This window comes from Oricola thermophila, from assembly GCF_013358405.1.
Classification (GTDB): Bacteria; Pseudomonadota; Alphaproteobacteria; order Rhizobiales; family Rhizobiaceae; genus Oricola; species Oricola thermophila.
Map to the genome: position 1 here is coordinate 1,694,707 of NZ_CP054836.1, position 115,343 is coordinate 1,810,049.

A 115,343-nucleotide genomic window follows, 5' to 3' on the forward strand; every position below is an offset into this window, starting at 1 on the left:
GCCAGATGAAACGAGAAGTCCGTCAGGACGCTCTCGGGAGGAGCATATGGCACTGGTCTTCGCCTCGTGCATGGCGATACTGGCCCTCGGGCTGGTCGTCGTCGCACTCCTGGAAATGAACGCCACCGGAATCGGCTTCCGGCAGGCAATTCACCTTGCGCCGCTCAAGGTTCTCTACCGGATCGACACCCACCGGATCCGGCGCATCCGGGCCGGTCAGGGACCCGTGATCTACGTCATCTGCGAGCAATCGCGGCTCGATCCCGCCATCTACCTTGCGCTGCTGCCCGACACCACGCTGCATGTACTTGATCCCGCCTCGGCCGGCAGCTGGCTGGTGCAAACTTTCCGGTCGCTGGCCCGGTCCGTCGTTTTCGACAAGGAACACATGATCGCCAACCGGCGGCTGGTCCGCCACCTGAAGGGGAACGGCGAACTGGCGGTGTATCTGCCCGATAGCGTCGAGCCTGACCCGGCCGGCTTTCGCCTGTACCGCGCCGTCGCGCTGCTGGCGCGCAAGTCGAATGCGAAGGTCGTGCCCCTGCACCTGAAGAATGCCCGCTTCCTGCCGTCGTCCTTTACCCCGGCATCCAAGGCGCCGCGGCGGCTGTTTCCCGCGCTGAGCGTCCACGCCCTGCCCGCCGCTACGCTGGATGCTCTCAGGGAGCGGGCGGGTCGCGAATTCACAACCCGCGTCAACGCATTGTTCGACCGCATGGCGCTGGTACGCACGGATACCGCAGACACGTCGCTCGGCCTGTTCCGCGCCTTCGTGGAGGCGGCAAAGACCTACGGTCCGGGCCGCGTGATACTCGAGGACACGGTGACGGGATCGCTGACCTACAGGCGAATGCTGGTCGGTGCGCGTGTTCTCGGAAAGCGCTTTCTGGCCATGTCGAAACCCGGCGAGCCGATGGGCGTGCTGCTGCCGAACGCGAATGGCGTCGTCGTAACCTTCCTTGCGCTGCAGTCCGCCGGCCGGGTTGCGGCTATGCTCAACTATTCGGCCGGTCCGGCCAATGTCGTCTCGGCGATCAGGACCGCACGGATCGATACCGTCCTGTCGTCGCGCACCTTTGTCGAGAAAGCCGAGTTGCAGCCGCTGATCGACGCGATCGAGGCAAATGGCACGAAGATCGTCTGGCTCGAAGACCTGCGCGATTCAGTCGGCGTGGGGGAGAAACTGCTGGCGGCCCTGAGCTGGAAACGACCGCTGGTCCCCGTCGAGGCCGACGATCCCGCAGTCATCCTGTTCACCTCGGGCTCCGAAGGCACGCCGAAAGGTGTCGTTCTCTCCCATCGCAACATTCATGCCAATGCGGCACAGGCGGAATCGCGTTTCTCCATTTCCGTCGAAGATACCCTGTTCAATGTACTGCCTGTCTTCCACTCCTTCGGCCTGACCGGCGGCACGATATTGCCACTGCTCTACGGGGTCCGGCTTTTCCTCTATCCCTCGCCGCTTCACTACAAGCTCATTCCCGCGGCTGCGGCCCGGGTGCGTCCCTCGATCATGTTCGGCACCGATACATTCCTGACGGGATATGCGCGTACGGCAAAGGATACGGATTTCTCCAGCCTGCGGTTCGTCGTGGCCGGTGCCGAAGCCGTCAAGCCGCAAACGCGCGAACTTTACGCCGAACGGTTCGGCTGCAGGGTCCTTGAAGGCTACGGCATGACGGAAGCGGCCCCGGTCGTTGCCGCGAACACGTCCACCCATGAGCGACCGGGTTCCGTCGGCCGCCTGTTCCCGGGCATCTCGATCCGGATCGAGGCAGTCCCCGGGGTCAATGATGGCGGTCGCCTATGGGTTCGCGGCCCGAATGTCATGATCGGATATCTAAAGTCGGATCGGCCCGGCGAACTGCAACCGCTTCCCGACGGCTGGCATGACTCGGGAGACATCGTTTCCGTCGATCGCGAGGGCTATGTCACCGTTCGGGGTCGCGCCAAGCGCTTCGCAAAGATCGCCGGCGAAATGGTCTCCCTTGGCGCCGTCGAAATGATGGTGCAAGCGCTGTGGCCCGAGGACCGGCACGCCGCCGTTTCCGTGCCGGACCGGCGCAAGGGCGAACGCATCGTTCTTGCGACCACAAAGGCTGATCCCGACAAGAAGGAAATCCTCGAATATGGCAAGCAGGCGGGCGCAACCGAGCTGATGATCCCGTCGGAGATCGTTCCCTTTCCCGACATACCGGTACTCGGCACGGGCAAGATCGACTATGCGAAAACCGAGAGCTGGATTGCGAAGAAACTCGGAATCGGCAGGAAGAAAAAGAACAGGGCGGCCTGAGGCCGGTCAGTCTCTATCTGCCCCGGCCTTCTCCAAGGCCGCCTGACGGCGCCACATGCGCAAGCTGAACGGCAGGAACGCGAGGTATGCAATCACCGAGACCGTCAAGGTCTGCCAGGTGAATGTGGCCAGCATCGCGACATAAAGCACCACGCCGAGTATCAACGGGATTACCGAGCCGCGCGGTATCCGCGCGCCGAGCGTCTTTCCGGACCATACCGGCAGGTTCGACACGAGCAGGAAAGCGACCAGGATCGTGTAGAAGGAAACCGCCGACGCGTAATACAGACCCGGCGTAATACCGAGAAAGCCGAGATAGACAGGCAGAAGAACGAGCAGCGCGCCCGCCGGCGCGGGAACGCCCGTGAAATAGGCGCTTTGCCATTTCGGGCTGTCCTTTCTCTCCATCATCACGTTGAAGCGGGCCAGCCGCATTCCGCAGGCGATCACGTAGAGGAGCGCGGCAATCCAGCCGACAGAACTCGCCTCGTCGAGCACGAACGCATAGAGCACGAGTGCCGGAGCCACCCCGAAATTCACGATATCAGCAAGCGAGTCCATCTGCGCACCAAACTTGGACGTCCCCTTGACCAGCCGTGCGACCCGCCCGTCGACGCCGTCCAGAAAGGCGGCCAGCAGCACCATCGCCACCGCATGGTCGAAGCGATGTTCCAAGGCCAGCCGCACCCCGGTCATTCCCGCGCAGATGGCAAGGACCGTTATGATGTTCGGCAGGACGAAACGCAGCGGGATGTCCCGCAGCCGCTTGCCATTCCTCGAGGCATCTCCGGCCTCGCCCGGGCCGTCAGGCTCAAAAGGCGGAAACGGACCTTCGGAATCCATCGGCACTTCAGCTCATCCTGGTCAGAAAGGTTTCGGAACGGCCGTTGTAATCGGCAATCACGGTCTCACCGGCTATTGCGGTTTGCCCGATCGCGACACGCGGCACCGCGCCAATCGGCAAATAGACATCAACCCTGGAACCGAAACGGATCAACCCGAAACGCTGTCCCGTTGCCAACTCGTCCTCCTGCTTCGTCCAGCACAGTATGCGGCGCGCAACCAGCCCGGCAATCTGGACGACCCCGGTCGCACCGTGCGGGCTGTCGATTACAATACCATTGCGCTCGTTCTCGGCGCTCGCCTTGTCCAGCTCGGCATTGAGAAACCTGCCCGGCCGGTAGGCAACGGTCACGACCTTTCCGCGCACGGGCGCGCGATTGATGTGCACGGAGAACACATTCATGAAAATAGAGATGCGCGTCATCTCGCGGTCCCCGAGGCCCAGTTCCTGAGGCGGCACCGCCGGCCCGACCGCGGTGACCTTTCCGTCGGCGGGGCTGATGACGAGATCGTCGTCAACAGGCGTCACGCGCGGAGGATCGCGGAAGAAATAGGCGCACCAGACCGTCAGGGCGAGGCCGATCCAGAACAGCGGATCCCAGAGCCAGCCGGCAACAATCGCACCTGCCCCGAATGCCGCGACATAGGGCCAGCCCTCGCGGTGAACGGGTACCAGTGCATTCCTGATCGTATCAGCCAGATTCAATCTGCCACTCCTTCCCTTCCATGTCGGGAGCCTTCATCTATGCTGTAGACACCATCGTGGCAATGCGGGACCGCAATTCCCCATGGTCAGAGTTGCAACGGCAGACGACGTTACCACATCGGAAAAGAAATCGAACCGCGGGGGAGAAACCGTCCATGATCGTCATCGCCAAGATAATTCACTTCCTCTGTTTCACTGCCGGGGTCGGCGGTGGTATCGCCGCCGCGCTTGTCGGCGCAAGGGCGAAAGGGGCGGGCCCCGATACCGCGCCGGTCCTGCGCGGCATCCAGAGGACACTCGGACGCATCGGCTTCGGCGCGGTCATTTTGCTGTGGCTGAGCGGCATTTACCTCGTTCACGCTATCCATGGCGGCTGGACCGGCCTCGGTACCGTGTTCTGGCTGAAGATCGTGGCAGTCGCCGTACTGACCGCGGCCTCCGTTACCGGCCAATATATCGCGCTGACGGCGGCGCGACGCGACATGACTGCCATGGGCCCGCGAATGGCCCTGATCGGAATGACGGCAACGCTTGCGGCAATCACCGCCCTGATTCTCGCCGTGATCGCCTTCGGAAGCAACTGACCGGCGTCAGTCGGTTTCCGGTGTCAGTCCCGGAAGCGACGGCGTCTTGCGCACGATCACGCCCATATCGTCGGTCTCGCGGGCCTCGCGGAGCTTCCGCTCGGCCTCGATCGCCTCGGACTGGCGTGCCCACATCTGCTCGTAGAGGCCCTTCTTCGCCAGCAGCTCGGCATGGGTGCCGCGCTCGGCAATCTCGCCGTCCTTGAGGACGATGATCTCGTCGCAGCCGATCACCGTGGACAGGCGGTGCGCGATCACCAGCGTCGTGCGGCCTTTCGAGACGAAATCGAGAGCCTGCTGGATTTCCTGCTCCGTGGCGGTATCGAGCGCGGACGTCGCCTCGTCGAGCACCTGGATCGGCGGCGCCTTCAGGATGGTACGCGCGATGGCGACGCGCTGCTTCTCGCCTCCGGAGAGCTTCAGCCCGCGCTCGCCGACCATGGTATCGAAACCGTCGGGCAGCGAGCGGATGAAGTCACCGATCTGCGCAAGTTCCGCCGCCTGTTCGACTTCAGCGTCGGAGGCATCGGGACGGCCGTAGCGAATGTTGTAACGGATGGTGTCGTTGAACAGCACAGTGTCCTGCGGAACCATGCCGATGGCAGCGCGAAGGGACTTCTGCGTCACGTCACGGATGTCCTGGCCGTCGATGGTGATCGAACCGTCCTGCACGTCGTAGAAGCGATACAGCAGCCGGGAAATCGTCGATTTGCCGGCACCGGACGGCCCGACAATGGCGATCGACTTGCCCGCCGGCACGGTGAAACTGATACCCCGAAGGATCTGCCTCTCGGGATCGTAGGCAAACCTGACGTTGTCGAAGACGATGTGACCGTCGCGCACGACGAGGTCCGTCGCATCCGGCTTGTCCACGACCTCGGGAGCGACATCGAGAAGATCGAACATCTGCTCGATATCGGTCAGGCCCTGGCGGATCTCGCGATAGATGAACCCGATGAAATTGAGCGGGATCGACAGCTGGATGAGCATGGCATTGATGAACACGAAGTCGCCAAGCGTCTGCTCGCCAGCCTGGACCGCGCGGGCCGACATCCACATCATAGCCAGCATTCCGGCACCGAAGATCACCGCCTGACCGAAATTGAGCCAGCCGAGCGACGTCCACACCTTTGTGGCGGCACGCTCATAACCCGCCATGGCGCCATCGAAGCGACGTGCCTCCATTTCCTCGTTGCCGAAATATTTCACGGTCTCGAAATTGAGCAGCGAGTCGATCGCCTTGGTGTTGGCATCGGTGTCGGAGTCGTTCATTTCGCGGCGTATCTGGATACGCCAGTCGCTCGCCCGGATCGTGAACCAGGAATAAAAGTAGATCGTCGCCGCCGTGATGAGCACGTATGACAGGCCATAGGTGAAGCCGAAGATGATGGCGACGAGAACGAATTCGAGGACCGTCGGCGCCGTGTTCAGGATGGTGAAGCGGACAATGGACTCGATCCCCTTGGTGCCGCGCTCGATGATGCGCGACAGGCCACCCGTGCGCCGCTCCAGATGGAACCGAAGCGACAGGTCGTGCATGTGCACGAAGGTCTTGTGGGCAAGCTGGCGGACGGCATGCTGGCCGACGCGGGCGAACAGCGCATCGCGCAACTGATTCAGCCCGGCCTGGGCGATGCGGGCGAAATTGTAGGCCACCACCAGCATGGCAGGCGCAACCAGGAGAGCCGGAATCCAGTCCGGTGCGACCAGTTCGCCGTCGAGCGCGTCGGTGGCCCACTTGAACCCGTAGGGCACGAGCATGAGCACGAGCTTGGACAGGACAAGAAACAGGGTCGCGTAAAGCACCCTCAGCTTCAGGTCGGGGCGTTCCACGGGCCAAATGTACGGCCACAGGTTGCGGATTGTCTGAAGCGTGGAGCCGCTATCGGCTGAAACCGTCTTCTGGGTCAAGAAATCGATCCTATAGGGTTACTCGGAAGCGCAGCAGCCGTCGGCGCAGCATCGCTCCACTATCGAGTTGAGTTCACGCGAGACGCCGCGCAGCGATTCGCGATTCAGGCGGTATGTCGAACGCGGGCGATTGCGTTCCTGGATGATCAGCCCCGCTTCCAGCAGCACCTTGAGGTGCTGGGAGACGGTGGACTGGGCCAGCGGCAGGCACTCTACAACATCGCCGCATGCACATGTCTCATGACGCGCAAGGTGATCGAGAATCGCCAACCTGGCCGGATGAGACAAGGCCGCCAGCCGATCGGCTATGTGCGGCGAGGTCATGACTGCTCCTTCATCGTTTATCGGCGATATACGATGAAAACGGGCCCGCCGCAATACGCCCGACAGGAAATGCCGGTGCCGGCTATTTCCTAGCCGTCGGGATTGTCCGGCAGCGTGAATATCTGTCCCGGCCAGATCATGTCCGGATCCTTGATCTGCTGCTCGTTGGCCAGATAGATCGTCGTGTAGCGAATGCCCTCACCGTAGATCCGGCGCGAGATGTGCCAGAGCGTGTCGCCGCGGCGGATGATCACGGAGGAGTTCGTACGCTTCAACTGGCCGGTCACCGTGACGCCTTCCGGCACTGGCGGCGGACCGTCCGGCAGTGCCGCGGACGGCAGGGGAACCTCTACCGTACCGCCTTCCGGCGACGTTTCCGGAGTCGTCGCGACAGCGGCCACACGCTCACCTGCCTCGCGCGTGAAGGGAACGGCTGCCCGGGCGACCACGTCCGCGGTCACGGAATTGATCACGTCGGCGCGGATGATGTAGTCCCCGACCGGCAGATCGACCTTGACCTCGACAAGAAACCGGCCATTCGGCCCGGCAGTCGTATCGCCAAGCAGGATATCGTTTGCGTATACGCGCACCTGCGCGCCCGGCCGGGCCGAACCGGCGACGAACACGGTATCGCCATCGATCTCGACCGCATCTATCCGAATGTCGCCCGGCGCCGCGGTGGCGGCGCCCCCGTTCCCCTGCGGCTCGGCTGCGGCCATTTCCGTGTCGGGTTCCGATCCCGCGTCCTGCGGGGCGGCAGTGTCCGGCGCCGCCTCCGGCGCGTCGACGGCCGCCTGGCCCGGTTCCGTTTCGGCCTGTGGCGCGACCGGCTTCGGCGTGTTGATCAGACGGGACGGTTCGCCGGGCTGTTCGACAAGCGCCAGCAACTCGCCTTCCCTGCCCTTATCCGGCACGGAAATGATCGCGGTCTCCGTCGACATCGCGACGTCACCGTCCGGCTCGGTCGAACGCAACACGATCTCGTAGTCGCCCGGCTCCAGCGGCTCCTCGAGAATGGCTACGAAATCCCCGTTGGACTCCGCCATCGTCCCGGCCAGCATCCTGTCCCCGGTGAGCACCTCGATGCGCGCGCCCGGCCCCGCCTGGCCGGCGATCACGGTGGAACCGTCGGGTTCGACGCGAAGCAGTCCGAAGGTCGGCACGACGACGTCGGTTCCGGCGACCTCGTCCTGTTGCGGAAGCGAGGCCATCGACGTGTCAGCATCTTCGTCATCACCGGCCCCCTCCCCGGCAGCAGTTGCCGCCTCGGCCGGCTCCGCCGCCCCGGGGCGGTCCGCGGTTTCGGTCACGGACTGGCCGTCAGGCGTGCCGGTTTCCGCCGGCGCATCCTCGACCGTCGACGCTCCGGCAGACGGTTCCTCGGCCACCTGCTCCGCCGGCGCCTCGTCCTTGCCGAACATGCCGTTGATCCGATCGGAAACAAACGGCGTGCTCAGCAACGCGACGATCACGAGAAGAGCGCCGAATGCCAAAGCCGCGATCGTATTGTTCTTCATTGATAGCCACCCTCGTTCCGCCACACTCTTAACATCGCGCGGTCGCTGCGCTCAACAACAGTTGTTGCCGGCTGGCCATGCATCCCCACCTCGCTGCAGGTTACCCCTTGACGGACGGCTGGGGGATGTCAAAAGGAGACATGGCTTCCAATTCTCTTTCATCGGTCTGCGTGTATTGCGGCTCCTCGCCCGGCAACGACCCTGACCATCTCGCCGCGGGACGAACCCTCGGTCGCGCGATCGGCGAGGCCGGGCTCCGCCTCGTCTATGGCGGGGGCACGAAAGGCATCATGGGCGCCGTCGCCGAAGGCGCGATGGACGCCGGCGGCAAGGTGACCGGAATCATTCCGCGCTTCCTGATGAACAAGGAAGCGACGGAGAAGGCGCTCGGCGCGCTCGACGAGCTGATCGTCACCGAGGACATGCACGAGCGCAAGCACCGCATGTTCGAGGAATCGGATGCCTTCGTGACCCTGCCGGGCGGAATCGGCACGCTGGAAGAGGTCATCGAAGTCATGACTTGGGCACAACTCGGCCGGCACACCAAGCCGATCGTTCTTGCCAATATCAACGGCTTCTGGAACCAGCTGTCCACCCTGCTCGACCACATGCGCGAGGCCGGGTTCATCCACACCAGCCACCGTGTCAAGCCGCTGATCGTCGACACGGCGGAAGAGATCATCCCGGCCATCCTCGACGCCCGCGTGAACGGCGGGGGCGACGAGAAGATCATCGAACGATTGTAGGCTTTTCCATTTCAGCCGAAATTCCCTATGCTGCCCGGGCGCGGCGCATGCCGTGCCGTGGCGAAGGCAAACGGGGGGACCATGAGGTCGGGGCGCGGCATTACTCCTGAGGAAGACGGGCACGGAAGCAGCCTTGCGGGCGCCATGGAATTCCGGTCTGTCATAGCCCGTGACGCCGCTGTTCAGGCAGCAGCCCAGTCCTGGGTTCCCATGGAATGCTACCAGCTCACCAAGGGCAACCGCGTCGCGCAACTGGACATTCTCGATCTCGGTCCCCAGCAAATCGTGCGCGAGCGCCAGGAGGCGGCGGTACAGAAGCTGGGCGCCATGCCAAAGGGACCGTGCACCATCTCGGTTTCCCGATTGGCGAAGACCCGTTTCTCCGAAATTCGCGAGGACGACAACGAAACCGTCTTCTTCCTGCCGGATAACACCGAATACGACATCTATGTTCCCCCCGAGAGCGAGACCGCCTATGTGCGGTTCGACCAGGAGGAGTTCCTGCAGGCCGCGCGGATACTCGATCCCGAAGGGTGGGAAAACGCGCCGCGGCAGGTGGCCAGGCTGCACACGCCCCGAAAGGCGGCCATGTGGGAGGCTGTCGACCTGTGCCTGCGGATTGCTGACGGCGAAGCCGGAAGCGTGCCGCGAACGGGAGAGTTGCAAAAGACCCTGTTCGACACCGTCATGCAGATCGCCACAGCGGTGCCGCCCGGCACGGCGACCGACCTGTCCCATTCCGCCCGCATGCGTGCCCCGCATATCGGCCGCGCGGCGCGCGCCTTCATCATGGACAGGCTGGACGACGACCATCTGCCCGGCATGATCGACATTTGCCGCGAACTCGGCGTGTCGGAACGCACGCTGCAATATGCCTTCCTCGACTATGCAGGTCTTTCGCCGACGGCCTATCTACGACGGGTACGGCTGAACCGGGTACGCGAGGCGCTGCGCGGTGCCGATGCGCAAACCGCTACCGTCACCGAGACCGCAATGCGGTTCGGCTTCCTGCATCTGGGCCGCTTCGCACGGGACTACCGGATGTTCTTCGGCGAGAGACCGTCGCAAACGCTGGCTTCCTGACTTCCCAGCCGGTTCGCCCGTTCCTTCTACTTTTGCGGGAAACGGATAGCGGACCTCCCGCGTGCTTCTACAGTGCGACCGGCCGGGGCCGAACCCGGAGGGAATTCCTTGCCGGGGAGGAAACAAGCCAGGACCACAAGGTCCAGAGCTTTCACGACACATGACACGCAAACACTTTCCTGCTCACGAACGCCGCTACCGGCATTCCACCATGTCGTTGCACGCTCGACTCGAAGCCGTGCCCGTGCGCCAGTCGCTATACGGACTCGCCATGGGGTCCGTTGCAGCGGCTTGCCTGTTTCCGGCCCTTGCGGCCGCCGCGCCCGTGGTCGGGGCAAGCGGCACCGATGGCGCATCCATCGGCCTCAACGATACGCCGACCCAAACCAGTTGGCGGAACGGGATCGATTTCGACTCGACCGATCTGACGGCATTGGACGGGATATTTGGCGGAGACGAGTTCGACATCGAGGTTGACGGTGTCTTCGTTGCCACGATCCGGATCGATCCCGGCGACACGCTGCAGGACCTTGCGGCAAAGATTGCAGCAGTCGACGGCATACGAGCCACGACGACGGCGACCGGCATCAACGACAAGATCAGCATCACGCCGGAGGACGTCAATACACGCATAGAACTTTCCGATTCAAGCGGCTCTCCCCTTACAGAGCTCTTCCCCGTTATTCCGGTGACAATCGATGTCGTATCGACCCCCGGCGGGGATGGCACCGACGGCGGCGCCGCACAGACCTCCGGTCCCGCGACGGTGACCTTCGGCGCCGACAGCCATACCGGAGGAGCCGGTGGCGACGGGGGCACGACGGCCTACAACCTGACACCCACGGATGGCGGGGACGCAGGCGACGGCGGAGACGGCTTCCTGATCAACTCGGCGATGACGCGCGCCGAACTGTCGGATTCGTCCACGGTGGTCGCAGGCGGCAACGGCGGCGCGGGCGGGGCCGGAAGCGGCGGCGGGAACGACGGTGCGGACGGAGCGGGCGGCATCGGCATTCACCTTGTCGGCGCGGGCCTCGGTGCCGTGGAGATCGTCAATCGCGGGACAATCGCCGGCGGTCTGAGCGGCGACGGAACGACCCGGAACTACGCCATCTTCATGGAAAATTCCGGTAATACGCTGCGGATGTTCAGCGGCAGCGCCCTTGTCGGCGACGTGGACCTGGGAACATCAAACGGCAGCCTGGAACTCGACGGGTCCGGCATGGAGGATGCCGATTTCGGCGGGGTGGGCGCCGTCAGCCTGACCGACGGATCGGACTGGACGCTGTCGGGCGACATCGATCCGAAAGTCGGCGGCATTGCGATCGACACCGCCGGCAACAGCGCCCTCACCGTCACGGGCACACTTGGCGGAGTGCTGCTGACAAAATCGGGGGCCGGCGCGCTGGTCGTCAACGGCAATGCCGGCGCCATCACGGTGAACGGCGGCTCGCTGGGCGGATCCGGCACGGTCGGCCCGGTGACCGCGAATGCCGGCAGCACGATCGCCCCGGGCAATTCCATCGGCACGCTGAATGTCGCCGGCGATTTCGGATTTGCCGCAGGCTCCACCTATGCCGTCGAGGTCGACAGGGACGGCAATTCGGACCTGATCGCGGCGACCGGCACGGTGACCATCGACAATGGCGCGACGGTCAATGTCACGGCGGAGAACGGCACCGATGACGGTTCGACCTATGCCTTGTCGACCACCTACACGATCATCACCGGCGGTGGCGGCGTTGTCGGCACTTTCGGCTCGGTGACCGATGACTTCGCTTTCCTCGACGCGGTGCTCGGCTACGACCCCAACAGCGTCACCCTTACGCTGACGCGCAACTCCACCGGGTTTGCCTCGGTAGCAAGGACGGCAAACCAGCGCGCGACAGCCGGAGGCATCGGCAGCCTCGGCGCCGGCAATGCCGCATACGACGCGCTGGTCTTCCTGAGCGCGCCGGACGCCCGCGCTGCCTTCGACGCGCTGTCGGGCGATATCCACGCGACGGCCAACGGCATGTTCATCGACGACAGCCGCCTCGTGCGCGACGCGGTCAACGACCGGATGGCAGCCGCCTTCGGCGCGGGACCGACCGGCGGGCGCTCCGCCTGGATGACGGCCCACGGCGCATGGAGCGAGCACGACAGCGACGGCAACGCGGCGGGATACGAAAGGCGAACCGGCGGTTTCCTCGCCGGGATGGACAGCGACCTCTCCAACGGCTGGCGCGGCGGCTTCGTCACCGGCTACGACACGACCTCGTTCAATGCCGGGACCTCATCCGGTTCGGCGGACAGCTACCATGCCGGCGCCTATGCCGGGGGGCAGTCGGGCGCATTCTCCTACCGCTTCGGGGCGGCCTACGCGTTGCACCGGATCAGCACCGCGCGGGCGGTCTCCATCGGCGCCTTCAACGACACGCCCGGAGCCGATTACAGCTCCTCCACGGCGCAGCTGTTCGCAGAGATCGGCCGCGCCTTCGACCGCAACGCCATCCGTTTCGAGCCCCATGCCGGACTGGCGCTCGTCCACCAGCATTCCGATGGCTTCACCGAAAGCGGCGGCGACGCCGCGCTGGAGGCGGCCGCCACATCGCAGACCCTCGGCATCGCCACGATCGGCCTGCGGGCGGAAACGGACATGCCGGACGTCTTCGGCAAGACCGCCAGGGTGCGTGGCGGGATCGCATGGCGGCACGCCTTGGGCGACGCGACGCCGGTCACGGCGATGCGCTTCGACGGCGGCACGTCCTTCGCCATCGCCGGCGTGCCGGTGAGCCGCGACATGGCGATCATCGATGCCGGCATCGATATCCCCGTCAGCGGCACGGCGCAGATGACGCTGGACTATCACGGAGAGATCGGCGCCGCGGCCCGCGGTCACACGGTCGAGGCCGGGTTCTCGGCGAAGTTCTAACGACGGAACAGCGAGAGGGTGTAGAGCACCAGCGCCGACCAGATGAAGATGAAGGCGATCAGCTGCCAGTGCGAGAACGGCTCGCCGAACACGAAGACCGCGGTCAGGAAGATCAGCGTCGGCGCCAGATATTGCAGGATGCCGATGGTCGCGTAGCGCAGCGCCTCGGCCCCGAAGGCGTAAAGGATCAGCGGAACGGCCGTCACCGGACCGGCCAGCATGAGCAGGCCGATATCGCGGGCCCCGCCGACCTGGCCGAAATGGCTGGTGCCGCTCGCCACCATCCATCCGATGATCGCGACGGCCGGAATCGACAGCAGCAGGACCTCGAGCATGAAACCCTGCGTCGGGCCGATGGGCAGCGTCTTGCGCAGATAGCCATAGAGACCGAAGGATCCCGCTAGCGCCAGCGACACCCATGGCAGACCGCCCGCCTTCACCGTCAGGATACCCACGGCGATCACGGCCAGCGCGATTGCCGCCAACTGGAGGCGGCTGAACCGTTCGCCCAGGAACACCGCCCCGAGCACGACGTTGACCAGCGGGTTTATGTAATAGCCGAGCGCGGTCTCAAGCGTGCGCTCGACGGAGATCGCCCAGACATAGATACCCCAGTTGACGGAGATCAGCCCGGCCGTCAGCGCGGCCAGCGCGATGGTCCGCGGCGAACGGAAGGCGGCCTTCAGGTCGGCGGTGCGGCCAAGCAGGAGAATGATCACGCCGGCGACGGGCACCGACCAGACGACCCGGTGGGCGACAACTTCCCAGGCAGGCATGTGATCGACCGCCTTCATGTAGAAGGGCAGTCCTCCCCACAGCAGATAGGCACCGAGCGCGAAGGCGAAGCCGGAAAGCGGTTCGCCCTGGCGCGTCGAATCGGTCGTCTTGCTGGTGGCGGCGGTCCTTGACATGGCCGGTCCCTCTACACCCGGTATCCTCGCGCCGGCAATCGGCGGTTTGTCACCGTGACAATTGCCGGCGAAGGCCGGGCGCTACTCCGCCGCGGCCAGGCCGGCGTGGCCGCGATTCTTCATCAGCTTGAAGGTGATGGAATCCATCAGCGCCTCGAAGGAGGCGTCTATGATGTTCTCCGACACGCCGACCGTCCACCAGCGTGCCCCCGAGGCATCCGACGACTCGATCAGGACCCGGGTGATCGCCTCGGTGCCGCCATTGAGGATGCGCACCTTGTAGTCGACCAGCTCGAGATCGGCGATCTCGGCCTGGTACTTGCCCAGGTCCTTGCGCAGCGCCATGTCCAGCGCGTGGACCGGGCCGTTGGAGCTCTCGGCCACCGACATGCGCTCCTCGCCGTCGACATTCACCTTGACCACCGCCTCGGCGACGGTGATGACCTTGCCGACCGCGTTGTGGCGGCGCTCGACCATGGAACGGAAGGCCACGACCTCGAAGAATTCCGGCACCTCGCCGAGGGTGCGGCGCGCCAGCAACTCGAAACTGGCGTCGGCGCCCTCATAGGCATAGCCGCCGGCCTCGCGCTCCTTGACGATGGATACCAGCGTGTCGAGCCGCGGATCGTCCTTCGCGACACTGATGCCGCGCCGGTTCAGCTCGTTGATGAAGTTCGACTTGCCGCCCTGGTCGGAAACCATGATGTGGCGGACATTGCCGACCTTTTCCGGCTCGACATGCTCGTAGGTCGAGGGATCCTTGACCAGGGCCGAGGCGTGGATGCCGGCCTTGGTGGCGAAGGCGGACAGGCCGACATAGGGCGCCTGCTGGGCCGGCGAGCGGTTGAGCAGCTCGTCGAACCAGCGCGACAGGCGCGTAAGCCCCTTCAGCTTCTCCTCCGAGATGCCGATCTCGAAGCGCCGCGACCAGACCGGCTTCAGGCCGAGGGTGGCGGCGAGCGTGACGAGATTGGCGTTGCCGCAGCGCTCGCCGATGCCGTTCAGCGTGCCCTGCACCTGGCGCACGCCGGCATCGACGGCCGCCAGCGAGTTGGCGACGGCCTGTTCCGTGTCGTTGTGGGCATGGATGCCGAGACGGTCGCCCGGCACGCCGGCGGCGATCACCGCGGCGACGATCTCGCGAACCTCGTGGGGCTGGGTGCCGCCATTGGTGTCGCACAGCACGATCCAGCGCGCGCCGGCGTCGAACGCCGTTCTCGCGCAGGCAAGCGCATATTCCGGATTGGCCTTGTAGCCGTCGAAGAAATGCTCGCAATCGACCATCGGCTCCTTGCCGGCGGCGGCGGTCGCCTCGACCGACTGGCGGATGGATTCGAGATTCTCCTCGTTGGTGCAGCCGAGCGCCACGCGCACATGCAGGTCCCAGCTCTTGGCGACGTAGCAGACGGCATCCGACTGCGAGGCATTGAGCGCGGCGACGCCGGGATCGTTGGAGACCGAGACCCCTGCCCGCTTGGTCATGCCGAAGGCGACGAATTTCGCGTTGCTCGTGCGCTTGCGTTCGAAGAAGGCGGTGTCGGTCGGGTTGGCGCCCGGATAGCCGCCCTCGACGTAATCGATGCCGAAGTCGTCGAGCATCCGCGCGATCGCAATCTTGTCCTCGACCGAGAAGTCGATGCCGGGCGTCTGCTGCCCGTCCCGCAATGTCGTGTCGAAGAGATAGATGCGTTCGCGTGTCATTTTACCTGTCTAGCCTGTTCGGCGGTTGCCCTCTGTCAGAAGATTTCGGCGTAGTACAGCACCGCAAGCACGATCACAACGACCAGAACGCCCTTGCCGACCAGACCGTAGAGGAGCCACTTCGGCATCTGCGTTTGCGGGTTGCGTTCAGCCACGGTTTCCCTCCATCGGCCAGACATCGGTATCGCGATCGGGATGCTGGCGGTTGCCGGCCCGGATGGCCTCGATCTCGGCTGCGGAAAAGTCGTCCTCCGTCACCTTCTGGCGCGTGTCCGCCCATGCGGCAAGGAAATGCACGCGCGATTCCACGGAATCCTCCGATACCGGCTTGCAGCGCGAAGGATCGTCGAGACTGCCCAGCGTCACCGCGATATCCGCCTCCCCGACGGGATCGAAGAACAACGGCGTGCCGCAATCGCGGCAGAAGCCGCGCCGGACGATGCCGGAGGAACGGAACCAGCCGGGTTCGCCGCGGGTTATCGCGACCTTGCCGCGGGGGGCGGAGGCCAGCGGCATGAAGTAGTTGCCCGCCGCCTTCTGGCACATGCGGCAATGGCACAGGTGCGGATTTTCCAGCTCGGTTTCGACGCGGTAGCGGACCGCCCCGCACTGGCATCCGCCCGAAATGGTGGTCATGGGCCTTCTCCTGTTCCCGCGCCGTTTGCCGGACGCGCTTCCCGGCGCATCGATCCTAGCGGAGTACGGGGCGCGCGCAACCGGCCCCGCGCCTCCGGCCGGAAGGCGGGTTGCCGGAATCTCCCTTCATTTCCCCCGTCACGGCGGCCCTTCCCTTTCCGCCCATACCGCGACGCGGTGGCATTCCTTCAGAACCTCGTCGATGGCGTGACGGTTCCGCTTCCGGTACCCCGGCGGCGGGCCGGGGCGCAGCACGGTGTAGATCACCCGGCGGCTGTCCGGCGGGCGGTGGCGGACGCGCGCCTCGTGGCGGGCGAGCCTGCGGGCCTCGCGGTCGAGGTTGTCGAGCGCGCGGCGCACCGCGATGAGGCGGCGCAGCAGGGTCGCGGCGGGAACCGGATCGCCCGGCAGTGCCAGACCATGTTCCGGCAATGGCGGCTGGCGCATGTAGACCGGGAGCGGGTTGTCGCCCAGCAGGCGGATGCGCGGGCGGGTCCGCGCGTAGCGGCGGCGCGGATGCAGGTAGTCGAAGCGCTTGCGCGGGTCGACCAGCGGAAAGGCCGGAACATGGCCGAGCGGCACCGGCCCGTCTGGCTTCTCCTCTTCCTCCGGTTCGTGATCGGGGATGATGCGGAGATTGGCCAGCCCCAGGTTCACCGGCACGCGGACGAGCTGCGGGGCGGACGCGGCTGGTTTTTCCGTCGGCGCGGGCGGCTCGGGGCGTATGGTGACGGTGACGGGGGTGGCGGCCCCATGGCCGGCGACCCCGCCGCATGGCGCGTTCGTCGCCCGAAGCGTTTCGCCGGGGGAGAAGGAAGGGCGCGCTTCTCCGGCATCGCACCCCTTGTTCACCTTCAGCGCAGGCGCATGGCGGACGGTTACTTCCACATCTCTTGCCGCAATGACGATCAGGCGTCGCACGGCCGCCTCGGCGGAGCGCAGGATGCGGCGGATGTGGAGAACGGCGAAGCGCGGCAGGATGGCCGGGAGAACCGACGGAACGGCGAACGAAGCGGCGTCCGCCTCGGCGGCTTCATGGGGACCGGAGGCGGGATCATGGCCGGCGGCAGCGGGCGCCGCGTCGAAATCCAGCCCGGCCAGCGCGAAGAGGTCGTGCAGGATGCGCAGCAGGTCCCTGCGGTTCCTCTCTATCGCCAGTGCCCAGTCGAACTGCATCGCCTGCCTCCACGCCGCACCATGCGGCGGGAAGAAGGATAGGGGCGCGGCGGAAACGGTGGATGAACCGGCCGGCGGGAACTTGCACGGTCCCAGCAAAATCAACGGGTTGGCGGCGCGGGGAACGGAAACCTGTCCACCGCGCGCACCCGCTTCGCCTAGCGCCTTACTTCCCAGGTCGTGACGCGCTCGCCGGTCTCCGGGTCCTTGCCGTCCTTGAGCTGGATGCCCTGCTCCAGCAACTCGTCGCGGATGCGGTCGGCCTCGGCCCAGTTCTTCTCGCGGATGAAGGCGAGACGCTTCTCGATTCGCGATTTCAAGTCATCCTCGGCCAAGCCCAACGTCTCGAGTTCGACCGCTTGAACAGACTTCTGAAGCGATTCACGGATTCCAGTTCTCTGCTTCTCGCGAAACTCCCGGGCGATACTGACCAGCCGCTGATCGGCAATCCCGAGAAATTCCAGCGTTGCCGCTATATCCTCATCATTGCTTCCACCCTGCAGAAGGATGGAGACCGCTTTCGGCGTGTTCAGATCGTCACACAGGGCATCAACGACCTTGGCAATAACCTTTCCATCCTCCGGCGCATGGCGCCGAGATATATTCCTGAACTTCAGCGAGATGTTCTGCGCCTCCTCCAGCCTTCTGACGCTGAAATCGATGGGCTCGCGGTAATGGGTCATCAGCATGGCGAGGCGCAGCACCTCGCCGGGCCACTTGCGGCCGCCGAAATTCTCCGTCGTCATCAGCTCGTGGATGGTGAAGAAGTTGCCCTCGGACTTGGACATCTTCCGGCCCTCCACCTGGAGAAAGCCGTTGTGCATCCAGTAGTTGGCCATGCGCTCGGTGCCGTGGGCGCAGCAGGACTGGGCGATCTCGTTCTCGTGGTGCGGGAAGATCAGGTCCAGCCCGCCGCCGTGAATGTCGAAGACATCGCCCAGGTGATGCGCGCTCATCACCGAGCACTCGATGTGCCAGCCGGGGCGGCCGTGAATGGTCACCTCGCCTTCCGGCGTGGCGAAGGTCGCGTCCCAGCCGGGCTCGTCCGGGTCCGACTCCTTCCACAGCACGAAATCGGCCGGGTTCTTCTTGTGCGCCTCGACCGCGATGCGGGCGCCGGCCTGCTGCTCGTCCAGCTTGCGCTTCGACAGGCCGCCATAGGCGGGCATGGAGGCGACGTCGAACAGCACCTCCCTGCCCTCGCGGCCCGACGCGACATAGGCATGGCCGCCGTCGATGAGCGTGCGGATCATGGCGATCATGCCGTCGATGTGCTCGGTGGCACGCGGCTGGACCGTCGGCTCCAGGCAGCCGAGCGCCTTCACGTCCTCGACATACTGGGCGAGCGTCGTTTCGGTCACCGCGCGGATCGCGTCGTTGAGGCTCATGCGCCCCGCATCGATCTCGTCGCTGTAATCGCGCAGGGCGCGGGCGTTGATCTTGTCGTCGACGTCGGTGATGTTGCGGACATAGGTAACGTGATCGGCGCCATAGAGATGGCGCAGCAGGCGGAACAGCACGTCGAAGACGATGGCCGGGCGGGCGTTGCCGATATGGGCGTAGTCGTAGACCGTCGGGCCGCAGACATACATCCGGACATTGTCCGGGTCGATCGGCTCGAAGGTTTCCTTCTTTCGCGTCAGCGTGTTGTAGAGGGTCAGCACGGTCTTCTCGGTCATCTTGCGCGTCTTCCGTTTTCGCGCCTGTCAATCGCAAGGCTCGCGGCCAAAGGCAAGCCATTCGCTCCGCAATCCACCCGGCGGCGCCCCGTCATCAATCATTCTCCAGTTTTTCAATATTGCCGGGGGAACAATCCCGCGTAGCACGCTACAAGGCCGGTGCCTTGAGAAAGGCGGCTCCGAACGTGTGCGACGCGCTGACCCCCATCAGACCGTCGCGCCGCCCTGCCGGACCCACGGACCAGGGGAAAGGCCGGGCGGCGCGTTCGGGGCCACAAGGCGCTCAGAGTACCAGCTTGGCGGCAAGCGCGAACATCACCAGGGCGATCACCAGGTCGAGCACCCGCCAGGCCGAGGGCTTGGCGAACAGCGGTTCCAGCAGCCGCGCGCCGTAGCCCAGTCCGAAAAACCAGACGAAGGACGCCGCCACCGCGCCGATGCCGAAGGCGAGCCGCGCCGCGCCGGCATAGCCGCCGGAAATGCCGCCGAGCAGGACGACCGTGTCGAGATAGACATGCGGATTGAGGAAGGTGAAGGACAGGCAGGCCGCCAGCGCGGCGCCGAGGGAGCCGCCGCCGCTCTCCGCCGCCACCATAGCGCCGGGCTTCCACGCGCGGCGCAGCGCGATCAGGCCGTAGACCGTGAGAAAGGCGAAACCGGCCCAGGTCACGAGGCCGATGGCGGTTTCGCTCGACGCCACCAGCGATCCGAAACCGCCGACGCCAGCGGCGATCAGCAAGGCATCCGACAGGGCGCATACCAGGCAGAGCACGAAAACGTGCCGGCGCATCAGCCCCTGGCGCAGGATGAACGCGTTCTGCGCGCCGATCGCGATGATCAGGGACGCACCGAGAAGGAAGCCGGACGCGCCGGCGGCAAGGTTTGGCGTGGCGAACATGGCGGGTTTGTCAGAATAGCTTCATCTGGCCGCCGTCGGGCGGGGATTTCGATTTGCCGCTCCTATCCGATCCGGCCGCGGCTGCAAAGTCCTTCGGCTCGACGCGCTCCTGGATATCGGGCGTGGTGTTGGAAACCTTGTTGACCTTGTCGGAGACGGGAATCGCCTCGAAGAAGCCGTCCGGCGCGGGCGCGAGCAGGTCCGCGACATGGCGCGGCTCCTGCGTGCGGCAATCGAGCCAGCGGGAAAAGTCCTCGGGCATGATCGTCACCGGCATGCGGTCGTGGATGGAGGCGATGGATCGCGACGCCCGGGTGGTCAGGATCGCCACAGTGTCCAGTTCGCTTCCCTCCGGCGCGCTCCAGGTTTCCGCGAGGCCGGCAAAGGCGACGAGGCCGCCGCCGGCGGGGCGTATCCAGTAGGCCTGCGACCGGCCGGTGGCCTTGTCGCGCTTCCACTCGTAGAAGCCCGATGCCGGGATCAGCGCGCGGCGATGGCGCATGGCGGTGCGAAAGGACGGCTTGGCCGCCGCCGTCTCCGAGCGGGCGTTGATCAGCAGCGGGAACTCCTTCGGGTCCTTCACCCAGGAGGGAAGGAAACCCCATCGCGCCAGGTGCGCCTCGCGGTCCGGGCGGTTGGAGCCCGGCTCGCGCGGCGGGCCCGCCGTGACCGCGAGGACCGGCTGGGTCGGCGCGATGTTGTAGCGGGGCGGGAACGCCTCCAGCCCCTCGAGACCGAGGAATTCCGCCACCGCCTCGGGCGAATGCAGAAGCGAGAACCGGCCGCACATCAGGCAACGCTCCCGAATGGCGCACCGGGCAGCCCTGACGCTGAATGCCGAACGATCATCAACACCTTTTCCTGCACCGGCCCGCGGTTCGATGCTACAAGCGCACGCGCAAGCGCAACCGAACGACGCCGAGCCATGACCGACAATCCGCCTGCTCCCCTTATCGCCGTATCCGTCGCCGCGCGGAACCCCGAGACCGGCGAATTCCTGTTGGTGAAGCGCGGCCGCGCGCCGGCAAGGGGGCTGTGGGCCTTTCCCGGCGGGCGGTTGCACTACGGCGAAACGCTGGAACAGGCCGTGCTTCGCGAGTTGCGGGAGGAAACCGGGCTTTCGGCGGAACGGGTCCGGTTTCACCGCCTGTTCGAACTGATGAGCGACGGCAGCGACGGCGACATGCCGCACCACTTCGTGCTGGCCGTGCACAGCGCCCGGGCGCATGGCGATCCGGTGGCCGCCGACGATGCCGACGCGGCGGGCTGGTTCTCCATCGACGCCATGGCCGCCCTGCCCGTGACGGACAGCACGATCGAGACGGCCCGGGAAATCGCCGGGGCCGACGACGATATGGCGCCGGAGAGCGATTTCAGCTAACAGGATGACCGCGCCGCAACCCAGAAACGAACAAGCCCATATCCGCGGGAGATGCCCGGTCGTGTCCAAGGCAAAATCAGGTCTGCGCCTCACGGCAATGGTGGCTGCTCTGCTGCTCGCCGCCCTCCCCGGGGCGCGCGCGGCGTCGCTGGTTCCCTATGACGAGAAGCTGATGCGGCTCGCCGAGGTGCTGGGCTCCATCCACTACCTGCGCAATCTCTGCGGCGAGGAATCGAACCAGTGGCGGGACCAGATGAACACGCTCCTCAGCGTGGAAAAGCCCGAGCCGCTGCGCCGGGCGCAGCTCATCGCCCGCTTCAACCGCGGCTATCGCAGCTTCGACAGCGTCTACGTGACATGCACCGAGCAGGCCCTGAAGGCCGTCGACCGCTACATGGCGGAAGCCCGCGACCTCACGCGCGAGATCAACAATCGCTACGGCGAATAGGCGAACATGCTCGCGGCTTAATCGTGCATTAACGGTTTCGCAGCTTGGCGCTTTCGTTTCGCGATCAAGTCCTGATATGTTAACAGCACGTAAACCGGTGTTTCAAAATGGCGCACCTCAATTGACCACGATGGATGCAACGATCAACGAGATGGACGACATCATCGCCCATGAAAAGCGGATGGCGGCGATGGAAGTCCACAGCGAAGCCTGGGCCGACGGCGCGATGGAAGGCATCGAATCCGACATCCTCGCCGACGCCGCAATCGCGACGGCGCTCGAGGAGACGATCCGCGAGCGCGGCGAGGACGCGGCGCTGGCACTTGTCGACACGCTGCGCGAACGCATCCTTCGCGGCGAATTCACACCGGACCGGTCCATACAGTAGCGACAGATGACAGGCTCGGGACGGCTGGAACGGAAATGACGCGACCTGCCCCACTTCCCGATGCCCGGCCTCATCGAAGAACGCTCAGTCCTTTCCGCGGCAACCGCCCGATATTCGCGACGGCCATCGCGGCATTGCTGACCGCCGCGCCGACAGCCGCCCTTGCGCAGGGCGTCGACATCGCGCCGCCGCCCTCCGGCGCCGTGCCGCTTCCGGAACCGTTCGAGCGGCCGCAGTTCAACGATCCCGACAATCCCCTGGCCATGCCGGAGGCCACCCCCTCCATGACAGCGGAACCGGTCATTGGCGGCGCGGTGGAGGACTTGCCGCCCGCCGTCCGGAAAACGCGCGAGACGATCATGCAGGCCGCGCGGAACGCCGACATCGAGGCGCTGCGCCCGCTCATCGAGGCGGACGGGGAAACGACCCAGCTGACCTTCGGCGACCTCGACGGCGACCCGATCGACTTCCTGCGCAGCCTGTCGGGCGACGCGGAGGGGCACGAAATCCTCGCCATCCTGCTGGAAGTGCTGGAGGCGGGCTACGCGATATTCGATCCCGGCACGTCGAACGAGATCTATGTCTGGCCCTATTTCACGGCGACATCGCTGGACGACCTGACGCCGAAGCAGAGGATCGAGCTGTTCAAGCTGGTCACCTCCGGCGACTACGAGGAGATGCGCGCCTTCGGGGCCTACATTTTCTTCCGGGCGGGCATCACGCCGGACGGAAAGTGGCGCTTTTTCGTGGCGGGAGACTGAGAGACGCCGCGTTCCGGACCGTTTTTCTTGGAATCCGGCGTCTTCCTACCGATATCCGCAACAGGACAACTTCTCGGGGGAGAAAACATGGAAATCGAGGCGCATGGCCTGGCGCGGGCGGACACTCCGGCGGAACGAACGGACGAGGGCTCGCGCGGCGCGCTGCTGCGGCGGCTCGTCATCTTCCAGCTGAAGCTGTTCGCCGACGGCATGCGCGACCTCGTGCTCAGCCCGGTATCCTTCGTCGTCGCGGCCTTCGGCATCCTGTTCGGCGGGCGCAATCCGCACGGCCTCTTCGACAGGCTGATGCATGTCGGCCATCTCACCGACGAGTGGATCGACCTGTTCGGCTACCACGCGCGCGAGGGAAAGCGCGCCAACCTGGAACGGATGATCGAGGACGTCGAGACGGCGCTGCGCGAGGACCACGCGCGCGGCGGGGTGACGGCGGAAGCCGAGAAACGCCTCAGGACGCTGGCGGAAGAACTGCGCCGGAGACGCTCAGGCCGGTAGGGCCTCCGAGAACAGCACCGGCTCGCCGGTGCCGGGCGCGACGATCTCGCCTTCCCACATGACACGGGTGCCGCGGACGAAGGTGCCGACCGGCCAGCCGGTGACTTCCTTGCCGTCATAGGGCGTCCAGCCCGCCTTCGATCCGGCCTGGTCGTTGCGGATGGTCTCGCGGCGCTTCATATCGACGATGGTGAAGTCGGCGTCGTAGCCGGCGGCGATGCGGCCCTTGCGCGCCATGCCGAAGATGCGGTTGGGGCCGTGCGAGGAGAGATCGACGAAACGCTCCAGCGTCAGCCGGCCGGCATTCACGTGGTCGAGCATGATCGGCACCAGCGTCTGCACGCCGGTCATGCCGGACGGCGAGGCCGGATAGGATTTCGCCTTTTCCTCCAGCGTGTGCGGCGCGTGGTCGGAGCCGAGCACGTCGATGACGCCCTGCTCCACGCCGCGCCAGATACCGTCGCGGTGGCGCGGTGCGCGCACCGGCGGGTTCATCTGGATCAGCGTGCCGAGACGCTCGTAATCGTCGGCGGTCAGCGTCAGGTGGTGCGGCGTGGCCTCGCAGGTGGCGACGTCCTTGTGATCCTGAAGGAAGGCGATCTCCTCCGCCGTCGAGATGTGCAGCACGTGGATGCGCGCGCGGGTTTCGCGGGCGATGCGAACAAGGCGCCCGGTGCACATCATGGCGGCGGTCTCGTCGCGCCAGACCGGGTGCGATGACGGATCACCCTCGACGCGCTCGCCGGCACGCTCGCGCAGGCGATACTCGTCCTCGGAATGAAAGGCGGCGCGGCGGCGGGTATTGCGCAGAACGGAGGCAACGCCCTCGTCGTCCTCCACCAGCAGGCTGCCGGTGGACGAGCCCATGAACACCTTGATGCCGGCGGCGCCCGGCAGGCGCTCCAGCTCGCCGACGATATCGGCGTTCTCGCGCGTGCCGCCGACCCAGAAGGCGAAATCGCAGTGCATGCGGCCGGTGGCGCGGCGCACCTTGTCGGCCAGCGCCTCCTCGCTGGTGGTCAGCGGATTGGTGTTGGGCATCTCGAAGACCGCCGTCACGCCGCCCAGAACGGCCGAGCGGGAGCCGGTTTCGAGATCCTCCTTGTGCTCCAGCCCCGGCTCGCGGAAATGGACCTGGCTGTCGACAACGCCCGGCAGCACATGCAGGCCGGTGCAATCGACGATCTCGCCGGCATCGGCCGGGCCGAGCGCGCCGATGGCCGCGATGCGTCCGCCGCGCACGCCGATGTCGCGCTTTCCCTGGCCGTCATGGTTGACGACGGTGCCGTTCCTCAAGATCAGGTCGAAAGTCTCGCTCATGCCATTGTCCCTTGCCGCGCGGTTGCACCGGGATTACGTAGCAGACAGTCCGAAAGCAAGCGCACGAATCCAATCTGGTGTCATGCCCCTTCATTTTCCAAAAGGCCGCAGCGTCATTTCCGTCACCGGCGAGGACGCGGAGCATTTCCTGCAGAATCTCGTCACATGCGACGTGACGACGATTCCCGCCGGGAGCGCGCGCGCCTGCGCGCTGCTGGCGCCGCAGGGCAAGGTGATGTTCGATTTCCTGATCATGCCCGACGGCGACGGCGGCTACCTGATCGACATCGACGGGCGGCTCGCGGCCGACTTCCTGCGCCGCCTGACCATGTACAAGCTCAGGGCGAAGGTGGAAATTGCCGAGGCGGATGAATCACTTGCAGCGATTTCCTGGCAGGATGATTCAACAACCGGCGGGCGCATCTTCGCCGACAGCCGTTTCCCGGCCGAACTCGGGGTTTCGCGCCACTACGGCGCCGCCCCCGAGAGCGCGGACGACGCCGCCGAATGGACCGCGCTGCGGATTGCCCACGGCATTGCCGAAAGCGGCAGCGATTTCGAGGCGGGCGACGCCTTCCCGCACGACATTTCCCTCGACCAGACCGGCGGGGTCGATTTCCGGAAGGGCTGCTATGTCGGCCAGGAGGTCGTCTCGCGCATGCAGCACAGAGGCACCGCGCGCCGCCGCATCGTGATCGTTCAAGCGGAGACCGCCCTGCCCGCTTCGGGCACGGCACTCGAGGCCGGCGGCAAGACCGTTGGCCATCTCGGCTCCGTCGCCGGCAACAAGGCCCTGGCGATCGTGCGCCTCGACCGCGCGAAGGCGGCGATGGATGCCGGCACGCCGATCACCGCCGAAGGACTAGCCGTCACGCTCTCCCTGCCGCCCGGCGTCACCTATAGCTGGCCGGACAGCGCGAAAGACGGGGGAGACTGAGAATGCCCGACCGGATCGGCGCGCCGCCGCGCGCATGGCAACGCATGCTGTCGGGCCGCAGGCTCGACCTGCTCGATCCCTCGCCGCTCGACATCGAGATCTCGGACATTGCGCACGGGCTGGCGCGCGTTGCGCGCTGGAACGGCCAGACCTCCGGCGACCATGCCTACTCGGTCGCCCAACACTCGCTGCTGGTCGAGGAGATCGTGGGCCACATCGTGCCGACCTGCAGCGCGCAATTGCGGCTGGCAACGCTGCTGCACGATGCGCCGGAATACGTGATCGGCGACATGATCTCGCCGTTCAAGAAGGTGCTCGGCGGCAACTACAAGGCCGTCGAGGCCCGGCTGGAAGCCGCGATCCATATCCGGTTCGGCCTGCCCGCGCATTGCCCGAAAACCATGCACGCGCAGATCAAGCGCGCGGACCAGATTTCCGCATTCTACGAGGCGACGCTGCTGGCCGGCTTCTCGGAAAGGGAAGCCGTGACCTATTTCGGCCGGCCGCGCGGCTACTCGCCGGACGGGATCGACATGACGCCGCTGCCGGCGTCCGAAATCCAGCAGATGTATCTTTCCCGTTTTGCCGAGGTGGAAGCCATGTTCCGGGATGAAGTGGCGCAAAAGGCGCGGAAACGAAGGAAGGCCTGAGCGATGCCGTATCTCGCCGTCTGCCCCCTCGCCCATGTCCAGCGCGTCGCCACGTCGACGGGCGCGCAGCGCATGCTCACCGTGATCAACACCGGCACGAAGGTCGAGCGCCCGCGGGAAATTGCCGAGGAGAACCACCTGTTCCTGGGCTTCAACGACATCGCGACGCCGATGGAGGGGATGACGCTTCCCGGCGAGCAGCACGTGCGGGCGATACTGGACTTCGCGCATGACTGGGACCGCAGCGCCCCGATGATCGTTCATTGCTTCGCCGGCATTTCGCGATCGACCGCCACGGCCTACATGATCGCGCTGGCCCTGAATCCGGCGCGCGACGAGATGGAGCTTGCGCAGGAACTGCGCTGGCGCGCACCTTCCGCGACGCCCAATCCGAAGCTGATCGAGATCGCCGACGCGATACTCGGCCGCAACGGCCGCATGGTGGACGCGATACGCGCCATCGGGCGGGGCCAGGACGCCTATGAGGGCGAGCCTTTCAGGCTGCCGATCCTCGAAGGGGAATTCGAGGAATAGCGGGCGACACGGCCGGCCCGCACCGGAGCCGGCCATGCCGGAGGCTGCCGCCTACCAGCCCCAGGCGAAGGTTGCGCCGGTCTGTCCGTTGCCGTTCTGGACAACGTGGGCGTCCGTGCCCTTGCCGAACTGGAACAGGCCGTAGGCATTGCCGTTCCCGTTCTGCTGCAACGTGCCGGAATGGCCATCCCCCTCCTGGTGGACGATCCCGTGGTTTCCGCTGCCGTTCTGCGCGATGCCCGCAAGGTTGTTCATGCCGAGCTGCGTGATGTTGCCCCCGTTCTGCAGGCCGTTGACGACCGAATAGATCCCGAGTCCGGCCCGCATCGCCTGCTCGGCCTCCGGGCCCTGGGGCGCGATGCTGACAGATATCGACCCGCCGGCCATGGCGGGGGCAGTCACGGCAGACACCGCGGCGGCTGCGGCGAACAGGCTTGCGATCAACTTTCTACGGGGCATTTTCCTTCTCCTTCAATCACCCTGCGTTCGTTTTTCCGGGCATTGGCCCGGCGATGGAACCATCCTGGCCGACACGGCCTGAATGATCGCGGAACCGGGCGTTCATCGACCATTCAGGACGGCGGAATCGGCCGGCAACACAAGAAGAGGCCCCGGAAACCCGGGGCCCTTTTTCGAAAAAAGCGGAGCGAAGCGGGCGTTCAGATGCCGCCGACGGTACGGACGCAGGAATGGTCCCGGCCGGCGACATCGATGTCGAGCCTGACCCGGTACTGCGCACCATTGTTGGCAAGCACCAGCTTGCCGAGACGGGCATCGTCGCCGGGACCGGCCGAGAAGAAGCCGCCCTGCGAGATGCTCGTCGACCCGGACGAACCGGACCCGCTGACCGCGAGGCTATAGGTGCCGGTGACGGGCTTCCTGGCGTGAACGACCGCGCCGAGTTCCAGCGACCGCCCGGAGGACGAGACGTCGATCTCGCATTGCACGAGTTCCCGGTCCGGTACCTTCTCGCCGGCGCCCGCGTTGCAACCGGCAAGCGCCGCAGCGGCGAGAACCGCCGCGGCGGCAACCGGTTTCGTCTTCATTATCCTGGACATGATTCGTGCTCCCTTTCCTGTCGAGAGCCGCCGGGCGCGACCGTCGCGCCCGGCAGCGTTGGATGTGGCCGATTACGGGCAGCTCTGCACGAAGGCGGCGACGTTGCCTCCGCCGCTCTGCTCGACTTCGGCGGCGCAACCGTTGCCGACCTGCACGCCGGCGGCGATGTTGCCGTTGCCGTCCTGGGTCATGATCGCGTTGTGGTTCGCACCGAACTGGCCGACGCCGGCGCCATTGCCATGGCCGGCCTGCCAGGTGTCGGCGTAGTTGTTGAAACCGTCCTGACCGACGGCGGCGGTGTTGCCGTTGCCGAACTGGCTCGAGATCGCGCCGTTGAACACGCCGTTCTGGTGAATGCCGATCTGGTTTCCGAAACCGGCCTGCTGGCCGCCGGCCTCGTTCCCGAAACCGAACTGGTGGAGGAATACGTCGTTTCCGGCCGTTGCCGGGACGACGCCAAGGCCGATGGCGGTTGCAATCACGGTTGCGACAAGGGTCTTGCGGGACATTTTCATTCTCCTCTGGTTGGGTTGCGGCTCACCGTCCGCGTTGGAATGTCCCGGTTGTAGAAAACCGCTTTCGAACCTCGCCTGAATCTCCCGTTCAGCTATTGTTCATCGGCCGATTGCGCCCGGAACACCCATCGGGGGTTCTGTGCCGCGGCCGGGTGTGCATTATCGGGGCACAAGGGGAATCACATGGAAAACGCCGAACAGATCGTCGAAGGTGCCTTCGCCAGTTTCGAGGACGGACTCGCGACCCTTTGGGACGCGGCGAGCGAACTGATCATCGAGTATGCCTTCTCGGTGATCGGCGCCGTCCTGATCCTGGTCATCGGCTTCACTGTTGCAGGAATGGCCCGGCGCTGGGTCTACACCGCGCTGAAAAGCCTGCGGAACAGCGACGAGACACTGAACCTGTTTCTCGCCAAGGCGGCACGCTACGGCGTTCTCGTGCTCGTCTTCGTGACGGTGCTGACGCAGTTCGGCGTGCAGACCACCTCGATCATCGCCGCGCTGGGCGCGGCCGGCATCGCCATCGGCCTGGCGCTGCAGGGCACGCTGCAGAACATCGCCGCCGGCATCATGCTCCTGTTCCTGCGGCCCTTCCAGGTGGGCGACTATGTCGAAACCACCAATGCCAAGGGCGTGGTGAAGGAGATCGGGCTGTTCGCCACCGAGTTCGAGACGCTCGACGGGCTCTATGTCCTCGCGCCAAACTCGGGCGTGTGGGGAAGCCCGGTGACAAACTATTCGCGCCTGCCAAAGCGGCGCTTCGATCTCGTCGTCGGCATCGACTACAAGGACGATATCGACAAGGCGTTCGCCGCCTTCGAGGCGCTGGCGAAAGAACACGACAAGGTCCTGTCGAACCCGGAGCCGTTCATCTTCGTCTCCAATCTCGGGGACAGCGCGGTCGAGGTGACGTGCCGCATCTGGATCGCGACCGCCGACTGGTGGGGCACGTCACGGGAGCTGACCAAGCTCGCCAAGCAACGCTTCGATGCCGAGGGGCTATCGATCCCCTTCCCGCAGCGCGACATCCACATCATCGGCAACGCGGCCTAGCCCGTCAGTCGAGCCGGATGTCCAGGCCGACATCGAGGGTCGGCGCAGCCATGGTGATCTTCGAGGTCGAGATGTAGTCGACGCCGGTCTCGGCAATCGCGCGGATCGTCTCGAAGCGGACATTGCCGGAGGCCTCGAGCTTCACCCGGCCGCCATTGTCGGCCCGGTTGATCGCGACCGCCTCGCACAGCTGGTCGTTGGTCATGTTGTCGAGCAGGACGGCATCCGGCGACGCGGTCAGCGCCTCGCGAAACTGCTCGAGCGTGTCCACCTCGCACTCGATGCTGACAAGATGGCCGGCATAGGCGCGCGCCGCCTCGATCGCCTTCGCCACGCCGCCGGAGACGGCGATGTGGTTGTCCTTGATGAGAATCGCGTCGTCGAGGCCGAAACGGTGGTTGGAGCCGCCGCCGCAGCGCACCGCATATTTCTCGAAGCTGCGCAGCCCCGGAATGGTCTTGCGCGTGCAGGTGACTTTCGCGGGGGTGTGCGCGATCTCGGCCGCGAAACGGGCGGTGTAGCTGGCGATACCCGACAGGTGCATCAGGAAGTTCAGCGCGACGCGCTCGGCGGACAGGATCGCGCGGGCGTCGCCGGAAATCGCGGCGACGGCCTGGCCGGGCCCTACCGCATCGCCGTCGGACAGCTTCGCGTCGAAACGTATCGACGGGTCCATGAGGCGGAACGCGGTCGCGGCCAGCTCCAGGCCCGCGATCACCCCATCCTCGCGCGATGCGAGCTCGGCCGTCGCTGTCGCGCCGGGCGCGATCGTGGCATTGGTGGTGATGTCGCCGGCGCGGCCCAGATCCTCCAGGAGCGCGGCGCGCACCGCATCCTCGACCATCAGGCGCGGCAGGCTCGGCGGCAAGGCTTTCATCTTCAGTCCTCCAGCAGGGCCGGTATTGCCATTTCGGCCTGTTCCAGCGTCGTCAGGGTCCGCCGGCGCCAGGCGTCATCCTCCTCGGGATAGTCCGTGCGGAAATGGCCGCCCCGGCTTTCCGTGCGGTTCAGCGCACAGACGGCAATGAGCTTGGCCGTGGCAAGAACGTTGGCAAAGCGTTCCGTGTCGGCCTCGCGCTCCAGTTCGAGGATGGTGCGCAGGGCCTCGCGCATTCCCTCGCCGTTGCGCAACACGCCGAGATGCGTGCTCATGGTGCGGCGGAGCCGTTTCATCTGTTCGGTGTCCGGGCGCGGCTCGATACGGCCGCTGTCGCGCGAGCCCTCCGACCAGCCATCCGGCGCGTCCGCAATCGCCTCCGCGCCAAGCGCGTTCGCGATGCGGGCCGAGAAGACAACCGCCTCTAGAAGCGAGTTCGAGGCCAGCCGGTTGGCGCCATGGGCGCCGGTCGACGTCACCTCGCCGCAGGCCCAAAGGCCGGGAAGCGAGGTGCGGCCGTCCATGTCGGTCCATATGCCACCCATGAAATAGTGCGCCGCCGGGACGACCGGGATCGGCTCGGTCACGGGGTCGATGCCCGCCTCCCTGCAGTAGCCATAGACCGTCGGGAACTCCTCGGCGAAGCCCTTGCCGACGGCCCTGGTGCAATCCAGATAGGCACCGCGCCCGGCCTGCACCTCGGCGAAGATGCCGCGCGCGACGACATCGCGCGGGGCCAGCTCGGCATCGGGATGGAGCGGCACCATGAAGCGCTCGCCGGCATTGTTGACCAGCGTCGCGCCATGACCGCGCAGGGCCTCCGTCGCCAGCGGCGCCGGATCCTTGCCGACATTGATCGCGGTGGGGTGGAACTGGACGAATTCGAGATCGGCCATGCGGGCACCGGCGCGCGCCGCCATGCCGACGCCGCCGCCGCGCGCTTCGGCCGGATTGGTCGTCACCTCGTAGAGATGCCCGATTCCGCCCGCGGCGATCACCACGTGGGAGCCGCGCAGCGTCAGCAGCTCGCCATCGCCATCGCCGCCGAAACCGCGCGCCTCGATACCGGTCACGCGGCCGTTGTCCAGCAGCAGCCTTTCGGCGACATATCCGCCGAGGACGCGGATCGAGGGCGTGTTCTTCACCGTCTCGACCAGCGCCTGCATGATGGCGCGGCCCGCCATGTCGCCGCGCACGCGCACGATGCGACTCTCGGAATGGGCAGCCTCGCGGCTGACCTGCAGGCGGCCTTCCAGGTCGCGGTCGAAGGGGACGCCGTAGCCGAGCAGGTCGTGGATGCGGTCGGACGCCTGGGAGACCATCATGCGGGCAACGGCCTCGTCGACGATGCCGTCACCGGCGGCGATCGTGTCGGCGACATGCTTTTCGACGGTATCGCCCTCGCCCACCGCCGCGGCGATGCCGGCCTGCGCCCATGCCGAGGATGCGCCGCGCCCGATCGGTGCCGCGGTGATCACCGTCACCGCCTTCGGCGCCAGCTTCAGCGCGCAGAAGAGACCGGCGAGGCCGCCGCCGATGATGAGCACGCCATCCTGAATATCGTTCAACTCCGTCAGTCCCCCTCGCAGGCGGCCGCATCATGCGACCGACATCAAAGTGTCACAATTCCCTTAAGCGGAGAGGCGCGGCCGCACCAGCCCCCTTGCGCATTCCGCAGGGCGGGCGCGGGAACCGCTCAGTGCTTCAGGTTCACCATGCGCTCGACGGCAAGACGGGCCCGATCGGCAATCGCCGGATCGACGAGGATCTCGTCCTTCATCTCGCACAGCGAGTCCAGGATCTTCGGCAACGTGATCCGCTTCATGTGCGGGCACAGGTTGCACGGCTTGACGAAATGGACCTCCGGCGCCTCCGAGGCGATGTTGGACGCCATCGAGCATTCGGTGACCAGCAGAACCTTCGGCGGCTTGCGATCCTTGACATAGTTGATCATGCCGGACGTGGACCCGGTGAAGTCGGCGATCTCGACGACCTCGCGGGGGCACTCGGGATGGGCAACGATCTCGATCTCGGGATCGGCCTCCTTGTAGGCGAGCAGTTCCTCGGCGGTAAATCGCTCATGCACCTCGCAATGACCCTTCCAGGTGAGGATCTTCACCTTGGTCTGGGCAGCCACGTTCTGCGCCAGGTACTCGTCCGGGATGCACAGCACCCGGTCGACGCCGAAGGATTCCACCACCTGCACCGCATTGGAGGAGGTGCAGCAGATGTCGGTTTCCGCCTTCACCTCCGCGGAGGTGTTCACATAGGTCACGACGGGGACACCCGGATAGCGCTCGCGCAGCAGCCGCACATCCGCGCCGGTGATCGATTCCGCCAGGCTGCAGCCGGCCTTCATGTCCGGTATCAGCACCGTCTTGTCCGGGTTGAGCAGCTTCGATGTCTCGGCCATGAAATGCACGCCGCACTGGACGATGATCTCGGCGTCGACCTTCGTCGCCTCCTTGGCGAGCTGCAGCGAGTCACCCACGATATCGGCGACGCAGTGGTAGATTTCCGGCGTCTGGTAGTTGTGCGCCAGGATGACCGCGTTGCGCTCCTTCTTCAGCCGGTTGATCGCGGCGACATAGGGCGCGTAGACCGGCCACTCGATGCGCGGGATGTGATCCTTCACCTTCTGGTAAAGCGGTTCGGTCTCTTCCGCGATCTCGGGCGTCCATTCCAGAACCGGACGTTCGACGATCCCGAAACGCTCGGCGGCGGTCGGCCCGGTCTTTGCCTCGGCGGCGGTGGTCTGCGAGGACTGGCTCATGTTCGTTCTTCCCGTCGGGCCGGATTTCCGACACTCTGCTTGCCGTTATGGCGCCTTGTTAAAGCGCGGCGCGAAGCCGATGGCAGCCACGGTGCGCCGCTGCCTCCCCTAGTTGCAGGCAAAACGGCGCAATTTCAATCCCTTGCCGCGGCAAAACCGGCCCGCCACTGCGCTACGCAGTGAAATACCAGAGCAATACGCTGACGGTCGCGAAAGAGGCGACCGTCGTCGCAAGCAGCGCAACGGCGCCAAATCCTTCCTCGCCGTAGTTCTGGGCCAGGATCGGATAGATGCCGAAAATCGGCATCGCCGCCGACAGGACGAGCGCCTCCCGGTACGGCGTCTCGAGCGGAGCGAAGCCGAGCACCGGCAATGCCGAGAGCGCGAGGAGCATGATCGCCGGATGGACCAGCAGCTTGCCGAGGACGACAGGCACGATGCGCCCGGCAAGGCCCCTCACCGGCAGGCCGACCAGCATGCCGCCGATCGTGAAAAGCGACAGGGCGGCGCTGGACTGCGCGAAGATATCCACCGTCTTCTCGACCGGACCCGGCAGGCGCAGCCCGCCAAGCGACACCAGGAGCCCCGCGACAAGGCCTATGACGAGCGGATTGCGCACCAGCCGGACGAGCGCGCCGGCCATCACCTGCAGCGGATGCCCCTCTTCTCCCTTCGCACGCTCGGCCAGCACGAGCAGCAGCGGCACGACGAACACGTTCTCGACGAACATGTTGAGCGCCAGGACGGTGCCCGCAATCGGGGGGAAGGTCAGCAACATGATCGGGAAGCCGACGAAACCGCTGTTCGGACAGGACATGCCCATCGCGGAGATCGCGGCCGTCATGCGTTCATGGCCCAGAAGCTTCCGCACGGCGAGATAGCCGACCAGAACCATGACAATCGTGCCGCCCAGATAGGCGGCGATATAGGCGGGGTTGGCGATCTCGGCCACCGGCTTCTGCGCCAGCGCCCGGAACAGCAGCATCGGCAGCGCCAGATTGAGGACGTAGCGACCGAGGGAACGCATGTCGGCGGCGGCAAACGGTCCGAAGCGCGTGGCGATATACCCGATCGCGATAGTGATGTAGATCGGACCGGTTACGGAGAAGACATCAAGCAATTGCGGTCACACGGGAAAGGGACGAGTTTTTGCGACGTGTGTACATGGCATCCGGCAGCGGTTCCAGAGCGAAATTCGCGTTGACGCATCGTCAATCCGGCGGTCCGCGATGACCGCATTCGGCATCCATGCCGGCCTGTTCGCGCTGGCATTCCTGGCCGGTTCAGTCCTGCCCGCGCAGTCGGAGCTCGGGCTGGCAGCCCTGCTTGCCGCTGGCGATCATGCGGCCTGGACGCTGCTTGCGACGGCCAGTCTCGGGAACACGCTTGGCGCGGTCGTCAACTGGGTCCTCGGCCGCGGTATAGACCGGCTGCACGACCGGAAATGGTTCCCGGCGAGCGAGGCGCAGCTGGAGCGCGCCGCACGATGGTATTCCCGCTGGGGCCGATGGAGCCTGCTGCTGAGCTGGATGCCCGTCGGCGGCGACGCCCTGACCGTCGTCGCCGGCGTACTGCGCGAGCCCCTGCCCTCCTTCCTGGCCCTGGTGGCGATTGCCAAGACGGCGCGCTACCTCGTCGTGGCGGCATTCGTCCTGAGCTGGTTCTGAACGCGGCCCGTTCCTCCCGCTCCGGTCAGAGAATGCGCGGCATCAGCCGCTTCAGGAGCGCAAGGGAGTTGCCATATGGCGGATATTTCAGGGCCGGATCGGGCCATGTCGACCGCCTGACGACGGCGCGATGGTGGGAAAAGGTATCGAAGCCGGCCTTGCCGTGATAGGCGCCCATGCCACTGTCACCGACGCCGCCGAAAGGCAGGTCCAGGTTGAGAAGCTGGGCGAAAATGTCGTTGATCGCCGCCCCGCCGGAGGACACGGTTTCCAGTACCCTGTCCGCCAGATTCCCGTCTCGCGTGAAGACATAAAGGGCGAGCGGTTTCGGGCGGCGCTGCAATGCCGCGAGTTCAGCATCGAGATCGTCCCAGGCAAGGACCGGCAGGATCGGGCCGAAAATCTCGTCGGCCATGACAGGATCATCCCATGTCACACCGGTGACGACCGTCGGCGCAATGTAGCGGCGATCACGGTCGGCCTCGCCGCCCGCAACGATTTCGCCGCGTCCGAGAAATCCTGCCAGCCGGTCGAAATGATGCTCGTTGACGATACGGGCATAGTCGGGGCTGGCAGCCGGGTCGCTGCCGTAGAAGCCGGTGATCGCAGCCTTCAACGCATCGAGAAACCGCTGTTCGATCGCCCTTTCGACAAGGATGAAATCGGGGGCGATGCAGGTCTGCCCCGCGTTGAAGTACTTGCCCCAGGCGATCCGCTTCGCCGCCGTCCCGATATCCGCGTCGGCGGCGACGATGCACGGGTTCTTGCCCCCCAGCTCCAGCGTGACGGGCGTCAGGTTTTCGGCTGCCGCCGTCATGACGATCCTGCCGATGCCCGTGCCTCCGGTGAAGAAGATGTAGTCGAAGTCCTGACCGAGCAGTGTCCGTGTCGGCCCGACACCGCCCTCCACCACGGTCATGACCTCGTTGCCGAAGGATTCCGCGATCATCCGGGCGATCAGGGCGGATGTCGCCGGCGCGTGCTCGGAAGGCTTGATGACAACGCAGTTCCCGGCAGCAAGTGCAGCGACAGCGGGCGCAAGCACGAGTTGCAAGGGATAGTTCCACGGGCCGATGACGAGCACGGAGCCATACGGCTCCGGAACGATGCGGCTCGATCCGGGAAACAGGAGCCAGGGCGTGCGGACGCGCTTCGGCCTTGCCCAGCGGCCCAGCCTTTTCAGTGCCGTGTCGATCTCCACGAGCACCACGCCGATCTCGCTTGTATAGGCCTCCGCCGCCGGGCGGCCGAGATCGAGACGCAAAGCCTCCAGGATGTCAGCCTCCCGCTGCACGAGGAGATCGCGCAGGGTGCGGAGCTGGCGCCTGCGGAATTCAAGGTCGCGGGTCGCCCCGGTCCGGAAAAATCGCCGCTGCATTTCGGCCACCCCTTCCGGGGCGACAGGTCCACGACCGGTTGTCAGTTCGCCGTTGCCGTTCATAGGTTGTCCCTTGCGAAAGATGTCGGTTCGCCAACCGGACAATAGCGCAGTATTGCGATCGAGGCGCGGATTGCATGTTGACAAACGCGCATACATCAATATTTCTTGAATTATGGATAAATCACAGGCTATCGACGCGCTACATGCGCTTGCACAGGAAACGCGGCTCGACGTGTTCAGGCTGCTCGTCAGGCAGGGAGAAGCCGGCATGGCCGCGGGCGAAATCTCCGAGTTCCTGGGCGTGAAGCAGAACACCATGTCCGCCAATCTCGCCGTCCTGTCGCGCGCGGGGCTCGTACGCAGCGAGCGCGAAGGCCGGGTGATCCGCTATTTCGCGGATTTCGAGGGAATGCGGAACCTGCTGGCCTTCCTGATGGAGGACTGCTGCGGCGGGAACCCCGACCTCTGCAAACCCGTTCTCGATGAAATCGCATGCGCGTGTTGAAGGAATTTCCCGATGGCCGGTGACAGCTACAACGTCCTGTTTCCTTGCACCGGCAATTCGACGCGCCCGATCCTGCGTGAAGCCATTCTCAACCGCATTTCCATTTTCACCTGCCGGCCCATTTCCTCCATCGAAAGCCTGGCGCCGCGAAAGCGGCTGGACGACATCGGGCAAACCAACTGAACCAGGCGGGTACTTGGCACCATATCATGAAAAACATCCTTGTCCTCTGCACCGCAAATTCGGCCCGTTCGATCCTCGGCGAGGCAATCCTGAACAAGCTCGGCGGAGGGCGGATCACCGCCCATTCGGCCGGTTCCGCGCCCCGGGGCACGCCCAATCCCGACGGCATCGCACTGTTGCAGGAATACGGACATGACACGTCGGCGCTTCGCTCGAAGTCATGGGACGAGTTCGCCGGCGCGGACGCGCCGAAAATGGATATCGTCATAACCGTTTGCGACAACGCGGCCGGAGAATCCTGCCCGATCTGGCCGGGCGCCCCGGTGCGGGCACATTGGGGCATTCCCGATCCGGCCGGCAGGGGCGAGACGGTGGAGGAACGCCGCGCCGCCTTTGCCGAGACCTACCGCCTGCTGGAAGCGCGCATCCGCGCGCTCATGGACCTGCCATTCGAAGACATGGCACCAGATGAGCTGAAGATGGAACTCGACCGGATCGGCGCAATGGACGGAGCAACCGAACTGGCCGCCGCCCGGGCAGCGAAGTAGACGAAACAGAAGACCCCCATGGACTGGAAAGACGACAAGAGCCTGCCCAACGTGGCGGGCGACCTGCTGCACGACATCGACCACGCGCAGCTGTTCGACGTCGCGCCCTCGACGCACCAGCCGCGCGTCCTGATGCTCTACGGCTCGTTGCGGGAGCGGTCCTACAGCCGCTTCCTCACCTACGAGGCGGCGCGCCTTCTCGACCGCTTCGGTGCCGAGGTGCGCATCTTCCATGCCGACGGGCTTCCCCTGCCCGACGACCGCTCCGCCGACCATCCCAAGGTGCAGGAACTGCGCGAACTGTCTCTGTGGTCGGAAGCGCAGGTGTGGTGCACGCCCGAACGCCATGGCGCGATGACGGCCGTCATGAAGGCGCAGATCGACTGGCTGCCGCTGTCGCCGATCGGCGGCATACGCCCGACCCAGGGCCGCACGCTGGCGCTGATGCAGGTCTGCGGCGGCTCGCAGAGCTTCAACGCCGTCAACCAGATGCGCGTTCTCGGGCGCTGGATGCGGATGATCACAATTCCCAACCAGTCCTCCGTCGCCAAGGCGTGGCTGGAATTCGACGACAACGGGCGCATGAAGCCGTCGGCCTACTACAACCGGGTCGTGGACGTGATGGAGGAACTGGTGAAGTTCACCCTGCTGACGCGCGACCGTTCCGCCTATCTGACCGACCGGTACTCGGAACGGGTCGAGAGCGCAGAGGAAGTCCACAAGCGCGTCAGCCTGCGAAAAATCTGACCGTGTCGGCACGGCGGCAAAATTCGCCGCAAGGGCGATTGTGCGCCGCCCCGCATTTCTCTAGGATTTGACTCGCGGGTTCCAGGACGGCCAAGCCGTCCGGATTAAAAGGGAACACGGTAGGGACGACCCAAGGAGGGGCCTGATCCGTGACTGCCCTCGCAACTGTGAGCGCGAGCCGCGTCCACTATGCCACTGGGGAGACCTGGGAAGGCGGACGACGGTGTTGAAGCGCGAGTCAGGAGACCTGCCCGCTTGACGTCAAACCGGCGGTGCCGAACGGCACCGTCTCCAGATGCACGATGGGTGCAGAAAGGAAAGACCATGCATATCGAACCCGGCGTCGTCGACGGCGCCAAGATCGTCCTCAGCTACGCGACCGCAGCCGCTTCCTTCGGGCTTGCAGGCAAGATGGCACTCGACACCATCCGCAATGACGGTGGCATCGTTTCGCTTGCCGCGCGCAGCGTCGCGACGACCGCGCTCGTCTTCGGCTTCTTCGAGATCCTGCCGCATTATCCGGTCGGCGTCTCGGAGGTGCATTTCATCCTCGGCTCGACGCTGTTCCTGATCTTCGGAGCGGGCCCCGCCGCGCTGGGTCTTGCGCTCGGCCTGCTGGCGCAGGGGCTGTTCTTCGCCCCGTTCGATCTGCCGCAATACGGAATCAACGTCACGACGCTGCTGGTACCGCTCTACGCGATGAGCCTGCTGGCGAAACGGATCATCCCCGCGAAGACGGCCTACAAGGACGTGAAATACACGCAGGCACTGGCGCTCTCGACGTCCTACCAGACGGGAATCGTCGCCTGGGTCGCGTTCTGGGCGTTCTACGGCCACGGCTTCGCCGCGGAAAACCTGGCGCAGGTCGCCTCCTTCGGCGCCGCCTACATGAGCGTCATCATTCTCGAGCCGATCGTCGATCTCGCGGTTCTGACAATCCCCAAGAATGCCGACCGCCTCACCGACAACCTGATATTCCAGAACAGGCTGCACCGCGCCGCCGCCTGACCGGGCGAACGGAAGACAAGATCATTTGCGCCCGCCGGTCTTGCCGGCGGGCGTTTTTCATTGCGGTTCCGCGTTGCCGGTGCGAACCAGAATGCGCTGGTAGAACCGGCCGATCGCCAGCAGCGAGATACCGAGCCCCATGAAGGAGAATGCACGCAACGCGCCGGCCAGCGCGGTCATGTCGAGGAGAAACACCTTGCAGACGGTGAGCGCGATCACGACCGCGGATGCTACACGCAGGGGCAGCGACCTCAGGCCAAGCCCGGCGGCAAGGACGACGGCGCCCAGAACCAGCCACACGGCCGAGTAGGTCCAGAACTCCATGTCGGACGTACTCCTGAAGAGGCCGATGCGCTCGCCCTGGAAGGCATGGCGCGTCATCAGGGTGAAGTAGGCGAAGGCCAGCAGCCCGGCAAGAAGCGCATAGGAAAGCGTGTACCATCTCGGTCGCACAGGCCGCGCCAGCAGCGCGACCACGGCGGCAAGCACTGCCGTCACAAGGTAGGCCGGCAGAAGCATGTTGAGCACCGCTCCCTCGCCGACGCTGTCGCCCGTCAGCAAGGGGTTGAACACGAGCAGCAGGCCGAGCGCGGACATCGCGGCACCGAAACCGCCGGCAACCAGCGACGCCAGGTCGAAGACCCTCGCCCGGGTGAAGCGCGCAACGCGCTGCAGCCCGATGGAAAAGCCCAGGGCGGCAATCGTCTGCACCGCCATGTCGGCCAGCCGGAAGTGCCCGCCGATGATGTCGCCGCCATTGATCCAGTGACGCAGTTCCAGCCCGACGAAGAAGGCCAGAAGCGCCAGGCCGATCGCGGTGACGATGGAGCCGGTTCGCGCCGCGCCGGCACGACGCAGTATCTCGCCGCCGAGCAGCACCGCCGCGGCGGGCAAGCCGACGATGACGACCAGCCGGTTGAGGAACGGCGTCGTGCCTATCGCCTCGCCGGGGAACGGAGCACTCGCCCACAGCCCGAGCGCGGCGAGCAGGCTTGCCGCAATGGCAAGATACGGCAAGGCCGCCAGCGGCCGCGCGCGATAAACCCACGCAATGCCCGCGGCGGTCAGTGCAAAGCCGAAAGGCATCCAGGTGGCGGACAGGGAGACTCCCAGGCCGAACGAAAGCAAGGCGATCGCGGCGACCGCGAATGCGGCCGGCGCGGGCGCCGACCAGTCGCCCGGCCTCGCCCGCGTGAACAGTTCGGCCAGCAGCACGAGCAACAGCGCGATGGCTATCGAGGCCGTGCCGAACAGCAGGTCGGTCTCGAAGGGCGAAATGCGCAGATAGGCGATGACCGGGGTGAATACCGCGATCACGGACCCTGCGACGGCCAGGTTTCCGGCCATGCGCGGCGCCGTTGCCGCGGCACGGCGCGCGGCACCCATGGCGAGTGCAGCAACCGGCACCGCGAGGAAGGCGATCGCGCCGACATAGGCGCCGATATCGGCGGGCATGAACGCATCGCCGCCCTCGCCGTCGAGGATCAACCCCGGATAATGAACCAGCGGCAGGTCGATTGCGGCGGCTCCGGCGAGCACGACGAGGGACGCCGCGCCCGAGGCGACGGACAGTGCCGGCCAGATACCGGCAGCAACCACGATGATCGCGCCGACCGCCAGGCCGGCGGGCAATGCCGGGAAACCGGCATTCACGAGGCAATGCTCCGCATAGACGAGCGCGATCAGCACGAAGGAAACCACGCCCGGCCGGTCCCAGGGCCTGTCCTGCAGCGGAACGGGCCGCTCGGACTTTTCCCAGCCGAATGTCGCCGCGAATAACGCGGCGAGGCACGCCAGCAGGATCGCGCCCGCCCACGGCACCGCCGGATCATCCACCGCGGCAATGAGGAAAGCCCAGAGACAGCCGCCGACAACACCGCCAACCGCCAACCACAACCAGTCGCGTATGCGCGAAACCGCCATCACCGATGCAGTCACGACGAGCGTGTGCAGCGCCAGCGCGACCGGGTTCGGATCGCCGGAGGAAACCAGGGACGGCGCGCCGTAAGCACCGAGCAGGCCTATCGCGGCCAGTTTCGGCCCGTGTATCGAGGACAGGAGAAGGCTGGCAATGCCGATGACCGTCAGGCCAAGGAAGGCCACACCGGGACCGACGAAATGGTAGAGCGCATGGGCGGCATAGAGCGTGCCGAAGGCGCCGATCGCTCCTGCCCCGGTCAGGATGCCGGGAACGTCCGCCTTGTGAAACACCGGAAGATCGAGCTCGCGGTCGCGCCGACGCAGCCATTCGCCCGCGGCGAACAGGGCCGCCGAGAACAACGTGCCTGCCGCGATACGGGCACCGGGACCGAGCAGGCCCGCCTCTATCGAGTAACGGACGAGGAACAACGCGCCCAACGCGATGGCTATGCCGCCGAGGATGACGGACCAGCTGGCGCCAACGAGCTTCTCGAAATCGGCCGCGCTGCGGCGTTTCTGTTTCGCGGACGGCAATGGCGGCGGCGTTGCGGGCGTCGACTTCCGGTCGGATTCGCCCGACGCGCGCATTGCAACCGGCTCGGCATCCGGCGTCGGCGTCCTGCCGGCGGATGCCCGGTCAGAAGCTTTCGGGCCGACCGGCGGCGGCGACGCAGCCGGCGGGCCGGACGGAGCCGGCCCCATGTCCACTCCCGCCCGCACGAGGGCCGCCCGCAACGCCTTCGTCTCGGCTTCCAGCTTGCCGATTCTGCGGGAAATGCCCGTCATGACGACCAGCACAACCAAGACGGCAATCACGACTACCGCTTCCATGTTCTCGCTCCCGTATTACCGACACACCAACAGATCCGGGAAAATGACCGGCAGCCGTCGCCCGCAAATGCTTGATCGTCCGGCATCCATGCCCCCGTTCTTCGCCGCCGCCCTGCATAAGGGCGTCCGCCGGGATTGTTGATAGCAAAATGCAACCATAACCTTTCCGGAATGCAGGTTCCTGTCCCGAATTCCTTTCGTTTCGCATGCATCTGCGCCGGGCCGGTTCAGCGAAATTGAACGCCGGATCAGAACATTGCGCTTGGCTCGACACGTTTCGCGGAATATTGCTCGGCATCCCCGACCGAGCGGAGCCGCCATGACCACCACAGACCGTTCCCCCTCGCGAAGCGACTTTCCCTGGCTCATCATCGCCAGCGGCTGCGTGATCGCGGCGCTCACCTTCGGGCCGCGCTCGGCAATGGGCTTCTTCCAGCTACCCATGCTGGCCGATACCGGCTGGTCGCGCTCGGACTTCGGGCTTGCCATGGCGATCCAGAACCTGATGTGGGGCCTCGGCCAGCCGCTTTTCGGCGCGCTGGCGGACCGCAAGGGCACCTGGCGGGTGCTGGCGCTTTCCGCGGCTCTCTATGCCGCCGGGCTGCTGCTGATGGCCATGCCGCAGAGCGTGTGGTTCCTGCACCTTGGCGGCGGGCTGCTCGTCGGCCTCGGCATCGCTGCCGGTTCCTTCGGCATCATCCTGTCCGCCTTCGCCCGAAACGTGACGCCGGAGCAGCGTTCCTTCGCCTTCGGCATGGGAACGGCGGCCGGATCTGCCGGCATGTTCCTGTTCGCGCCCTTCAGCCAGATACTGATCGATGCGCTGGGCTGGCAGGACTCGCTGCTGATCATGTCGGCGATGATGCTCGTCATCCCGGTGCTGGCGGTGCCGCTGCGTGGCAACTCGCAGTCCGGCACGCAGAAGCAGACCGACATCGACCAGTCGATCGGCGCCGCGCTGCGCGAGGCCTTCGGCCATCACAGCTACCTGCTGCTGACCGCCGGATTCTTCGTCTGCGGCTTCCAGGTCGCCTTCATCACCGCGCATTTTCCCGCCTATATCGGCGACATCGGCATCGACGCGCGCTTTGCGGTCATGGGCATCGCCCTGATCGGCTTCTTCAACATCATCGGATCGCTCGCCTCCGGCGTGATCGGGCAGAAATACTCGAAGCCGATCTTCCTGGCGCTGATCTATATCGGCCGGTCCGTCGCCGTGACGGCCTTCCTGCTGCTGCCGCAGACGGGAACCAGCGTGATCGTGTTTTCCGCCGTCATGGGGCTTCTCTGGCTGTCGACGGTCCCGCCGACCAATGCCCTCGTCGCCATCATGTTCGGTACGCGCTATCTCGGCATGCTCGGCGGCATCGTGTTCCTGTCGCACCAGGTCGGCTCGTTCCTGGGCGTCTGGCTCGGCGGCTACCTGTACGACATCTTCGGCACCTACGACCCTGTCTGGTGGCTCGGCGTCGCGCTCGGCCTGTTCGCCGCCGTCGTGCACTGGCCGATTCGGGAGAAGCCCGTCGCCCGGCCGGCGCTGAGCGCGGCTGAATAGCGCGCCCGCCTATTCCTGCGCCGGCACCGCGAAGATCGCACAGGTCTCGGTGCCGAAGGCCATGACGCGGCCGAGTCCGTCGATAACGCGGCATTCGGACACGCCGGTGGTGCGGCCCCGGCTGACGACCGTTGCCTCGCAGGTGACCTCGCCGGTTTCCGGCGTTATCGGACGGATCAGGTTCACCTTGAACTCGGTCGTGGCAACGGCTTCGCCCTTCTTCAGCAAAGTCTGGACCGCGCAGGCGAGCGCGGAGTCCATGATCGTCGCGGTCCAGCCGCCATGGACCGTGCCGATCAGGTTGAGATGTTCCGCCTTCGGCATTCCCTTGAAGACCGCCCTGCCCTCCTCGACCTCGACGATCCGGAAGGACAGCGTTTTCGAGATTGGCGGTGCCGGCAACTCGCCGGAAACGACCTTGCGCAGCATCTCCAGTCCGCCCAGCGATCCGATCGCCTCCGGCGGGACCGAGCCGAAGCCTCCCGATGCGTCGCGATCCCGATATGACTCGCTTTCGGACCTGGTCATGTCCGGTCTTCCCCCTTTTGTGCGATGGCCCGCCCGACCGCGGCGGCGAAGCCGGTTCGCGCGGCCGGCTCCGCCATGCCGCGCGGCTCGTAGACGTGACGGCGCAGGAAATGGCCCGTCAGTTCGAAGGCCGCCGCCATCGCCTCCGCGTCGGGCGCGGCCGGCGACCGGCCCGAGAGGAATGCGGGCAGCGCCAGCAGCCTGTCCTTCCACGGCTCGCCGGCGGCACGGCTCACCGCGCGGCCGCTTTTCGGCGACACATAGACCAGGTCCTCCCGGGAACCGGTTCCCGCGCAGGATGAAAGATCGAGGCCGAACCCCAGTTCCTCGAGCAGCCGCAACTCGAAGCGCACCATGAGCGGACCGGCGATCTCCGGCTCGCACAGGTGTTCGATCATCACTTCCAGCGCGCGGAACAGTTCCGTGTGGCGGTCGCGTTCGGGCAACAGGCGCAGATGGCCGGCGAGAAGCTGGATGCCGTGAATTCCGGAAGGCTGCTCCATCAGCCGCGCCGCCGACAGCGCAAGCGGCTCGACCTGGAAGGTGCCCAGATGCTCTTCCAGCCGGGCGCGCCAGGTGAGTTCCACCGCGTTGCCCGGTTGCAGCACGGGCTGCTGGCGGCGCGAACGGCCGCCACGCACCAGGCCGAGATGCCTGCCGCGCTGTTCCGTCATCACTTCGAGGATCAGGCTCGTCTCGCCGTGCCTGCGCGTGCCGATAATGATGCCGCGGTCCTGCCATTCCATGGCGCGGACAATGCGTCAGTCGGCGGAAAAGTCCAGCCCCATCTCGCGATATCGTTCCGGGTCGTCGCCCCAGTTCTCGCGCACCTTCACGAACAGGAAGAGATGAACGGGCTGCTCCAGTATCCCGGCGATCTCCTTGCGCGAGGCCTGGCCGATCGCCTTGATCGTCTCGCCCTTGTGGCCGAGCACGATCTTCTTCTGGCTGTCGCGCTCGACATAGATCACCTGCTCGATGCGCACCGAACCGTCCTTCCTATCCTCCCATTTCTCCGTCTCGACGGTGGAGGAATAGGGCAATTCCTGGTGCAGGCGCAGATAGAGCTTCTCGCGCGTGATCTCGGCGGCCAGCTGGCGCATCGGCAGGTCGGAAATCTGGTCCTCTGGATAGTACCAGGGGCCCTCGGGCGACGCTTCCGACAGGCGGTTCAGAAGATCGTCGCAGCCGGAACCGGTCAGGGCGGAGATCATGAACGTCTCGGCGAACTCGACGCGGTCGTTCAGCGTCTTGGCCAGCTCCAGAAGCTTCGGCGGATCTATGGTATCGACCTTGTTGAGCACCAGCCACTTGGGCTGGGTGAAGGATGGAAGCATCTCGAGGATGCGTTCCTCGTCGTCGCGGATGCCCTTGCGGGCGTCGATCAGCACAAGCACGATATCGGCGTCGCGGGCGCCCGACCATGCAGTCGTCACCATCGCGCGGTCGAGACGGCGTTTCGGGGCGAACACGCCGGGCGTGTCGGTGAACACGATCTGGGTGCGGCCAACCGTGGCTATGCCGCGCACCAGCGCACGCGTCGTCTGCACCTTGTGGGTGACAATGGAAACCTTGGCACCGACCAGCTGATTGACCAGGGTCGACTTCCCCGCATTCGGCGTGCCTATCAGGGCAACGAAGCTGGAGCGGGTCGGCTCCGCGTTCGGTTCGTCAGTCATCGTCTCTTACCTTTTCACGCACCAGCATGCGGCCGGCTGCGGCTTGTTCGGCGATCCGCTTGGACCGGCCCTCGGCAACTTCCGGCTCAAGCTTGCCGACGCTGACGGACACGGTGAACATCGGGTCGTGATCGGGGCCCACGCGCGAAATCACCTCGTAGGACGGCGCGACGCCGTATTCGCGATGGGCCCATTCCTGCAATTCGGTCTTGGCATCCCTGCGCGCCGCCGTGGCCGTTGTCGCGCGGCCGCCCCAGTAGCGGCGAATGAACGGACGCACGGCGTCGAGGCCACCCTCCAGATAGATCGCGGCAATCAGCGACTCCACGACATCGGCGTGCAGGTTCTTCTGGTGGGTCCTGCGCAACTGCTTCACGTCCGTGCCCGTGCGGATGAAGTCCGACAATGCAAGCTCGTCGGCCACTTCGGCCAGTGCATCGGCATTGACGAGCTGGTTCAGGCGCACCGACAGCTCGCCCTCGTTCGCCGCGGAAAACTGCTCGAACAGCATCTCGGCGACACAGAGACCGAGGACGCGATCACCGAGAAACTCCAGCCGCTCGTAGTCGCGTCCGTCCTTCGTGCGCGCGCTTGCATGGGTCAGCGCGCGGGCAAGGCGGTCATGGTCGCTGAAGCGGTGTCCGGTTGCCTGTTCCAGCCTCTTCAGGGCTTCCGGCGATATCATCTCGCGCGTCTTCTGCCGGGTCATTTGGATGCGGATTTGAAGAAACGCTCCAGCCGAAGCTCGGACGGCCAGCGCCAGATCTCGAGCGGCGAGGCCCCGCCGGCGATGGAGAAGAAGATGATATCGGCGCGACCGACGAAATTCTCCAGCGGCACGTAGCCGACACCGAAGCGGCTGTCGTTGGAATTGTCGCGGTTATCGCCCATCATGAAATAGTGCCCATCGGGGACGGCGAACTCGCGCGTGTTGTCGGCGCTCGAATTGGGCGACAGGTCGAGCGTGTTGTAGCTGACCCCGTTGGGCAGCGTCTCGCGGTAGACATCGACAGGGCCGAACTGCTCGGTCACGTCGGGATCGTCGATCTGGCCGACGAGTTCGCGCTTCACCGGCTCGCCGTTGATGAAGAGCACGCCGTCCTTCATCTGGATCCGGTCGCCCGGCAGGCCGATGACGCGCTTGATGTAGTCGACATTGGAGACCGGATGCTTGAACACAGCGACATCGCCGCGTTCGGGCTCGTCTGCCCAGATGCGTCCCGAAAAGATGTTGGGCGAGAACGGGAGCGAATGGCGCGAATAGCCGTAAGAAAACTTCGAGACGAACAGGTAGTCGCCCTCCAGAAGCGTCGGGCGCATGGAGCCCGACGGGATGGAAAACGGCTGGAACAGGAGTGTGCGGATGATCAGCGCGAGGATCAGCGCCTGGATGACGACCGAGACCGTCTCGGAAAATGTGCTTTGTTTCTTTTCGATCTTGTCGGACACGAGAAATCCTGTTCCTGCTGTCGAGCGCCTGTGCCGGCCGGTCTTAGCCGTTCCGTCGGTTGGCCGCAATTCCCGTCATCGCGGGAATTCGCCGCCCCGGTCCGGCAATGCTTCGATGATGACGAATGCCTGCGCAAGAGGCATGTCGTCGGTGATGGTGAGATGAATGAACGGCCGGTGGCCCGCCGGCACCAGTTCGTCAAGGCGCTTTGCCGCGCCTCCGGTCAGCCGCATCGTCGGCTTGCCGCCGGGAAGGTTGACCACGCCCAGGTCGCGCCAGAACACGCCCCTCGCCATGCCGGTGCCGAGGGCCTTGGCACACGCCTCCTTGGCGGCGAAACGCTTGGCGTAGGACGCGGCACGGGCCTGCCTCCGTTCCGACTTCTCGCGTTCGATGTCGGTGAAAATGCGCCGGATGAAGCGTTCCCCGAAACGTTCCAGCGACCGTTCGACCCGCCTTATGTCAATGAGATCGCTCCCCAGTCCCACGATCACAGGCCGATCTCCGGATTCTGGGTGGCCGGTCTGCGGGTCTCGAAATGCATCTGGCGGCGACGCTGGAACGCGGCAACCGCGAAACGCGTCAGCAGGTAGAGAACCAGGGCAACAACGAGGCCCAGCGGAATGCCGCCGACGAGCATCGGTTTCAGGATCGGCTCCCAGAGTGCAGAGATCTCGCCATGGCTGAGCATGGAGCCCAGCCGGACCGGCGCCGGATCGCCCCCGCCGGGAACCGTGGCGCCGAGAATTGCGGAACCTGCGCCATGCGTCGCTGCCCAGATCGCGGGAAACGTGATGGGATTGCCTATCGCAGTTCCGAATGCGGCAGCGATCATGTTGCCCGCCAGCAGCCAGGCGAGCACGAAGGCAAGAATGAAATGCAGCCCCATGAAGGGCGTAAACGACGCGAATGCCCCTGCGGCAACGCCGGCGGCAATGGCGTGCGGAGTCGCCTTGATGCGCAACATGCGCTTCCAGTAGTAGCGGAAGGAACGCGAGTAATTGCGGCGCGGCAGGAAGAAGACCCGCAATCGCTGATGCCAGCTCTCTTGGTTCCTACGTGCAAAGATCATTCGGGTCACACACTTCAATACAGGGCGGCGTCCGCATCGGAACCGTTTCCGGACGCAAGGACGCCCCACTTGAAATAGTCAGCACGTCGCCCGACATCAAGCGCCTGCCATGAGCGCCGAAATCAAAGACTGCGGCTTCCCGGCTTGACTGCCGGTATGGCGGCCAATTCCGGCGGTATTTTGTCCACCGAATAGGCCGGCACCTCGTACTCCGCCAGCGAAACGAGCGGCACGCCGACTTCCGCCTTGCCGGCGGAACGGTCGATCAGGCAGCCGGCGGCAAGCACGTTCGCGCCCAACGCCTTGAGGCTTTCGACAGTCTCCCGAATCGACAGGCCCGTGGTGACGATGTCCTCGATGATGACCACGCGGGCACCCTCTTCGATCTCGAAGCGGCGCAGCCTGAACACGCCCTCCTCGCGCTCGACCCAGATCGCCGGAACTCCCAGGTGACGCGATGTCTCGTAGGCGGGGATGATTCCCCCGACCGCCGGGCCGACCACATAGTCGACGGGCCCCTGCACGCTGGCGCGGATCTTCTCCGCGAGCGCCTTGCAGAGCACTTCCGTCTTTTCCGGATGCATGAACACCCGTGCCTTCTGCAGGAACACCGGGCTGCGCAGGCCGGACGTCAGTATGAAATGCCCGTGGAGCACCGCCCCGGCACTCTCGAACACCTCGAGGACTTCCTGCGTTGTCATTTCGCTTGTCATGCGTCTTTCCCTATCCGCTCGCACGCTCGACGGTCGAAACCGCCTCGGCGTCGCGCAGCCGCGATATGACGCCGTTCAGGTGCTTCAGGTCCCATACTTCGAGATTGAATACCATCTCCGTGAAATCCGGCGCAGTACGGACCATCGAAAGCGTGTGAATGTTCGCATCGAGATCGCCGATGATCTTCGCGATCTCGGCAAGGGAGCCGGGAGCGTTGATCGCGGTCACGATTATCTGCGCCGAAAAGCGTTGCCGTTCCAGACCTTCCAGGTCCCATCGAACGTCGATCCAGCGCTCGGGCTGGTCGTCGTAGGCCGCCAGGGCGGGAGACTGGATCGGATAGATCGTGATCCCCTTTCCCGGCGTCGAAATGCCGACAATGCGGTCACCCGGCACCGCGCCCTCGGGCGAGAAACGCACCGGTATGTCGCTCGCCGCCCCGCGGATCGGCACCGCCTTGTTGATAGCGTCGCGGGTCGCAGCACCCTGGTCATCATCCGGCCCGGTATTGCCGGGAATGCGGAACATCATCCCGGTGGCGTTGGTCAGGTTGAACCAGCCGTCCCCTTCTACCGCGCCGGTGGGAACGTTGGAATTGCGCGCGTCCTGGTAATCCGGATAGACCGCGCGGACCACGTCGTCCGACGGGATCTCGCCGCGGCCGACGGCGGCCAGCACATCGTCGATCTCCTTGTGCCCCAGCCGCTGCAACCCCTGTTTCAGGACATCCTTCGAGAACTCCTTGCCAACGCGCTCGAACGCCCGTTCGAGGATACGGTGCCCGAGGCCCGCATATTGCTTTCGCACCGCCATGCGCGACGCGCGGCGGATCGCCGAACGCGCCTTGCCGGTCACGACCACGTTCTCCCAGGCCGCCGGAGGCGTCTGCGCGTTCGAACGCACGATCTCCACCTCGTCGCCGTTCTGCAGCCGCGTAACCAGGGGCATGATGCGACCGTTGATCTTCGCGCCGACGCAGGAGTTGCCGATGTCGGTGTGCACCGCATAGGCGAAGTCCACCGGCGTCGCGCCCCTTGGCAGCGCGATCAGGCGTCCCTTCGGCGTGAAACAGAAAACCTGGTCCTGGAACAGCTCGAGCTTCGTGTTCTCCAGGAATTCCTCGGGATTGTCCCCCTCGGACAGCGATTCGATCGTGTGGCGAAGCCAGGCATAGGCGTTCGTGTCCTTCGACATGGCGAAGGCCGCCTCGTCGCGGCCATTCGCGGCCGCATCCAGCGCGCGGTCCTTGTAGATCGCATGTGCGGCCACGCCGTACTCGGCAACATAGTGCATCTCGTGCGTGCGTATCTGCAGCTCGACGCGCTGTTTCGACGGACCGACGATGGTGGTGTGGATCGAACGGTAGTCGTTCTGCTTCGGCGTCGAGATGTAGTCCTTGAAGCGCCCGGGCACCGTATTCCACTTGCGGTGGACGACACCGAGCGCGCGGTAGCAGTCGTCTTCCGTGTCGACAATGATGCGGAATCCGAAGACGTCGGACAGCTGCTCGAAGGACAGCGCCTTCGATTCCATCTTGCGGAAGACCGACCAGGGCTTCTTCTGGCGGCTGTAGACCTCGGCATCGATGCCGTTTTCCACCAGCAGATTCTTGAGCGTTTCGGTGATGTCCGCCAGGGTCTCGCGGTTGTATTCGCCAAGCTCGGCCAGCCGATCGGTGATCGTGCGGTGCGCCTCGGGATTGATGTGCCGGAAGGCCAGTTCCTCCAGCTCCTCGCGCATGTCCTGCATGCCCATGCGGCCGGCGAGCGGCGCATAGATTTCCATCGTCTCCTCGGCAATGCGCGCGCGCTTGTGCGGCGGCACGAAATCGAGCGTCCGCATGTTGTGCAGCCGGTCGGCAAGCTTGACCAGGAGCACGCGGACATCGTCGGCGATGGCGAGCAGCAGCTTGCGCAGGTTCTCCGCCTGCGCCGCGCGCCGGGACACGAGATCCAGCTTCTTCAGCTTGGTCAGCCCCTCGACAAGACGGCCTATGTCCTCGCCGAACATCTCCTCGATCTCGCGGCGCGTGGCAGTCGTGTCCTCGATGGTGTCGTGCAGCAGGCCGACGGCGACCGTGCTCTCGTCAAGGCGCATGTCCGTGAGGATGGCGGCGACCTCGAGAGGATGCGAGAAATAGGGGTCGCCGGAGGCGCGCTTCTGGTTGCCATGCTTCTGCATGGCGTAGACATACGCCTTGTTCAGGAGCGCCTCGTTGACTTCGGGCTTGTAACGCTGGATGCGTTCGACAAGCTCGTATTGCCGCATCATCGCCTGCAAAATCCCATTAAAAAACGTGCGGACGGGGATGTCCGCACGTTTCTATATAAACACCATTCGCGCGGCCTTGAAGGCCGGCCGGACGCTTACATGTCGTCCGATTTCTCCGGCGGAACAAGACCTTCGATGCCGGCCAGGAGTTCTTCCTCGCTCATGCTGTCGAAGGTGATCGCCTCCGGCGCGCCCTCTTCGGCGGCTTCCGCGGTCTCCACGACCTCGCTCTCCGGCTCGTCCACCTCCACGTGCTTCTGCAGCGAATGAATCAGATCTTCCTTGAGATCCTCGGGCGAAAGAGTCTGATCCGCTATCTCGCGCAGGGCAACAACCGGATTCTTGTCGTTGTCCCGGTCCACCGTAATCGGCGCACCCTGCGAAATCTGGCGAGCACGATGAGCGGCCAGCAGAACGAGATCAAAACGGTTGTCGACCTTGTCAATGCAATCTTCGACGGTAACGCGAGCCATATGCGTCTTTTCCCAGGTCAGCTATGTGTGGAAACCCAAATCCATCAGGACAGTAAGCCGCGCCTATAGCCGGTAACAGGCGGAAACGCAACTCGGATGCCCATGTGAAGCAGCAAATTCCGGCATTTTCGCGGCGAAATGCCACAAAACTGCCGATTTCGGCTGTGTAGTGCCCCTTGAGTGTTTGATTCGGCGCCAATACCATGACATTGCGCGCAAACCGGTCACTTAATTCATTTCGCCCAGAGGCTCCAAATGTTTGATCCACGCGAAAAGATTGCTCTCTTTATCGATGGCGCCAACCTGTACGCAGCCGCGAAGGCCCTTGGCTTTGACATAGATTACAGAAAGTTGCTGGCGGCATTCCAGTCACGCGGCTATTTGTTGCGCGCCTATTACTACACAGCACTCGTGGAGGACCAGGAATACTCATCCATCCGGCCGCTTATAGATTGGCTTGACTACAACGGCTACAAGGTCGTCACCAAGCCAGCGAAGGAATTCACGGATTCAACGGGTCGCCGCAAGATAAAGGGAAACATGGATATCGAGCTGACGATCGACGCCATGGAACTTGCGGACACCGTGGACCATTTCGTCGTGTTTTCCGGCGACGGCGATTTTCGGTCGCTTGTCGAGGCATTGCAAAGGCGCGGCCGCAAGGTTTCCGTGGTTTCGACCCTTGCAACCCAACCGCCGATGATCGCCGACGACTTGCGCAGGCAAGCCGACCACTTCATCGACCTCAAGTCGCTAAAGGATGAAATCGGTCGGGATCCGTCCGAACGTCCGGTATCACGGCAAGCCGCACCCGTGGATGCCGATGTCGAAGACGACGATATCGACTATTGATTTCCGTACAGACCATGACATCTCCCGACCGCGCCGATCCCGACCGGGATTGCGCACTATGCCCGCGCTTGCACGACTTCATTGCCGACTGCCGCCAACGCGAGCCGAGTTGGCACAACGCCCCGGTATCCACATGGCTCCCCGCCGAGGGCCCAACTGAAGTCAGCCTATTGATCGTCGGCCTCGCCCCCGGGCTGCGCGGGGCCAATCGCACGGGACGTCCGTTCACCGGCGATTACGCCGGCGAGCTTCTATACGGAACACTCAAGAAGTTCGGCTTCGCTAGCGGAGAGTTCGAGGCCCGTCCCGATGACAGCCTGCAGCTGAAAGCAACGGCAATTACCAATGCGGTGCGCTGCGTCCCGCCGGAAAACAAGCCGACGGCAGCCGAGATAAACACCTGTCGACAGTTCCTGAAAGCGACCATCGCGCGTTTCGAAAGGCTCAGGGTCATCGTCACGCTCGGCAAGATTGCGCACGATTCAACCGTGCGAGCATTGAACGGGCGCGTGGCAGCAAACCCGTTCAAGCACGGCGCCACCACGGACATAGACGGAATTTCGATCGTCTCCAGCTACCACTGCTCGCGCTACAACACGAATACCGGCGTGCTGACGCCGGAAATGTTCGAAACGGTATTTGCAGACGTGCAGCGGAAACTCTCGACCTGATTCCGCCCTTCAGCCCCGATCACGCAACAGCCGCGCCTTTTCGCGGCTCCAGTCGCGCTTCTTTTCGGTCTCGCGCTTGTCGTGCAATTTCTTGCCCCGGGCGATGGCGACCTCGAGCTTTGCCCGGCCGCGATCATTGAAGTACAGCTTCAGCGGTACCAGCGTCATGCCTTCACGGTCCGCAGCCTGCGCCAGCCTGGCCATCTCGCGTTTGTGCAGCAACAGCTTCCTGCGCCTGCGCGGTTCATGGTTGAAGCGGTTTGCCTCAAGGTATTCGGGGACATAGGAGTTGATCAGCCAGATCTCACCGTCTTCCTCGGTGACATAGCTTTCCGCGATATTGGCTTCGCCGTTTCGCAGAGACTTGACCTCCGTGCCCTTGAGCACGAGACCCGCCTCGACCGTATCCTGGATCTCGTAGTTGAACCGCGCCCGCCGGTTCTCGGCGACGAGTTTTCGGGCCGGGTCAGCCTTTTTCTTTTTTACTGCCATGATGCGAAAGTGTGTATGGCCGCGCTCAGTTCAAGAGACCGGCGTATCGCATCGCCTCGTCTATCGCATGGGCGGTTGAATCCTCCACGGGAACCATCGGCGAGCGGAGCCGGTTCTTGACCCGCCCCAACCGCGACAGGGCATATTTCGCGCCGGACACGCCGGCCTCGATGAACAATGCCTTGTGCAACGGCAGAAGCTTGTCCTGGTATTCGAGCGCCTTGGCGAAATTCCCCGAAAGGCAAGCCGCCTGGAATTCCGAACACAGCCGCGGCGCAACATTTGCCGTGACAGAAATGCACCCGACCCCGCCATGGGCGTTGAATCCGAGCGCCGAGGCATCCTCGCCGGACAGCTGAATGAAATCGTGCCCGCATGCCATGCGCTGTTCGGACACGCGTTCCACCTTGCCCGTGGCGTCCTTCACGCCCCAGATATTCGGAAAGTCGGCAACAAGGCGGCCCATCGTCTGCGGAGACATGTCGATCACCGAGCGCGGCGGAATGTTGTATATGATGATCGGAATGTCGATCGCCTGCGCGACAGCGGCAAAATGCTCGTACAGCCCGCGCTGGTTGGGCTTGTTGTAGTAGGGCGTGACAACCAGCACGGCATCCGCGCCGGCCTTTTCGGCATGCTTCGCGAGATCCACGGCCTCGGCAGTGCTGTTGGACCCGGCACCTGCAATCACCGGCACCCGCCCGGCTGCCGCCTCTATGCAAACCTCGATAACGCGCTTGTGCTCATCATGGGTCAGCGTCGGCGACTCGCCCGTGGTTCCCACCGGAACCAGGCATTTCGTTCCCTCCGTCACCTGCCAATCCACAAGGGCCCGGAATGCCTCCTCGTCAAGTCCACCGGGGGTATCGAACGGAGTAACAAGCGCGGTCATCGAACCGCACAGTGCCGAACGCTCAATCATGCAACGCAACTCCCGCCTGAATATGCGCTATTGTCTAGCGCCAATCCTTGAAATTCGGCGCACCATAGTCGCGCCGTTTCCCCGCCGCAAGCGCCGTGACGGTGGCGGAATCACCATCATTCATTGTCCATTCACCACAAACCCGCCATTCTTTGGCTGAATACGTTTTGAGGCGTATCGTCGCGGAGCATTCATGTTAATCACCCGCCTGCTAGGGATTGTCGGAGCGAGTATAGCCGCCCTCCTAATATTGTTCCCGAACGTTTCGACAGGCATTGGCGACGAAAGTCCGGAAATTTCGGAACATCCGCAAACCGAGCTGCGCAACCAGTCCCCCGACCGCGTTCGACCACCTGACGAGGGGCAGCTTCCGGAGATCGCGCCGCCTACAGGACGGTCGGAGACGCTCGAACGGGCGCTGGCCGCGCTCGACGAAGGCGATGCAGAGACCCTGCGACGACTGCGAAGCGCACTGCCGGAAGGCTCGCTCGACTACGACATCCTGGCCTGGGCGGCCGCCCGCACCGGCAACGGCATAGCCGATGCGGAGGAAATCGAGAAAGCGATGGCGCGCCTGGAAGGCTGGCCCGACATGGCCCGGCTTCGCGCCAATCATGAAGCCGCGCTGGCGCGGGAAATGCCGGAGCCGTCGGAACTGGTCGCCGCCTATGGCGACCGCCTGCCGGCGACCTTCACCGGCGCCGTATCGCTGGCGCGCGCCCTGCATCACCTGGGACAGGACGAAAAGGCACGCGAGATACTCGCCCCCTGGTGGCATGACGAACCGCTGACCGGCACGACAGAACTGGCCGTTCTCGCCGAGTTTTCCCGGGTCCTGAAGAAGGAAGACCACGGCAGACGCTTCCTGGCGATGATGTATCGCGACCGGATCCGCTCTGCCCAGCGGATTGCAGATCGCGCCGGCATGGAAGAATTCCTGGCCCCGTGGTCGGCTGCAATCCGGAAGAGAGCCGATGCGCCGAAGTTGCTCGAGAAGGCACCCGACGCATTCAAGGAAACGCCCCATCACCTGTTCGCGCGGATCAAATGGCTTCGCAGGATGGAACGCGACGACGAGGCGGCAAAGCTACTCCTGGAATCGCCCGTCGACGAAGCCGAACTGGTCGACCCGGACGCATGGTGGGTCGAGAGGCGGATCGTCTCGCGCGACGCGTTCGAACGCGGCGATGCCGAAACGGCATACAAAATCGCCGCCATGCAGCGCGGAGGATCGGATGCGACCCGGGTGGAAGCGGCGTTTCACGCCGGATGGTATGCCTTGCGGGGCCTCAAGGATGCAAAAAAGGCGGCTGGGCACTTCGCGCAGATCGAGAAGATCGCCAAGGGCGGGATTTCCCGCGCCCGCGGCGCCTACTGGCTCGGACGGGCGCACGAGGCCATGGGATCGGCAGAAGCGGAAAGCCATTTCCGACGCGCAGCCGGTTACCCGATAACCTATTACGGGCAACTGGCGCGTCACCGGCTCGACATGCCTCTGGACGGGCTCAGGCGCCCGTCGATCACGCAGGACGACACGCAACGGGTTCGGGAGAACCGCGCGATCGCCGCCATGCACCGGCTCGAGGAAATCGGCCAGACAGAACGCGCCCGGCAGTTCGCGCTGGCACTGGGAAGGACACTCGATAACACCGAGGAAATCACGCATATCGTTGCCCACTGGGAACGCAACGAAGACCGCCATATTGCGCTTCGCATCGCCAAGGCCGCGGAATGGCGCGGCGTGGAGACGGGCGCACTGACGCATCCGATCGGCGCCATTCCCCCGACGCCCGGGATCGCTCCCGAAGAACGTCCACTCGCCTACGCGATCGCCCGCCAGGAAAGCGAATTCAACGTCACCGCGCGCTCGCGTGCGAATGCGCTGGGGCTGATGCAATTGCTGCCGGGCACCGCCCGGGAGGTCGCGCGGCAGGCGGGCATCAAATACGAGCCCGCCCGCCTCGTATCGGACGGTGCCTACAATGCGAGGCTCGGAACCGCATATCTTAGAAAGCAGCTGGAGCGTTTCGACGGCTCCTTCATCCTCACATTCGTCGCCTACAATGCCGGACCGAGCCGGGCGCTGGAATGGATAGAACGTTTCGGCGACCCGCGCGGCAAGCCGCTCGAGGACGTTGTCGACTGGGTGGAACAGATCCCCTTCGGTGAAACGCGCAGCTACGTGCAGCGCGTGATGGAAAACCTCCAAGTCTACAAGGCCCGGCTCGGCGAACATCCCGACATCGGGCACGACCTGCGGTTCGGAGCACGGGACCGAACGCCGTAATTGCCTGTTTACCCGCCGGATTCTATAGCGGACGCAACGTCAATACATACCAGGCAGAATCGCGGCACCCAATGAGCGAACTCGGCGAAAGCGTCTTCTTTTCCGCGCCCGACGGACTGCGCCTTCACGCCGTCGACCACGGGCGCGGCATATCCGACGCGTTGCCGCTGGTATGCCTGCCCGGACTTAGCCGCAATGCCCGCGACTTCGCCGGATTCGCCGAGCATTTCGTGACGAGGGCGAAACCCAGACGACGGGTGGTCTGTTTCGACTATCGCGGGCGAGGCCTTTCGGAATGGGACAGGAACTGGAAGAACTACAATGTCGTGACGGAGACCGAAGACCTGCTTGCGGGCATGGCCGCTCTCGGCATCACCCATGCGGCCATCGTCGGAACATCGCGCGGCGGCCTGATAGCGATGACGCTGGCAGCCATGCGCCCGGGGATCATGCGGGCGGTGGTTCTCAACGACATAGGGCCGGTCATCGAAGGCGACGGCCTGACGCAAATCCGCGCGGTCCTCTCCCGCGCCCCGAAGCCGAGCAACTGGGACGAGGCCATTGCGCTGCAAAAGGCGACGATGGCGAAGCACTTTCCGGCCCTCACGGACCAGGACTGGGCATCAGAAACCCGCGCCAAGTACCGTGAAGTCAAGGGAAAGATCGTTCCCGATCACGATCCCGCGCTGGTTCGGACACTCACGTCCATAGACCTGCGCGACCGGCTGCCGACACTCTGGCCCCAGTTCATGGGGCTGTCCTCCCTGCCCGTCCTTGTCCTGCGCGGCGAACACTCGAACCTGTTGCGGCACGATACGGTGCAGAAAATGGCGAAACGCCACCCGGACCTGCGTCACGTCACGATCGCGGGACAGGGACATGCGCCGCTCGTACACACCGCGGGCATACCGGAACTGGTCGAGGACTTTCTGAAGACACGGCGGCGCTGACGCTCAGCCCCCTGACTTGCCACCACCCCGTTTCGGACGGGACGCGCTGGACGCCACCTTGCCTTTCGCGACACGATCCGCGAACTCCGTGGTTTCGCCGGCAGCAAGGCGCTTTGCCTGGGCAACCCAGTCATCACGCTCGATACGGCCGGCGAAGGACAACTTCTCGCCCCACTCGGCGACATCCTTTTTCGTCCAGCTCGCAATCTGCTCGTAGCGCGTGATCCCGGCAGCATGGAGCTTCGCCTCTATCTGCCTGCCGACCCCCTTTATTCGCTTCAGGTCATCCGGCGCGGCGGCTCCCTTCTTCGCCCCGGAACCGGCTTTGGCGGCGGCCTTTCGTGCCGGCTTCTTCTTCACCTCCTTCTTCGCGTCCTGCTTAGGAGCCGAGGTCTCTTCACCCCCGGTCTCCGTCGCAGCAACGGCGCGGGCAGGTTCGGGCGTCGCGGCGGGCGCAGATCTGGCATCCGCGACCGGAGATTCCGGCCGCTCATTGAATCGGGTGCGCACAAGACATCCGACGACGGCACCCAGAATGAATGCAATGGCGAGCAGAATGACGGCTTGCAACAGGAACAAGAACATCGGTATCCCCCGGTTTCCGGACGTAGTGTGTCAATCGTTGCGCGGCGCCGGCGTGGCCGAGCGCCAGCCGACGAAAAGCCCGACCGCGAATGCGATCAGGAGCCAGATCCAGATTTGCGACGCGACGGAAAGCATTCTCGATCTCCTCGTTCCGAACACCAAGGCCCCATCCCGGGACCACCAAATCTACAGGGCGTGCGTCAATGCGACGAGACAGGCCAGAACCAGCGTCGTCACGCAGCCCGGAACAATCCAGCGTTGCCATTCGCACATGGCTATATTGCCTCTCCGCATTCTGCCCGGGGAGAGGATCGCGCAACAGCATGTACAAATCAAGAAGCGGCAAATGCACCCGGAGGGAAGGCCATCTGCAAAGGAAACACTGTCAGCGATCGGCCCGAGGCGGGAAAGGCCCGTGCCGACCGCCAGCAGACAGATAAGAAAAAGTCACACGAAACGGCCCCGCGGCGCGGAGGCAAGAAAAAACCCGGCAGTTTCCTGCCGGGTTTCCATCAACTGGCTGTTGCCAGGAGATCAGAACGAGCGGGTGAAGCGCAGGCGTGCGTCCCAGCCGGACGTGTCGACGAGGTCGAGTGTCGAGGTGTCCTCGAGCCAGCGCAGGCGCAGCTCGGTGTTCAGGCCGGAAACGATGTCGTAGGAAGCGACAGCGCCGATGCCCCAGTCGTCGTCGGAACCACCAAGCTCGTTGATGGCATACTGAGTGCCGAGACCGAGCGACAGCTTTTCGGTGGCGTCGAAGGAGACGTCCGCACCGAGCACCCAGTCATAGGACGCCATGTAGCGGCCAGTGCCCGGAGCAGCCGAGTATTCGGCACCTAGGCCGATGGCAGCAGCGCCAAGGTCGTAGGTGGCAATGGCCTGGAAGCCCCAGTCGCCGTCAGCAGCGGCACCAGCGGTGTCGTCGTAAACGGCGGCAAGCAGGATGCCAAGGTCACCGAAGGAACCGTCAACCACGCCAACCACGGACGGGGTCCAGTTGACGGAGCCGTCGTCTTCCAAGGCCAGCGAGATGTCGAAGCCGCCGGCGCTGGCCGTGTAAGCCACCATGCCGGTGTGGGTGCCGGTGTTGTTCCAGATATCAGCCGGGCCGCCGAAGCCGTTGTCGTAGAACGAGTTCTTGTAACCCATGGTCACGCCGGCGAGGGTGAAGTAGGCCTTGTCGATATTGACAAAGCTGTCGCCGAGCGGACGCGCGTCTTCGCCTACGCCGCCATCAGCCTCGAGGCGGATCTGCGAGTAGAGCGGGCCGTATTCGGTGTCGTTCCAGGCTTCGAACAGCAGGTTGACGTCGTATTCCTTGTCCCAGCCGTCCTGGTCGCCGTAGCCGTCACCGCCGGCGAAGTCCATCTGGTAGCGGACGAAGCCGGAGATCTTCAGGCAGGTTTCGGTGCCCGGGATGTAGAAGTAGCCGGTGCCGGCGGCGTCGCAGACGCGAACGTATTCCACCATTTCCGGTTCCGGGATGATCACGGCGTCGGCAGCGCGAGCGCCGGAGACAGCGACGAGAGCCGCTGCGGAGCCGAGAAGAAGGCTCTTGATTTTCATGGTCTGACCTCCAGTCAAAAGTTAAATGCGGGTCTGGGCTTTTATGCTGAAGGACAGCGAACTGTCCCATCCCCATTGAGAAAGATGCACACAGCAGCGCCCATCTCTCGAGTCGATAAATACCCAACGCGTCGACGCACGCAACCGCGAACAGCGCCATGGAAGGCCCCTCCACCCGCGTTCGCTCATCGCTGTTGCAGAAAAGACACGTTTTGAGGCCGGGAGGCGGGAAATCTTTATTCCTTCTTAGGAATTCGGGCCCGTCTGGCCCGGAAAGACGCGAGAAAAGAGCCCCTCCCGAAGCCGGCAAGCCGCCCCTGGGGGCGGGCGGAACGGGCTAGAAGATGGCGATTCCGGTCGCCACGATCGTGATTCCGTGCCCTTCGACTCGAATCGAATCCGGCGTCCAGTCGCCGGCAGCGGGCCGGTGCAGGCGGCAACCGGCCTCGCAATGTCATCTCCGATTCCTCGAGAGCGGCGCCAGCGCCGTATCGCGCAGATCCGCAGGCAACCATGCGCTGACGCGGTCCGCACCATCGCCGAACCGGCAGACTTCCCTGTTTCTTATCAATAGCTTGAGGGCAGTCCTGCCGCGCGCCTCCGCTGCTGGTTTTTCCCGGCTTCCGGCCAGCAGGCATGCCAGGCGCTGCGGCGAAGAAGGCTCGATTTTCGATTATGACTGGAGGTCAGACCATGAAAATCAAGAGCCTTCTTCTCGGCTCCGCAGCGGCTCTCGTCGCTGTCTCCGGCGCTCGCGCTGCCGACGCCGTGATCATCCCGGAACCGGAAATGGTGGAATACGTTCGCGTCTGCGACGCCGCCGGCACCGGCTACTTCTACATCCCGGGCACCGAAACCTGCCTGAAGATCTCCGGCTTCGTCCGCTACCAGATGGACTTCGCCGGCGGTGACGGCTACGGCGACCAGGACGGCTGGGACAAGGAATACGACGTCAACCTGCTGTTCGAAGCCTGGAACGACACCGAATACGGCCCGCTCTACTCGCAGATCCGCCTCGAGGCTGATGGCGGCGTAGGCGAAGACGCGCGTCCGCTCGGCGACAGCTTTGTCAATATCGACAAGGCCTACTTCACCCTCGCCGGCGTGACCATGGGTTACAAGAACTCGTTCTGGGACTACGGCTTCGGCGGCCCGGCTGATATCTGGAACAATGGCGGCCCGATGACCGGCATGGTTGGCTACACCGCCAATGCCGGCGGCTTCAGCATCTCGCTGGCCCTGGAAGACGACGGCTCTGCCGACTGGACCCCGGCGATCCTGGGTGTCGTTTCCGGCTCGATCGGTGATCTTGCTCTTACCCTCGGCGCGGTTTACGAGGACGACGGTGCCACGGGCGAAGTCAGCGACTGGGGCTTCAAGGCAACGGCCGCCTACGACATGGGCGCTGCCGCTGTGGGCTTCGGTGTCCAGTATTCGGGTGAAACCAGCGGCGTCAACGGCAGCCGCTACATGACCGCTTACGACTGGGTGCTCGGTGCGGACGTCTCCTTCGACGCCACCGAAAAGCTGTCGCTCGGTCTTGGCGCTCAGTATGCCATCAACGAGGGCGGTGCTACCGACGACGACTGGGGCATCGGCGCTGTCGCTTCCTACGACATCGTTTCCGGCCTGAACACCGAGCTGCGCCTGCGCTGGCTCGAGGACACCTCGACGGCCGACGCCGTCGACACGTCCGGCTGGAACGCACGCCTGCGCTTCACCCGTTCGTTCTGATCGGATGACCGGTTAAGCGAAAATTCGGGGCCCGGCGGGAAACCGTCGGGCCTCATTGTTTCGAGAGACGTGACGCAAGGATATCGACTCATCTGACACACTGAAAGTTGGGGGCGAATTTCATAGGAGTTGCAGTGGGTCAGTCCTGATTTAGGAGAATGCACCTTCTGGTGCACCAATCATGGCTGAACAAAGCGTAACCTTGAAAGAGCTTGTTGACCGGTTTTCCGACGCCTTGTGGGAACCCGGAAAGCACAGGATTTCGTGCATCGCCTTCCTTCTGGAAATTCATGAAATCATGATCCTGAAGGGACTCAGTGAATTTGATGATCACCTGGTGGATGTCCTGATCTCGGAATTCCGGAAGAAGAACAACCGGAACGCGACGATCAACCGCAAGCTCTCGGCACTGTATAAACTGCTGAAAAAAGCCGAGCGTGCCGGCATGGTAAAAAGACTTCCCAGCTACGTCAGACTACCCGAAAAGAACGGCAGGATCCGCTTCTTCACCCTCGATGAGGAAAGCCGCTTCTTCGAGGCGATGCGCGAGCGCAACGAGGACCACTACCGGCTCTGCGTGTTCCTGGTGGACACGGGCGCTCGCGTCGGCGAGGCGCTCGGTCTGAAATGGGGCGACGTCACGCGGGACCGGGCCACGTTCTGGATCACCAAGTCGGGCCGAAGCAGGACCATTCCGATGACCGCGCGCGCAAGCGACGCGGTGTTCTCGCAGATGAAGCCGGTCGGACCGTTCGCCGACGTGGAATATCCACGCTTCCTCTACGACTGGAACGCAGTCAAGAAGAAGGTCGGACTGGAAAAGGACAAGCAAATCGTTCCGCACATCCTGCGGCACACCTGCGCGTCGAGGCTCGTCCAGGCGGGTATCGACCTGAGACGCGTGCAGTCATTTCTCGGACACCAGACCATCCAGATGACCCTGCGATATGCCCACCTGGCGACGAACGATCTCGACCAGTGCGTCATGGCACTGGAGAATTTCACCGCGCAGGATCGGCAGGACGCCGACTCGCCGGTCACGCAGTTGCTGGCTGCGGAATAGGCGGCTTTCGTCTTTCCCTCCGGCGTTGCTTTCTCCGTGCCCGGGCCGTCTGCGTGCACGACGGGCACGACAATCCCCCGGCAAACCGCACAAGCGGGGTGACAGGAACAATATTGCGCGCTAAGTTCGGCGCGCTCACGGGCTTCGGCCCGGTCTGTCAGCGGGAGAGAGCCGAAAGGCCGCCGAAGGGGAAATCGCCCGAAATCTCTCAGGCAAAAGGAACCGCTGACAGGTCAAGGCACTCTGGAAAGTCGGGGCATAGCCCCGCGCCGAAGGTGTAAGTGTTCCCGACAGGGTTCCGGGAATGCGAGTCTCTCAGGCTTCCGACAGAGGGGCACATCCTGCCGTGCGAACGGCGGGCCTGTGCTGTCTGACGGAAAGGGTGCCAATGACCGACGACCATCCCCTCGAACAATTGCCGCTGAAGGCGATGCACCAGCGCGCCGGCGCAAAATTCGCGCCGTTCGCCGGCTGGGAGATGCCGGTCTCCTACCCGCTCGGGGTACTGAAGGAACATCTCCACACCCGTGACCATGCCGGCTTGTTCGACATCTCGCACATGCAGCTGATCGAGGTGACCGGCGCAGATGCCGCCCTGCTGGTCGCGACCTGCTGCCCGGTGGAGGCAGAGAAACTTGCGACCGGTGCGAGCAAGTATACCTTTCTGCTGAACGAGAATGCCGGGATCATCGACGACCTGATCGTCACCCGGCTGGCCGCGGAGCGGTTCATGATCGTCGCCAACGCGGCGCGGGCAGCAATCGACGAGGCGCATATCCGGCGCCTGGCAGAGAGCATGAATGTCTCCGTCACGCCCCTGAAGCGGGTATTCCTGGCCCTGCAGGGACCGGATGCAGCAGCCGTGATGGAAGAGACCGGGCTCGACGCGACGAAGCTGACCTTCATGAGCGGTTTCGAGCCGCGGCCCGGCTGGTTCGTCACGCGATCGGGTTACACCGGCGAGGACGGCTTCGAAATCGCCCTGCCCGCCGACCAAGCGGAAGCCTTCGCGGATAGCCTGATGCGCGACGAGCGCGTGGAATGGATCGGCCTTGCGGCGCGAGACAGCCTGAGACTCGAGGCCGGACTCTGCCTCTACGGCAACGATCTCGACGAGCAGACGGACCCGGTCAGCGCCGGCCTGCTCTGGGCGATTCCAAAGCCGCTGCGGGACGGCGGACCATATGTCGGCGCGAAAAGCCTTGCGGACATGATCGCGTCCGGCCCCGCCGAGAAACGCGTCGGCCTGCGGCCGGATGGACGACAGCCGGTCCGCGGCGGCACGACACTGACAGATGCCGGCGGCAAGCCGGCCGGGCGCGTCACCTCGGGCGGCTTCGGCCCGAGCGTCGAGCACCCGGTCGCCATGGGCTATGTCCGGGCCGAACTTGCCGCGCCCGAAACCCAGCTCTTCGCCGAGGTTCGCGGCCGGCAGATCCCCGTGCGCGTCGCAAAACTCCCCTTCATCGTCAAACGCAGCCAGAAAGGATGACTGCCGTGAGCAAGACCTATTACACCGAGGACCACGAGTGGATTCGCGTCGAGAACGGCATCGCAACGGTCGGGATCACCGACTACGCCCAGGAACAGCTCGGCGACCTCGTCTTCGTCGACCTGCCCTCCCCCGACACGTCGGTGTCAAAGGGCGACACGGTGGTAGTCGTGGAATCCGTCAAGGCCGCATCGGATGTGTTCGCCCCCATCGACGGAGAGGTGAAATCGGCCAACGAGGCGCTTTCCAGCGAACCCGGCCTGGTCAATTCGGCGCCGGAAGGCGACGGATGGTTGTGGACAATGAGCGTCGCCGACGAGAGCCAGCTCGAAGGCCTACTCGACGCCGATGCGTACAAGAAGACAATCGCCTGAGGAACTCCAATGAGCGCCGTGCATCCCTTCGACCGCCGCCATGTCGGCCTGTCGCAAGCCGATATCCGTGCCATGCTGACAACCATCGGCGTGCCTTCGGTGGAAACGCTGATTGCCGAAACAGTTCCGGCATCGATCAGGCTCGACCGACCGCTTGACCTGCCGGAACCGGCGAGCGAGCAGGAGGCGCTATCCGAGTTGCGCGCCATGATGGCGCGCAACACGGTGATGAAGAGTTTCATCGGCCAAGGCTATCACGGCTGTCATGTGCCGCCGGTCATCCAGCGCAACCTGTTCGAGAACCCCGCCTGGTACACGGCCTACACGCCCTACCAGCCGGAAATCAGCCAGGGACGCCTCGAACTCCTCTTCCATTTCCAGACACTTGTCTCGGAACTGACGGGCCTTCCGGTCGCGTCCGCCTCGCTGCTCGACGAGGCAACGGCCGTCGCCGAGGCGATGGGCGTCGCGCTGCGCCATCATCGTGACAAGCGGCGCAAGATCGTCTTTGCCGGCGAGCCACATCCGCAAACGCTTGACGTTGTCCGCACCCGCTGCCACGCGCTCGGCGTCACCATCGCCGACGCAATCGACGACGACACGGCGGCACTCATCGTTTCCTGGCCCGACACGAGGGGCGTATTCGGCGATCACAAGGCCACCATAGCGGACGCGAAGGACAAGGGCGCCCTGGTCGTCGCCGTCGCGGATCCGCTGGCGCTCGCGCTGCTTGAACCGCCGGCGTCCTGGGGCGCGGACATTGCCGTCGGCTCGATGCAACGCTATGGCGTTCCGCTCGGCTATGGCGGACCCCATGCCGGCTACATGGCTGTCTCCGACGCGCTGACCCGCACCATGCCGGGGCGTCTCGTAGGCGAGTCCATCGACGCGAAAGGGCGCCCGGCCTACCGGCTCGCGCTGCAAACACGCGAACAGCACATCCGCCGCGACAAGGCGACCTCGAACATTTGTACCGCGCAGGCGCTGCTTGCCAACATGGCCGCGGCCTACGCGATCTGGCACGGGCCGGAAGGCCTGCGCGCCATCGCGGAGCGCGTGCATAAACTTGCAGCACGCTTCGCCGCCGCCGTCGGCGTGAAAAGCGTGCACTTTTTCGACACGGTGACCGTCACGGTACCGGGCAAGGCCAGCGACATCGCCGCGAAAGCGGAGGAAGGCGGACGGCTGATCCGGGTGATCGATGCCGACACCGTTTCCGTCGCATTCGACGAGACGTCCAGCGAAGCCGACCTGAACGCCTTGGCCGCGCTGTTCGATGCAAAGGCGCCCGACACCGCCGGGACAGCCCTGCCCGGCGGGCGCGACGGCGCCCGTTTCCTGACCCAGTCAGTGTTCCGCGAGAACCGCTCGGAAACCGAGATGATGCGTTTCCTGCGCCGGCTTGCCGACAAGGATCTCGCGCTCGACCGGGCAATGATCCCGCTCGGTTCCTGCACCATGAAGCTCAATGCCGCCGCCGAGATGGCGCCGGTCAGCTGGAACGAGGTCGCCAACATCCATCCGCTCGCGCCGAAATCGCACGCGGAGGGATATCACGCCATGTTCGCCGATCTCGAGAACTGGCTTGCAGAGATCACGGGGCTCGATGCCGTGTCGCTCCAGCCCAATGCCGGCAGCCAGGGCGAATATGCCGGCCTGCTCGCGATCCGGCGCTACCACGAGTCACGCGGCGACAGCGACCGAACGGTTTGCCTGATCCCATCCTCCGCGCACGGAACCAACCCCGCTTCGGCCCATGTCGCCGGCCTCGACGTGGTGGTGGTGAAATGCACGGAGACAGGGGATGTCGACATTGCGGACCTGAAGGAAAAGGCGGAGGCCAACGCCGACAGGCTGGCCGGCCTGATGATCACCTATCCCTCGACGCATGGCGTTTTCGAGGAAGGAATCCGCGAAATCTGCGAGATCGTGCACGCCAATGGCGGCCAGGTCTATCTCGACGGCGCAAATCTCAACGCGCTGGTCGGCCTGGCACGGCTCGGCGACTTCGGCGCCGATGTCTGCCACATGAACCTGCACAAGACCTTCTGCATTCCGCATGGCGGCGGTGGCCCCGGAGTCGGGCCGATCGGCGTCAAATCACACCTCGCACCCTTCCTGCCAGGGCATGTCTCGGAAGGTACGGACAACGCGGTTGCGGCGGCGGCATTCGGCAGCGCCTCGATCCTGCCCATTACCTGGATGTACATCCGGATGATGGGTGCCTCGGGCCTCAAGCGCGCCACGGAAATGGCGATCCTTTCGGCCAACTACATCGCGGCACGGCTCGAAACGCGCTACCCCGTTCTCTACAAGGGAAAAAAGAACCGCGTGGCGCACGAGTGCATTCTTGACACCCGCGTCCTGAAGACCAGCGCCGGCATCTCCGTCGACGACGTCGCAAAGCGGCTGATCGACTACGGCTTCCACGCACCGACCATGTCATGGCCGGTGGCGGGAACACTCATGGTGGAGCCAACGGAATCGGAGCCGAAGTCCGAACTGGACCGCTTCTGCGACGCCATGATCGCCATAGCCGACGAGGCGGCGAAGGTGGAGAAAGGCGAATGGCCGGCCGACGACAACCCGCTGGTCAACGCGCCGCACACGGCCGACGACGTGATGGCGGACGACTGGGCACACCCCTATTCGCGCAGGCAGGCGGGAATGCCCGGCGGAGAGACCGCGGCCTCGAAATACTGGCCGCCGGTCGCACGCGTCGACAATGTCTACGGCGACCGAAACCTGGTATGCACCTGTCCCCCGCTGGAGGCTTATGCCGCGGAGGCCTGACCGGCCGGACAGCAGGCACGGCCCGCAAGCCGGGCCGGCAACGCCGAAAAGCCCCGTGCACGGGCAGCCCATGTGCGACGGATGGTCGTCCGGGCGGACATTCCGCCCGGGACCGCCCCGCGGGAGCGGAATCGCAACGGTCCTCGCGATCAGAACGATGACGTTCGCCGTCCGCGTTCCCGGTCGCGGCCTAGCCCAGGTTCCGGAACAGCCGGGTCTTGCCGAACATGGACTCGAGTTCCTCGATACGGCCCTTGGATTCATCCCACCGCGCCGCCTGAACGTCAGCTATAAGCGCCTCGACAATCAGCATGATCGCGATGGTTGAATCCCAGCTTGATGGCGCCTCCACCAACGCATGGAAACAGTGGTCCGCAAGGCGGCTGATCGGCGATCCCCACTGGTCGGTGAAAAGCACGATGGTGCAGTCGCGATCCTTGGCCAGCTTGGCCAGCTTGGCCAGATCCGTCTCATAGCGGCGAATATCGAACAGCACGAGAACCGATTTCCGGCCCATGTCGAGCAAGTATTGCGGCCAGACGTTCGGCGTCTGACTCATCAGCGTCACGTTCGGCCTGATGATCTGCAGGTGATTGAAGAAATAGTCGGCGTTGGAACGCGTGATGCGTCCGCCCGCGACATAGACGTGGCGTGACGGGTCCGCGAGGATCTTCACCACGGCATCGAAGGCATCCGGATTGAGGCGCTGAAGCGTGTTGCGGATGTTAGAGGAGACCGCATCGGCGAACTGGTTCAGTGTATGGTCATCCCGCGCATTGGCACGCCCGGCATCACGGCGCGAGATCGGCTCCTTGATCTGCGCGGCGATCTCCTCCCGGATTGCGCCCTGCATGTCGGGAAAGCCGTCGAAACCCAGCTTGCGCGCGGTACGGATGACAGTCGGCGTGGACACGCCCGCACTCCGGGCGAGCTCCGTGATCGAGCCAAGTCCGGCGACAGGGTAATCCTGCAACAACACGCTGACGATCTGCCTCTCGGATGGCGTCAGTGTCTCCATGCGCTCCTGAATGCGCATCTTCACTGATGGCAGCGTGTCGCTCACAAGCACTCCTTTCACATTCCCGGTAACTCAAAAAATGTAACGCTGTCTACTGAAACGATATTGACAGAAAATTTTTTGCTGTAATGAATTGTACGCATGGGAGATGAAAAGCGAAATGCCTTGATCCTCGCGCCGTCGGAAGGACCAGCAGCCGAGGTGACAAACCCCGATGGCCCGGCTCCCCTCATCTTGGTCTGCGAACATGCGAGCGCCTTCATTCCCGCCAGCCTCGAAGGGCTCGGGCTGCGCGACGAGGACCGGCTATCCCATGCCGCTTGGGATATCGGCGCACTTGCGATGGCAACCCGGCTGTCCGAACTGCTCGACGCTCCGCTGGTCGCATCGAGGGTTTCGCGGCTCGTCTACGACTGCAACCGTCCGCCCGAAGCACCAGACGCGATACCGGCGCAAAGCGAACGGATCGAGGCGCCGGCCAATGCGAACCTTTCCGAGGAAGCGCGACAGGCGCGCGTGCGGGACATTTACGAGCCCTTTCGCGCGCTGCTTTCCCGAACCATTGCCGAACGCCGCCACCTTCGCCCTGCGCTCATCACGATACACAGTTTCACCCCTCTCTATTTCGGCGTCAAACGCGAAGTGGAACTGGGCATTTTGCATGACCGCGACGACCGGCTGGCCCGTACCATGATGGCCGCAGCGCCCGATTTCACGACGCTGAAAACCGCCCTGAACGAACCCTACGGACCGGAAGACGGCGTCACCCACACGCTGAAGGAACATGCGCTTCCGGCCGACCTGCTCAACGTGATGATCGAGGTACGCAACGATTTCGTGCGCGACGAGGCGAGTGCGCAGAAAGTGGCCGAGGAACTCGCAGCCATCATTGAACGCGGCCTCGAAGCGTGTGACCATCCAGTTCGCGCCGAAAAAATCGAAAGGAAGAGCGGATGATTTCGCTTGCACGTCACTACGTGCGCGTCATCGACGGCATCAATTACCGCATCGGCCGGATCGCCATGTACGGTATCTTCATAATGATCGCGATCCTGCTCTGGTCCTCGATTTCCAAGACGTTCTTCCTGCCCTCGCTGTGGACACTCGAAATGGCGCAGTTCGCCATGGTCGCCTACTACATTTTCGGCGGCGCCTATTCGATCCAGCTGGGTTCCAACGTGCGGATGGACCTGTTCTACGGCAGCTGGAGCCCGCGCACCAAGGCCTGGGTGGACAGCTTTACGGTGCTGTTTCTCATCTTCTACCTCGCCGTCCTGCTCCTCGGCGGCATCGAAAGCGCGAGCTACTCATTGCAATACAACGAACGCAGTCCGACGGCCTGGCGCCCCTATCTTTGGCCCATCAAGGTCGCCATGTGCGCAGGCATCCTGCTGATGATCCTGCAGTGCGTGTCCGAGCTCATCAAGGACATCCTTCGCATTCGCGGGGAGGAAGCCTGATGTCCTATGAAATGATCGCCATCACCATGTTTTCGGCAATGATGCTGATGCTGGTGACCGGACAGCGAGTCTTCGGCGCAATCGGCTTCGTGGCTGCAGTCGCCGCCATACTTCTCTGGGGCACGGGCGGCTTCAACATCCCCTTCTCGGCCGCGGTCAAGGTGATGAAGTGGTATCCGCTTCTTACCCTGCCGATGTTCATCTTCATGGGGTACGTGCTGTCGGAATCGAAGATTGCCGACGACCTCTACAAGATGTTCCATGTCTGGATGGGACCGGTTCCCGGCGGCCTGGCAATCGGGACGATCGGCCTGATGGTGCTGATCTCGGCGATGAACGGGCTTTCAGTCGCCGGTATGGCAATCGGCGCGACCATCGCCCTGCCCGAACTTCTCAAGCGCCGCTACGACAAGCTGATGGTTACGGGCGTCATCCAGGCCGGATCGTCACTCGGCATCCTGGTGCCGCCCTCGGTGGTCCTGGTGCTCTACGCAATGATCGCACGTCAGCCGGTCGGCCAGCTGTGGCTTGCGGGCGTCATCCCCGGCCTGATGATGGCAACGCTGTTCATGCTCTATATTGCGATCCGCTGCCGGATCAATCCGGAACTCGGCCCCCCTCTGGCCAAGGAGGAGCGCGAAGTGCCCATGGCGGAAAAGCTCCGCCTGCTGCGCGCCGGCATCCTGCCCGTCATCATCTTCGCCACCATGATGGTGCCCTTCGTCAACGGCTGGACATCACTGGTGGAAAGTTCCGCGATCGGCGCGATCGCCGCCTTCCTCGCGGCTATCGTCAAGGGGCGGATGACGCGGGAGGTCTTCGAGACCTCCGTGCGGCAGACGCTGGCGGTTTCCTGCATGTTCATGTGGATCATCCTGGCAGCCCTCGGCTTCGGCGCGGTGTTCGACGGACTCGGCGCGGTGAAGGCGATAGAGAACCTGTTCACCGAACAGTTGAACCTGTCGCCGTGGACGATCCTGATCCTGATGCAGTTGAGCTTTCTGCTGATGGGCACGTTTCTCGACGATACCGCCATGCTGGTCATCGTCGCGCCGCTCTACATCCCGCTGGTGCGCGCTCTCGGCTTCGATCTCGTCTGGTACGGCGTGCTGTACACGATCACGACGCAAATCGCCTACATGACGCCGCCCTTCGGCTACAACCTGTTCCTGATGCGCGCGATGGCGCCGCCCGAGATCGGCCTGCGCGACATCTACAGATCGATCATTCCGTTCGTCATTGTGATGATCCTCGCACTCGCACTGGTGATGGCGTTTCCGCAGATCGCCATGTGGCTGCCGGATCTGGTCTACGGGAAATAACGAGAACTCCGGGAAACGGAGCGGATGGCAATCTGAAATTGACCAACCACCAGGAGGTGACCATGACCACGAGACGCAAATTCATCAAGACCGCCGGCATCGGCGCCGTCGGCGCAGCAGCCGGCACGACCCTGGCCGCTCCGGCCATCGCACAATCCAAGATCAAGTGGCGGCTGCAGACTTATGCCGGTCCGGCGCTTGCCGAACATGTCATCAAGCCGGCCGTCGACAGCTTCAACAAGATTGCCGGCGACGAGATGGAAATCGAGCTCTACACGTCCGACCAGCTCGTCCCCACGGGCGAACTGTTCCGCGCCATGCAGAACGGCACCATCGACGCAGTGCAGTCGGACGACGACTCCATGGCCTCGCCGACGGAGGTCACCGTGTTCGGCGGCTACTTCCCGTTTGCCTGCCGCTACTCTCTCGACGTGCCCGTGCTGTTCAACCAGTATGGCCTGAACGAGATCTGGGCCGAGGAATACGCCAAGGTCGGCGTCAAGCACATCTCCGCCGGATCATGGGATCCCTGCCACTTCGCCACCAAGGACCCGATCAACAGCCTGGAAGATCTGAAGGGCAAGCGCATATTCACATTCCCGACCGCGGGGCGGTTCCTCTCGCAGTTCGGCGTCGTGCCGGTCGTGCTGCCCTGGGAGGACATCGAAGTGGCACTGCAAACCGGCGAGCTCGACGGGGTCGCCTGGTCGGGCATCACCGAGGACTACACCGTCGGTTGGGCGGACGTGACCAACTACTTCCTGACCAACAACATCTCCGGTGCATGGATCGGCCACTTCTTCGCCAACATGGATCGCTGGAACGAGGTGCCCGAGCATCTGCAGGAACTGCTGAAGATAACGTTCGACAGCTCCCACTACTACCGCCAGTACTGGTACTGGGGCGGCGAGGCAAACCTGCGCGTCAACGGCACGAAGATGCAGCTAACGTCCATTCCGGACGCAGAGTGGCAGCAGGTCGAGGATGCCGCTGTGAAATTCTGGGACGAGATCGCGGCGGAATCCGAGGTCAAGGCGAAGGTCGTCGAGATATTCCGCAAGTACAACGCCGACATGGCCAAGGCCGGCCGGCCCTACCGTTACACCTGACGGTCTGGCACACGAAAGGCGACGGGGTGCGAAAGCGCCCCGTCTTGCATGTAAGGAAGGAAAATCGACATGCCGGGCATGATGACGCTTGAAGAACTGGAAGTCGCCGCGGAAACCGGCGAGATCGATACGGTAATAGCCGCGCACACCGACATGCAGGGCCGCCTGATGGGCAAGCGGTTCCATGTACGGCACTTCCTGGACAGCGCGAAGGACGAGACGCATTGCTGCAACTACCTGCTGACCGTCGACATGGACATGGAACCGGTGCCCGGCTACAAGACGGCCAGCTGGGAAAAGGGTTACGGCGACTACACGATGGTCCCGGACATGTCGACGCTCCGGTGCGTCCCTTGGCTGGACGGAACGGCCCTCGTGCTCTGCGACCTCGCCGACCACCACACCCGTGAACACATTCCCGTCTCTCCACGCGCCATCCTCAAGAAGCAGCTTGTGCGACTGCGCGAGATGGGCATGACGGCGATGATGGCGTCGGAACTGGAATTCTTCCTGTTCAAGGAAAGCTACGAGGAAGCCCATGCCAAGGGATATCGCGACCTCAACCTGATCAGCGCCTACAACGAGGATTACCACATCTTCCAGACATCGAAGGAAGAGAACGTGATGCGGGCAATCCGCAACGGCCTCTACGGCGCCGGCATACCGGTCGAGAACTCGAAGGGCGAGGCTTGGGCCGGACAGGAAGAAATCAACGTCCGCTATGCCGACGCGCTGACGGCCGCCGACAACCACGTCATCGTCAAGAACGGCGTCAAGGAGATCGCCTGGGCGAACGGCCATGCGGCGACATTCATGGCAAAATGGGACTACGCGGCCGCGGGTTCGTCGTCGCACGTGCACCAATCCCTCTGGTCCGCCGACGGCAAGGTGCCGGCGTTCTACGACGCTGGCAGCGACGATCCCGACGGGATGTCCGAAACCATGCGGCAGTATCTCGCCGGCCTGCTCACGCACGCCGCCGAGTTCACCTTCTTCCTCGCGCCTAACATCAATTCCTACAAGCGCTTTCAGGCCGGCACCTTCGCGCCCACCAAAGCGATCTGGAGCCGAGACAACCGCACGGCCGGATACCGCATCTGCGGTGGAGGAACCAAGGCCCTGCGTGTCGAATGCCGGGTCGGCGGCTCCGACCTCAATCCCTATCTCGCCTTCGCCGCACAGCTGGCGGCCGGCATCGCCGGCATCGAGGGCAAGTACGAACTCGAGCCCGAGTTCCGGGGCGACGCCTACTCGGCGCGCCGCGCACGTGAAATCCCCAAGACCCTGCGCGATGCCGCAACGGCCTTGAAACGCTCGAAAATGCTGCGTTCCGCCTTTGGCGACGACGTGGTGGACCATTATGTCCACGCGGCGGAATGGGAGCAATTCGAATACGATCGCCGCGTCACCGATTGGGAAGTCGCACGCGGTTTCGAGAGGTCCTGATACATGTCAACGATATTGAAATGCATCTCCCCGGTCGACGGCACCGTTTTTGCCGAGCGGCCGGTCATGGAACCGGATTCCGTACGGACCGCGCTGGCACGTGCCCGCGCGGCACAGAAGGAATGGGCGGGCCTGCCGCTCGACGACCGGATCAAGGCCGTGCAGGCGGGCGTCGAGGCCCTCGGCGCGATGGGTGACGAGACCGTCGTCGAGCTCGCGCGGATGATGGGCCGACCTGTGCGGTACGGCGGCGAGTTTGGCGGCGTGAAGGAGCGCGCGGACTACATGGCATCCATCGCCGGTGAGGCACTCGCGCCGATCATCACCGAGGACAGTGGCGATTTCGAGCGTCGCATCCTGCGCGAACCGCACGGCATCGTCTTCGTCATAGCGCCGTGGAACTACCCCTACCTGACCGCCATCAACACGGTGGCACCTGCACTGATCGCGGGCAACGCCGTGATCCTCAAGCATGCGACGCAGACGCTGCTTGCCGGCGAACGCATGGTGCGCGCCTTCACCGGTGCCGGAATTCCCTCCGACCTGTTCCAGAACGTCTTTCTCGATCACCCGACCACGGAAGCGCTGATCGCGGAGGGCTCGTTCGATTTCATCAACTTCACCGGTTCGGTGAACGGCGGCCGCGCAATCGAACGCGCGGCAGCGGGCACGTTCACGCCGATCGGCCTCGAGCTCGGCGGCAAGGATCCCGGCTACGTGATGAACGACGCTGATCTCGACTGGGCGGTGGACACGCTGATGGACGGCGCCCTGTTCAATTCCGGACAGTGCTGCTGCGGGATCGAGCGGATCTATGTCGCCGAGTCCCGGTTCGACGAATTCGTCGAGAAGGCGACCGCCTGGGCGTCGAAGCTCAAGCTGGGCAATCCACTCGACCCGGAAACGACGATAGGCCCCATGGCCAACAAGCGCTTTGCCGAGACGGTACGCGCGCAGATTGCCGACGCGCTGGCCAAGGGTGCACGCGGCCTCGTCGACCCGAAGCTGTTCCCCGAGGATGACGGCGGCGCATATCTCGCACCGCAGATCCTCGTCGACGTCAACCACGACATGGACGTGATGCGCGAGGAAAGCTTCGGCCCGGTCGTCGGCATCATGCCGGTCAAGGACGACGACGAAGCCGTCGCGCTGATGAACGACAGCAAATATGGCCTGACCGCCTCGCTGTGGACCGCCGATCCGGAGCGCGCGGCGCGTATCGGCGCCCGCATCGAAACCGGCACGGTTTTCATGAACCGCGCCGACTATCTCGATCCCTCACTGTGCTGGACGGGATGCAAAGAAACAGGCCGCGGCGGTTCGCTGTCCGTGATCGGCTTCCACAACCTGACCCGGCCAAAATCCTATCACTTCAGGAAAACGAAATGAGTCTCACTGCCAACTGGTCCTACCCGACTGCAATCCGCTTCGGCGCTGGTCGCATCGCGGAAATCGGCGACGCCTGCGCCGCCGCCGGCATCAAGCGCCCTCTCCTCGTGACCGACCGCGGCCTCGCCTCGATGGAGATCACGCAGCGCACGCTGAAGCTGATGGAGGATGCCGGGCTCGGCGCCGCGATGTTTGCCGATGTCGATCCGAACCCAACCGAAAAGAACCTTGAGGCCGGGCTCAATGTGTTCCGCGAGGGCGGGCACGACGGGGTGATCGCGTTCGGCGGCGGCTCCGGCCTTGACCTCGGCAAGATGGTTGCCTTCATGTCAGGACAGACCAGGCCGGTCTGGGATTTCGAGGATGTGGACGACTGGTGGACCCGCGCCGACCCGGACGGCATCGCACCGAACATAGCCGTGCCGACCACGGCAGGCACCGGCTCGGAGGTCGGCCGCGCCAGCGTGCTCACCAATTCCGAGACCCATGTGAAGAAGATCATCTTCCACCCCAAGGTATTGCCCTCGGTCGTCATCGCCGACCCGGAACTGACGGTCGGGATGCCCGCAAGGATAACCGCGGGAACCGGCATGGATGCCTTCGCGCACTGCCTGGAGGCCTATTGCTCGCCGCATTTCCACCCGATGAGCCAAGGCATCGCGCTCGAAGGCATGCGCCTCGTCAAGGAGTACCTGCCGCGCGCCTATGCAGACGGTACGGATATCGAGGCACGCGGCCAGATGATGGCTGCCGCCTCGATGGGCGCCGTGGCATTCCAGAAGGGCCTCGGCGCGATCCATGCGATCTCGCACCCGATCGGCGCGGTCTACAACACCCACCATGGCACGACCAACGCAGTGGTGATGACAGCGGTTCTCGACCTCAACCGGCCGGAAATCGAGGAACGTATCAGGCACGCCGCGGACTATCTGGGAATTTCCGGCGGCTTCGAAGGCTTCCGCGCATTCGTCGTGGAGTTGAACGAGTCGCTCGGCATTCCGAAGAAACTGTCGGAGATGGGCGTCGGGTCCGACCGCATCGACGAACTGACGGCCATGGCGCTGGAGGATCCGTCCTGCGGCGGCAACCCGGTGAAGCTGACGGAGCAGAATGTGCGTGCGCTCTTCGAAGCCACGATCTGATCGGTATGGCCTGTCGGCCGTCCATATGCTGAACTGCGGCGAGGCCGAAAGGCCTCGCCGTTTTGCATCGGGGGAGCGATTGACCGAAAACCGGAGACCAGTGGGCGCCACCGAGGAAGCGCAACACGAGACAGCCGCCATGCACATGGTGCGCGAGATACCGGTCGCCAGGGCCGATACGACGGTCGACACGGTGATGGCATCCCTGCGCGGCCGAAAGTTCGAATGCGCTGACACGGTGTTCGTCACGGACGATGACGGCCGGCTTGAAGGCATCGTGCGCATCAACGACCTGTTCGCGGATTCCGCCTACCTGATCGGCGACATCATGGAGGAGGTACACGAGGCCGTCCGCCCGGATGACGACCAGGAGGACATCGCCGTCCTTGCCATGGAGCTGGACATGATCGCGGTGCCGGTTGTCGACGATGACGGCAGGCTGCTCGGCGCGGTCCCGCCGGAGGCGCTGCTGCGCATACTGCGCGCCGAGCACATGGAAGACCTGCAGCGCCTTGCCGGCATCAACCCTGCCCGTCCCGGCAGCGAAGTCGGGATCGACGCGCCGCTCGGCAACCGCATTCGCCGCCGCCTGCCCTGGCTGGTCTTCGGCCTGTTCGCCAGCTCGCTTATCACCATCGTGATGGCCGGTTTCGAACATTCGCTGTCGGCCAATGTCGCGGTCGCCTTCTTCGTGCCGGCCATCGTCTACATAGCCGGGGCCATCGGCACGCAGGCCGTATCGGTGGCGGTGCGCGGCCTGCTGGACGACGATGTCAGGATCGGCAAGCTGTTGCGCGGCGAGCTCGTGGTCGGAGCGGGCATCGGCGCAGTCCTGGGACTGATCGCGGCCATGCTCGTGATGGCAAGCTTCGGCGACCACAGGCTGGCGGCGGCTGTCGGGCTGGCAGTGCTCGGCGGCGGTGTCGTCTCGGCGGTGGTCGGCTTCGGCCTTCCATGGGCCTTTACCCGTTTCGGCGCCGATCCGGCGCTTGGCAGCGGCCCGGTCTGCACCATCATCCAGGATGTTTCCAGCCTGCTGATATACTTCACCTTCGTCACACTGCTGCTGTAGGACCCGAGAGACTTCCGCAAATCAGTTTCCGATGCGGAAATCCGCCTCCCCGCTCCGGGCCATGACGAGGCGGGCATTGGGCAGATCGTTTTCCTCCAGCTTTTCAAGTATCCGTTCCGGCGACAGCCGGTAGCCGCGCCAACGCGCTTCCAGCCGCTCCCGCAGCGTTTCCTCCGGTACGTCAAGGAACACCGTCACGTCGAACAGCGACCGCAGAGCCGACCAGGGATCGTCGCGCAGCAGCAGGTAGTTTCCCTCGGTGACGATGACGCGTGCTGAGCGGGGGATCAGCCGCGCACCTGCGCGAGCAATCTCGATGTCACGATCGAAAACCGGGACAGCAACGGCCTCCTCGGCATTCTCGCGCAGCCTTTTCAGCATGTGAGCGTAGCCGCCGACATCGAACGTGTCCGGCGCGCCCTTGCGCGCGCGTCGGCCGAGCCTTTCGAGCAGCATGTCGTCGTAATGGTAGCCGTCCATGGGCAGAATCGCGGCCGCCTCGGGCGCCTTCGCCTCGACAAGCCCGACGAGTCTTTCCGCCAGCGTCGACTTGCCGGAACCCGGTGCGCCGGCGACGGCGACGACAATCCGCCCTTCGCCGGCCCGTTCGATCAGCAAGTCCGCCAGTTCCGGCATTCCGATTTTCCGGGTCACCGCCCTTCCTCCCCGTTTCGCACCTCAGGCAGGTTTACCCGAAGCACACGGCCGTTCAATGCCGGTGACGCGCGCAAGGCGCTGGACAAGGCGCGCCGGCCGGGACATGCAGGACAGAAACCGGAAAACGGAGTCCCACGCACATGCAACCATCCGCTTCCTCCGCACCTCTCGCCGGCCTCCGGGTGCTGGAACTGGCCCGCATTCTCGCGGGGCCGTGGATAGGCCAGACGCTTGCCGATCTCGGCGCCGACGTCATCAAGGTCGAAAGCCCCGAGGGCGACGACACGCGGCGCTGGGGGCCGCCCTTCATAGAGCACGACGGCGAGAAGGCGGCCGCCTATTTCCACGCCTGCAACCGGGGCAAGCGCTCCGTCACAGCCGATTTCCGCAACGAGGACGACCTCGCCCTCGTGCGCCGCCTGGCGGCAGAGGCAGATGTCGTGGTCGAGAACTTCAAGCTGGGCGGGCTTGCCAAATTCGGCCTCGATTACGCCTCCCTGTCGGCGGACAATCCGCGCCTCGTCTACTGCTCCGTGACCGGTTTCGGCCAGGACGGTCCATATGCGCCGCGCGCCGGCTATGACTTCCTGGTCCAGGGCATGAGCGGCATCATGGACCTGACCGGCGACCCGGACGGCGAGCCGCAGAAGGTCGGCGTCGCCTTCGCCGATATCTTCACCGGGCTCTACGGCGTCATCGCCATCCAGGCCGCCCTTGCCGAACGGGAGCGAACCGGCAAGGGCAAGCATGTCGACATGGCGCTTTTGGACTGCTTGACGGGCGTGCTCGCCAACCAGGCAATGAACTACCTCGCCTCCGGGGTCGCACCGCGCAGGATGGGCAATGCGCATCCCAACATCGCGCCCTACCAGACATTCGCAGTGTCCGACGGCTGGGTGATCGTCGCCGTCGGCAATGACGGCCAGTTCGGCCGGCTGTGCGACGTGCTCGGCCTCGAGGGCGTGGCGGACGACCCGCGGTTTGCCACCAATTCCGCGCGCGTGGCGAACCGGTCCGCTCTCGCGGCCATGATCTCGGAAAGAACCGGCGGTTGGCGCCGCGACGACCTGCTGGCGGCGCTGGAGGAAGCTGTCGTTCCCGCAGGACCGATCAACACGGTCGCCGACGTGTTTTCCGACCCCCAGGTTATCCACCGCGGCATGCGCATCGAGCCGGGAGGCGTTCCCGGGGTGCGCACGCCGATCAGCTTTACCGGCGAGCCTGCACCGGTTTCCGATCGCCCCTCGCCGAAACTCGGCGAGCACTCCGCCGAAATCCGGGCAGACGGGTGGAGCCGGTAGGCCGACGCGACGGCAATCGGCAGCCTGTAGCAGCATTTCTTCTTCGGCAGCGAGAACGTGCCGGCCGTTTCACGGTCGCGCGCGGAAAATCACGCTTGACGTTCGGAAACGATATGGAATAGATATTTCATTATTTGATTGCGATGCCAGATGTATTCCATTCAGGCATCGGGGAGGCAATTTTCGAACCGGCGGACAGCACCTCGGTTCTGACGCGCCTTTGAAAGGGCATTCCGGAAAAACCGGGGGCTTCCGGACCCCCACGCAAGCGGAGGAAACCAAATGAAAAAGCTTCTGACAGCAATGGGCGTAGCGGTCGCAATGGCCGCCCAGTTCGTCATGCCTGCGCAAGCGGATGGCGAGCGCTTCGTTCTCGTCAGCCATGCGCCGGACAGCGACAGCTGGTGGAACACCATCAAGAATGCGATCGCGGTAGCCGGCGAACAGATGAACGTCGAGGTCGAGTATCGCAATCCGCCGACCGGCGATCTTGCCGACATGGCCCGTATCATCGAACAGGCGACAGCCTCGAACCCGGACGGCATCATTGCCACCATCGCGGACTACGACGTCCTGTCCGGCCCGCTTTCCAATGCGGTCGCGAAGGGTATTCCAGTCATTACCATCAACTCCGGCACTGAAGAGCAGTCCAAGGCAATCGGCGCGCTTATGCATGTCGGGCAGCCGGAATTTGCCGCTGGCAAGGGCGCGGGCGAAAAGGCCAAGGCAGCCGGCGTCACGAAGTTCCTGTGCGTGAACCACTACATCACCAACCCGGCCTCGGTTGAACGCTGCCAGGGGTACGCCGAGGCGCTCGGCGTCGAGCTCGGCGACCAGATGATCGACAGCGGCCAGGATCCTGCCGAAATCAAGTCCAAAGTCATGGCCTATCTGCAGACCAACCCGGATACCAACGGCATCCTGACGCTTGGCCCGACATCGGCCCATCCGACACTTGCCGCGCTCGACGAGATGGGCAAGGCCGGCACGATCCATTTCGGCACCTTCGACCTGTCGAGCGAAATCGCGGAAGCCATCAAGTCCGATGTCATCGCCTTTGCGATCGACCAGCAGCCCTACCTCCAGGGCTACCTTCCGGTGGTCATCCTGACCAATCTCGCCCGCTATGGCGTGGTCCCCGGCAACTCGATCAATTCCGGCCCCGGCTTCGTGACAAAGGCCAATATCGCCCTGGTCGAGAAATACGCCGGCGAGTACCGCTAGGCCTGCACGCCTCGCGGCGGAGGCGGCTCGTGCCGCCTCCACCGCCTACTCGAACGGAATCAACCGAAATGCTGGCTGGCCCTTCGGCAATGCGAGCACCACTGTGATCGGCAGGAGGATACGATGGCTGACACGGGCGAACAGACAATCGAACAGCTGAAAGAGGAAATACGCGACGAACGCCTGCGCGAGACGTCCCGCCTTCGCAAGATGTTCATCCGTCCCGAACTGGGAGCCATCTGCGGCGCCATACTCGTGTTTGCCTTCTTTCTCGTGGTCGCCGGCGGTAGCGGCATGTTCGCTCCCGAGGGGATCATCAACTGGAGCGTGGTATCGGCGCAGTTCGCCATCATCGCTGTCGGCGCCTGCCTGCTCATGATTGCCGGCGAGTTCGACCTTTCGGTCGGATCGATGATCGGCTTCTCCGGCATTGTCATTGCCCTGATGACGGTCCAATGGGGCCTGCCGGCCTGGTTCGCGATCATCGTCGCCTTCGCGCTCGCGCTCGCGATCGGCGCCCTCAACGGCTACCTCGTCATTAAGACCGGCCTGCCGTCCTTCATCGTTACCCTCGCGTTCCTCTATATCCTGAGGGGTGCGACGATCTACATTTCCATAGCCACCACCCGAAAAACGATCATCGGTGGCGTGCGCGAGGCGGCGGAAGGCGATCCGATCGCCTGGCTATTCGGCGGCAAGCTGTTCTCCGGCCTCTTCGTCTGGCTGTCCGATATCGGCATCGTGGACAAGTTCGTCGCCGGACCCAAGGCCGGCCAGCCCGTGGTGGAAGGCATACCGATGCTGGTGATCTGGGCCATCGCGCTGATCATCTTCGGGCATGTCCTTCTCACGCGTACCAAGTTCGGCAACTGGATCTTCGCCTCCGGCGGCGATTCACAGGCGGCCCGCTATGTGGGCGTGCCCGTGAACCGCGTGAAGATACTGATGTTCATGTTCTCGGCATTCTGCGCCACGGTCTTCGCCACCTGTCAGGTCATGGAGTTCGGTTCGGCAGCTGCGGACCGCGGACTGCTGAAGGAATTCGAGGCGATCATCTCGGTGGTCATAGGCGGTGCGCTCCTCACCGGCGGCTACGGATCGGTGATTGGCGCCGCGCTGGGCGCCCTGATCTTCGGAGTCGTCCAGCAGGGCCTGTTCTTCGCAGGTGTCGAGAGTTCTCTGTTCCGGGTGTTCCTCGGCGTTATCCTGCTGCTCGCCGTCATCCTCAATACCTACATCCGCCGCATGATCACGGGAGAACGCTGACATGTCCGCTCCCCTTGTAGAACTCGTAGACATCGAGAAACATTTCGGCCCGGTCATCGCCCTCAATGGCGTATCCGTGTCAGTGAAGGCCGGAGAATGCCACTGCCTGCTCGGCGACAACGGCGCCGGCAAGTCCACCTTCATCAAGACCATGTCCGGCGTCCACAAGCCGACGCGCGGGAAAATCCTCGTGGACGGCAAGGAACGGACGTTCTCCAGCCCGCGGGACGCCATGCAGGCAGGCATCGCAACGGTTTACCAGGACCTTGCCATGATCCCCCTGATGTCGGTGACGCGGAACTTCTGGATGGGACGGGAACCGGAACGTCGTGTCGGCCCGATCAAGGTCTTCGATTTTCGCGAGGCCAACGAGATCACCATGAACGAAATGGCGAAGATGGGCATCCATCTGCGGTCCCCCGACCAGGCCGTCGGCACACTGTCTGGAGGCGAGCGCCAGACTGTCGCGATCGCTCGTGCGGTCTATTTCGGCGCGCGGGTATTGATCCTCGACGAGCCGACCTCGGCACTCGGCGTACGCCAGACATCCAATGTGCTGGCCACCATCGACAAGGTCCGCAAGAACGGTATCGGTATCGTATTCATCACACACAATGTTCGCCATGCCATGGCCGTGGGAGACCGCTTCACCGTGCTCAACCGCGGCAAGACACTCGGAACCGCCCAACGCGGGGAAATCACCGCGGAGGAGCTTCAGGACATGATGGCGGGTGGCCAGGAACTGGCGCAACTGGAGGGATCGCTCGGCGGAACGGTCTGACCCCTTGTATCTGCGGCGGGACCCGCAAATATTTCAGGGCCACGGCGGGACGGGATGCGTGCCCGCCCGGCACCAGCAAGCTGCACCACTCTCCGCCGGTCCCATCGTTTCCGGCAACCAGATGGAAGCACAGACATGACACTTCGCTTCGGACTTCTTGGCGCGGGCCGCATCGGCAAGGTCCATGCCCGGGCCGTCACGTCCAATCCTGACGCGCGACTTGTTGCGGTCGCAGACGCATTCGAGGCGGCGGCCAGGGCCGTTGCGGACCAGTACGGTTGCGAAATTCGCACGATCGAGCAGATCGAGGCGGCCGACGATATCGACGCTGTCGTGATCTGCACACCGACCAATACCCATGCCGACCTGATCGAGCGGTTCGCGCGCGCCGGCAAGGCCATCTTCTGCGAGAAGCCGATCGACCTGTCGCTTGAGCGCGTGCGGCAGTGCCTGGATGTTGTCGAGACGACCGGCGCGAAGCTGATGATCGGCTTCAACCGCCGTTTCGATCCGCATTTCTCGGCGGTCAGGAATGCCATCGAAAGCGGCCGGATAGGCGATGTCGAGATGGTTCAGATCATCTCGCGCGATCCCGGCGCGCCACCGGCCGATTATATCAAGGCGTCGGGCGGCATCTTCCGGGACATGACGATCCACGATTTCGACATGGCGCGCTTCATGCTCGGCGAAGAGCCGGTCAGTGTTCTGGCAACAGGCTCGATCCTGACCGACCCGGAAATCGGCACACTCGGCGACTTCGACAGTGCATCCGTCATCCTGATGACCGAGAGCGGCAAGCATTGCTCGATCTCGAACTCGAGACGCGCAACCTATGGCTACGACCAACGCGTCGAGGTGCACGGTTCGAAAGGCGCCGTGGCGGCCGAGAACGAGCGCCCGGTGCTGATCGAGGTCGCAAATGCCGACGGCTATACCCGGCCGCCGCTGCACGATTTCTTCATGACACGCTATGTCGCGGCCTATGCCGCGGAGATCGCGACGTTCGTCTCCGTCGTCCGAGACGGCGAGGCACCATCGCCCAGCGGTCAGGACGGACTGATGGCGCTGGCTCTCGCCGAAGCTGCGGTTCGCTCGGCCACGGAAGGCCGCGCCGTCCGCGTGGACGAAATCCTTAACTGATCCGCAGGTGCCGCCGGCGACGGCGGCGCCCTCTTCTCAGTCGTAGTCGATATCGACCCAGCCGCCCCCGTCATGGGCGGCGGCCATTGCATGCACCGCGCGCTCGATCTCCACGCCCTTCTCGAAGTCGATAACATGCGCCCCGTCGCCTGCCATGGCAGCGAGGACCTGGCGGCATTCAATGACCTTGAGATCGTTGAACCCCAGCCCGTGACCGGGTGCCGGCAGGAAGCGCTCATAGGGCGGATGGGACGGCCCGGCCAGGATGGTAGTGTAGCCGGCATCCACGGCATCGACGCCGGCGCGATAGACCTGCACCTCGTTCATGCGTTCCTGATCGAACAGTATCGAGCCATTCGACCCGAATATCTGGAGCGCGATGCGCCCCTTGCGCCCCCAAGCGGCGCGGTTGACCATCAGCACGCCCGAAGCCCCCTGCTCCAGGCGGAACAGGACGCTGGCGATGTCATGCGTCTCGACCGCGCGCCTTCCCCCTTCCCTCAGGGGCCGGTCGGGATAGGGTTTCGCCATGTCGGCCGATACCCGTGCGATCCGGCCGAACAGCGTCCAGATGAGAGACATCGGATGGACCGCGAAATCATCGAGCGCGCCATAGCCCGACGACGCCTCGCTCTTCCAGTAGAAAAGCGCGTCCGGGTCGGCCATGAAATCCTCGTCCATCTCGACGCGGACGTGATTGACTTCGCCGATCGCCCCGTCGGCGAGAAGCTTCCCGATCTGCCTCACAACCGGATTCTGTATGTAGTTATACCCGAGGATGGCCGCCCTGCCCGCCTCGCGCGCCGCCTCGCGCATGGCAACGGCATCGTCGAATCCCGGGGCCATCGGCTTCTCGCACCAGACGTGCTTTCCGGCCTTCAATGCCGCAATCGCCATTTCGGGATGGAACGCGTTCGGCGCCGTCACCGAGATCACGTCGACCTCGGGATCGGAAAGCAAGTCGCGCCAGTCGCCTGTCGCCCTGGAGAAGCCGAATGCCGCGGCCTTCTCCCGCGCCAGTCCCGCGTTGACCTCGGCCAGGTGCACGAGCCTGATCTCGGGGCAATCCCCGAAGACGGGCCCGACCGCATTCCATGCAAGCGCATGGCATTTGCCCATGTAGCCCGTTCCGATTAGACCGATTCCGACGGATTGCATCACGCCTCCCCCGTATCCGGCCGCGCCGGATGCGCCGCTTGTTGCAGATCATACCAAGTTATGGAATATTTGTTTCATCCAATCGGAAACAGGTCAAGAATGAATCAATCGGCGTCCAAGGCAAACACGGCATCCTCGAACCGCATTCCGCCACGAAACTTCGAAGCCCTGCGCGACCACATCGCCGCCAGCCAGGAAAGCCTGCCGAAGCGGCTTGCACAGGCCGCACGCCATGCCCTCGCCCACCCGGACGACATCGCGCTCGGCACTGCCGCCAGCATCGCGGACGCCGCCGACGTGCAACCGTCGACGCTGGTTCGGCTCGCCCGCCATCTGGGCTATGACGGCTTCACCGATTTCCAGAGCGTTTTCCGCGAACGGCTCAAGAACCGCGCGTCGTCCTACGAGGAAAGGCTGCAGAACATCCAGAAGGGAATTACGGGCGACTCCTACGAGGGCGCCCTGCTCAGCGGCTTCCTTTCGGCCGCGCGGCAATCCATCGACTCGCTTTCGGAGGCGATCAACCCGGCGGAATTCGCCCGCTGCGTCAGCGTCCTTGCCGATGCGGAGATCATCTACATCGTCGCCAGGCGGCGTGCCTACCCTCTCGCGGCGCTGATGTCCTATTCGTTCGGAAAACTCGGCATACGGAACATCACCATCGATTCCGCCAACGGCGTTGACGACGAGATCGTTCAGATGGCGACGCAGAAGGACGCGGCCATCGCATGTTCCTTCGCGCCCTACGCGCCAGCCACCGTGGAACATGCGCAGGCGCTGGCCCGTGCCGGCGTACCCCTCGTCGGGATCACCGACACCGCGCTCTCGCCGCTTTCGGCCTGCGCGACCCACTGGCTGGAAGTGTCCGAGCACGATTTCGCGGGCTTCCGGTCGCTGTCGGCGAGCATGGCGCTCACAATGGCCCTGCCCGTCGCCGTTGCAGAGCGCCGCCGTCTGGGAACATGACCGACCGGACCGGCTCCGCCAGGCGCACGATAACGTTCGTTTCGTATTGACATAAAAATGGAACATATGTTTCATTCTGGCATCGAGGCGGCAGAAACAATCATGCTTGCCGGAGGAAACCGATGCCCGCAAAAAACACCGACAGGCTGGACGTCATCACGATTGGCCGCTCTTCGGTCGACCTGTACGGCCAGCAGGTGGGCGGACGGCTCGAGGACATGGCGTCCTTTGCAAAATATATCGGGGGGTCGCCAACGAACATCGCCGCCGGCAGCGCACGGCTGGGGCTGAAGTCCGCATTGATCACGCGGGTCGGCGACGAACACATGGGCCGCTTCATCCGCGAACAGCTGGAAAAGGAGGGCGTCGACACGTCGGGTATCGTGACCGACCCGGAGCGGCTGACAGCGCTTGTCCTGCTCGGCATCCGCGACCAGGAAAGGTTTCCACTGATCTTCTACCGCGAGAACTGCGCGGACATGGCACTGTGCGAGGACGACATCGATCCGGAATTCATCGGACGCGCCCGCTCGGTCTGCGCCACCGGAACCCACCTCTCGCACCCCCGGACCGAGGCCGCGGTGCTTAAAGCACTGCGCCTTGCACGCGAATTCGGCGCGAAGACCGCGCTCGACATCGACTACCGTCCCAATCTCTGGGGGCTCGCCGGCCACGACGCCGGAGAGAGCCGCTACATCGCCTCCAAGGCGGTAACCAGGAAACTGCGATCGACCCTGCATCTTTTCGACCTCATCGTCGGCACCGAGGAGGAATTCCACATCGCGGGCGGCTCCACGGACACGCTCGAAGCCCTGAAGGCGGTTCGCGAGGTTTCGGATGCCACGCTCGTCTGCAAGCGCGGCGCGCAGGGCGCCGTTGCCTTCGAGGGACCGATTCCGCCAAGCCTCGACGACGGACAGACCGGCCCGGGCTTCCCGATCGAGGTGTTCAACGTGCTGGGCGCCGGCGACGGCTTCATGAGCGGCCTTCTGAAGGGCTGGCTCACCGGAGAGGACTGGTCGACATCGCTCAAATACGCCAATGCCTGCGGTGCCTTCGCCGTGTCGCGCCATGGCTGCACCCCGGCCTATCCGTCCTGGACCGAACTGCAATATTTCCTCGAGACCGGCATCCGCAACCCGGCACTGCGCAAGGACGAAAAGCTGGAGCAGGTGCACTGGGCCACGAACCGCAAGGGCGACTGGTCCACCATGCGCGTATTCGCCTTCGACCACCGGATGCAGCTCGAAGCGATAGCCGACGAGGCCGGCGTGGACCATTCGCGCATCGGAGATTTCAAGCGGCTCTGCCTGCGCGCCGCGAAAAAGGTGGCCGGCGGCAGAAATGGCTATGGCATTCTGTGCGACAGCCGGCTCGGACGCGATGCGCTATACGAAGCCGCCGGCTCGGGCCTGTGGATCGGCCGCCCGGTGGAATTGCCCGGATCGAGGCCTCTCGAACTGGAGCCCGAAATCGGTCCCGATTGCGGCGGGCTCGTGGAATGGCCCTTGGAACATGTCGTCAAGGTGCTGTGCTTCTACCATCCGGACGACGATGCCGCCACGAAAGCCGCCCAGGAGGACACTGTCCGGCGCCTGTTCGCGGCCGCGCGGCGCAACCGCCTCGAGATGCTGCTGGAAATCATCCCCTCGAAGGTCGGCCCCGTCGATGAGACGACAACGGCAAGAGTCATCGAACGCTTCTACGAGATCGGCATCTATCCGGACTGGTGGAAACTCGAACCGATGCAGACTGACGCCGAATGGGTCAACGCCTGCGCGGCAATCGAGCGGCACGACCGGCACACGCGCGGCATTGTCGTGCTGGGACTGGACGCCCCGGCGGAAGAGCTGGAGAGAAGCTTTGCAAGCGCAGCACGGCACGACCTCGTAAAGGGGTTCGCGGTAGGAAGGACGATTTTCGCCGAAGCCGCCCGCGAATGGTTCGCCGGCCGCTTTTCCGACGATGGCGCCGTCACGGCAATGGTGGAAAGATACGGCTCGCTCTGCGATGCTTGGGACAGGGCGCGGAGCTGAAGGGAGGATCAGGATGAAGACGGTTCGGCTGACTGCCGCCCAGGCGCTGGTACGGTATCTATCCAACCAGTTCAACGAGGATGGCGAACGGTTCCTCGCCGGCTGCTGGGCGATATTCGGGCACGGGAATGTGGCTGGTCTCGGCGAGGCACTCCATGCCGCCCGCGACACGTTCCCGACCTGGCGCGGGCACAACGAGCAGACCATGGCCCATGCCGCGATCGCATATGCCAAGCAGCTTGGGCGTCGCCGCGCCATGGCAGTCACCTCCTCCATCGGGCCCGGCGCGACCAACATGGTCACCGCCGCGGCGCTCGCCCATGTCAACCGCCTTCCGGTACTGCTCATCCCGGGCGACGTCTTTGCCGATCGAGGCCCCGATCCCGTGCTCCAGCAGGTCGAGGACTTCAACGACGGCACGGTCTCGGCAAATGACTGCTTCCGCCCGGTCAGCCGCTATTTCGACCGTATCACCCGCCCGGAACAACTTCTCACGGCCCTGCCCCGCGCGATGCGTACCATGACCGATCCGGCCGACTGCGGCCCGGTAACGCTGGCCTTCTGCCAGGACGTGCAGGCGGAAGCCCATGACTGGCCGGAGAGTTTCTTCGAGAAGAAGACCTGGTACCAGCGTCGCCCGGCGCCCGACCCGCGCGAGCTGGAAGCTGCGGCTGAGGCAATCCGCGCAGCAAGGAAGCCCGTCATTGTAGCCGGCGGCGGCGTGCACTATTCCGGTGCCTGCGACGCACTCAGGTCATTCGTCGAGGCACTCAACATTCCGGTCACGGAGACCCAGGCCGGCAAGTCGGCCCTGCCCTGGGATCATCCGCTGAACATGGGACCGATCGGCGTCACCGGCGCCGCGAGCGCCAACACGGTCGCGGAAAATGCAGATCTGGTCATCGGTGTCGGAACCCGCTTCCAGGATTTCACCACCGGCTCGTGGGCACTGTTCAGGAATCCGGAGCGACGTATCCTGGCGCTCAATGTGCAGCCCTACGACAGCTTCAAGCACGACGCCCTGCCACTGGTGGCGGATGCGCGCGACGGCCTGCAGGCGCTTGGCGCGGCGCTGAAGGGCCACCGCTTCGACGCTCCGCCGGAAACGCTCAAGCGCGACTGGTTCGCTGCCGCCGATGCCGTGACCGCCCCGCCCGCACCGGACGACAACGCGCTGCCGACCGACATGCAGGTTATCGGCGCGGTGCAGCGCGCAGCACGCGAGAACACCGTCGTCATGTGCGCCGCCGGCACCATGCCGGGCGAGCTGCACAAGCTCTGGAAGGCCGGACGGCCGATGTCCTACCACATGGAATACGGCTATTCCTGCATGGGCTACGAGATTGCCGGGGGCATGGGCATCAAGATGGCGGAACCGGACCGCGACGTGATTGTCATGGTCGGCGACGGCTCATACATGATGGCCAATTCCGAGTTGGCAACTGCCGCGATGATGGGCATCAAGATCACGGTCATCGTCACCGACAATCGCGGCTTCGGCTGCATCAACCGGCTGCAAATGGCGACCGGCGGCGCGGAATTCAACAACCTGCTCGACCATGCCCGCCACGAGATGCCATCGCATATCGACTTCGTGGCCCATGCAGGCGCGATGGGCGCCGATGCGAGGAAGGCCGGCTCCATCGCGGAACTGGAAAACGCGCTGACCGAAGCGCGCGATGCAAAGGGGCCGACGGTCATCGTCATCGACACCGATCCCTACCCCTCCACCGAGGCCGGCGGCCACTGGTGGGATGTCGCGGTGCCCGAGGTTTCCGGGCGTGAACAGGTGCGCGCCGCCCGCAAGAGGTACGAGTCCAACCGCAAGGCGCAGCGCGCCGACTGACACCGAGGGCACGAATGAGCGTGACGATCGGCATATCCCCGATTGCCTGGCAGAACGACGACCTGCCGGAGATGACCGCCGGATACACCATGGAGCAGGCGCTGAAGGAAGCGCGCGAGATCGGCTATACCGGAGTTGAACGCGGTCGCCGCATGCCGCAGGACACCGAGGGCCTGCGAAAATATCTGGAAGAGTTCGACATCGCGCTTTGCGGTGGCTGGTGCTCGGGCAATCTGCTGGTCAACGACGTGGCGACCGAACGTGAGGCCATTCGCCAACAGGTCGAGCAGTTCGCCGCCCTGCGCGCGCCCTGCATCGTCTACGCGGAATGCTCCAACACCGTCCAGGGCGACATATCGGTGCCGGTCAACGATCGCCCCAGGCTGTCCCGCGACGAGGTCTTCGCCTATGGCCGGAAGCTGAGCGAACTTGCCAAATGGACAAGGGACCAGGGGGTCGTGCTCGCCTATCACCACCACATGGGTTCCTTCATCGAGGCCGAGGAGGAGATCGACTGGCTGATGGAGGCGTCGACGCCCGAAGTCACGCTATGCTTCGACACCGGCCACCTGCTGTTCGGCGGCGGCGACGTGATGGCGACGCTGACACGCTGGAGCGACCGCGTGCACCATGTCCATTTCAAGGACATACGCCCGGACGTGGTGAAGGACGTGCGGGAGACCGACAAGAGTTTCCTCGACGCCGTGATCGCCGGCGCGTTCACCGTTCCGGGCGACGGCTGCATCGACTTCCAGGCGGTCGCCGACCATCTGAAGGAAACCGGCTATGACGGCTGGATCGTCGTGGAGGCCGAGCAGGATCCGGCCAAGGCACCACCGTACGAATATTCGAAAATGGGTTATGAAGAGATTCTGAGGGTCTGCGCCAGGGCCGGCATTGACGTCTCGGACAAACCATGAGGACCGGATGACCCAAGGCATGTTCGACTTCAACAATCCGTTCTACCGCCCGCTCTGGAAACGGGTCGCAGTTGTCGCGCTGCCGGGGACATGGGGTGCTTTCGAGTTCGTGGCCGGTTCGCCGTTCTGGGGCGTCCTGTTCTGCGGTGCAGCCGCACTGGCCTTCCACGGGTTGTTCATCGCATTTGAACCGCGCGACACTGACGTGGACAGCAAAGACGAGGAGTAGGACGATGGCAAATCTGCTGGTCAAACCAAGAGGCAAGCATGGCCATGTCACCCATGTCACGCCGGAAAGCGCCGGATGGACCTATGTCGGCTTCGACCTGCATCGCCTGAAGCCGGGCGAGACCGTGTCCGAGCAGACAGGTGACCGTGAAGTTTGCCTCGTCTGGATTGCCGGCAAGGGCCGCGCGACCGCCGGCAGCGACGATTTCGGCTCCATCGGCGAACGGATGAGCCCGTTCGACGGGCCGCCCCATGCGCTTTATGTACCCGCCGGATCGAACTGGTCGGTGACCGCCGATACAGATCTGGAACTCGCCGTCTGCTCTGCGCCCGGCGGAGGCAATCATCACGCGAAGCTCATCCCTCCCGGCACGCACCCGCCGGAAACGCGCGGCAAGGGCTCCAATGTCCGCCACGTCAACAACATCATGCCTGAAGATGACGGCTCGGCCCATTCGCTGCTGGTGGTGGAGGTTATCACGCCAAACGGCAACACCTCCTCCTATCCGTCGCACAAGCACGACCAGGACAACCTCCCGCATGAAAGCCAGCTGGAAGAGACCTATTACCACCGGCTCAATCCGCCGCAGGGCTTCGCCTTCCAGCGCGTGTATACCGACGACCGGTCGCTCGACGAGGCAATGGCGGTGGAGGACGGCGACGTGGTGCTGGTGCCGAAGGGATACCATCCATGCGCCACGATCCACGGCTACGACCTCTACTACCTAAACGTCATGGCCGGGCCGAAGCGTATCTGGCAGTTCCACAACCAGAAAGAACATGAGTGGCTGCTGAACGCCTGACGAACACGTGATCGGCGGCAAGTATCCGGACCGGCATTGACATGCAGGCTGGCCGATCACGATCCTGCGCGACGACTTCCGCAGGCCGAAATCTTCGCCCTGCCGCCGGCTACATCAGCGGTCGCCTTTCCGTGCCCCCCTGTGAACGCCGCTACCGGACGAGAACGCGGTTCAGAGCGTTTCAGCGGCAACGCGGGCGACAGCCGCGTAGAATTCCCCGGATGAAAAGGGTTTCAGCACGACCGTATGCAGGCCTGCGAACCCACCTCTCACGACACAGGCCGCGTCGGTAGTCAGGAATACGACCGGGATTCCCGCATCATTCAGCTCGTCGACCAGATTGGGCGCGGTTCCGTCGACCGAGCGCATGTCGACTATGGCGAGGTCGAACTTTTCGCCGGTCACCTGCCGTGTCGACGCAGCATCCCCCTCGCCGGCCGTCACGATCCGCGTGGCGCCGAATCCCACGAGCATTGCCTCGATGTCCAGGGCAATCACGGCGGAATCTTCCACGACAAGGACGGACTTTCCGGATGGCAAGGCGCTTATCTCCCGGTACCTGGCCCGGCCGGCAGCGCCGGCCCGCTCCTCGTACATGCAAGAAGTGGCAGGTTTCCCCGACGGAATACCAGAGTCTCCGGGTTTCGCGAAACACGAATGCTTGCATGCGCGGACAAGGTGGAACGCCGGTTGTTCCCGCGCAAGATCGATCGGCGACCGGACAACGGGCGCCGAAATGCCCTCGATCCGGTCAGGTTGCGAATCCGCCATTCGACCAACGCAAGGACGCAAAGAATGCCGCACCGCAAAAACGCAATACGTTTTCGACATGCGCCGCAAAGACAGAAACCTGTTTCCGGAAACAAGAAATCCGCACAAAAACAACGCACTTAGCTAAAATTGCACCCATTTTCACGCATGCAATTCGGGCGACGACCGCCAAATATTTCAGCATCCTGACGAATTTGCGAGCAGTTTGTGAAATTTTCCTGACAATCGGGCAAAAAGTGCCCCGATTCAACAGATTAACACTTGATTAACTCAACGTTAGCAGCTTTCAATGGGCCAATTCTCGTAGGTGCAGTGCACCATTTTCAGGAATCGGCACCGTGCTCAGAACCATTCTGCTTTTCGCCTGGATCCTCGCGGCATGCGCCGCGATGTTCCTGATCGCCCAGCCCGTCGGCACAACCGGTCAGCTGATCATCTCCCTCTCGGTGATCGTGATGCTTACCGTCATTTCGGTTCTCAGGCTCGACGGAACCTGGCGACACATATTCCTCGCTGTCGCCTCGGTCATCGTCCTGCGCTACGCATTCTGGCGGACGACCAACACGCTGCCGCCGGCGGACGACCTCTACTCCTTCATCCCCGCGCTCCTGCTCTACGGCGCCGAGATGTACTGCATCCTGATGCTCGCGATCTCGCTGTTCGTCGTCTCCGACCCGATCGACCGGGAACCGGCACCGCAATTTCCCGACGAAGAACTCCCCACGATCGACGTCTTCGTGCCGTCGTACAATGAAGGCAAGGAGATCCTCGCCCTGACCCTCGCCGCGGCCAAGGCGATGGTCTATCCGAAGGACAAGCTGCGGATCTATCTGCTGGACGACGGCGGGACGCTGGAGAAGCGCAATTCGCCGGATCCCGACGTCGCGCGTACCGCAAGCATCCGCCACGAGGAACTGCGCACGCTGTGCCGCCAGCTCGGCGTGCGGTACCACGCGCGAGCCGAGAACAGGCACGCCAAGGCGGGCAATCTGAATGCCGGCCTGGAAGTATCGGAGGGCGATCTCGTCGTCGTCTTCGACGCCGACCATGCCCCGGAGAAGAACTTCCTGAAGGAGACGGTCGGCTACTTTCTCGAGGACCCCAAGCTCTTCCTGGTGCAGACCCCGCATTTCTTCGCCAACGCCGATCCCCTCGAACGCAATCTCGGCACCTTCGGCGCCATGCCGTCGGAAAACGAGATGTTCTATCACCGGATCCAGAAGGGTCTGGATCGCTGGAACGCTTCCTTTTTCTGCGGCTCGGCCGCGGTACTCCGCCGCGATGCGCTGCGCCAGGTTGGCGGTTTCTCCGGCATAACCATCACCGAGGACTGCGAAACGGCACTCGAACTGCATTCACGCGGCTGGACCAGCATCTATGTGGACAAGCCGCTCATTTCGGGCCTCCAGCCCGACACGCTCGCGAGCTTCATCGGCCAGCGCTCGCGGTGGTGCCGGGGCATGATCCAGATCATGCTGCTGAGAAACCCGCTGCTGCAGCCCGGGCTGACCTTCCCGCAACGCCTGAGCTACCTGTCCAGCAACCTGTTCTGGATGTTCCCGCTGGTACGCCTCGCCTTCTTTGCGGCCCCGTTGCTCTTCATCCTGTTCGACATGAAGATCTATGTCGCCTCGCTGGACGAGTTCTTCGCCTACACGGTCACCTACCTGATCGTGGCCGAGATGGTGCGGACCTATCTGTACGGCAACGTGCGCTGGCCCTGGATATCGGAGCTATACGAATACATCCAGACCGTCTTCCTGGTGCGGGCAATCATAAGCGTTTTCCTGTCGCCGCGATCGCCGAAATTCAACGTCACCGAGAAGGGCCACGCCATCGAGGAAGACACGCTGTCGGAACTCGCATGGCCCTATTTCGCCATCTTCACGCTCTTCTGCGTGTCGCTCGCCGTCGCGATCTATCGCTACCAGACGGAACCCGAGATCAGCGGCCTGCTGCTGGTCGTCGGCGCCTGGAACTTTCTCAACGTGGTCATCGCCGGCGCCGCGCTCGGCGTGGTCATAGAGCGCAAGAGCGAACAGGATTCGCACGACCTGCTCGCTGTCGGGCAGTGCGATCTGGTCGTCGGCGAGGAATCCGTACCCGTTTCCGTGGCCTCGATCTCTCCCACCCGGGCAAGGTTGATTCCCGCCAGGAGTGCAAAGCTGCCGGACATGCGCCGCGGCGGAAAGGCCATATTGTGGCGTCCGGAGGCCAGCCCCGACGGGATCATTTCGACATTGCCGGTCTCCTATACCGGCGGTCGCGAGGATGACGGCAGCATATCGGTCCGCTTCGAACCCGACACCGAGCACTATGCAATCATTGCCGACCTGATGATGTCGGACCTTTCGCCGGCGCGCGATGCGCGTGCCGATCGGCGGAAACGCCGCAGCATCATCCTGTCGACATGGACGCTGCTTGCCTGGGCCCTTCGCTACCCGCCCGCAGCAGCATGGATGGCGATCACCGGCCGTCGCCGCGGGCGCAACGACCCGCAGCCGGTCGGCGCTGTCGCACCGACGCCGCGCGGGAGCGCGGCAAAACCCGAACCGGGAGCAGCATGATGGCAGGAAACAAGATGGCACTGCTCCTTGCCGGAGCAGTCGCGTCCCTCGCGGTCGCCCTGCCCGCCGCGGCACAGGAGGGATTCAGCCTCGACATCCCCGTCGCGACGAACGAGCCGGCGCCAAGCCGGGCCCTGAAGCCGATCGCGGCGGATTCGCGCGACCTTTTCTTCAGCGGCGAAAGCAATTTCCGCGAATTCGCCTTCTTCGCCATGCCCGAGGAAACCGCCGGCGACATCAAGCTGGTGCTCAACCTGCAAAGCGCGATCTCCAACACGCCGGAACAGTCGCGCATGGCCGTCTACGTCAATGATGTCGAGCTCGGCGTGGTGCAGCTGGCATCCGGCGAACCCCGCACCATCGAGCTGCCGGTAAAGCCGGGCATCATTCAACCCGGCTTCAACGCCGTCACCTTCCTCGTCGACCAGTTCCACCGCGTCGACTGCTCGGTCGTGGCCACCTACGAGCTGTGGACCCAGATCGACCCGGCGCGAAGCGGCTTCGCCTTTTCGGCCACGCCGGGCAACCGCAGCGACTTCGCCGACCTCGCGGCCGTTGCCCGTGCCGTGAACGGCCGCACCGCGATCCGGGCGGTACTGCCGGACGGCGCGGCGGCATGGACCGCAAGCCTGCTGGCAGAGACCATCCAGGCGGTATCCGTGGCGGCGCATTACGACCAGCCCCATGTCGAGTTCGCCGAAGATGCCGGCAGCGGCCCGGGCGTCGACGTGGTCATAGGCACGCCGGAAACCGTCCGCGAGATCTATGGCGAGATCGAACTCGACATCCCGAACGGCTCCGGCATCGTCGTATCGCGCGCGCCCGGCGACGACCGCATCCGCCTGTTCGTTCTCGGCCGCTCGCCGGAGGACATCCGCCGCCATATCGACACGCTGCACAACCAGTCGGCACGAACGGAATCCCGCGGCACCGCGCCGGGAATGCGGGCTTTCCGCAAGCTGGAAGGCCGCATCCTCGAACCGGGAACCGTGGTAAGCCTCGCCGATCTGGGCATCAACATGCGCACCTTCACCGGCCGCCATTTCCGCCAGTCGGTGAATTTCGAGATGCCGGACGATTTCTATCCCGGCGACTATGGGCGTGCCTCGATCCGGCTGAACGCGCTCTATGCCGCAGGCCTGTCGAAGGGAGCCGACCTGATCGTCAAGCTCAATGACATCATCGTCTCCAACATCAGCCTCGGGGCCAGCCGGGACGGCGTGATCGACGAGCAGCAACTGCCGATACCCTTTTCGGCGTTCCGTCCGGGCGAGAACACGCTTGCCATCGAGGCACGCCTGCCCGCGCCCTCGGACCAGGTCTGCGACCCGACGCGGATCGGAGGCGGTTCGGGCCGGCTTCGCATCCTTCCCTCCTCCTACCTGGAGATGCCGGATTTCGCCCGCATCGGCCGCTATCCGGACCTGGCGACCCTCAATGCATCGCTCAGCGAATTCGTCGGCCGCGACGGATCCGAACCGCTGCCGGTTCTCGTGCCGCAATCGGACCGGGCGGCAATGAATGCAGCGGCCACATTTCTCGCCAAGCTGGCATATGCGTCCGGCACGGTATTCCGGACCGAGTTCGTGTCCTCCGTGCCCTTCGACGAGTCGCGTCCGCTGATTGCCTTCGGAACCTACAATTCGCTGCCCTTCGACTTCCTGTCGAAGATGAACATCGATTTCTCGCTGGCACCCAACCTTGACGCGGAGACCGCCCCCATAGGCGGCGGACAGTCGACGCCCTTTCCCTCCGACTTCGCCGATACCGTGCAACAGCGCGAGGCGGAAACGATCTCGACGGGACCGAGACGCCTGTTGGAAAGCGGGGTACGCATCGTCCGAAACACCATCGACTCGACGACCGAGCTGTTCAGCGACATGCGCGACGGCGCCTACCGGGTCGCCGGGCTGTTCGGCCTGGCCGCGCCCGACGTTCCATCCTCGAGCGAGCGCGAGCCGCCGTTTTCTCCGTCCCGCACGGCCAATCTCGTCATCGCCCAGCGCCACAACCCGACGGGCGACGCCACCTGGACGCTGGTCGCAGCCCAGCGGGAAGACCAGCTGGCGGACGCGGTGCTGACCCTGACGCACCGCTCGGTCTGGAGCCGGATCGGCGGCTCGATCCTGTCGATCGCCGACACCGGCGAAATCGTCGACAAGGTCGAGGCAAAGAACACCACGCTGTTCCTGACACAACCGTCGACCGTGACGAATTCGCGCCTGGTCATCGCAGGCTGGCTTTCAAACAACTCGGACAAATACGTGGTTGCCGTGATGGGCGTATTCTCGCTGCTCGGCCTGTTCACGCATTTGCTGCTTCGGATCGGGAGGAACCGGCGGCGATGAAGACCCTTGCTCTGTTCCTGATGGCAACCCTTCTCCTTCCATTCCCGTTCGTGCAGCGTGCCTCGGCCACCACGGACGACGTGCGGGTGAGCGACTACATGATCGGCGCATGGTTCGCGTACCGGCTGAAATTCGTCGAGGACAGCGGCCGGGTCGTCGACAATGTCAACGGCAATATCAGCCATTCGGAAAGCCAGGGCTATGCCATGGTCCTGGCCGTGTCCGCGGACGACCGCGAGACCTTCGACCGCATCTGGTCGTGGACGCAGGAGAACCTGTTCATCCGCGAGGACAGGCTGGCGGCATGGAAATGGGATCCCGAGGCGGATCCGCCCGTGCAGGACATGAACAACGCCACGGACGGCGACCTTCTTATCGCTTGGGCGCTGATGAAGGCACGCATGGCCTGGGGCGAGGAACGCTATCTCGCGGCCGCGCGCGAAATCCTGGATGACATCAGGAAGCTCGCTGTCGTCGATACGCCGCATGGCAAGATCCTGCTTCCCGGCGTGATCGGCTTCGACGCGGAGAGCCAGGAGTCGGGGCCCATCGTCAACCTTTCCTACTGGATATTCCCCGCCATCGACGAGCTGGGATTGATCTCGCCGGAATTTCCCGCGCGCGAGTTGATCGCGACGGGGCTCAAGCTGCTGGAGAAGGCGAAATTCGGCCCGTCCGACCTGCCTGCGAACTGGATTGCGCTCGGTGGCGAGGAAATCGCGCCCGCACCCGGCTTCGATACGCATTTCGGGTATGACGCGATCCGCATCCCGCTCTATCTCGCCTGGCTGACCGCATCCTATCCCGACCTGCTCGACCCCTACGAACGGGCATGGACGAAGCGGAACGGCAGGGCCGTCCACGTGATCGACCTGGTATCCGGGGAAGCCATCGGCGCGATGACCGATCCCGGCTACCAGGCCATCGTCGATCTCGTCCTGTGCAGTCGCGGAACGCAGGCATCGGCCTTCCACATCCGTCGCTTCGAACCGACCGACTACTACCCCTCAACGCTTCATCTTCTCAGTCTGCTAGCCATGGTCCAGAGGTACCCCCAATGTTTGACCGCCCCCTTGTGAAATTTCTCGCATTGTCGGCGACGGCACTCACCGTTTCGCTCGCTTCCGCGCAGAACGTCTATGCCCCGACGGGCTTCGGCTCGCCCGTCCTGCCGGCACCCGGCCAGGGTACGGCATTTGCGCCGCAATGGGGGCCCCAGGGCGTCGCCCCGTCCGTCATGCCGGCCAATCCCGCGGTGGTCCCCGCACCGAACGCTTGGAGCGCGGCGCCCGCAACGGACGTGGCGCTGGTGCCCGGCCCGCTCGTGCCGGGGCAAAACCCGTTCGCCGCAAGTCCGAACCCGACGCATGGCCATGTTCCGGCCGCCAATACCGCGACCGCCGCCCAACCGCGCGCAGGTTCGGCCATGGCCAACTACCTGCCGGAGGCCACGGTGCAGGCACCGGCGGCGGCCCCGCCGCGCGCGCCGGGCATCACTGCAACCGCCAACCCGACCGTGTCTGCGCCTGCGCCGATGCCGGCTCCCGCGCAACCCAATCCCTTTGCCGTTCAGTCGGCGCCCACCCCGGCCCCGGCGGCACCCAGCCCCGGCAAACCCGCAAACCCGTTCTCCCTCGGCACCGGGAACGAGACCGCGACCGCGACCGATTCGGAAACCGTGAAACGCGACGAGGTCGATATCAGCGCCCTGCGTTACTATGCCAGCAAGCGCGACCTTCAGCGGGTCGGCGCGGAGATGCGCCGCCTCAAGACGCTGCATCCGGACTGGGAACCGCCGGCAGACCTTTTCGCGCCACAAAGCAGCGTCGACGAGCAGCCGCTGTGGGACCTGTTCACGGTCGGCAACTATGCCGCCGTCCGCGCCAAGATTGCGGCATACAAGAGCGTCAACCCGGAATGGAACCCCTCCGATGACCTGGTGTCGAAGCTGGAGACGGCCGAGGCCCGCATCAGCCTCGAGCGCGCGTTTCTCGCGGGGAACTGGAACCAGGTCGTCGCGATCGCGAATTCCAGGCCGTCTCTGCTTGTCTGCGACCAGATGCAAAGCCTCTGGAATGTCGGGGAAGCGCTGGCGGCCATGCGCGACTACGCGCGATCGTTCGAGCTGTACAAGTACATCCTCACGAATTGCGGAAACCGCGAAGAGCGGATAGCGACCGTGCAGAAGGCCAGCCTCGTTCTCCCCGAGCAGGGAACGGCCGCACTGGTCATGCTGGGCGAAATCCTTCCCGATGGCACGTCGGAATTCGAGGATGTCGGTTTCAACGGCCTGCGTGCGCGCATGGGCCGCGTCGCGTCCGGCGATCCGCTTTCGCAGCCGATCGGTTCCGTCGATCTCCAGCGCTTTGCGGAATATGTGCAGCGCAAGCGCTCGGCAGACGATGCCGCACTGTTCGGCTGGTACTATTACGGTCAGGAACAGTGGGATGCCGCGCACGCCTGGTTCGTGGCCGCCAATTACGTCAAGAAGGATCCGAAACTCATCGAGGGACTGATCCTCAGCATTCGCAAGATCGGGCAGACGGAAGAGGCGCTGAAGCTCGCTCGCCAGGTACGAAAGCTCTCGCCCGAACTCGAAAACCAATATGTCGAGATCGTCTCGGAGATTCTCACCGACGAGGACAGCGAGATCGAGCTGTCTTCCAAGGAATTCGCCGCCTTCGAGGATCTCGTTCGCGAAGGCGGGTCGGCGCTCGGTGCCCAGGCGATCGGCTGGCACTACCTGTTGCGCGAAAAGGAACTGAAGACAGCGCGCGGCTGGTTCCGGGAATCGGTCGAGTGGGAGGAAAACGAAGGCGCGGTGATCGGCCTCGCGGTCGTTGCCGCCCGCATGCGCCATTTCAAGACGCTGGCGTCGATCCGCTCCCGCTACGGCGACAAATACGCCGCGCTGGATAAGTTCCGCCGCTGACGGAACGATACCGAAATTCGAGAAAACCGAGTGTGTGGAAAATGCGTGGCCTGACCAAACTTCTTGTCCTTTGCACCGTCCTGCTTGTTGCCGGATGCACGACAATTAACAACGACGGCCCGGTGCCGGCTTCCTATATCCAGCAGACGCTCACCGGCCGATCATGGATGTGGGTGCCCGGCGGTCCGGGCGCCGGAATCTATTTCGGCGCAAACGGCGAAGGCCAGGTCAGCTGGAACGGCAAGGTCAAGAAGGTGAAGTGGCACGCCAGGGACGGGCGGTTCTGCTACACGGGTTCCGGCGGCTCTTGCTGGCTTCTGTACCGGTCGGGCGGAAAAATGTATTCCCGCGCCACCTCTGGCGGAAGCCCGTATCCCTGGCACCCGCTCCGAGACACCAAGCGCGGAAACTTCGTCTTCTGACCGTCATCGCCCGATCCGGGGCGAAGCGGAAACCGAGCGCCGGTTCGGCTATCGGATTCGCAGGCCCGTGGACGGGTCGAACAGGAAGGCGCGCGACGGGTCGAACCGCGCCGTGAAATCCTGTCCCGGCGCGACATCGGCATCCTCACCCAAGGCGATCGTCAGCGGATTGTCGGTCCCTGCGCCCGAATAGGCATAGGACACCCCGCCCAGATGTTCGATGACGTCGATGCGGGCGTCGATGCCGGCCGTTCCGGCCGCGCCGAAATGCTCGGGGCGGATCCCGACCGTCACGGAGTCCCCGGCCTTCAGCCCCTCTCCCGCAGGCACGGCGAAGGGCGCGGCCGACCGCTCGGCCAGTTCGACCGTCGTCGCCCCGCCGGAAACCGACTTCACCACGCCCGCCAGGAAGTTCATCTTCGGCGAACCGATGAAGCCGGCCACGAAGATGTTGTGAGGATTGTTGTAGAGGTCCAGCGGCGCCCCCACCTGCTCTATGCGGCCGGCGTTGAGCACAACAATCTTGTCGGCCAGCGTCATCGCCTCTACCTGGTCATGGGTCACGTAGATCATGGTCGCGCCGAGTTCCCCGTGCAAACGGGCAATCTCGAGACGCATCTGGACGCGCAGTTCCGCATCGAGATTGGAAAGCGGCTCGTCGAACAGGAACACCTTCGGCTCACGCACGATCGCCCGACCGATGGCGACACGCTGACGCTGACCGCCGGAGAGCTGCTTGGGCTTGCGTGCCAGCAACTGCTCCAGGTGCAGTATCTGCGCCGCCTTCGATACGCGCTCCTGTATTACGGTTCGGTCTGTGCCCGTCATGCGCAGGCCGAAGCCCATGTTCTCCTCGACGGTCATGTGTGGATAAAGCGCATATGACTGAAACACCATCGCCACGCCGCGATCCGCGGGCTCGACGCGCGTGACGTCGACATCGCCAATGCTGATCGTGCCCGATGTCGCCTCCTCCAGTCCGGCAACGAGACGCAGGAGCGTGGACTTTCCGCATCCCGACGGGCCCACGAATACGGCAAACTCGCCGGACTTGATGGACAGATCTACGCCATGAATCACGTCGACCTTGCCAAATGACTTTTTCAGATTCTTCAGTTCGACGTCCGCCATGGACAGCCTCCCTCCTGCCGGTGTTTCAGCCACGCGGGCCAAGTTTCAATCTCATGTCATCGGTAATCGCCGCAGCCGTTCCTCGCACGTCGTCGGCCCAAGCCTCCAACTGCTCCATTCCAACGCGGTAGACAGGCGCCGTGACGGATATCCCGGCGCAGAAATCGCGATGAGGCGCGCCTACCGGCGCAGCAATGCAATGAATGCCCGACTCGTGCTCTTCGCGGTCAAAGGCAATTCCGGTTGTCCGGATTTCCTCGATCTCGCGAAGGAAGGCATTCGCGTCGCGGATCGTGCGTTCCGTGTAGGGTTGGAAATCAATGCGCCGAATCCGGTTGGCCAGTTCATCGCCCTGCAAGAGGGAGAGTGCAGCCTTGCCCACGCCGGTGCAAAACGCCGGTGATGCATTGCCGATCTGGCTGTGCATGCGCACCGACTGACGCGATTCCACCTTGTCCAGATAGATCACCTCGACACCCTGTAACACGCCCAAGTGGATGGTTTCACCTACCTTGTCATGCAGGGAATTGAGGTGGGGCTCGGCAATTTCACGAAACTGGTTCCCCGCCCAGGCATTGGATGCGAGCTTCAGCAACCGCAGCCCCAGTCCATAAGTGCCGTCGGCATTGACCTGCAGGAGCCCTTCGTCAATCAGATTGGAAATCTGGCGGTGCAGCGTGCCACGCGGCTGATCAAGTTCGGCCAACAAGTCCGTGAACCGCAAGGGCCTTTTCGCAGCAGCAACGACGTCAAGCACGGCAATAGCCTTGCCCAGTGTACCCGTCCCGGCATCTCCAGCAGTTCTGTTCGCTGATCTTCGCATGTGAATGCGCGCGGCCTCCCCCACAATCTGATCTTGACTTTTGGGCACTGTAATTGAATAGTTCTGAATAGTCAAACCGTGTTCCACATAGTGGAATTTGGCTATGCGTATTGACCGCCCTTCACCCGGGCGGCCAACAGCATCCCCTGACGAGGGGTGCAGGCGTTTGCGACAATGGTGGCTCGCGCCACCGCATACAGGGAGGAACCCCATCATGAATATCGTAGTGAAATCCGCTGCCCTCGGCCTCGCGGTATCGACCCTGATGGCATCGACGGCCATCGCGCAGCAGCGTACCCTCAAATACTATGCCGACTTCGACCCGGCGCCGCTCGCGGCATTCGAAGCGGTCATTGCCGATTTCGAGGCGGCGAACCCCGATATCGACGTGGTGCTGCAGAATTTCGACCACGAGGGCTACAAGACCGCGATCAGGAACTTCCTGACTGCCGACGCGCCGGACCTCGCCAACTGGTACGCGGGCAACCGCATGGCTCCGTTCGTCAATTCGGGCCAGTTCCAAGACGTCTCGGACGTTTGGGAAGAGCACAACCTGCACGAAAGCCTGGCCTCGGCCGCGCCTTCCATGACGATCGACGGGAAGCAGTGGGGTGTGCCCTACACCTACTACCAGTGGGGCATCTACTACAACAAGTCGGTCTATGAGCAGGTCGGTGTCGATGTCCCCGAGACCTGGGACGAGTTCGTTTCCAACTGCGAGAAATTCAAGGCCGCCGGCATCGACTGCCTGACCACCGGCACCAAGGCGCTATGGCCCGGAGCCGGCATCTTCGACTACCTCAACCTGCGCACCAACGGATACGAGTTCCACATGGCACTCACTTCCGGCGAGGTCGCGTGGACCGACGACCGCGTGAAGGCGACATTCGCGGAATGGGGCAAGCTGGTCGAGCCCGGATACATCACGGCCAATCACGCCGCGCTTGACTGGCAGGACGCCGCCTCGCTCCTGATCCAGGGCAAGGCCGCCAACTATGTCATGGGCAATTTCGCCGTGGCCGTGTTCAAGGATGGCGGCATGACCGACGACACGCTTGGCTTCATGCCGTTCCCGACGATCAATCCCGACGTCGCACGCGCGGAAGAAGCCCCGACGGACACGGTCCACATCCCCGCAGGCGCAAAGAACGTGGACGATGCGAAGAAGTTTCTCGCATTCCTGGCCACTGCCGATGTGCAGACCAAGCTGAACGAGGCACTCGGCCAGCTGCCCATCAACAAGGACTCGTCGGTCGCCGATGATCCCTTCATCAAGGCCGGTTTCGAGCTTCTGTCGACCACGCCCGGCGGCATCGCCCAGTTCTTCGACCGCGACGCCCCGGCAGAGATGGCCAAGATCGGCATGGAGGGCTTCCAGCAGTTCATGGTGCAGCCCGGCCAGATCGACAACATCCTCGAGCGGCTCGAAAAGGCGCGCCAGCGCATCTACAAGTAGATAACGCGCGGGGCCGGGATCCGTCCCGGCCCTCGCCTGCGGCGCCCGGACACAGGATCCACGTGTGTCCGCTTAGCTGTTCCTGATCGCGGGAGGATCGAGACCATGGCCATTGCGGACGTTTCAATATCCGCCACCCCGGCGCCCCAGCGTTCCTGGTGGCGCCGAAATCAACAACGCCTGACGCCTTGGCTGTTCCTTCTGCCCGGAATGGCCATGTTTCTCGTCTACGTGATCTGGCCGATCTTCGAATCCTTCTGGCTGTCATTCTATGACTGGGACGGACTCGGCGAGAAGGTCTGGCTGGGCTGGGGCAACTATGCCGAGCTGTTTGACGACGACGCCTTCTACACCTCGCTCTGGAACAACGTGCTCTGGCTGGTGCTCTACCTGCTTGCGGTGCCGGCAGGACTGGCAATCGCGATTTTTCTCAACCAGAACGTATTCGGGATCCGGCTCTACAAATCCCTGTTCTTCTTTCCCTTCGTCATAAGCCAGGTCGTGGTCGGCCTGATGTTTTCCTGGTTCTATGCCCCGAACTTCGGGCTGTTCTACAAGCTGATCGAGTGGCTGACCGGAACCGGCGTCGCCGTCCTGGCCGACCCGGAACTGGTCACTTACGGCATCATCGCCGCCGGATTGTGGCCGCAGATCGCCTATTGCATGATCCTCTACCTCACGGGTCTCAACAACGTTTCACCCGACCAGGTCGAGGCTGCACGGCTCGACGGAGCTCGGGGCCTTCGCATGCTGTGGTACGTAATCCTGCCGCAACTCAGACCCGCAACCTTCATCGCCGTGGTCGTGACCGTGATCGGTGCCCTCAGGTCGTTCGACCTCGTCTCGATCATGACGGACGGCGGCCCATTCGGCTCATCCCGCGTCCTGTCCTTCTACATGTATGAACAGGCACTCAGCGAGTACGGCTACCGCATGGGATATGGCGCAGCCATCGCCGTTATCCTGTTCCTGATCATGATGATCTTCATCTCCGGTTTCATCTGGAAGATGGTCCGCGACGAAAGGGAGGGCTACTGAAATGTTCCCGCGTCCCATAGAACATTCCGCGCCGCCCGCGCGCATCGCCTATCAAGTCGCGCTCCCCATCGCTCTGGTGCTATGGCTGCTGCCGCTCATCGGAGTCGCCCTCACCTCCGTACGCCCATCCGGCGACCTGGCCGCCGGCAACTATTTCGGCTGGCCGTCCGCCATCGCCTTTTCCAACTATGCCGAGGTATTCCAGAACTCGCCGATCGGTCAGTACATCCTGAACTCCTTCCGGGTCACGATCCCTACGGTAATCGGGGCCGTCGCGATCTCGACGATGACCGGCTTCGCACTCGGCATCTACCAGTTCCGATCGAACATCCCGATTTTCTTCATGTTCGTGGCCGGCAATTTCGTACCGTTCCAGATCCTGATGGTGCCGGTCCGGGACATGACCGTGAGCATGGGGCTGTACAACACGACCACCGGTCTCGTGTTGTTCCACATCGCCTTCCAGTCCGGTTTCTGCACACTCTTCATGCGCAACTTCATTCGCTCGCTGCCGCGGGAACTGATCGAAGCGGCACGGGTCGAAGGCGTCGCGGAATGGAAGATATTCATTCACATCGTCCTGCCATTGATGCGGCCGGCGATCGCCGCCCTTTCGGTTCTCGTCTTCACATTCATCTGGAACGACTACTTCTGGGCGACCGTCCTTACGACATCGGCAACCACGCAGCCGGTGACAGCGGGTCTCTATTCGCTCAACGGCCAATGGATCGCCTCATGGCATCTGGTCTCGGCAGGATCAATCGTCGCGGCAATGCCGCCGGTGCTGATGTTCTTCCTCATGCAGCGCCACTTCATCGCAGGCCTCACGCTCGGAGCCACAAAGGGATAAGGTGAGCAAGGACAATTCCACCGATGCAATCCGGTGCTGGCGGCTTGATGCCGGTGGCAGAACCGCTGTCTTCGCGAGCCTTGACAACGGCGTGCCGGCACTCGTCCATTTCGGCCGCGCGCTGCCGCCGTTCGAGAACCTGGGGTCGCTGGCCCGGCTGTCACTGCCCAATGTTGCCGGCGGCCAGCTCGACAGCCCTGCCCCGCTCTCACTGTTTCCGACAGCAACTGACGGGTGGCAGGGACACCCCGGCATAGGGCTTGTGGACAATGACGGCACAGCCGTCGAGCCTGCGCTACGGCTGACGGACGTGCAATCGTCCGCAGACCGGGTCGAGTGGCAAACAGACGATGCCAAACGCGTCCGCCTCACGATCACTGCCCGGCTTGACCGCGCGGGTCTCCTTCACATGAAGACATCCGCCGAGCCGCGAAACGGCCATGGCGTGCGATGGCTCTGCGCCGGGGCCGTACCGGTACCCGACTGCCTTTCCCGCATCGTTGATCACGGCGGCCGCTGGACCGGAGAATTTCGCCGGCAGGAGACGCGCTTCCGCGTCGGCCAACATGTGCGCGAAAGCCGCGAAGGCCGCACGGGCCATGCGCACTTTCCTGGCGTCACCTTTCTTTCGGATGCCTGCGGGGAAAACTCCGGCGAGTGCATGGGGGCGACCCTATGCTGGTCGGGCGGTCACCGGATGATCGCCGAGGAGATACCGGACGGACGGCGGCAGCTCCAGTTCTCGGTGCTGGACGATGCCATTCACTCGGACCCGGTTAGCCTGCCGGAAATGATCCTTGCCTGGTCCGAAGTTGGCCTGAACGGGCTGTCACAGGCATTCCACACCGTGCCGCGCAGCCATCACGCCGACCGCATGAACAGATCCCCGGCCCGGCCGGTTCACTACAACTGCTGGGAAGCGGTCTATTTCCGTCATTCGGTGGAAGAACTGCAAGAGATCGCCTCCCGCGCGGCGGCACTCGGCGCGGAACGTTTCGTGCTGGATGACGGCTGGTTCAAGGGCCGAAACGACGACACCTCGTCGCTTGGCGACTGGACCGTTGACCCGGACAAGTACCCGCAGGGGCTGTCTCCGCTCGTCGATCACGTGCTCGCTCTCGGGATGCGTTTCGGAATCTGGTTCGAGCCGGAGATGGTCAATACCGAAAGCGATCTCTTCCGGGCTCATCCGGACTGGGTACTCGGCCCGGCCGAACAGCCCTCCGGGCGAAACCAGCACGTTCTCGACCTATCGAAGGTCGAAGTCCGCGAGTACCTGTTCGATGCCGTCTCCACGATCCTTTCTCGCTATCCGGTCGACTACGTGAAGTGGGACCACAACCGCATTCTCACCGGCGGGAGTCCGGCACAGACATTCGCGCTCTACGACCTGCTGAGCCGGCTGAACGCGGCCTTTCCGGACGTGGAGTTCGAAAGCTGCGCCTCCGGGGGAGGACGCATCGACTACGGCATACTCGCCCATACCACTCGCGTGTGGCTTTCCGATTCCAACGACGCGGTCGAGCGCCTCCGCATGCAGCACGAGGCCTCGCGCTGGCTGCCCCCGGAATTCCAGGGTTCGCATGTCGGCCCGCGCCGGTGTCACACTTCGGGGCGGATCCTGCCTATGAGCTTCCGCGCCTGGGTCGCGGCACAACGGCACATGGGCTTCGAGATGGATCCGCGCGAGCTGACCGACGATGAAGCGAACACGCTTGAGAAGGCGACCGGATGGTACCGCGCCAATCGCGACTTCCTTTTCTCCGCGCGCCACTTCAGGATCGAGAGCAACGACCCAGAGGTCTTCTCGGAAGTCTTCGTCGCGCCGGACGCATCCCGGTTCGTCCTGTTCCGCGGGCAATCAGGGGCCTCCTGCCAGATCGCCGCACGTCCCTTCCCGCTCCCGGGACTCGAAACCGATGCGTCATACGAGATCGGTCTCGTCAACGCTGAAGACGTTGCGCCGCTGCTCAACCGCACCGATGCGGTCGGCTTCGCGAAAGGCCACAAGCTCATACTCTCCGGCGCAGCGCTGATGGCAGGCGCGCTGCGCGCCCCCAACGCGTTCCCGCACACCATGTTGGTGTTCGAGGGAACAAGGACCACCCAAACCGGCGGACGCGACTGACCATGGCAAACCAACCCAGTTTTCCGGAATTCCAGAATGCCTCTGTCCTCATTACCGGGGGCGGTACGGGAATAGGTGCGGCATTGACCGAGGGCTTCGCGGCACAGGGCGCCCGGGTTGCTTTCATCGACATCGCTGCGGATGCGAGCGAGGAACTGGTCGAAAGACTGGCACCAAGGGTCACGCATCGTCCCACCTTCCTGCATGCCGACTTGCGCGATGTCTCCGCCCTGCGAAAGGCCATTTCCGACGCGTCAACGGCAAACGGCCCGATCACGGTGCTGGTCAACAATGCCGCGCTCGACGACCGCCACGAGATAGAGACAGTCGATGAGGCTTACTGGGAAAACAATCTCGCCATCAATCTGCGTCCGCAGTTCTTCACCATCCAGGCGGTTGCCGAGGGCATGAAACAGGCGGGCGGCGGCGCCATAGTCAATTTCACCTCGACGTCATTCATGCTCAACATCGGAGACATGCCGGCCTATACCACCGCCAAGGCAGGCATCGTCGGCCTGACAAAGGGCATGGCCGGCAAGCTCGGTCCACACAATATCCGCGTGAACGCGATTGCCCCCGGATGGGTAATGACGGAGCGCCAGAAGAAGCTCTGGGTTACCGAGGAGGGCCTCGCCTCGATGATCGAGCGACAATGCATCAAGCAGGAAATCCAGCCGGAAGACATGGTCGGCCCATGCCTGTTCCTGGCATCCAATGCGGCGCGGATGGTCACTGCCCAGGTTCTCATCGCGGACGGGGGCATGTTGTGACCAGGGCCATCGCACCTTCGCTGGTCGCCGTGGATTGGGGAACGTCCCATCTTCGTATCTGGCTGCTCGGGGATGACGGCTCCGTGGTGGCCGAACACGGCAGCGACGAAGGCATGAGCACGACACCGCGCGAAGGGTTTCACACCGTGCTGGAGGCACACCTCGCCGCGCTCGCGGTGCCCCTCGATGTACCCGTGATGATGTGCGGCATGGTGGGCTCGCGGCAAGGATGGGCCGAGGCCCGCTACCTTGCCCTGCCGGCCACCCTCGCAGACATTGCCGGTGGCGCCGTCCGCATCCCCGATCTTCCTCGCGACATCTTCATCATGCCGGGATTATGCAAACCAGACGAACGCTATCCGGACGTCATGCGCGGCGAGGAAACGCAATTGCTCGGACTGCATCGGATCTCGCCGGTTGCCGGGGACCGGATCGCCTGCATGCCGGGCACCCATTCGAAGTGGGTGCACATGAAGGACGGCAGCGTGACCGATTTCGTGACTTTCATGACCGGTGATGCCTTCGCCGCCCTGTCAAGTCACTCGGTGTTGCGACACTCCATGGCGGACGCCCCGGTCGATTCCGCCTCACCGGTCTTTCGCGAGGCTGTACGGATGAGCCTTGACTGCCCTGCCGACATCCTGGCTCGCCTGTTTTCCATCCGGCCGGCAAGCCTGCTTGAGGATCTCGATCCCGTGCATGCGAAAGAGCGATTGTCGGGCTTTCTGATCGGCGAGGAAATCGCCGGTGCGCGCGCACGCCTGTCCCTGCCCGCGGAAATCGACATCATCGGCGGCGAAGCGCTTTCCGCGCTCTATGAAGCCGCGCTCTCGGAAGCAGGCATCACCTGCCGCATCCATGATGGCAAAGAGCTTGCGATTGCCGGCCTTGCCGGCGCCGCAAATGCCATGCCGGATGGCGCGGCTGCAGGCTAGATACAAGGAACGGAACGGACATGACCCAAGCAGCTCCCTGGCCTCGGCTTTCACGCGAACTGGTCGCGATCCTGCGCGGTCTCGAACCCGACAACGCGCTCGATACGGCCGGCGCGCTCGTGGATGCCGGGTTCCAGGCAATCGAGGTACCACTGAACTCGCCCGAACCTTTCCGCTCCATCGAAAGCATAGCGAAAGCTTTCGGCGACCGAATCCTCGTCGGCGCGGGGACCGTACTCACGCCAGCCGATGTCGATCGCCTGAATGATACCGGCGGGCGCCTCGTGGTATCACCGAACATCGACGCGGCCGTTCTTGCGCGGGCGCACGAACATGGCATGGTGACGATGCCCGGCGTTTTCTCGCCGACCGAGGCGCTGGCCGCAGTCGCCGCCGGCGCACCGGCGCTGAAGTTTTTCCCGGCCAGCGTGCTCGGCGCGTCCGGCATCAAGGCGATTTCCGCCGTACTGCCTGCAGGAACGATCATCGGCGCGGTCGGAGGCGTGTCCGAGCGCGATTTCGGCACCTATGTGCGCAACGGCATCCGCCTGTTCGGGCTGGGGTCCTCCATCTTCCGACCGGGCATGGACAAGCGCGAAATCGCCGAGAGAGCCCGCCGCACCGTCTCGGCCTGGGATGCGGCCGTGAACGGAACGCTGGAGGCCTGACAGCCATGTCGGCGAAGCGGAAACAGACACTCGGCGTCTGCTACTACCCGGAACACTGGCCGCGGGAGCGCTGGGAGACGGACGCGCGGATGATGGCGGAAGCGGGCATTACCCACGTTCGCATCGGCGAATTCGCCTGGAGCCGGATCGAACCTGAGCCCGGCCGCTACGACTGGGACTGGCTGGACGACGCCATCGAGGTACTGCATGGATATGGCCTTGGAGTCGTGCTCGGCACACCGACAGCGACACCGCCGAAATGGCTGGTCGATTCCATGCCCGACATGTTGGCCGTCGGCGCGGACGGCAAGGTGCGCGGATTCGGCTCGCGGCGGCACTATTGCTTCAGCCACGAGGGATACCGCCGCGAATGCGCGCGCATCGTCACCGAGCTTGCGAAACGTTACGGGCGTCATCCGGCGCTTGCTGCCTGGCAGACAGACAACGAATATGGGTGCCATGACACCGTGGAGAGCTATTCCAAGGCGGCACTCGAGGGATTCCGCAACTGGTTGGCCCAGAAGTACCAGTCGCCCGACGCTCTCAACCGCGCCTGGGGCAACGTCTTCTGGTCGATGGAATATCGCTCTTTCGACGAAGTGGAATTGCCAAACCTCACGGTAACGGAGCCGAACCCGGCCCATGCCATGGATTTCCAGCGCTATTCCTCGGACCAGGTTGTCGCGTTCAACCGGATACAGACAGAGATCATCCGCGCCCACTCGCCGGGCGTGCCGATAGCGCACAACTTCATGGGGCGTTTCGTCGCCTTCGATCACTTTGCCGTCAGCCGCGACCTGGACATAGCGAGCTGGGACTCCTATCCCATCGGCTTCCTCGACCGGGATACCGATGACGAGGAGAACAAGCTTCGCTATCTCGGTGTCGGCGATCCGGACAACCAGGCACTTCACCACGACCTCTACCGGTCCTGCGGACAGGTCCGCAATGGCGAGATCGAGGGGCGCTGGTGGGTAATGGAGCAGCAGCCCGGCCCGGTGAACTGGGCGCCATGGAACCCGGCTCCCTTCCCCGGTGCCGTGCGCCTGTGGGCGTGGGAGGCCTTTGCCGCCGGAGCCGAGGTGGTGAGCTATTTCCGCTGGCGCCAGCCGCCCTTCGCGCAGGAGCAGATGCACGAGGCGCTGCTGCTGCCCAACGCCGAACCAAACGAGGCCTACGAGGCCTGCCGGCAGATATCGGCGGAACTGGCACGGATCGGAGCGGTTGCCGCGCCGGAACGATCGGACGTCGCGCTGGTGTTCGATTACGAGAGCGCCTGGGCGTGGAACATCCAGCCGCAAGGCCGCGATTTCGTGTATTTCGACCTCGTTTTGCGCTTCTACCGCGCCCTCCGCCAATGGGGCATCTCGATCGATGTCGTGCCGCCGGAAGCAGATGCCGTCAGCGGAAGACGACTTGTGATCGTTCCCGGCCTGTTTTCCGGAACGAATATGCTTGTGGAAGCGTTGGCCACCGGCGAAGCAATCGTCCTGCTCGGTCCGCGCACCGGTTCCAAAACGAAGGACTTCCAAATCTCGGAGGAATTACCGCCGGGGCCGTTCGGTAGATTGATCGACCTGAATATCCGAAGAGTGGAAAGCCTGCCGCCGTTTGCCGATGTAAAGCTGAAAGACGGCGGTCGCTTCGACGGTTGGCGCGAATTCCTCGTTCCCGGTACGGGAACGACAGTGCATCGCGCCTCTATCGACGGCCACGAAGCGCATGTCTCGCAGGGACGCGTCCACTATCTCGGTGGACGCCCGGACGAAGAGACCGCAAAAGCGATCATCGGCGAATTGCTTCGCGAGTCAGGCATCACCCCGCTCGACCTGCATCGTGACATCCGCGTGCGCGACAACGGCAGTCTCCGATTCGTCTTCAACTACGGCCCGGAAACGGTCGATGTCAGCGCGATCGCGAACGGTGCGGAGGTGTTGTTCGGAGAAGCATTGCTCGGTCCGCGCGAAGTTTTGGCTCTACGGCGCTGAACCCGAAATGCATGGATATCGCGGACGCGACGCAGACTGCTACCCTTTCTGGGCAACGCCGGGCTTCCGATGCTTGTAGAGATCCGCGGTCCGATCGATGTGCATGCGCATCGCCTCGGTCGCGCCATCCGGATCACCAGCCTCAATGTTGTCCACAATGAGGGCGTGCTCCTTTAGAGTCACCTCCTCCTGTCCGGTCCAGATCAGCACTTCCGTGTGATAGTTGAACAGCCAGTTCAGCATGGCTTCGCTGACAGAGGCGAAGATCGGATTGCCGGACATTCTGGCGATCGTGGCGTGGAACTGCATGTCGGTGCGAATAAATAACGGCGCATCGCCCAGATGGCCGCGCTGCTCCTCGACCAAGCCGCGCAGGACCGCAGCGTCTTCCGGCGTAGCGCGTTCGGCCGCCAAGCGTACCATGCCAAGCTCAAAATGGCGCCGGGCCTCTTTTAAATGTTCCAGGTTGTCGGGTGACATCGCCAGCAATAGCTGCGCTACGGGATCGGCCTGCCGAAAAAGAATGTCCGCAGAGAGGAAACCGACGCGAGAACGCTCGCCGTGAGAAATCGTAATCAGGCCCATCGACTGCATCGACTGCAGTGCCTCGCGAACCGCGGGACGCCCTACCCCGAAACGCTCCATCAGTTCACGTTCCGACGGCATCGGATCGCCGGCCTTCAATTCGCCCGAGATCATCATATCCCGCAGACGCTCGAGAACTTGGTCGGACAACTTCCGGCGGACGATCTTCTCGCCCTTCTTGCCGGGATCGTTCCACCGCTGCATCGTCGTTCGGTCTCCTAAGTCATCTGTCGCACGACCTATATCGTCTTCGCGACCGCTTTTGATTGCCCCTCATTAGCACAATGTTTCGATACCTGCGCGGTCGACGCGGACTACCTGAAAAGGTTGCAATGTCGCATCCACAGCATTTGTGACGCGAAGCGTCTCCGGCGTCAGGTTGGCGCAGATAATTTCCGGGCCCTTATTTCCTTCAAACGACACGACTGCCAACCGCTTTTCCTCAGGGGACAGGGACTGCAAGCGCCGTTTCCTGGCGCTCCGAGCAAGCGCGCGTACCACGCGCCCGACCGGCAAAAGGCCGGTTTTGTCAACGATGCCACGCGCGCCCAAGAAGGCCGCCGGCACCCAACGCTCGATGTGCGTATCGTGCAGCATTGCGGCATAACCGGTTGTCCAGGCCGCAGCGAACCTGCCCCGCTGGCGCGGATCATCATGCGCCATGCAAATACGCTTGCCCTGTGGGTTGTCCATCGTTCGCGAGCCATAGGGATTCTGGCGCATGCCGATGGTTGTCGGGCCGAGCCGGTATCCCGCATGCTGTCCGATGATCGCGCGCGCCGAACGGGTAATGTGCGGAATGGTTTCTAGCGTCTCCATCACACTGTCATCGTCGGCTGCATGAACGATCGGATTGGTGGCATGGGTCACGTAGTCGAGCATCTCGACCGGCGGGCGCTTGCGATTCAGCTCGGTGAAGTAGCTGAACACGCCACCGCCGAGCGTGACATCCGGAAAGGCCTCGCGCGCCGCGCGGTAGATGTCGGCGAGCGGCGGGCATGGCGGCCACTCGCTACCGGGCGGAGTCGACTGGCGGTCGACCGAGGGGCAGACTGCTACGGACTCCAATTTCAGGCCGGATTCCAGGACCGCTGCGGCGACATCGGCAAGTTCGTCGTCAAGATCGCCGTTGCCCAGCACCACGCATTCCAGCTCAAACAGGGATGGAAAAGCTTTCTGGAGGCGAGCAAATGCCTTGATGGCCGCCCGACCGTGCCCCGCCGCGGGATCGTAATGGCAGAGAATTGCCTGCGGCGCGACATCGCGCAGATGTTCAAGATTTCGCAGCGTGTCGTCCACTTCTTCCGGGGCGATAACAAGCCCGATCCGGGGCATAGAGATCCCGGTCTCCGCTCCGATTTCGACGGAAATCATCTCGTCGTCGCTCATCATCGCCGGAGCGGGCAACAGCGGCCGGACATTGACGACGACGCTCTGGCGGTCGGTTTCGCCTGCCGGCATAAGGTAGGGCCAGGGCAATTCGAGAGGCCGGACATAGGTCTTGTAGGAAGCGTCCGACCAGTTTCGCTGATCCTCCATCTCGAAAACATCGCCGAGCAGCCGGCACTCGACCTCAAGATGGCCCGGGCGGTACGTCAAGGAGCGTAACGTCTTGAATGGCTGCCAGGGTTCGATCAGGTCCGGGAAGACCGCATCCTCCCGCGTTCCATCGCAATGCTCGACCGTGACGGGGCGACCGCTCACGCCGTCGATCGGATGCAAGACATTGAACCCGCAGCGGTTCGTCTCGAAATCCGCCGAAGGGGTCGCCTCGACCTCAAAACGGAGGGTTCCGTCCGCCGCGCCGGCAATCACCGCTTGATAGACGAGTTCGGCGCCCGGCGCGGTGCAGGTACCGGTATAGGAAACCTCGAATTCCTCAGCGTTCTCGACAACGACGAGGTCGGTGATCGCGGGCTGTAGCGTGCCCCAGTCGCGATCGCGAACGATATAGGCAATCGCGCGGATCACCTCGACGCCATCATAGCGTACATAACGGAGGTTGCCCTCCTCCAGCCGCGCCTCAAGCCTTCCTGCCCGCAGGACTCGGCCGTGGGGCCGTGGTTGTGAGGTTCCGTAAAGGGTGATCGCATCGACCGTCATGAATTTCCCCGTCAGCCCGGCACCTGCATCCGGCCGCCCTCTTCCGCCGAACGATAGGCGGCATATACCAGCGCCAAGGTCTTCAGATTGTCCTCGCCGG

The 115,343-nt window shown here is 64.1% G+C and carries 107 protein-coding genes and 2 riboswitches (1 of these 109 running past the window's edge); of the genes, 62 read left to right on the forward strand and 45 right to left on the reverse strand.

Annotation, left to right across the window (positions count from 1 at the left end; translation table 11 throughout):
• Positions 1–46: 46 nt before the first annotated feature.
• A complete protein-coding gene (locus HTY61_RS08230; protein ID WP_175276331.1) occupies positions 47–2,293 on the forward strand; it encodes an AMP-binding protein in 2,247 nt (748 codons plus the stop codon).
• Between the two features lie 6 nt (positions 2,294–2,299).
• Here the strand turns inward: HTY61_RS08230 and pssA are convergent, their stop codons facing one another.
• Positions 2,300–3,136, reverse strand: coding sequence for a CDP-diacylglycerol--serine O-phosphatidyltransferase (pssA, locus tag HTY61_RS08235; RefSeq protein WP_175276332.1), 837 nt, complete (start codon positions 3,134–3,136; stop codon positions 2,300–2,302).
• Between the two features lie 7 nt (positions 3,137–3,143).
• Entirely contained in the window at positions 3,144–3,842 is a 699-nt protein-coding gene (locus HTY61_RS08240) for a phosphatidylserine decarboxylase (RefSeq protein ID WP_175276333.1), read from the reverse strand.
• A gap of 155 nt (positions 3,843–3,997) precedes the next feature.
• Between HTY61_RS08240 and HTY61_RS08245 the strand changes: the two genes are divergently transcribed.
• The gene (locus HTY61_RS08245; protein WP_175276334.1) at positions 3,998–4,426 is read left to right on the forward strand and encodes a hypothetical protein; all 429 of its coding nucleotides are present in this window, start codon (positions 3,998–4,000) and stop codon (positions 4,424–4,426) included.
• A 6-nt stretch (positions 4,427–4,432) separates the two neighbouring features.
• On the opposite strand, the gene HTY61_RS08250 is transcribed toward HTY61_RS08245, so the two are convergent.
• From HTY61_RS08250 to HTY61_RS08260, 3 genes are all read right to left on the reverse strand, one after another.
• A complete protein-coding gene (locus HTY61_RS08250; protein WP_175276335.1) occupies positions 4,433–6,337 on the reverse strand; it encodes an ABCB family ABC transporter ATP-binding protein/permease in 1,905 nt (634 codons plus the stop codon).
• A gap of 18 nt (positions 6,338–6,355) precedes the next feature.
• Positions 6,356–6,661, reverse strand: a complete 306-nt coding sequence (locus HTY61_RS08255; protein WP_175276336.1) for an ArsR/SmtB family transcription factor — start codon at positions 6,659–6,661, stop codon at positions 6,356–6,358.
• Between the two features lie 89 nt (positions 6,662–6,750).
• Positions 6,751–8,178, reverse strand: coding sequence for a LysM peptidoglycan-binding domain-containing protein (locus tag HTY61_RS08260; protein ID WP_175276337.1), 1,428 nt, complete (start codon positions 8,176–8,178; stop codon positions 6,751–6,753).
• A 140-nt stretch (positions 8,179–8,318) separates the two neighbouring features.
• Between HTY61_RS08260 and HTY61_RS08265 the strand changes: the two genes are divergently transcribed.
• From HTY61_RS08265 to HTY61_RS08275, 3 genes are all read left to right on the forward strand, one after another.
• On the forward strand, positions 8,319–8,924 hold the full coding sequence (locus HTY61_RS08265) for an LOG family protein (protein ID WP_428978286.1): 606 nt from the start codon (positions 8,319–8,321) through the stop codon (positions 8,922–8,924).
• A gap of 144 nt (positions 8,925–9,068) precedes the next feature.
• Positions 9,069–10,007 (forward strand): helix-turn-helix domain-containing protein, encoded by a 939-nt coding sequence (locus HTY61_RS08270; protein WP_175276339.1) that lies wholly within the window; start codon positions 9,069–9,071, stop codon positions 10,005–10,007.
• Positions 10,008–10,167: 160 nt separating this feature from the next.
• Positions 10,168–12,921 (forward strand): autotransporter outer membrane beta-barrel domain-containing protein, encoded by a 2,754-nt coding sequence (locus HTY61_RS08275; protein WP_175276340.1) that lies wholly within the window; start codon positions 10,168–10,170, stop codon positions 12,919–12,921.
• Here the strand turns inward: HTY61_RS08275 and rarD are convergent.
• The 7 genes from rarD to HTY61_RS08310 form a co-directional block, all read right to left on the reverse strand.
• Positions 12,918–13,832, reverse strand: a complete 915-nt coding sequence (gene rarD, locus HTY61_RS08280) for an EamA family transporter RarD (protein WP_175276341.1) — start codon at positions 13,830–13,832, stop codon at positions 12,918–12,920. The genes HTY61_RS08275 and rarD overlap by 4 nt on opposite strands.
• Positions 13,833–13,913: 81 nt before the next feature.
• The gene (cimA, locus tag HTY61_RS08285; RefSeq protein ID WP_175276342.1) at positions 13,914–15,533 is read right to left on the reverse strand and encodes a citramalate synthase; all 1,620 of its coding nucleotides are present in this window, start codon (positions 15,531–15,533) and stop codon (positions 13,914–13,916) included.
• Between the two features lie 147 nt (positions 15,534–15,680).
• Complete coding sequence (locus HTY61_RS08290; protein ID WP_175276343.1) at positions 15,681–16,169, reverse strand: GFA family protein; 489 nt, start codon at positions 16,167–16,169, stop codon at positions 15,681–15,683.
• Between the two features lie 138 nt (positions 16,170–16,307).
• Positions 16,308–17,345 carry a hypothetical protein gene (locus tag HTY61_RS08295; protein ID WP_175276344.1) on the reverse strand — a complete coding sequence of 346 codons (1,038 nt, stop codon included), beginning with the start codon at positions 17,343–17,345 and terminating at the stop codon, positions 16,308–16,310.
• A 158-nt stretch (positions 17,346–17,503) separates the two neighbouring features.
• Positions 17,504–19,024, reverse strand: coding sequence for a cysteine--tRNA ligase (cysS, locus tag HTY61_RS08300; protein WP_175276345.1), 1,521 nt, complete (start codon positions 19,022–19,024; stop codon positions 17,504–17,506).
• A gap of 283 nt (positions 19,025–19,307) precedes the next feature.
• Complete coding sequence (locus tag HTY61_RS08305; protein WP_175276346.1) at positions 19,308–19,922, reverse strand: LysE/ArgO family amino acid transporter; 615 nt, start codon at positions 19,920–19,922, stop codon at positions 19,308–19,310.
• Positions 19,923–19,932: 10 nt separating this feature from the next.
• Positions 19,933–20,712: an SOS response-associated peptidase gene (locus HTY61_RS08310; RefSeq protein ID WP_175276347.1), complete on the reverse strand. Its 780-nt coding sequence runs from the start codon at positions 20,710–20,712 to the stop codon at positions 19,933–19,935.
• A gap of 135 nt (positions 20,713–20,847) precedes the next feature.
• Between HTY61_RS08310 and HTY61_RS08315 the strand changes: the two genes are divergently transcribed.
• From HTY61_RS08315 to HTY61_RS08335, 5 genes are all read left to right on the forward strand, one after another.
• Positions 20,848–21,303 carry an NUDIX hydrolase gene (locus tag HTY61_RS08315; RefSeq protein WP_175276348.1) on the forward strand — a complete coding sequence of 152 codons (456 nt, stop codon included), beginning with the start codon at positions 20,848–20,850 and terminating at the stop codon, positions 21,301–21,303.
• A 97-nt stretch (positions 21,304–21,400) separates the two neighbouring features.
• Complete coding sequence (locus tag HTY61_RS08320; protein WP_175276349.1) at positions 21,401–21,751, forward strand: TIGR02301 family protein; 351 nt, start codon at positions 21,401–21,403, stop codon at positions 21,749–21,751.
• Positions 21,752–21,881: 130 nt separating this feature from the next.
• Positions 21,882–22,139, forward strand: a complete 258-nt coding sequence (locus HTY61_RS08325; RefSeq protein WP_175278479.1) for a hypothetical protein — start codon at positions 21,882–21,884, stop codon at positions 22,137–22,139.
• A gap of 35 nt (positions 22,140–22,174) precedes the next feature.
• Positions 22,175–22,900, forward strand: a complete 726-nt coding sequence (locus HTY61_RS08330) for a hypothetical protein (RefSeq protein ID WP_175276350.1) — start codon at positions 22,175–22,177, stop codon at positions 22,898–22,900.
• A gap of 87 nt (positions 22,901–22,987) precedes the next feature.
• Positions 22,988–23,413 (forward strand): hypothetical protein, encoded by a 426-nt coding sequence (locus tag HTY61_RS08335; protein ID WP_175276351.1) that lies wholly within the window; start codon positions 22,988–22,990, stop codon positions 23,411–23,413.
• Here HTY61_RS08335 and HTY61_RS08340 read toward each other — a convergent pair.
• Complete coding sequence (locus HTY61_RS08340) at positions 23,402–24,733, reverse strand: dihydroorotase (RefSeq protein ID WP_175276352.1); 1,332 nt, start codon at positions 24,731–24,733, stop codon at positions 23,402–23,404. The genes HTY61_RS08335 and HTY61_RS08340 overlap by 12 nt on opposite strands.
• Before the next feature lie 82 nt (positions 24,734–24,815).
• On the opposite strand from HTY61_RS08340, the gene ygfZ reads away from it, so the two are divergent.
• Genes ygfZ through HTY61_RS08355 form a run of 3 tightly spaced genes read left to right on the forward strand, consistent with a single transcriptional unit; the run spans position 24,816 to position 26,854 of the window.
• Positions 24,816–25,670, forward strand: a complete 855-nt coding sequence (gene ygfZ / locus HTY61_RS08345; protein WP_175276353.1) for a CAF17-like 4Fe-4S cluster assembly/insertion protein YgfZ — start codon at positions 24,816–24,818, stop codon at positions 25,668–25,670.
• 2 nt (positions 25,671–25,672) lie between these two features.
• Positions 25,673–26,320, forward strand: a complete 648-nt coding sequence (locus HTY61_RS08350) for an HD domain-containing protein (protein ID WP_175276354.1) — start codon at positions 25,673–25,675, stop codon at positions 26,318–26,320.
• Between the two features lie 3 nt (positions 26,321–26,323).
• Positions 26,324–26,854, forward strand: a complete 531-nt coding sequence (locus tag HTY61_RS08355) for a tyrosine phosphatase family protein (RefSeq protein WP_175276355.1) — start codon at positions 26,324–26,326, stop codon at positions 26,852–26,854.
• A gap of 51 nt (positions 26,855–26,905) precedes the next feature.
• Here the strand turns inward: HTY61_RS08355 and HTY61_RS08360 are convergent, their stop codons facing one another.
• The 3 genes from HTY61_RS08360 to HTY61_RS08370 form a co-directional block, all read right to left on the reverse strand.
• Positions 26,906–27,313: a curlin gene (locus HTY61_RS08360; RefSeq protein WP_175276356.1), complete on the reverse strand. Its 408-nt coding sequence runs from the start codon at positions 27,311–27,313 to the stop codon at positions 26,906–26,908.
• A gap of 200 nt (positions 27,314–27,513) precedes the next feature.
• Positions 27,514–27,912 (reverse strand): curli-like amyloid fiber formation chaperone CsgH, encoded by a 399-nt coding sequence (gene csgH, locus HTY61_RS08365; protein WP_175276357.1) that lies wholly within the window; start codon positions 27,910–27,912, stop codon positions 27,514–27,516.
• Between the two features lie 72 nt (positions 27,913–27,984).
• Positions 27,985–28,422: a curlin gene (locus tag HTY61_RS08370; RefSeq protein ID WP_175276358.1), complete on the reverse strand. Its 438-nt coding sequence runs from the start codon at positions 28,420–28,422 to the stop codon at positions 27,985–27,987.
• A gap of 189 nt (positions 28,423–28,611) precedes the next feature.
• Here HTY61_RS08370 and HTY61_RS08375 point away from each other — a divergent pair, with 189 nt between their 5' ends.
• The gene (locus HTY61_RS08375) at positions 28,612–29,481 is read left to right on the forward strand and encodes a mechanosensitive ion channel family protein (protein WP_175276359.1); all 870 of its coding nucleotides are present in this window, start codon (positions 28,612–28,614) and stop codon (positions 29,479–29,481) included.
• A 4-nt stretch (positions 29,482–29,485) separates the two neighbouring features.
• Here the strand turns inward: HTY61_RS08375 and nadC are convergent, their stop codons facing one another.
• The 4 genes from nadC to HTY61_RS08395 all read right to left on the reverse strand — a co-directional run bounded on the left by nadC (position 29,486) and on the right by HTY61_RS08395 (position 34,251).
• Positions 29,486–30,358, reverse strand: coding sequence for a carboxylating nicotinate-nucleotide diphosphorylase (gene nadC, locus HTY61_RS08380; protein WP_175276360.1), 873 nt, complete (start codon positions 30,356–30,358; stop codon positions 29,486–29,488).
• Positions 30,359–30,360: 2 nt separating this feature from the next.
• Positions 30,361–31,926 (reverse strand): L-aspartate oxidase, encoded by a 1,566-nt coding sequence (locus HTY61_RS08385; RefSeq protein WP_246272971.1) that lies wholly within the window; start codon positions 31,924–31,926, stop codon positions 30,361–30,363.
• Between the two features lie 128 nt (positions 31,927–32,054).
• The gene (gene nadA, locus HTY61_RS08390) at positions 32,055–33,131 is read right to left on the reverse strand and encodes a quinolinate synthase NadA (protein WP_175276361.1); all 1,077 of its coding nucleotides are present in this window, start codon (positions 33,129–33,131) and stop codon (positions 32,055–32,057) included.
• Positions 33,132–33,303: 172 nt separating this feature from the next.
• The gene (locus tag HTY61_RS08395) at positions 33,304–34,251 is read right to left on the reverse strand and encodes an AEC family transporter (protein WP_175276362.1); all 948 of its coding nucleotides are present in this window, start codon (positions 34,249–34,251) and stop codon (positions 33,304–33,306) included.
• A gap of 109 nt (positions 34,252–34,360) precedes the next feature.
• Between HTY61_RS08395 and HTY61_RS08400 the strand changes: the two genes are divergently transcribed.
• Positions 34,361–34,798 carry a YqaA family protein gene (locus HTY61_RS08400; protein ID WP_175276363.1) on the forward strand — a complete coding sequence of 146 codons (438 nt, stop codon included), beginning with the start codon at positions 34,361–34,363 and terminating at the stop codon, positions 34,796–34,798.
• Between the two features lie 25 nt (positions 34,799–34,823).
• On the opposite strand, the gene HTY61_RS08405 is transcribed toward HTY61_RS08400, so the two are convergent.
• Positions 34,824–36,176, reverse strand: a complete 1,353-nt coding sequence (locus tag HTY61_RS08405) for an aldehyde dehydrogenase (protein WP_210268629.1) — start codon at positions 36,174–36,176, stop codon at positions 34,824–34,826.
• A 175-nt stretch (positions 36,177–36,351) separates the two neighbouring features.
• Here HTY61_RS08405 and HTY61_RS08410 point away from each other — a divergent pair, with 175 nt between their 5' ends.
• The 5 genes from HTY61_RS08410 (at position 36,352) to HTY61_RS08430 (ending at position 39,170) form a co-directional block, all read left to right on the forward strand.
• A complete protein-coding gene (locus HTY61_RS08410) occupies positions 36,352–36,684 on the forward strand; it encodes an ArsR/SmtB family transcription factor (protein ID WP_175276365.1) in 333 nt (110 codons plus the stop codon).
• 12 nt (positions 36,685–36,696) lie between these two features.
• Positions 36,697–36,867, forward strand: a complete 171-nt coding sequence (locus HTY61_RS08415) for a hypothetical protein (protein ID WP_175276366.1) — start codon at positions 36,697–36,699, stop codon at positions 36,865–36,867.
• Between the two features lie 26 nt (positions 36,868–36,893).
• A complete protein-coding gene (locus HTY61_RS08420; RefSeq protein WP_175276367.1) occupies positions 36,894–37,415 on the forward strand; it encodes an arsenate reductase ArsC in 522 nt (173 codons plus the stop codon).
• Positions 37,416–37,433: 18 nt separating this feature from the next.
• A complete protein-coding gene (gene arsH / locus HTY61_RS08425) occupies positions 37,434–38,162 on the forward strand; it encodes an arsenical resistance protein ArsH (RefSeq protein ID WP_175276368.1) in 729 nt (242 codons plus the stop codon).
• A gap of 59 nt (positions 38,163–38,221) precedes the next feature.
• Positions 38,222–38,431: riboswitch (cobalamin riboswitch) on the forward strand.
• Positions 38,432–38,486: 55 nt separating this feature from the next.
• Positions 38,487–39,170, forward strand: coding sequence for an energy-coupling factor ABC transporter permease (locus tag HTY61_RS08430; RefSeq protein ID WP_175276369.1), 684 nt, complete (start codon positions 38,487–38,489; stop codon positions 39,168–39,170).
• Between the two features lie 57 nt (positions 39,171–39,227).
• On the opposite strand, the gene HTY61_RS08435 is transcribed toward HTY61_RS08430, so the two are convergent.
• Positions 39,228–41,921 carry a DUF2339 domain-containing protein gene (locus tag HTY61_RS08435; RefSeq protein WP_175276370.1) on the reverse strand — a complete coding sequence of 898 codons (2,694 nt, stop codon included), beginning with the start codon at positions 41,919–41,921 and terminating at the stop codon, positions 39,228–39,230.
• Positions 41,922–42,240: 319 nt separating this feature from the next.
• On the opposite strand from HTY61_RS08435, the gene HTY61_RS08440 reads away from it, so the two are divergent.
• Positions 42,241–43,476: an MFS transporter gene (locus HTY61_RS08440; RefSeq protein WP_175276371.1), complete on the forward strand. Its 1,236-nt coding sequence runs from the start codon at positions 42,241–42,243 to the stop codon at positions 43,474–43,476.
• A gap of 9 nt (positions 43,477–43,485) precedes the next feature.
• On the opposite strand, the gene HTY61_RS08445 is transcribed toward HTY61_RS08440, so the two are convergent.
• The 10 genes from HTY61_RS08445 to rpoZ all read right to left on the reverse strand — a co-directional run bounded on the left by HTY61_RS08445 (position 43,486) and on the right by rpoZ (position 51,663).
• On the reverse strand, positions 43,486–44,004 hold the full coding sequence (locus HTY61_RS08445) for a PaaI family thioesterase (RefSeq protein ID WP_175276372.1): 519 nt from the start codon (positions 44,002–44,004) through the stop codon (positions 43,486–43,488).
• A complete protein-coding gene (recO, locus tag HTY61_RS08450; protein ID WP_175276373.1) occupies positions 44,001–44,750 on the reverse strand; it encodes a DNA repair protein RecO in 750 nt (249 codons plus the stop codon). The genes HTY61_RS08445 and recO overlap by 4 nt, the downstream gene beginning before the upstream one ends.
• A 15-nt stretch (positions 44,751–44,765) precedes the next feature.
• Complete coding sequence (era, locus tag HTY61_RS08455; protein WP_175276374.1) at positions 44,766–45,683, reverse strand: GTPase Era; 918 nt, start codon at positions 45,681–45,683, stop codon at positions 44,766–44,768.
• Positions 45,676–46,392 (reverse strand): ribonuclease III, encoded by a 717-nt coding sequence (rnc, locus tag HTY61_RS08460; protein ID WP_175276375.1) that lies wholly within the window; start codon positions 46,390–46,392, stop codon positions 45,676–45,678. Before rnc ends, era begins: the two co-directional genes overlap by 8 nt.
• A complete protein-coding gene (lepB, locus tag HTY61_RS08465) occupies positions 46,389–47,132 on the reverse strand; it encodes a signal peptidase I (RefSeq protein ID WP_175276376.1) in 744 nt (247 codons plus the stop codon). Before lepB ends, rnc begins: the two co-directional genes overlap by 4 nt.
• Before the next feature lie 75 nt (positions 47,133–47,207).
• Positions 47,208–47,627: a holo-ACP synthase gene (acpS, locus tag HTY61_RS08470; protein ID WP_175276377.1), complete on the reverse strand. Its 420-nt coding sequence runs from the start codon at positions 47,625–47,627 to the stop codon at positions 47,208–47,210.
• Positions 47,624–48,205 carry a DUF2062 domain-containing protein gene (locus HTY61_RS08475; protein WP_175276378.1) on the reverse strand — a complete coding sequence of 194 codons (582 nt, stop codon included), beginning with the start codon at positions 48,203–48,205 and terminating at the stop codon, positions 47,624–47,626. Before HTY61_RS08475 ends, acpS begins: the two co-directional genes overlap by 4 nt.
• Before the next feature lie 122 nt (positions 48,206–48,327).
• Complete coding sequence (gene pyrE, locus HTY61_RS08480; RefSeq protein WP_175278481.1) at positions 48,328–48,906, reverse strand: orotate phosphoribosyltransferase; 579 nt, start codon at positions 48,904–48,906, stop codon at positions 48,328–48,330.
• A 22-nt stretch (positions 48,907–48,928) separates the two neighbouring features.
• On the reverse strand, positions 48,929–51,190 hold the full coding sequence (locus tag HTY61_RS08485) for a RelA/SpoT family protein (protein WP_175276379.1): 2,262 nt from the start codon (positions 51,188–51,190) through the stop codon (positions 48,929–48,931).
• Between the two features lie 95 nt (positions 51,191–51,285).
• Positions 51,286–51,663 carry a DNA-directed RNA polymerase subunit omega gene (rpoZ, locus tag HTY61_RS08490; RefSeq protein WP_175276380.1) on the reverse strand — a complete coding sequence of 126 codons (378 nt, stop codon included), beginning with the start codon at positions 51,661–51,663 and terminating at the stop codon, positions 51,286–51,288.
• 255 nt (positions 51,664–51,918) lie between these two features.
• Between rpoZ and HTY61_RS08495 the strand changes: the two genes are divergently transcribed.
• Both HTY61_RS08495 and HTY61_RS08500 read left to right on the forward strand, forming a co-directional pair.
• Positions 51,919–52,515 carry a LabA-like NYN domain-containing protein gene (locus HTY61_RS08495; RefSeq protein WP_175276381.1) on the forward strand — a complete coding sequence of 199 codons (597 nt, stop codon included), beginning with the start codon at positions 51,919–51,921 and terminating at the stop codon, positions 52,513–52,515.
• A gap of 14 nt (positions 52,516–52,529) precedes the next feature.
• Complete coding sequence (locus HTY61_RS08500; protein ID WP_175276382.1) at positions 52,530–53,186, forward strand: uracil-DNA glycosylase; 657 nt, start codon at positions 52,530–52,532, stop codon at positions 53,184–53,186.
• Between the two features lie 9 nt (positions 53,187–53,195).
• Here HTY61_RS08500 and smpB read toward each other — a convergent pair whose 3' ends face one another.
• Complete coding sequence (smpB, locus tag HTY61_RS08505; protein ID WP_175276383.1) at positions 53,196–53,678, reverse strand: SsrA-binding protein SmpB; 483 nt, start codon at positions 53,676–53,678, stop codon at positions 53,196–53,198.
• A 25-nt stretch (positions 53,679–53,703) separates the two neighbouring features.
• Positions 53,704–54,600 (reverse strand): 4-hydroxy-tetrahydrodipicolinate synthase, encoded by an 897-nt coding sequence (dapA, locus tag HTY61_RS08510; protein ID WP_175276384.1) that lies wholly within the window; start codon positions 54,598–54,600, stop codon positions 53,704–53,706.
• A 193-nt stretch (positions 54,601–54,793) separates the two neighbouring features.
• On the opposite strand from dapA, the gene HTY61_RS08515 reads away from it, so the two are divergent.
• Together HTY61_RS08515 and HTY61_RS08520 are read left to right on the forward strand one after the other, a co-directional pair.
• Entirely contained in the window at positions 54,794–56,887 is a 2,094-nt protein-coding gene (locus HTY61_RS08515; protein ID WP_175276385.1) for a lytic transglycosylase domain-containing protein, read from the forward strand.
• Positions 56,888–56,958: 71 nt separating this feature from the next.
• A complete protein-coding gene (locus HTY61_RS08520; protein WP_175276386.1) occupies positions 56,959–57,837 on the forward strand; it encodes an alpha/beta fold hydrolase in 879 nt (292 codons plus the stop codon).
• 3 nt (positions 57,838–57,840) lie between these two features.
• Here the strand turns inward: HTY61_RS08520 and HTY61_RS08525 are convergent, their stop codons facing one another.
• Together HTY61_RS08525 and HTY61_RS08530 are read right to left on the reverse strand one after the other, a co-directional pair.
• Complete coding sequence (locus tag HTY61_RS08525) at positions 57,841–58,416, reverse strand: NADH-quinone oxidoreductase subunit E (RefSeq protein ID WP_175276387.1); 576 nt, start codon at positions 58,414–58,416, stop codon at positions 57,841–57,843.
• A 540-nt stretch (positions 58,417–58,956) separates the two neighbouring features.
• Positions 58,957–59,988, reverse strand: coding sequence for a porin (locus HTY61_RS08530; RefSeq protein ID WP_175276388.1), 1,032 nt, complete (start codon positions 59,986–59,988; stop codon positions 58,957–58,959).
• 693 nt (positions 59,989–60,681) lie between these two features.
• On the opposite strand from HTY61_RS08530, the gene HTY61_RS08535 reads away from it, so the two are divergent.
• The 5 genes from HTY61_RS08535 (at position 60,682) to gcvP (ending at position 67,444) form a co-directional block, all read left to right on the forward strand.
• A complete protein-coding gene (locus tag HTY61_RS08535; protein WP_175276389.1) occupies positions 60,682–61,722 on the forward strand; it encodes a porin in 1,041 nt (346 codons plus the stop codon).
• Between the two features lie 181 nt (positions 61,723–61,903).
• Entirely contained in the window at positions 61,904–62,785 is an 882-nt protein-coding gene (locus HTY61_RS08540; RefSeq protein WP_246272972.1) for a tyrosine-type recombinase/integrase, read from the forward strand.
• Positions 62,786–62,936: 151 nt separating this feature from the next.
• Positions 62,937–63,020, forward strand: a riboswitch (glycine riboswitch).
• Between the two features lie 153 nt (positions 63,021–63,173).
• On the forward strand, positions 63,174–64,277 hold the full coding sequence (gene gcvT, locus HTY61_RS08545; RefSeq protein ID WP_175276390.1) for a glycine cleavage system aminomethyltransferase GcvT: 1,104 nt from the start codon (positions 63,174–63,176) through the stop codon (positions 64,275–64,277).
• Between the two features lie 5 nt (positions 64,278–64,282).
• Positions 64,283–64,651, forward strand: coding sequence for a glycine cleavage system protein GcvH (gene gcvH / locus HTY61_RS08550; protein WP_175276391.1), 369 nt, complete (start codon positions 64,283–64,285; stop codon positions 64,649–64,651).
• A 9-nt stretch (positions 64,652–64,660) separates the two neighbouring features.
• Positions 64,661–67,444, forward strand: coding sequence for an aminomethyl-transferring glycine dehydrogenase (gene gcvP, locus HTY61_RS08555; protein WP_175276392.1), 2,784 nt, complete (start codon positions 64,661–64,663; stop codon positions 67,442–67,444).
• A gap of 190 nt (positions 67,445–67,634) precedes the next feature.
• On the opposite strand, the gene HTY61_RS08560 is transcribed toward gcvP, so the two are convergent.
• Positions 67,635–68,507 (reverse strand): MurR/RpiR family transcriptional regulator, encoded by an 873-nt coding sequence (locus HTY61_RS08560; protein ID WP_428978287.1) that lies wholly within the window; start codon positions 68,505–68,507, stop codon positions 67,635–67,637.
• A gap of 156 nt (positions 68,508–68,663) precedes the next feature.
• Between HTY61_RS08560 and HTY61_RS08565 the strand changes: the two genes are divergently transcribed.
• The 8 genes from HTY61_RS08565 to HTY61_RS08600 all read left to right on the forward strand — a co-directional run bounded on the left by HTY61_RS08565 (position 68,664) and on the right by HTY61_RS08600 (position 77,402).
• A complete protein-coding gene (locus HTY61_RS08565; protein ID WP_246272973.1) occupies positions 68,664–69,419 on the forward strand; it encodes an N-formylglutamate amidohydrolase in 756 nt (251 codons plus the stop codon).
• Entirely contained in the window at positions 69,416–69,922 is a 507-nt protein-coding gene (locus HTY61_RS08570) for a TRAP transporter small permease subunit (protein ID WP_175276394.1), read from the forward strand. The genes HTY61_RS08565 and HTY61_RS08570 overlap by 4 nt, the downstream gene beginning before the upstream one ends.
• On the forward strand, positions 69,922–71,244 hold the full coding sequence (locus HTY61_RS08575) for a TRAP transporter large permease (RefSeq protein WP_175276395.1): 1,323 nt from the start codon (positions 69,922–69,924) through the stop codon (positions 71,242–71,244). The genes HTY61_RS08570 and HTY61_RS08575 overlap by 1 nt, the downstream gene beginning before the upstream one ends.
• A 62-nt stretch (positions 71,245–71,306) precedes the next feature.
• Positions 71,307–72,353: a TRAP transporter substrate-binding protein gene (locus HTY61_RS08580; RefSeq protein WP_175276396.1), complete on the forward strand. Its 1,047-nt coding sequence runs from the start codon at positions 71,307–71,309 to the stop codon at positions 72,351–72,353.
• Between the two features lie 69 nt (positions 72,354–72,422).
• On the forward strand, positions 72,423–73,799 hold the full coding sequence (locus HTY61_RS08585) for a glutamine synthetase family protein (protein ID WP_175276397.1): 1,377 nt from the start codon (positions 72,423–72,425) through the stop codon (positions 73,797–73,799).
• A 3-nt stretch (positions 73,800–73,802) separates the two neighbouring features.
• Positions 73,803–75,188 carry an aldehyde dehydrogenase family protein gene (locus tag HTY61_RS08590; protein WP_175276398.1) on the forward strand — a complete coding sequence of 462 codons (1,386 nt, stop codon included), beginning with the start codon at positions 73,803–73,805 and terminating at the stop codon, positions 75,186–75,188.
• Positions 75,185–76,330, forward strand: coding sequence for an iron-containing alcohol dehydrogenase (locus HTY61_RS08595; RefSeq protein WP_175276399.1), 1,146 nt, complete (start codon positions 75,185–75,187; stop codon positions 76,328–76,330). Before HTY61_RS08590 ends, HTY61_RS08595 begins: the two co-directional genes overlap by 4 nt.
• 100 nt (positions 76,331–76,430) lie before the next feature.
• Entirely contained in the window at positions 76,431–77,402 is a 972-nt protein-coding gene (locus HTY61_RS08600; protein ID WP_175276400.1) for a magnesium transporter, read from the forward strand.
• A gap of 21 nt (positions 77,403–77,423) precedes the next feature.
• Here HTY61_RS08600 and HTY61_RS08605 read toward each other — a convergent pair whose 3' ends face one another.
• Positions 77,424–78,056, reverse strand: a complete 633-nt coding sequence (locus HTY61_RS08605) for a nucleoside triphosphate hydrolase (RefSeq protein ID WP_246272974.1) — start codon at positions 78,054–78,056, stop codon at positions 77,424–77,426.
• Positions 78,057–78,199: 143 nt separating this feature from the next.
• Between HTY61_RS08605 and HTY61_RS08610 the strand changes: the two genes are divergently transcribed.
• The 5 genes from HTY61_RS08610 (at position 78,200) to iolG (ending at position 83,771) form a co-directional block, all read left to right on the forward strand.
• Entirely contained in the window at positions 78,200–79,360 is a 1,161-nt protein-coding gene (locus HTY61_RS08610) for a CaiB/BaiF CoA transferase family protein (RefSeq protein WP_175276401.1), read from the forward strand.
• Between the two features lie 282 nt (positions 79,361–79,642).
• A complete protein-coding gene (locus HTY61_RS08615; RefSeq protein ID WP_175276402.1) occupies positions 79,643–80,584 on the forward strand; it encodes a sugar ABC transporter substrate-binding protein in 942 nt (313 codons plus the stop codon).
• Between the two features lie 123 nt (positions 80,585–80,707).
• Complete coding sequence (locus HTY61_RS08620) at positions 80,708–81,850, forward strand: ABC transporter permease (protein ID WP_175276403.1); 1,143 nt, start codon at positions 80,708–80,710, stop codon at positions 81,848–81,850.
• A gap of 1 nt (position 81,851) precedes the next feature.
• Positions 81,852–82,631: an ATP-binding cassette domain-containing protein gene (locus HTY61_RS08625; RefSeq protein WP_175276404.1), complete on the forward strand. Its 780-nt coding sequence runs from the start codon at positions 81,852–81,854 to the stop codon at positions 82,629–82,631.
• A 135-nt stretch (positions 82,632–82,766) separates the two neighbouring features.
• Positions 82,767–83,771, forward strand: coding sequence for an inositol 2-dehydrogenase (gene iolG / locus HTY61_RS08630; protein ID WP_175276405.1), 1,005 nt, complete (start codon positions 82,767–82,769; stop codon positions 83,769–83,771).
• A gap of 36 nt (positions 83,772–83,807) precedes the next feature.
• On the opposite strand, the gene HTY61_RS08635 is transcribed toward iolG, so the two are convergent.
• Positions 83,808–84,929 carry a Gfo/Idh/MocA family protein gene (locus HTY61_RS08635; protein ID WP_175276406.1) on the reverse strand — a complete coding sequence of 374 codons (1,122 nt, stop codon included), beginning with the start codon at positions 84,927–84,929 and terminating at the stop codon, positions 83,808–83,810.
• 99 nt (positions 84,930–85,028) lie between these two features.
• On the opposite strand from HTY61_RS08635, the gene HTY61_RS08640 reads away from it, so the two are divergent.
• From HTY61_RS08640 to iolB, 6 genes are all read left to right on the forward strand, one after another.
• A complete protein-coding gene (locus HTY61_RS08640) occupies positions 85,029–85,895 on the forward strand; it encodes a MurR/RpiR family transcriptional regulator (protein ID WP_175276407.1) in 867 nt (288 codons plus the stop codon).
• Between the two features lie 122 nt (positions 85,896–86,017).
• A complete protein-coding gene (locus tag HTY61_RS08645; RefSeq protein WP_175276408.1) occupies positions 86,018–87,931 on the forward strand; it encodes a bifunctional 5-dehydro-2-deoxygluconokinase/5-dehydro-2-deoxyphosphogluconate aldolase in 1,914 nt (637 codons plus the stop codon).
• Positions 87,932–87,944: 13 nt separating this feature from the next.
• Complete coding sequence (gene iolD / locus HTY61_RS08650; protein WP_175276409.1) at positions 87,945–89,777, forward strand: 3D-(3,5/4)-trihydroxycyclohexane-1,2-dione acylhydrolase (decyclizing); 1,833 nt, start codon at positions 87,945–87,947, stop codon at positions 89,775–89,777.
• 14 nt (positions 89,778–89,791) lie between these two features.
• Entirely contained in the window at positions 89,792–90,697 is a 906-nt protein-coding gene (gene iolE / locus HTY61_RS08655) for a myo-inosose-2 dehydratase (RefSeq protein ID WP_175276410.1), read from the forward strand.
• A gap of 7 nt (positions 90,698–90,704) precedes the next feature.
• Entirely contained in the window at positions 90,705–90,926 is a 222-nt protein-coding gene (locus tag HTY61_RS08660; RefSeq protein WP_246272975.1) for a DUF3329 domain-containing protein, read from the forward strand.
• A 4-nt stretch (positions 90,927–90,930) separates the two neighbouring features.
• On the forward strand, positions 90,931–91,728 hold the full coding sequence (gene iolB, locus HTY61_RS08665; RefSeq protein WP_175276411.1) for a 5-deoxy-glucuronate isomerase: 798 nt from the start codon (positions 90,931–90,933) through the stop codon (positions 91,726–91,728).
• Positions 91,729–91,899: 171 nt separating this feature from the next.
• On the opposite strand, the gene HTY61_RS08670 is transcribed toward iolB, so the two are convergent.
• Entirely contained in the window at positions 91,900–92,268 is a 369-nt protein-coding gene (locus HTY61_RS08670) for a response regulator (protein ID WP_175276412.1), read from the reverse strand.
• Between the two features lie 569 nt (positions 92,269–92,837).
• On the opposite strand from HTY61_RS08670, the gene bcsA reads away from it, so the two are divergent.
• From bcsA to HTY61_RS08695, 5 genes are read left to right on the forward strand one after another with little or no spacing between them, the layout of a single operon-like run.
• A complete protein-coding gene (bcsA, locus tag HTY61_RS08675) occupies positions 92,838–95,066 on the forward strand; it encodes a UDP-forming cellulose synthase catalytic subunit (protein ID WP_246272976.1) in 2,229 nt (742 codons plus the stop codon).
• A complete protein-coding gene (locus tag HTY61_RS08680) occupies positions 95,066–97,414 on the forward strand; it encodes a cellulose biosynthesis cyclic di-GMP-binding regulatory protein BcsB (protein ID WP_175276413.1) in 2,349 nt (782 codons plus the stop codon). Before bcsA ends, HTY61_RS08680 begins: the two co-directional genes overlap by 1 nt.
• Positions 97,411–98,493 (forward strand): family 8 glycosyl hydrolase, encoded by a 1,083-nt coding sequence (locus HTY61_RS08685; RefSeq protein WP_175276414.1) that lies wholly within the window; start codon positions 97,411–97,413, stop codon positions 98,491–98,493. The genes HTY61_RS08680 and HTY61_RS08685 overlap by 4 nt, the downstream gene beginning before the upstream one ends.
• The gene (locus HTY61_RS08690) at positions 98,472–100,346 is read left to right on the forward strand and encodes a tetratricopeptide repeat protein (RefSeq protein ID WP_175276415.1); all 1,875 of its coding nucleotides are present in this window, start codon (positions 98,472–98,474) and stop codon (positions 100,344–100,346) included. Before HTY61_RS08685 ends, HTY61_RS08690 begins: the two co-directional genes overlap by 22 nt.
• Before the next feature lie 41 nt (positions 100,347–100,387).
• A complete protein-coding gene (locus HTY61_RS08695) occupies positions 100,388–100,768 on the forward strand; it encodes a hypothetical protein (RefSeq protein ID WP_175276416.1) in 381 nt (126 codons plus the stop codon).
• A gap of 48 nt (positions 100,769–100,816) precedes the next feature.
• Here the strand turns inward: HTY61_RS08695 and HTY61_RS08700 are convergent, their stop codons facing one another.
• Both HTY61_RS08700 and HTY61_RS08705 read right to left on the reverse strand, forming a co-directional pair.
• Positions 100,817–101,899, reverse strand: coding sequence for an ABC transporter ATP-binding protein (locus HTY61_RS08700; protein WP_175276417.1), 1,083 nt, complete (start codon positions 101,897–101,899; stop codon positions 100,817–100,819).
• Between the two features lie 25 nt (positions 101,900–101,924).
• The gene (locus tag HTY61_RS08705) at positions 101,925–102,722 is read right to left on the reverse strand and encodes an IclR family transcriptional regulator (RefSeq protein WP_175278487.1); all 798 of its coding nucleotides are present in this window, start codon (positions 102,720–102,722) and stop codon (positions 101,925–101,927) included.
• A gap of 214 nt (positions 102,723–102,936) precedes the next feature.
• Here HTY61_RS08705 and HTY61_RS08710 point away from each other — a divergent pair, with 214 nt between their 5' ends.
• From HTY61_RS08710 to HTY61_RS08745, 8 genes are all read left to right on the forward strand, one after another.
• Positions 102,937–104,178: an ABC transporter substrate-binding protein gene (locus HTY61_RS08710; RefSeq protein WP_175276418.1), complete on the forward strand. Its 1,242-nt coding sequence runs from the start codon at positions 102,937–102,939 to the stop codon at positions 104,176–104,178.
• A 105-nt stretch (positions 104,179–104,283) separates the two neighbouring features.
• The gene (locus tag HTY61_RS08715) at positions 104,284–105,216 is read left to right on the forward strand and encodes a carbohydrate ABC transporter permease (protein WP_175276419.1); all 933 of its coding nucleotides are present in this window, start codon (positions 104,284–104,286) and stop codon (positions 105,214–105,216) included.
• Between the two features lies 1 nt (position 105,217).
• Positions 105,218–106,066, forward strand: coding sequence for a carbohydrate ABC transporter permease (locus HTY61_RS08720; RefSeq protein WP_175276420.1), 849 nt, complete (start codon positions 105,218–105,220; stop codon positions 106,064–106,066).
• A 1-nt stretch (position 106,067) separates the two neighbouring features.
• Entirely contained in the window at positions 106,068–108,194 is a 2,127-nt protein-coding gene (locus HTY61_RS08725; RefSeq protein WP_197945382.1) for an alpha-galactosidase, read from the forward strand.
• A 2-nt stretch (positions 108,195–108,196) separates the two neighbouring features.
• Positions 108,197–108,964: an SDR family NAD(P)-dependent oxidoreductase gene (locus HTY61_RS08730; protein WP_175276421.1), complete on the forward strand. Its 768-nt coding sequence runs from the start codon at positions 108,197–108,199 to the stop codon at positions 108,962–108,964.
• Complete coding sequence (locus HTY61_RS08735) at positions 108,961–109,899, forward strand: 2-dehydro-3-deoxygalactonokinase (RefSeq protein ID WP_175276422.1); 939 nt, start codon at positions 108,961–108,963, stop codon at positions 109,897–109,899. Before HTY61_RS08730 ends, HTY61_RS08735 begins: the two co-directional genes overlap by 4 nt.
• A gap of 20 nt (positions 109,900–109,919) precedes the next feature.
• Positions 109,920–110,567: a 2-dehydro-3-deoxy-6-phosphogalactonate aldolase gene (locus HTY61_RS08740; protein ID WP_175276423.1), complete on the forward strand. Its 648-nt coding sequence runs from the start codon at positions 109,920–109,922 to the stop codon at positions 110,565–110,567.
• Between the two features lie 5 nt (positions 110,568–110,572).
• Positions 110,573–112,555: a beta-galactosidase gene (locus tag HTY61_RS08745; protein ID WP_175276424.1), complete on the forward strand. Its 1,983-nt coding sequence runs from the start codon at positions 110,573–110,575 to the stop codon at positions 112,553–112,555.
• A gap of 39 nt (positions 112,556–112,594) precedes the next feature.
• Here the strand turns inward: HTY61_RS08745 and HTY61_RS08750 are convergent, their stop codons facing one another.
• The 3 genes from HTY61_RS08750 to HTY61_RS08760 all read right to left on the reverse strand — a co-directional run.
• A complete protein-coding gene (locus HTY61_RS08750; RefSeq protein WP_175276425.1) occupies positions 112,595–113,344 on the reverse strand; it encodes a transcriptional regulator NanR in 750 nt (249 codons plus the stop codon).
• Between the two features lie 72 nt (positions 113,345–113,416).
• Positions 113,417–115,243: a D-apionate lactonase gene (gene apnL, locus HTY61_RS08755; RefSeq protein WP_175276426.1), complete on the reverse strand. Its 1,827-nt coding sequence runs from the start codon at positions 115,241–115,243 to the stop codon at positions 113,417–113,419.
• Positions 115,244–115,254: 11 nt separating this feature from the next.
• Positions 115,255–115,343, reverse strand: the 3' portion of a protein-coding gene (locus HTY61_RS08760) for a Gfo/Idh/MocA family protein (RefSeq protein WP_175276427.1). Its footprint extends 937 nt past the window's final position; only the last 89 of its 1,026 coding nucleotides appear in the window; the start codon falls outside the window, past its right edge; the stop codon is at positions 115,255–115,257.

Coding starts and splice junctions, on each gene's coding strand:
- HTY61_RS08230 (WP_175276331.1), top strand. CDS start 47: ATGGCACTGGTCTTCGCCTCGTGCATGGCGATACTGGCCCTCGGGCTG.
- pssA (WP_175276332.1), bottom strand. CDS start 3,136: ATGGATTCCGAAGGTCCGTTTCCGCCTTTTGAGCCTGACGGCCCGGGC.
- HTY61_RS08245 (WP_175276334.1), top strand. CDS start 3,998: ATGATCGTCATCGCCAAGATAATTCACTTCCTCTGTTTCACTGCCGGG.
- HTY61_RS08255 (WP_175276336.1), bottom strand. CDS start 6,661: ATGACCTCGCCGCACATAGCCGATCGGCTGGCGGCCTTGTCTCATCCG.
- HTY61_RS08260 (WP_175276337.1), bottom strand. CDS start 8,178: ATGAAGAACAATACGATCGCGGCTTTGGCATTCGGCGCTCTTCTCGTG.
- HTY61_RS08265 (WP_428978286.1), top strand. CDS start 8,319: ATGGCTTCCAATTCTCTTTCATCGGTCTGCGTGTATTGCGGCTCCTCG.
- HTY61_RS08270 (WP_175276339.1), top strand. CDS start 9,069: ATGGAATTCCGGTCTGTCATAGCCCGTGACGCCGCTGTTCAGGCAGCA.
- HTY61_RS08275 (WP_175276340.1), top strand. CDS start 10,168: ATGACACGCAAACACTTTCCTGCTCACGAACGCCGCTACCGGCATTCC.
- rarD (WP_175276341.1), bottom strand. CDS start 13,832: ATGTCAAGGACCGCCGCCACCAGCAAGACGACCGATTCGACGCGCCAG.
- cimA (WP_175276342.1), bottom strand. CDS start 15,533: ATGACACGCGAACGCATCTATCTCTTCGACACGACATTGCGGGACGGG.
- HTY61_RS08290 (WP_175276343.1), bottom strand. CDS start 16,169: ATGACCACCATTTCGGGCGGATGCCAGTGCGGGGCGGTCCGCTACCGC.
- HTY61_RS08295 (WP_175276344.1), bottom strand. CDS start 17,345: ATGCAGTTCGACTGGGCACTGGCGATAGAGAGGAACCGCAGGGACCTG.
- cysS (WP_175276345.1), bottom strand. CDS start 19,024: ATGACCGAGAAGACCGTGCTGACCCTCTACAACACGCTGACGCGAAAG.
- HTY61_RS08305 (WP_175276346.1), bottom strand. CDS start 19,922: ATGTTCGCCACGCCAAACCTTGCCGCCGGCGCGTCCGGCTTCCTTCTC.
- HTY61_RS08310 (WP_175276347.1), bottom strand. CDS start 20,712: ATGTGCGGCCGGTTCTCGCTTCTGCATTCGCCCGAGGCGGTGGCGGAA.
- HTY61_RS08315 (WP_175276348.1), top strand. CDS start 20,848: ATGACCGACAATCCGCCTGCTCCCCTTATCGCCGTATCCGTCGCCGCG.
- HTY61_RS08320 (WP_175276349.1), top strand. CDS start 21,401: ATGGTGGCTGCTCTGCTGCTCGCCGCCCTCCCCGGGGCGCGCGCGGCG.
- HTY61_RS08325 (WP_175278479.1), top strand. CDS start 21,882: ATGGATGCAACGATCAACGAGATGGACGACATCATCGCCCATGAAAAG.
- HTY61_RS08330 (WP_175276350.1), top strand. CDS start 22,175: ATGACGCGACCTGCCCCACTTCCCGATGCCCGGCCTCATCGAAGAACG.
- HTY61_RS08335 (WP_175276351.1), top strand. CDS start 22,988: ATGGAAATCGAGGCGCATGGCCTGGCGCGGGCGGACACTCCGGCGGAA.
- HTY61_RS08340 (WP_175276352.1), bottom strand. CDS start 24,733: ATGAGCGAGACTTTCGACCTGATCTTGAGGAACGGCACCGTCGTCAAC.
- ygfZ (WP_175276353.1), top strand. CDS start 24,816: ATGCCCCTTCATTTTCCAAAAGGCCGCAGCGTCATTTCCGTCACCGGC.
- HTY61_RS08350 (WP_175276354.1), top strand. CDS start 25,673: ATGCCCGACCGGATCGGCGCGCCGCCGCGCGCATGGCAACGCATGCTG.
- HTY61_RS08355 (WP_175276355.1), top strand. CDS start 26,324: ATGCCGTATCTCGCCGTCTGCCCCCTCGCCCATGTCCAGCGCGTCGCC.
- HTY61_RS08360 (WP_175276356.1), bottom strand. CDS start 27,313: ATGCCCCGTAGAAAGTTGATCGCAAGCCTGTTCGCCGCAGCCGCCGCG.
- csgH (WP_175276357.1), bottom strand. CDS start 27,912: ATGTCCAGGATAATGAAGACGAAACCGGTTGCCGCCGCGGCGGTTCTC.
- HTY61_RS08370 (WP_175276358.1), bottom strand. CDS start 28,422: ATGTCCCGCAAGACCCTTGTCGCAACCGTGATTGCAACCGCCATCGGC.
- HTY61_RS08375 (WP_175276359.1), top strand. CDS start 28,612: ATGGAAAACGCCGAACAGATCGTCGAAGGTGCCTTCGCCAGTTTCGAG.
- nadC (WP_175276360.1), bottom strand. CDS start 30,358: ATGAAAGCCTTGCCGCCGAGCCTGCCGCGCCTGATGGTCGAGGATGCG.
- nadA (WP_175276361.1), bottom strand. CDS start 33,131: ATGAGCCAGTCCTCGCAGACCACCGCCGCCGAGGCAAAGACCGGGCCG.
- HTY61_RS08400 (WP_175276363.1), top strand. CDS start 34,361: ATGACCGCATTCGGCATCCATGCCGGCCTGTTCGCGCTGGCATTCCTG.
- HTY61_RS08405 (WP_210268629.1), bottom strand. CDS start 36,176: ATGCAGCGGCGATTTTTCCGGACCGGGGCGACCCGCGACCTTGAATTC.
- HTY61_RS08410 (WP_175276365.1), top strand. CDS start 36,352: ATGGATAAATCACAGGCTATCGACGCGCTACATGCGCTTGCACAGGAA.
- HTY61_RS08415 (WP_175276366.1), top strand. CDS start 36,697: ATGGCCGGTGACAGCTACAACGTCCTGTTTCCTTGCACCGGCAATTCG.
- HTY61_RS08420 (WP_175276367.1), top strand. CDS start 36,894: ATGAAAAACATCCTTGTCCTCTGCACCGCAAATTCGGCCCGTTCGATC.
- arsH (WP_175276368.1), top strand. CDS start 37,434: ATGGACTGGAAAGACGACAAGAGCCTGCCCAACGTGGCGGGCGACCTG.
- HTY61_RS08430 (WP_175276369.1), top strand. CDS start 38,487: ATGCATATCGAACCCGGCGTCGTCGACGGCGCCAAGATCGTCCTCAGC.
- HTY61_RS08435 (WP_175276370.1), bottom strand. CDS start 41,921: ATGGAAGCGGTAGTCGTGATTGCCGTCTTGGTTGTGCTGGTCGTCATG.
- HTY61_RS08440 (WP_175276371.1), top strand. CDS start 42,241: ATGACCACCACAGACCGTTCCCCCTCGCGAAGCGACTTTCCCTGGCTC.
- HTY61_RS08445 (WP_175276372.1), bottom strand. CDS start 44,004: ATGACCAGGTCCGAAAGCGAGTCATATCGGGATCGCGACGCATCGGGA.
- recO (WP_175276373.1), bottom strand. CDS start 44,750: ATGGAATGGCAGGACCGCGGCATCATTATCGGCACGCGCAGGCACGGC.
- era (WP_175276374.1), bottom strand. CDS start 45,683: ATGACTGACGAACCGAACGCGGAGCCGACCCGCTCCAGCTTCGTTGCC.
- rnc (WP_175276375.1), bottom strand. CDS start 46,392: ATGACCCGGCAGAAGACGCGCGAGATGATATCGCCGGAAGCCCTGAAG.
- HTY61_RS08475 (WP_175276378.1), bottom strand. CDS start 48,205: ATGATCTTTGCACGTAGGAACCAAGAGAGCTGGCATCAGCGATTGCGG.
- pyrE (WP_175278481.1), bottom strand. CDS start 48,906: ATGACAACGCAGGAAGTCCTCGAGGTGTTCGAGAGTGCCGGGGCGGTG.
- HTY61_RS08485 (WP_175276379.1), bottom strand. CDS start 51,190: ATGATGCGGCAATACGAGCTTGTCGAACGCATCCAGCGTTACAAGCCC.
- rpoZ (WP_175276380.1), bottom strand. CDS start 51,663: ATGGCTCGCGTTACCGTCGAAGATTGCATTGACAAGGTCGACAACCGT.
- HTY61_RS08495 (WP_175276381.1), top strand. CDS start 51,919: ATGTTTGATCCACGCGAAAAGATTGCTCTCTTTATCGATGGCGCCAAC.
- HTY61_RS08500 (WP_175276382.1), top strand. CDS start 52,530: ATGACATCTCCCGACCGCGCCGATCCCGACCGGGATTGCGCACTATGC.
- smpB (WP_175276383.1), bottom strand. CDS start 53,678: ATGGCAGTAAAAAAGAAAAAGGCTGACCCGGCCCGAAAACTCGTCGCC.
- dapA (WP_175276384.1), bottom strand. CDS start 54,600: ATGATTGAGCGTTCGGCACTGTGCGGTTCGATGACCGCGCTTGTTACT.
- HTY61_RS08515 (WP_175276385.1), top strand. CDS start 54,794: ATGTTAATCACCCGCCTGCTAGGGATTGTCGGAGCGAGTATAGCCGCC.
- HTY61_RS08520 (WP_175276386.1), top strand. CDS start 56,959: ATGAGCGAACTCGGCGAAAGCGTCTTCTTTTCCGCGCCCGACGGACTG.
- HTY61_RS08530 (WP_175276388.1), bottom strand. CDS start 59,988: ATGAAAATCAAGAGCCTTCTTCTCGGCTCCGCAGCGGCTCTCGTCGCT.
- HTY61_RS08535 (WP_175276389.1), top strand. CDS start 60,682: ATGAAAATCAAGAGCCTTCTTCTCGGCTCCGCAGCGGCTCTCGTCGCT.
- HTY61_RS08540 (WP_246272972.1), top strand. CDS start 61,904: ATGGCTGAACAAAGCGTAACCTTGAAAGAGCTTGTTGACCGGTTTTCC.
- gcvT (WP_175276390.1), top strand. CDS start 63,174: ATGACCGACGACCATCCCCTCGAACAATTGCCGCTGAAGGCGATGCAC.
- gcvP (WP_175276392.1), top strand. CDS start 64,661: ATGAGCGCCGTGCATCCCTTCGACCGCCGCCATGTCGGCCTGTCGCAA.
- HTY61_RS08570 (WP_175276394.1), top strand. CDS start 69,416: ATGATTTCGCTTGCACGTCACTACGTGCGCGTCATCGACGGCATCAAT.
- HTY61_RS08575 (WP_175276395.1), top strand. CDS start 69,922: ATGTCCTATGAAATGATCGCCATCACCATGTTTTCGGCAATGATGCTG.
- HTY61_RS08580 (WP_175276396.1), top strand. CDS start 71,307: ATGACCACGAGACGCAAATTCATCAAGACCGCCGGCATCGGCGCCGTC.
- HTY61_RS08585 (WP_175276397.1), top strand. CDS start 72,423: ATGCCGGGCATGATGACGCTTGAAGAACTGGAAGTCGCCGCGGAAACC.
- HTY61_RS08590 (WP_175276398.1), top strand. CDS start 73,803: ATGTCAACGATATTGAAATGCATCTCCCCGGTCGACGGCACCGTTTTT.
- HTY61_RS08595 (WP_175276399.1), top strand. CDS start 75,185: ATGAGTCTCACTGCCAACTGGTCCTACCCGACTGCAATCCGCTTCGGC.
- HTY61_RS08610 (WP_175276401.1), top strand. CDS start 78,200: ATGCAACCATCCGCTTCCTCCGCACCTCTCGCCGGCCTCCGGGTGCTG.
- HTY61_RS08615 (WP_175276402.1), top strand. CDS start 79,643: ATGAAAAAGCTTCTGACAGCAATGGGCGTAGCGGTCGCAATGGCCGCC.
- HTY61_RS08620 (WP_175276403.1), top strand. CDS start 80,708: ATGGCTGACACGGGCGAACAGACAATCGAACAGCTGAAAGAGGAAATA.
- HTY61_RS08625 (WP_175276404.1), top strand. CDS start 81,852: ATGTCCGCTCCCCTTGTAGAACTCGTAGACATCGAGAAACATTTCGGC.
- iolG (WP_175276405.1), top strand. CDS start 82,767: ATGACACTTCGCTTCGGACTTCTTGGCGCGGGCCGCATCGGCAAGGTC.
- HTY61_RS08635 (WP_175276406.1), bottom strand. CDS start 84,929: ATGCAATCCGTCGGAATCGGTCTAATCGGAACGGGCTACATGGGCAAA.
- HTY61_RS08640 (WP_175276407.1), top strand. CDS start 85,029: ATGAATCAATCGGCGTCCAAGGCAAACACGGCATCCTCGAACCGCATT.
- HTY61_RS08645 (WP_175276408.1), top strand. CDS start 86,018: ATGCCCGCAAAAAACACCGACAGGCTGGACGTCATCACGATTGGCCGC.
- iolD (WP_175276409.1), top strand. CDS start 87,945: ATGAAGACGGTTCGGCTGACTGCCGCCCAGGCGCTGGTACGGTATCTA.
- iolE (WP_175276410.1), top strand. CDS start 89,792: ATGAGCGTGACGATCGGCATATCCCCGATTGCCTGGCAGAACGACGAC.
- HTY61_RS08660 (WP_246272975.1), top strand. CDS start 90,705: ATGACCCAAGGCATGTTCGACTTCAACAATCCGTTCTACCGCCCGCTC.
- iolB (WP_175276411.1), top strand. CDS start 90,931: ATGGCAAATCTGCTGGTCAAACCAAGAGGCAAGCATGGCCATGTCACC.
- HTY61_RS08680 (WP_175276413.1), top strand. CDS start 95,066: ATGGCAGGAAACAAGATGGCACTGCTCCTTGCCGGAGCAGTCGCGTCC.
- HTY61_RS08685 (WP_175276414.1), top strand. CDS start 97,411: ATGAAGACCCTTGCTCTGTTCCTGATGGCAACCCTTCTCCTTCCATTC.
- HTY61_RS08690 (WP_175276415.1), top strand. CDS start 98,472: ATGTTTGACCGCCCCCTTGTGAAATTTCTCGCATTGTCGGCGACGGCA.
- HTY61_RS08695 (WP_175276416.1), top strand. CDS start 100,388: ATGCGTGGCCTGACCAAACTTCTTGTCCTTTGCACCGTCCTGCTTGTT.
- HTY61_RS08700 (WP_175276417.1), bottom strand. CDS start 101,899: ATGGCGGACGTCGAACTGAAGAATCTGAAAAAGTCATTTGGCAAGGTC.
- HTY61_RS08705 (WP_175278487.1), bottom strand. CDS start 102,722: ATGCGAAGATCAGCGAACAGAACTGCTGGAGATGCCGGGACGGGTACA.
- HTY61_RS08710 (WP_175276418.1), top strand. CDS start 102,937: ATGAATATCGTAGTGAAATCCGCTGCCCTCGGCCTCGCGGTATCGACC.
- HTY61_RS08715 (WP_175276419.1), top strand. CDS start 104,284: ATGGCCATTGCGGACGTTTCAATATCCGCCACCCCGGCGCCCCAGCGT.
- HTY61_RS08720 (WP_175276420.1), top strand. CDS start 105,218: ATGTTCCCGCGTCCCATAGAACATTCCGCGCCGCCCGCGCGCATCGCC.
- HTY61_RS08730 (WP_175276421.1), top strand. CDS start 108,197: ATGGCAAACCAACCCAGTTTTCCGGAATTCCAGAATGCCTCTGTCCTC.
- HTY61_RS08740 (WP_175276423.1), top strand. CDS start 109,920: ATGACCCAAGCAGCTCCCTGGCCTCGGCTTTCACGCGAACTGGTCGCG.
- HTY61_RS08745 (WP_175276424.1), top strand. CDS start 110,573: ATGTCGGCGAAGCGGAAACAGACACTCGGCGTCTGCTACTACCCGGAA.
- HTY61_RS08750 (WP_175276425.1), bottom strand. CDS start 113,344: ATGCAGCGGTGGAACGATCCCGGCAAGAAGGGCGAGAAGATCGTCCGC.
- apnL (WP_175276426.1), bottom strand. CDS start 115,243: ATGACGGTCGATGCGATCACCCTTTACGGAACCTCACAACCACGGCCC.